The organism is Cupriavidus sp. YR651 (assembly GCF_900101625.1).
Classification (GTDB): domain Bacteria; phylum Pseudomonadota; class Gammaproteobacteria; order Burkholderiales; family Burkholderiaceae; genus Cupriavidus.
Genome location: NZ_FMYZ01000013.1, coordinates 56145 through 147578, shown reverse-complemented (window position 1 = coordinate 147578; position 91434 = coordinate 56145). Strand labels below are relative to the sequence as shown.

Genomic DNA, 91434 nt, shown 5'->3' with positions numbered 1-91434 from the left:
CCGATCGCCATGGAAGAAGGTCTGCGCTTCGCTATCCGTGAAGGCGGCCGTACCGTCGGCGCCGGCGTCGTGGCAAAGATCCTCGACTAAGCAGTTGTTCCTGGGACATGTCTTCGGACATGTCCCCTTTCATCTGGGCACGAACGCCCATCGCTCTTTCAAGGAAATATCATGCAGAACCAGAAGATCCGTATCCGCCTGAAGGCTTTCGACTATCGGCTGATCGACCAGTCGGCCGCCGAAATCGTGGATACCGCCAAGCGCACCGGTGCAATCGTCAAGGGCCCGGTGCCCCTGCCGACGCGCATTCAGCGCTTCGACATCCTGCGTTCGCCGCACGTCAACAAGACCAGCCGCGATCAGTTCGAGATCCGCACCCACCAGCGCCTGATGGACATCGTCGACCCGACGGACAAGACCGTTGACGCGCTGATGAAGCTGGATCTGCCGGCCGGCGTGGACGTCGAGATCAAGGTGTAAGGTGCTTCGGGCCGGAGTCTCCGGCTTGTTGCAGCAAGAAGACGGCGAACGTGAGTTCGCCGTTTTTGCTTTGGAGCGAGCCAGGTTGAATTCGGTTGGGCGGGCATCACGAATTTGATCTGTGCCAAATCTCGTGCAATCGGACGAGTGGGGCAGCGGCGTCTAGGCTATACGTCAACGGGTGGGGCATGTGCCCGAACCTGTTTCAGCCGACCGCGATGGCAAAGAAGTTTCCTCTCCATCCCAAGCACCCCGAGCGCATCTGCTGGGGCTGCGATAAATATTGCCCGGCGGATGCCATGGGATGCGGCAATGGTTCGGGCCGCACGCAGCATCCGCTCGAATTACTCGGCGATGACTGGCTGGACTTCGGCGACTGGGGGCTGGAGGCGCCGGATCGCACCGGCCCGAACGTCAGCGACTGACCGCCACAGCACGATTCCCGCTCACCGATTCGCACGCTATCTCGTGCATCGCACCGTGTTTATGCTGGAAACGCCGCAAAAAAACACGTGAGCATGCACCGCAGAGGAAAAAGCGCATCGCATGTTGCCCTTTCCAAGTTAGTGCGATATAGTGTAAGGCTACCCGTTTCTCCGGGTAGTGGGGACCGTTTTGGTCGTGCGCAATCTCTTTCGCGCAACCCGCACTCACACAGTTTTCGTGTATTAATCAGCCCCGGCCAATCGCAGCTGGGAATGGAGCAAACCATGAGCCTTGGCCTTGTAGGTCGCAAGGTTGGCATGACCCGTATTTTCACGGACGACGGTGATTCGATTCCCGTTACCGTGGTCGAGGTCGGCGACAACCGCGTGACGCAAATCAAGACGGACGAGACCGACGGTTACACCGCGGTTCAAGTCACCTTCGGCAGCCGGCGCGCAAGCCGCGTCACCAAGCCGCTGGCGGGTCACCTCGCCAAAGCCGGCGTGGAAGCCGGTGAAGTCATCAAAGAATTCCGCATCGATGCAGCCAAGGCTGCCGAGCTGCAAGCTGGCAGCTCGCTGTCTGTCGACCTGTTCCAGGTTGGTCAGAAGATCGACGTGCAGGGCGTGAGCATCGGTAAGGGCTACGCCGGTACCATCAAGCGCTACCACTTCGCATCGGGTCGTGCCTCCCACGGTAACTCGCGTTCGCACAACGTGCCGGGTTCCATCGGTATGGCGCAGGATCCGGGCCGCGTGTTTCCCGGCAAGCGCATGACGGGTCACCTGGGTGACGTCACCCGCACCGTCCAGAACCTGGAAATCGCCAAGATCGACGCAGAGCGCAAGCTCCTGCTGGTCAAGGGCGCCATCCCCGGTTCCAAGGGCGGCAAGGTCATCGTTACTCCGGCCGTCAAGGCCAAAGCTTAAGGAGCGCATGTAATGGAACTCAAGCTCCTCCAGGACAACGGTCAAATCGGCGCCGGCGTTGCCGCGTCGCCCGAAGTGTTCGGCCGTGACTACAACGAAGCCCTCGTTCACCAGATCGTAGTTGCTTACCAGGCCAACGCTCGTAGCGGCAACCGTAAGCAGAAGGATCGTGAAGAGGTCAAGCACACGACCAAGAAGCCTTGGCGCCAGAAGGGTACGGGCCGTGCTCGTGCCGGTATGTCTTCCTCGCCGCTGTGGCGCGGGGGCGGCCGTATCTTCCCGAATTCGCCGGAAGAGAACTTCAGCCAGAAGGTCAACAAGAAGATGTTCCGTGCTGGTATGCGCTCGATTTACTCGCAGCTCGCACGTGAAGGTCGTATCAATGTGGTGGACGGTTTCACCGTCGATGCGCCCAAGACCAAGCTCTTGGCCGACAAGTTCAAGGCCATGGGCCTGGACTCGGTGCTGATCATCACCGATAGCCTCGACGAAAATCTCTACCTGGCATCCCGCAACCTGCCGCACGTGGCTGTTGTGGAGCCGCGTCAGGCTGATCCGCTGTCGCTCGTGCACTACAAGAAAGTGCTGGTGACCAAGGCGGCTGTCGCGCAGATCGAGGAGTTGCTGAAATGACGCAAGTAGCCAAGAACGATCATCGTTTGATGCAGGTGCTGCTCGCGCCGGTGGTTTCCGAAAAGGCAACCCTGGTCGCCGACAAGAATGAACAGGTTGTGTTCGAAGTGGCTCGCGATGCCGACAAGGCAGAAGTGAAGGCCGCCGTCGAACTGCTGTTCAAGGTCGAGGTGCAGTCCGTTCAGATCCTGAACCAGAAGGGCAAGCAAAAGCGCTTTGGCCGCTTCATGGGCCGTCGCAACCACGTAAAGAAGGCTTACGTGTCGCTGAAGCCGGGTCAGGAAATCAATTTTGAAGCGGAGGCCAAGTAATCATGGCACTCGTCAAGACCAAGCCGACTTCCCCGGGCCGTCGCTCGATGGTGAAGGTCGTGAACAACGACCTGCACAAGGGCGCGCCGCACGCACCGCTGCTGGAAAAGCAATTCCAGAAGTCGGGCCGTAACAATAACGGCCACATCACCACCCGTCACAAGGGCGGTGGTCATAAGCACCACTACCGCGTGGTCGATTTCAAGCGCAACGACAAGGACGGCATCCCCGCCAAGGTCGAGCGTCTGGAATACGATCCGAACCGCAGCGCCAATATCGCGCTGGTGCTGTTCGCCGACGGCGAGCGTCGCTACATCATCGCCACCAAGGGCATGGTTGCCGGCCAGTCGCTGCTGAATGGCTCGGAAGCGCCGATCAAGGCTGGTAACAACCTGCCGATCCGCAACATCCCGGTCGGTACCACGATCAACAACGTGGAAATGCTGCCTGGCAAGGGTGCCCAGATCGCCCGCGCTGCAGGCGGTTCCGCCGTGCTGCTGGCCCGTGAAGGCGTGTACGCTCAGGTGCGTCTGCGCTCCGGTGAAGTGCGTCGCGTGCACATCGAGTGCCGCGCCACCATCGGTGAAGTGGGCAACGAAGAGCACAGCCTGCGCGTCATCGGCAAGGCCGGTGCAACTCGCTGGCGTGGTATTCGCCCGACCGTTCGCGGTGTGGTGATGAACCCGGTGGACCACCCGCACGGTGGTGGTGAAGGCAAGACCGCCGCTGGTCGCGATCCGGTTTCCCCGTGGGGTACCCCGGCCAAGGGTTACCGTACCCGCAGCAACAAGCGCACTGCCAGCATGATCGTGCAGAAGCGCCACAAGCGTTAATCGGTAGGTAGGAGCCTAGAACATGACACGTTCCGCAAAAAAGGGTCCGTTCTGTGACGCCCACCTGCTGAAAAAGGTGGAAGCGGCCACGGGCGGCAAGGACAAGAAGCCCATCAAGACTTGGTCGCGTCGCTCGACCATTCTGCCGGAGTTCATCGGCCTGACGATCGCCGTTCACAACGGCCGTCAACACGTGCCGGTGTACGTTACGGAAAACATGGTTGGCCACAAGCTCGGCGAATTTGCGCTCACCCGCACGTTCAAGGGCCATGCGGCTGACAAGAAAGCGAAGAGGTAAGGTGCCATCATGGAAGTGAAAGCGATTCATCGCGGTGCCCGCATCTCCGCCCAGAAGACGCGCCTGGTCGCTGACCAGATCCGTGGTCTGCCGATCGAGCGCGCGCTCAATGTCCTGACGTTCAGCCCGAAAAAGGCTGCCGGGATCGTGAAGAAGGTGGTCGAGTCGGCCATCGCCAATGCTGAGCACAACGAAGGCGCCGATATCGACGACCTGAAGGTCAAGTCGATCTTCGTCGACAAGGCGACCTCGCTCAAGCGCTTCACCGCACGGGCAAAGGGCCGCGGCAACCGCATCGAGAAACAAACTTGTCACATCACTGTGACGCTCGGCAACTAAGGAGTCACGATGGGACAGAAGATTCATCCGACTGGCTTCCGTCTGGCCGTCAGCCGTAACTGGGCTTCGCGTTGGTACGCCAACAACACGAAGTTCGCCGGCATGCTGAAAGAAGACATCGAAGTTCGCGACTTTCTGAAGAAGAAGCTCAAGAACGCATCGGTTGGCCGTGTCGTGATCGAGCGTCCTGCCCGCAATGCCCGTCTCACCATTTACAGCTCGCGTCCGGGCGTGGTGATCGGCAAGAAGGGTGAGGACATCGAACTGCTGAAGGCCGAACTGCAACGTCGCATGGGTGTGCCCGTGCACGTGAACATCGAGGAAATCCGCAAGCCGGAAACCGATGCGCAGCTGATCGCCGACTCGATTACTCAACAGCTCGAGCGTCGCATCATGTTCCGTCGCGCAATGAAGCGTGCGATGCAGAACGCGATGCGCCTGGGTGCCCAGGGCATCAAGATCATGAGCTCGGGTCGTCTGAACGGTATCGAAATCGCGCGTACCGAGTGGTACCGCGAAGGTCGTGTGCCCCTGCACACCCTGCGCGCCGACATCGACTACGGCTTCTCCGAAGCCGAAACCACCTACGGCATCATCGGTGTCAAGGTGTGGGTCTACAAGGGTGATCACCTGGGTCGCAATGAAGCGCCCGTGGTGGAAGAACCCCAGGAAGACCGTCGTCGTCGCCCGGGTCGTCCGGAAGGTCGTCGCCGTGAAGGCGAAGGCGGCCGCCCGGGTGGCAACCGTCGCGGTGGCGCCGGTGCTGGCGCCGGTCGCCGCGCTGCACCTGGCGCAGATGCGAAGAGTGGAGAATAAGAATGCTGCAACCTAAGCGCAGGAAGTATCGCAAGGAGCAGAAAGGCCGCAACACGGGTAAGGCTACCCGTGGCAACGCCGTGTCTTTCGGCGAATTTGGCCTGAAGGCAATGGGACGTGGTCGTCTGACCGCGCGTCAGATCGAGTCGGCACGTCGTGCGATGACCCGTCACATCAAGCGTGGCGGCCGCATCTGGATCCGGATTTTCCCGGACAAGCCGATTTCGAAGAAGCCCGCCGAAGTCCGTATGGGTAACGGTAAGGGCAATCCGGAATACTACGTGGCTGAGATTCAGCCGGGCAAGATGCTGTACGAAATGGATGGCGTGAGCGAAGAGCTGGCGCGTGAGGCGTTCCGCCTTGCGGCCGCCAAGCTGCCGATCGCCACGAATTTCGTGGTGCGTCAGGTCGGGACGTAAGGAGAGCAGGGATGAAAGCATCCGAACTTCGCGGCAAGGACGCCGCAGGCCTGAACCAGGAGCTCTCCGAGCTGCTGAAGGCCCAATTTAGCCTGCGCATGCAAAAGGCCACCCAGCAGCTGCAGAACAGCAGCCAGCTGAAGAAGGTGCGCAAGGACATCGCGCGTGTGCAAACCGTGCTGAGCGAAAAGGCGAACGCGAAATGACTGAAGCTGCAAAGACTGAAACGTCGCTTCGCCGGACTCTCGTAGGCCGTGTCGTTAGCGACAAGATGGACAAGACCGTCACGGTCCTGATCGAAAACCGCGTCAAGCATCCCCTGTACGGCAAGTACGTGCTGCGTTCCAAGAAGTACCACGCACACGACGAAGCCAACCAGTACAAGGAAGGCGACAAGGTCGAGATCCAGGAAACGCGTCCGCTGTCGCGGACCAAGTCCTGGGTGGTTTCCCGGCTGGTAGAAGCTGCTCGCGTCATCTAAGAACAACAGTTCTTGGTTGACTTGCAAGTCCAGGGTTATGTGCTATAATCCTGGACTTCCGCTTTATTGCGTTCGCCCTAGCAGTATCACCCAGGCGGGCCTCTGAAGTGAGCCAAGGCCAGGCGGTCCTGAAATTCAGGTTGCCCGGTAACTACCGACTTCAAAGTTGATCAACCCAAACGGTGCTGGCGCAAAGCTGGTTGCCGACGGGACCAAGACTGACCGGTGGACTCGATATCTGTTGGGTTCAGCGGATTAAGTTGGGAAGACAAACACCATGATTCAGACAGAAAGCCGGCTCGAAGTGGCCGATAACACTGGTGCGCGCGAAGTGCTGTGCATCAAAGTGCTGGGTGGGTCCAAGCGCCGCTATGCGAGCGTGGGCGACATCATCAAGGTGACCGTCAAGGACGCAGCGCCGCGCGGTCGCGTGAAGAAGGGCGATATCTACAACGCCGTCGTCGTGCGTACCGCCAAGGGCGTGCGCCGCGCGGACGGTTCGCTCGTCAAGTTCGACAGCAATGCAGCTGTCCTGCTGAACACCAAGCTCGAGCCGATCGGCACCCGTATTTTCGGGCCGGTGACTCGTGAACTCCGTACCGAGCGCTTCATGAAGATCGTGTCGCTCGCGCCGGAAGTGCTGTAAGGAGCCGCCATGAACAAGATTCGCAAAGGCGACGAAGTCATCGTCCTGACCGGCAAAGACAAGGGCAAGCGCGGTACTGTGCAAGCCGTGCTCGGCGACAAGGTTGCGGTAGAGGGCGTGAACGTTGCCAAGAAGCACGCTCGCCCGAACCCGATGCTGGGCACCACCGGTGGTGTGGTCGACAAGGTCATGCCGCTGCATATTTCCAACATTGCGCTCGTGGATGCCAATGGCAAGCCGTCGCGCGTCGGTTTCAAGGTCGAAGACGGCAAGCGCGTGCGCTTCCTGAAGACGACCGGTGCCGTCGTGGCTGCTTGATTCTGGGCACAGATAGGAGTTGAGCATGGCAGCACGTCTGCAAGAGTTTTACAAAGAAAAGGTTGTGCCGGCGCTGATCGAGCAGTTCGGCTACAAGTCGGTCATGGAAGTGCCGCGCATCACCAAGATCACCCTGAACATGGGCCTCGGTGAAGCCATCAATGACAAGAAGGTCATTGAGCTGGCTGTGGGCGACCTGACGAAGATCGCCGGTCAGAAGCCGGTTGTGACGAAGGCCAAGAAGGCCATCGCCGGCTTCAAGATCCGCCAGGGCTATCCCATCGGTGCGATGGTGACCCTGCGCGGCGAGCGCATGTTCGAATTCCTCGATCGTTTCGTGACCGTGGCCCTGCCGCGCGTGCGTGACTTCCGTGGCGTGTCGGGCCGTTCGTTCGATGGCCGCGGCAACTACAACATCGGTGTGAAAGAGCAGATCATTTTCCCCGAGATCGAGTACGACAAGATCGACGCACTGCGTGGTCTGAACATCAGCATCACGACGACGGCAAAGAACGACGAGGAAGCCAAGGCTCTTCTGAATGCGTTCAAGTTCCCGTTCCGTAATTAAGGGGTAACCGTGGCTAAACTGGCTCTGATTGAACGTGAGAAGAAGCGCGCCAAGCTGGTGGCAAAGTACGCCGCCAAGCGCGCAAACCTCAAGGCCATTATTGACGACCAAGAAAAGTCGGAAGAAGAGCGTTATCTGGCGCGTCTCGAGCTGCAACAGCTCCCGCGCAACGCGAACCCGACCCGCCAGCGTAACCGCTGCGCGATCACCGGTCGTCCCCGCGGTACCTTCCGCAAGTTTGGCCTGGCGCGTAACAAGATCCGCGAAATCGCCTTCAAGGGCGAAATCCCGGGTCTGACGAAAGCCAGCTGGTAATTACGCACAGGCTACAGGAGAAACAGTATGAGCATGAGCGATCCTATCGCCGATATGCTGACGCGCATCCGCAACGCCCAAGGCGTGCAGAAGGCGTCGGTGGTCATGCCCTCGTCGAAGCTGAAAGCGGCGATCGCCAAGGTCCTGAAGGACGAAGGCTACATCGACGACTTCGCAGTGCAGGAAGAAGGCGGCAAGGCACAACTGAGCATCGGTCTGAAGTACTACGCCGGCCGTCCGGTCATCGAGCGCATCGAACGCGTTTCGAAGCCCGGCCTGCGCGTGTACAAGGGCCGCAGCGAGATCCCCCAAGTGATGAACGGCCTGGGCGTCGCGATCATCTCGACCCCGCAGGGTCTGATGACGGACCGCAAGGCACGTGCCACTGGCGTGGGCGGCGAAGTTCTCTGCTACGTCGCGTAAGGAGCAAACTATGTCCCGTGTAGGTAAAGCTCCCATCACCCTGCCGAAAGGCGCGGAAGTGAATGTGGCGGCTGGCGTGCTCTCCGTTAAGGGTCCGCTCGGCACGCTGTCGCAGCCGATTCACAGCCTGGTCAAGGTCAACGTCGATAACGGCACGCTGACCTTCTCGCCGGTTGACGAATCGCGTGAAGCAAACGCCCTGCAAGGCACCATGCGCGCCTTGGTGGCCAACATGGTCAAGGGTGTAACCGCCGGTTTCGAGCGCAAGCTGACCCTGGTTGGCGTGGGCTACCGTGCCCAGCTGCAAGGTGCTGCGCTGAAGCTCCAGCTTGGTTTCTCGCACGACGTGATCCATGAGATGCCGGAAGGCGTGAAGGCGGAAACGCCGACGCAGACCGAGATCATCATCAAGGGTGCGGACAAGCAGAAAGTCGGTCAGGTTGCCGCGGAAGTTCGCGCGTACCGTCCGCCTGAGCCCTACAAGGGCAAGGGTGTTCGCTACGCCGATGAGCGCGTCATCCTGAAGGAAACCAAGAAGAAGTAAGGGGTGCAATGATGAACAAGAAAGACGCTCGTTTGCGCCGTGCACGTCAGACCCGCGCCAAGATCGCGGAGATGAAAGTCAGCCGTCTGACCGTGTTCCGTACGAATTCGCACATTTACGCTCAGGTGTTCTCGCCGTGCGGCACGCAAGTGCTGGCATCGGCTTCGACCGCCGAAGCAGAAGTGCGCAAAGAACTGACCGGCAGCGGCGCGACCGTTGCCGCCGCCACCGTGGTGGGCAAGCGCGTTGCCGAGAAGGCAAAGGCTGCCGGTGTGGAAACCGTTGCGTTCGACCGCGCGGGCTTCCGCTTCCACGGCCGCGTGAAGGCCCTGGCTGACGCTGCGCGCGAAGCCGGCCTCAAGTTCTAAGCGCATAGAGAGAGATACGTCATGGCAAAGATGCAAGCAAAAGTCCAGCAGGACGAACGCGACGACGGCCTCCGCGAGAAGATGATCTCGGTCAACCGCGTCACCAAGGTGGTGAAGGGTGGCCGGATTCTCGGTTTCGCCGCGCTGACTGTGGTTGGTGACGGCGATGGCCGCATCGGCATGGGCAAGGGCAAGGCCAAGGAAGTTCCGGTGGCCGTGCAAAAGGCAATGGACGAAGCCCGTCGCAAGATGGTCAAGGTCTCGCTGAAGAACGGCACGCTGCAGCACGAGGTGATCGGCAAGCATGGCGCCGCCAAGGTGCTGATGATGCCCGCGAAGGAAGGTACTGGCGTGATCGCCGGTGGTCCGATGCGCGCGATCTTCGAAGTAATGGGTGTGACGAACGTGGTGACAAAGTCGCACGGCTCGACCAACCCTTACAACATGGTCCGCGCTACCATCGACGGTCTGCAGAAGATGAGCACGCCGGGCGAGATTGCTGCCAAGCGTGGCAAGTCGGTCGAAGACATCCTCGGCTAAGGTGAACGAAATGTCGCAGAAAACCGTAAAAGTGCAACTCGTGCGCAGCCTGATCGGCACGCGCGAGGATCATCGCGCCACCGTACGTGGTCTGGGCCTGCGCCGCATCAATTCGGTGTCGGAGCTGCAGGACACGCCCGCCGTGCGCGGCATGATCAACAAGGTCTCGTACCTGGTCAAGGTTCTGGCCTGATACCGGGGACTCGGAGAGCAACATGCAACTGAACAACCTGAAACCGGCTGCCGGTTCGAAGCACGCCAAGCGTCGCGTCGGCCGCGGTATCGGCTCCGGCCTGGGCAAGACCGCCGGTCGCGGTCACAAGGGTCAGAAGTCGCGTTCGGGCGGCTTCCACAAGGTGGGCTTCGAAGGCGGTCAAATGCCGCTGTATCGTCGCCTGCCGAAGCGTGGTTTTACCTCGCTGACCAAGGCATTCACCGCTGAGGTGACCCTGCGTGATATCGAACGCCTGGAAGCTGCTGAAGTGGACCTGCTGGTCCTGAAGCAAGCTGGCCTGGTGGGCGATCTCGTCAAGAGCGCAAAGGTCATCAAGGCCGGCGAGCTGACCCGCAAGGTAACGATCAAGGGTCTGGGCGCCACCGCTGGTGCCAAGGCCGCGATCGAAGCCGCTGGCGGCCAGATCGCTGCGTAATTTCGCAGCAGTATTCGCAGCATAGGCGAAGTCACAGTCGGAGCATCGTTTGGCCACGGCGAAACCCAATGCAAGCGCGCAAGCCAGGAACACGGCGAAGTACGGCGATCTCAAGCGCCGGCTGATGTTCCTGGTGCTGGCCCTGATCGTTTACCGCATCGGCGCACATATTCCGGTGCCGGGGATCGATCCGGAACAGCTCGCGAAGCTTTTCCAGAGTCAGTCGGGTGGCATCCTCGGGATGTTCAACCTGTTCTCGGGCGGTGCGCTGTCGCGCTTTACCGTCTTCGCGCTCGGCATCATGCCGTACATCTCGGCGTCGATCATCATGCAACTGCTGACGATCGTGCTGCCGCAGCTGGAGTCGCTGAAGAAGGAAGGGCAGGCAGGGCAGCGCAAGATCACGCAGTACACGCGCTATGGCACAGTGGTTCTGGCCACCTTCCAGGCGCTGTCGATCGCAGTCGCGCTGGAGTCGCAGCCTGGCTTGGTGAACGACGCGGGGCTGATGTTCCGGGCGACGGCGGTGATCACACTGGTGACCGGTACGATGTTCCTGATGTGGCTGGGTGAGCAGATCACCGAGCGAGGTCTGGGCAACGGGATCTCGATCATCATTTTCGGTGGTATCGCAGCGGGCTTGCCCAACGCGATCGGCGGACTGTTCGAATTGGTCCGCACGGGTTCCATGAGCATTATTGCGTCGATCCTGATCGTGGCAATCGTGGCTGGTGTGACCTTCGCCGTGGTGTTTGTCGAGCGTGGCCAGCGCAAGATCCTGGTGAACTATGCGAAGCGTCAGGTCGGCAACAAGGTGTATGGCGGTCAGTCGTCGCATCTGCCTCTGAAGCTGAACATGGCCGGGGTGATTCCGCCGATCTTTGCATCGTCGATCATCTTGTTCCCGGCAACGATTGCGGGCTGGTTTACTTCTGACTCGACGGGTGCGGTTGGCCGGTTCATCAAGGACCTGGCTGCCACGCTGTCGCCGGGCCAGCCGGTCTACATCCTGCTGTACGCTGCTGCAATTATTTTCTTCTGCTTCTTCTATACGGCTCTGGTTTACAACAGCCGGGAAGTTGCGGATAACCTGAAGAAAAGCGGTGCCTTCATTCCGGGCATCCGTCCGGGCGAGCAAACGACGCGCTATATCGACAAGATCCTGGTGCGCCTGACGCTGGCTGGTGCGATTTACATCACGCTGGTCTGCCTGTTGCCGGAATTCCTGGTGCTGCGCTGGAACGTTCCGTTCTATTTCGGCGGAACCTCGCTGCTGATCATCGTGGTCGTCACGATGGACTTCATGGCACAGGTACAGTCGTATGTCATGTCGCAGCAGTATGAGTCGCTTCTAAAGAAGGCGAATTTCAAGGGTAACCTGACCTTGCGCTGAAGAAGGTCTGGTACAGGCTGGCTCTAGGTATGGCAAAAGACGACGTCATCCAGATGCACGGGGAGGTCCTGGAAAATCTCCCCAACGCGACGTTCCGCGTCAAGCTTGAAAATGGCCACATAGTACTGGGGCACATATCGGGCAAGATGCGAATGAACTACATCCGGATTCTTCCGGGTGACAAGGTGACTGTCGAGCTGACCCCATATGATCTGTCACGCGCACGCATCGTCTTCCGGACGAAGTGAAGCGAACAGGAATTGAAGGAAGAGGAAAATCATGAAAGTGCTGGCTTCTGTGAAGCGCATTTGCCGCAACTGCAAAATTATCAAGCGCAACGGTGTCGTGCGCGTGATCTGCTCGTCGGATCCCCGCCACAAGCAACGCCAAGGCTAATCGGAAAGAGGATTGACGAATGGCACGTATCGCAGGGGTTAACATCCCGAACCACAAGCATACCGAAATCGGCCTGACGGCTATTTACGGTATCGGCCGCTCGCGCGCTCGCAAGATCTGCGAGGCCACCGGTGTTCCTTTTGACAAGAAGGTCAAGGACCTGACCGACGCCGACCTGGAAAAGCTTCGTGACGAAGTGGGTAAGGTCACGGTTGAGGGTGACCTGCGTCGCGAAACCACGATGAATATCAAGCGTCTGATGGACCTTGGTTGCTATCGTGGCGTCCGTCACCGCAGGGGCCTGCCGATGCGCGGCCAGCGTACCCGCACCAACGCCCGCACCCGCAAGGGTCCGCGTAAGGCCGGCGTGGCTCTGAAGAAGTAAAGCCGAAGGCATAGGAAGAAACTAATGGCAAAAGGTCCGAACAACGCCGCCCAGCGCGCGCGTAAGAAGGTCAAGAAGAACGTTGCCGACGGCATTGCGCACGTCCACGCGTCGTTCAACAACACCATCATCACGATCACCGACCGTCAGGGGAACGCCCTGTCGTGGGCGACCGCTGGTGGCCAGGGCTTCAAGGGTTCGCGCAAGTCGACCCCGTTCGCTGCTCAGGTCGCTGCCGAGAACGCCGGCCGTGTGGCGCAAGACCAGGGTATCAAGAACCTGGAAGTGCGCATCAAGGGCCCCGGCCCTGGCCGTGAATCGGCTGTCCGCGCATTGAACGCGCTGGGCATCAAGATCGCCGTGATCGAAGATGTGACGCCGGTGCCGCACAACGGCTGCCGTCCGCCGAAGCGTCGTCGTATCTAATCGCCTCGGTGTGCCGGAGGCGAGAAGGGGATTTCTCCCTTGCCTCCGCGATGTGGTAGTATCGCGCGCTGACCTGCTGCAATTCGTTGCGGCAGGTTTTCGTTTTGCGTCTGCACTATCTGGCGGCCTGTCTTGGCCGCCGCAATGCGGACGACACTGTCATGCTTTTGCGTTGCCTCCGGGTGGCTCAGGCCGCTGCGGATGAAGAACCATAAGCCCACCGTCCGTCGCACACGTGGATGACGGACTCGCGGCGCGTCTGAATGGCGTCGCGATCGATCAAAGGAAGATAAAGTGGCACGTTATACCGGCCCGAAGGCCAAACTTTCCCGCCGCGAAGGCACCGATCTGTTCCTGAAGAGCGCCCGTCGCTCGCTGGCCGACAAGTGCAAGCTGGACAGCAAGCCCGGCCAACACGGCCGCACGTCGGGTGCCCGCACGTCCGACTACGGCAACCAGCTGCGCGAAAAGCAGAAGGTCAAGCGTATCTACGGTGTGCTCGAGCGCCAGTTCCGCCGCTACTTCGCTGAAGCCGACCGCCGCAAGGGCAACACCGGCGAAAACCTGCTGCAACTGCTGGAGTCGCGCCTGGACAACGTCGTGTACCGCATGGGCTTCGGCTCGACGCGCGCTGAAGCGCGTCAGCTGGTGTCGCACAAGGCCATCCTGGTGAACGGCGTGGCCCTGAACGTGCCGTCGGCCCAGATCAAGGCTGGCGACGTGGTGACGGTGCGTGAGCAATCGAAGAAGCAGGTCCGTATTGCCGAAGCGCTGTCGCTGGCCGAGCAATCGGGCTTCCCGACCTGGGTGGCGGTGGACTCCAAGAAGTTCGAAGGCACCTTCAAGCAAGCCCCTGATCGCGCCGATATCTCTGGCGATATCAACGAAAGCCTGATCGTCGAATTGTATTCGCGTTAATCACCGGATCGATCATCGAACGGTTCAGCGCTTGCCTTCATCACAAGGCTTAGCTTTCAGCCCGACGCGCTTTGCGGCGCGTCGGGCTTATTGCCCATCGTGCGATGGGATTTTCAGGTTCCAAACGTCAGCCTTATCGGTGTAACGAGCCGAGGGTATTGAAAAGGACAACCTAATGCAAACAGCACTCCTCAAGCCAAAAATCATCGCCGTTGAACCGCTTGGCGACCATCACGCCAAAGTCGTGATGGAGCCGTTTGAGCGCGGTTACGGCCATACGCTCGGTAACGCCCTGCGTCGCGTGCTGCTGTCGTCGATGGTCGGCTATGCGCCGACCGAAGTCACGATCGCTGGGGTCGTCCACGAGTATTCCACCATTGATGGCGTGCAGGAAGACGTCGTCAACCTGCTCCTCAACCTGAAGGGCGTGGTGTTCAAGCTCCACAACCGCGACGAAGTCACAGTGTCGTTGCGCAAGGATGGAGAAGGCGTGGTCACGGCTGCAGATATCGAGCTGCCGCACGACGTGGAAATCATCAACCCGAATCACGTGATCGCCCATCTGTCCGCCGGCGGCAAGCTGGACATGCAGATCAAGGTTGAACAAGGCCGCGGCTACGTGCCGGGTAACGTGCGCAAGTTCGGCGACGAGAGCGGCAAGGTCATCGGCCGCATCGTTCTGGACGCTTCGTTCTCGCCGGTCCGCCGTGTGTCGTACGCGGTGGAGTCGGCGCGTGTGGAACAGCGTACCGACCTGGATAAGCTGGTGATGAACATCGAAACCGACGGCGTGATCTCGCCGGAGGAAGCGATTCGTCAGTCGGCTCGTATCCTGGTTGATCAGTTGTCCGTGTTCGCGGCGCTGGAAGGTACCGAGTCCGCCGCCGAGGCCGCGTCGAGCCGCACGCCGCAGATCGATCCGATCCTGCTGCGCCCGGTCGACGACCTGGAACTGACGGTGCGTTCGGCCAACTGCCTGAAGGCCGAGAACATCTACTATATCGGCGACCTGATCCAGCGTACCGAGAACGAACTGCTCAAGACCCCGAACCTGGGTCGCAAGTCGCTCAACGAGATCAAGGAAGTCCTCGCCTCCCGTGGCCTGACGCTCGGCATGAAGCTCGAGAACTGGCCGCCCGCAGGCCTGGAGAAGTAATTGACGATGCGGGGCCGCGGCGACGCGCTCCCGCTTGTCATCGCGCCGCAGGCATTTTGCCCGCGGCATTGAAGCACTACCGGCCCGCGCCCGCGCTGTTTGCGGAGGCGATAGAAGAGCTGGTCAAACACTGAAACAAGAAAGGAATCATCATGCGTCACCGTCATGGTTTGCGGAAACTGAACCGCACCTCGTCGCACCGTCTCGCGATGCTGCGCAACATGTCCAACTCGCTGTTCCAGCACGAGCTGATCAAGACCACCCTGCCCAAGGCCAAGGAATTGCGCAAGGTTGTCGAGCCCCTCATCACGCTGGCCAAGAAGGACACCGTTGCCAACCGCCGTCTGGCTTTCGCTCGTCTGCGCGATCGCGACATGGTTACCAAGCTGTTCACCGAACTGGGCCCGCGTTACAACGCTCGTCCGGGCGGCTACACCCGTATCCTGAAGTTCGGCTTCCGTCAGGGCGATAACGCGCCGATGGCGCTGGTCGAGCTGGTGGATCGTCCGGAAATCACCGAAGCCCCGGCCGAAGAAGCTGCGGAATAAGGTGATGGCCGTAGCCCGTCAGCGATGACGGGTTCGCGTACGCCGCTTTACAATCGAGCCAGGCTTATTGCCTGGCTCTTTTGTTTTGTGCGCTAGATACTGGCGACGATGGCGAGGACGACATGACTGTTTCAGAATCCGCTCATATCCGGTCCGCCGGAGAGGCGCCAGAATCGGTGCTCATGGCGATGACAAACCTGCCGGATGAAGCCGCAGCGACACGCATGGCCCGGGCCATACTGGAAGCCCGTGTGGCAGCGTGCGTGAACCGCCTGTCACCTTGCCAGTCCGAGTACTGGTGGCAGGACGAGCTGGAGCAGGCGCAGGAGTGGCCATTGCTGATCAAGACCACACAAGGGCAATATGCCGCGCTCGAAGCGGTGGTTCGCGCGGAGCATCCCTATGATGTACCCGAGCTCGTCGCGTGGCCCGTGGCGGCCGGTTTCCAACCCTATCTGACCTGGGTGCGCGACGAAGCAACTGGTCGCCCCTCGGCGCCCGCCTAAGCCACCGGGGCAGACGGCGTGGCCGTAGAAGACTCTCGAAGCATCGGAACACGAATATGGGAATGACGGGTATGAGCATCGGAATAGGGTTGAAAACCGGTGCGAGGCTGGCAAACGGGCTGCGACATATCGTCGCACCCTTGCTCATGATTTGGGCCTGCCTGATGCTCAATACCGTCGCGCATGCCGCTTCGGAGGACGACTTCCTGCCGCCCGAGCAGGCGTTCCGATTCGCGGCGAAGCAGATCGATGCCAAGACCATCGAGGTCCGCTTCAACGTGGCCGATGGCTACTACTTATACCGGGAGCGCTTTGCGTTTGCGACCCAGCCGGCAACGGTAAAACTGGGCGCGCCAGTGATGCCGCAGGGCAAGGTCCATTTCGACGAGACGTTCGGGAAGGACATGGAAACGTACCGGGGCAGCGTGGTTGTCAGGGTTCCCTTCGATGGCGTGCCTGCGGATGGCCGCTGGTCGCTCGTGGTGACGTCCCAAGGCTGTGCGGACAAGGGGCTTTGCTATCCGCCGATGGAGAGCGTGTACAAGGTCGGTGGCTCGGTACTCGGGGGCCTGTTCGGCGACCGGGGAGCGCCGGTGCAATCGACGCCCGCAGCACCCGCTACGTCCGCAACGGCACCGTCCGGCGCGAGCCCCTCCACTGACGACAATGTCCCAACCGCCGCCGGCCCTGCACCGGCTCGCAGAATCGCACTGAGTGACGACAACGACCGCATTGCGGGTGCGCTGGCCAGTCGCAATCTCGGTGTGATCGCCGCGTTGTTCTTTGGGCTAGGCTTGTTGCTCACTTTCACACCCTGCGTATTGCCGATGGTACCGATCCTCTCGTCGATCGTCGTCGGCGAGCACGTGACGCGAGGCCGTGCCTTCGTCGTGTCGCTGGCCTACGTGCTCGGCATGGCCGTCGTCTATACGGCGGTAGGTGTGGCGGCGGGACTGGCTGGTGAAGGGCTTTCAGCTGCGCTGCAAACGCCCTGGATACTCGGCACATTCGCGATGCTGATGGTCGTCCTGGCGCTGTCGATGTTCGGTCTTTACGAGCTTCAGTTGCCGCAGCGCTGGCAGACCCGCCTCACTGCGTCTTCGAATCGCCGCCAGGGTGGCCAAATAGTCGGCGCGGTTGCGATGGGAGCCATCTCGGCGCTGATTGTCGGCCCGTGCGTTACCGCCCCGCTTGCGGGTGCGCTGGCCTATATCGCGCAGACTGGAGACGCCATGACCGGTGGTGGCGCATTGCTTGCCATGGCACTGGGCATGGGCGTCCCCTTGGTACTGGTGGGCGTGGGTGCTGGCAACCTGCTGCCGCGTGCCGGGAAATGGATGGAAGCCACCAAACGGTTCTTCGGCTTCCTGCTGCTCGGTGTGGCGATCTGGATGGTGACGCCCGTCGTCCCGGTGTGGATCGTCATGGCAGCCTGGGCCATGTTGCTGATTGTCGCCGCCGTGTACCTGGGCGCTTTTGATTCGCTCGGCCCCGATCCACGTGGCCTGCTGCGGCTAGGTAAGGGAATTGGTCTACTTGCCGCGTTGGCAGGAGCCATTCAGCTCGTGGGCCTGGCGTCGGGCGGGCGGGATCCGCTGCAGCCGTTATCTCATCTGAGCCTGTCGTCAGGTGGTGCTCAGGCGCCTCGTGTGGAAGCCGTTCGCTTCGAACGCGTACGATCCATCGCAGAACTCGATGCTCGTGTAGCGCAGGCCGCGACGGCCGGTCGACCTGTCCTGCTCGATTTCTACGCCGACTGGTGCGTCAGCTGCAAGGAAATGGAGAAGCTGACGTTCCCGGATGCCAAGGTGCGGGCCCGGCTCGCGGACGTTGTATTGCTGCAGGCCGATGTAACCGCCAACAATGCCGACGATCGGGCGCTGCTCAAGCGCTTCGGTCTGTTTGGACCGCCGGGCATCATCCTGTTTGGCCCCGATGGTCGCGAGCGACCGGTCCGCGTTATTGGCTACCAACCGGCGCGCCGCTTCCTGGATAGTCTTGAGCGGGCGTTCGGCCCGCAGGCAAGGATCTGACCGGGGCGCGGTGTCAGCGGTCCAGCAAGCGACCCAGGCCCCAGATTGCACCAATGACGGCCACCACGGCGCCCATCAAGCCGATGGACCACCAGAAGCCCTGAGGCTCTCGTAGCCAGGGCATGCGATCAAAGTTCATCCCGAAAATGCCCGTGATCAGCGTCAGCGGCATGAACAGCGCAGTGATCACAGTCAGCGTGCGCATGGTTCGGTTGGTTCTGTGCGCCACCGCCGAGAAGTGGATTTGCACAGCAGACTCGATCGAGTCCTCCAGACGCCGCGTATGCGCCAGCACGCGCAGGATGTGCTCCATCAGGTCGGTGATACGCACAAGCAATACGTCGTCCCGACTCGCCGTGCTGCCGCTTGCGCCCCCCGTTCCTTCTGTGCTGTAACGGTTGTCGAGCAGGCTGTCCCTGAATTCCTGCAGCGCGTCGCGTTGCTCTTCGCTCAGGTGCTCGAGCCGACGCAATTGAATGCGAGCGTCGAGCAGTCCCTCCCAGCTGGAAAAGCTCCTGCGCGTGCTCAGAAGCGCTCGCTGCCATCGATCCAACTGGCGCGTCAGCGGAGCGCGCAGATCCAGATAGCGATCGACCATCGCATTGAGCAGGCGCAGCATCAGGTCCTCCGGCCGCGTGGGCGGCCGTATGCCATGAACCAAAGCCACCGAGCCATTGGCCTGCGATGCTGCTGGCCGTGGCGCGCCACAGAGTTCCAGCAAGCGTTGGCGCACCTGATCGATCGTGCGCGATGGACCGGGCCGTATCGTCACCAGTACATTGTCGAAGACAAAAAACGTAACGGGCTGGGTGTCGATCCGTGCGAGCGCGGGCAGGAAGCCGGGCGGGTACTTCCGCGATGCCTTCTGGGGTGCGGACTTCGGCGGCGCTGCCATGGTCGATGAAGTTGCTGAAGAAGTCGAAGCAGCGGCCGACGCGAGCGAGGCAGAGCTCGAGTAGCCTGCTGATGAGCCCGCCAAAGACGTGGCCGGCGGTGCCATCGATGTCGCTCCCGACGAAGCATTTACTGCCCCTGAGACGGGCGCCGACACACCAAGCGTACTCACTGCTGCGCCTGTGCCTTCCGCTGCATGCGTAGCTTCCGCCTCAGCAAACAGCCGACTGGTCTCGAACGTGAGCTTGCGAAAGATCACCATGTCATACGCATTGGTTGTGTCGAAGAACGACGGATGCGCAGGATTGGTGGCATCGACCAGGTGCAGGTCGAGGATGGGCGCGCCGGTGAGCGCCATCAGGCCGTCGCGCCATGCGGCGGGCGCTGGCGCGACGTCTTCAGTGTTGAAATCCGCCCAGACAAAGCGGGCGGCCGCGTTGCCGGCCAGGAAGTCCCTGGCTGCGTCCAGTGTGGCGAGCGGGTGAACCTGGCTGGCCGAGAACCCGAGCAGCTGCATGCGTGGCAGTCAGGCGGCCAGCAGGCGGGCGGCGTCGCGGGCGAAGTAGGTCAGGATGCCATCGGCGCCGGCACGACGGAATGCCAGCAGCGATTCCATCATGACCTTGTCATGGTCCAGCCAGCCGTTCTGTGCGGCGGCCTTGAGCATCGCGTACTCGCCGCTTACCTGGTACACGTAGGTCGGGAAACGGAACTCGTCCTTCACACGGCGCACGATGTCGAGGTACGGCATGCCCGGCTTAACCATGACCATGTCGGCGCCTTCCAGGATATCCTGGGCCACTTCGCGCAAGGCTTCGTCGGTGTTGGCCGGGTCCATCTGGTAGGTCATCTTGTTGCCCTTGCCCAGATTGGCTGCGGAGCCCACCGCATCGCGGAATGGGCCATAGAACGCCGATGCGTACTTGGCCGAATAGGCCATGATGCGCGTGTGAATGTAGCCGGCGTCTTCCAGCGCGCTGCGCACGGCGCCGATACGGCCGTCCATCATGTCAGACGGGGCAACGATGTCCACCCCGGCCTCGGCTTGCACGAGCGCTTGCCTGACCAGGAGGTCGACAGTGATGTCGTTGATCACGTAACCGTTGTCATCGAGCACGCCATCCTGACCGTGACTCGTGTACGGGTCCAGCGCGACGTCCGTCAGGACGCCCAGCTCCGGGAATCGGTCCTTGAGGGCGCGGACTGCGCGAGGCACCAGACCTTCTGCGCGCGTAGCCTCAATGCCATCGGGTGTCTTGATCGACGGATCGATCACCGGGAACAGCGCAATGACAGGAATGCCGAGCTTTACGCAGTCCTCTGCGATCGGCATGAGCAGGTCCACCGAGACACGTTCCACACCCGGCATCGACGCCACCGACTGCCGCTGATTCTGGCCTTCCAGGATGAACACCGGATAGATCAGGTTGTCGGGCGACAGGCGATTTTCGCGCATCATGCGACGCGAGAAATCATCGCGGCGCATGCGACGGGGACGATACTCGGGGAAGGTGGACATGGCTAGATTCTGGGAGATTCGTGGACGAATGCGCGGCGCACGTCACCGCGAAACCCCGCGGCGAATCACGCCGAAAGAAAAACTAAACTTTTGTGCGTGCCCGCTATCATACTCGCGGACACCTTGTGTTGCTTCGCGCAGCGCAGGTGTCCCCCGCTACTCCTCCCTGAGCGGGTACCCGCCCTGAACCGGTGGGAAAGTTCGTCCCCGTTGCTTGCAACGGGGCTTTTTTTTGTCGATCCGGATCAGAGCGATGCGCGAGCGTCAGGCCTTCGTACTTCAGGCCTCAGGTGCAGGCGACGAGGGCGGGGCGGCAGGCGCCGGCGCAGCGGGTGCGACCTGGGCTTCCGGCAGCGAGAGCCAGCCGGCCACCACACGCTGTGCCTCCTCGATGCCGCGGCGCTTGAGGCTCGAGAACAACTGAGCCGACATCGGCGGCGGGTTTTCCAACTGCGCCGCATAGTCCGCCAGCATCTGCCGCGTTTCGCGCAGTGCCTTGGCGTTCTCGCTGTTGGTCAGCTTGTCGGCCTTGGTCAGCAGTATATGGATCGGGCGACCTGTGGGCAGGAACCACTCCACCATCTGGCAATCGAGGTCGGTAAAGGGGCGGCGCGCGTCCATCATCAGCACCAGGCCGGAGAGCTGCGCACGTGTCTGCACGTAGTCGGACAGCAAGCCCTGCCAGTGGTACTTGGCCGATCCCGATACCTCCGCATAGCCGTAGCCGGGCAGGTCGACGAGAAATGCCAGTGGGTCCGGCGCCTTGACCGGTGCGACGGAGAAGTAGTTGATGTGCTGCGTGCGACCCGGTGTTCGCGACGAAAATGCGAGCCGTTTCTGGTTGCACAGAATGTTGATCGCGGTGGACTTGCCGGCGTTGGAGCGGCCGGCAAACGCCACCTCGGGCACGGCCGTGGCCGGCAGGTCGCGCAGATGGTTGACGGTGATAAAAAAGCGGGCCTGATGTAGGAGTGACATGCGGGGAATGCGTTGGGGCGGGTGAACGATGGCGCGGGTTGCACGGCATGTGGTTCACGTCGCCGGAAGGGGGGCCGGCCTTGCCTTGTGTGGCGGCGCCACAGAGGCTGAGCTAAGTCAATCCGGAAAGCGATTTATTGTACAATAACCCGGTTTACGGTCTCCTGAATGGGTGACGTGTGGCATCCTTGCAGGTCGTAATCGAGGGTGTCCGGTCCCATCCAGGGCGCCTTCGTGTATCCGGTTCCATCGGGCCGGTGTCACGATGTCAGGTCATTGCAAAACAGGCGCGTCCTCACCGCCGGCAAGGGTCGACCGACATGCATTACGGTGTTCATAACAATTCTGACAAGGTGTGCGAATGAACCGCATTGCGAAATTTCTGGCTGTCATGGCGCTGGCTGTCCCGGCCGCGGCAATGACAGGACTGGTATCTGCCGCAGAGCAGGCCGCTTCCAAGGCGGATCCCGCCAAGGGCGAAACGCTTTACTCGCAAGGCGCGCCCGATCGCAATGTTCCCGCATGTCTTTCCTGCCACGGTGCCGCCGGTAACAGCGGCGCGGCTGCGAATCCCAAGCTGGCCGGCCAGCAGGCCGAATACGTCCACAAGCAACTGGCCGACTTCAAGGACAAGACCCGTAGCAACGCCATCATGACGCCGTATGCGTCGGTCCTGACCGACCAGGAGATGAAGGACCTGGGCGCCTACCTGGCCAAGCAGCAGCTCAAGCCCGCCACGGCCAAGAACAAGGACACAATCGAGGCTGGGCAGAAGATTTATCGCGGCGGCATCGCTGCCAAGGGCGTACCGGCCTGCGCAGGCTGCCACGGTCCGACCGGCGCCGGCATCCCCGCACAATACCCGCGTATCGGTGGGCAATATTCCGAGTACACCGAAGCGCAACTGGTGGCATTCCGCCAGGGCACCCGCAAGAACAATTCGGTCATGAGCACGATTACCGCCAGGATGTCCGACGCCGAGATCAAGGCCGTCGCCGACTACGTGGCCGGCGTTCGCTGAGTCGTTCCGGGCCGGAGCGCGGGGGTAGCAGCCCCAAGGGGATGAACCCGCCGCACCGGCAACAATCGAAGAGGGTGGCCTGCTTGCCAAAGCATGTCCACCCTTTTTTATTTTCAGCTTCTGTACAGAACCGGTTTTACCGCCCATGTCGACCCCTTCCACTTCAGGGCTCCACCTGAAGACCCCGAACCGAGTGTTGCGCGACGGCGTCGAGCTGATGTCCTCGATGCGATTTGCCATCACGCTGCTGACGGTAATCGCCATCGCCAGCATTATCGGCACGGTGCTCAAGCAGAACGAACCGTATCCGAACTACGTCAACCAGTTTGGGCCGTTCTGGGCGGATCTGTTCCATGCGCTGTCGCTGCAGAAGGTCTACAGCTCCTGGTGGTTCCTGCTGATCCTGAGTTTCCTGGTGGTATCCACGTCGTTGTGCATTGCACGCAACGGCCCGAAGATGATCGTCGAGATGCGATCGTGGAAAGACCATGTGCGCGAACGTAGCCTGCGATCGTTTCACCACCGGGGCGAGTTCGATGCCCCACGTGGTCGCGGCGATGCCGTCGGCCGCCTGACGGCGCTGCTGCGCAACCGCGGTTATCGCGTCAAGCCGGTTGAGCACGATGGCGCCACCCTGCTGGCCGCCAAGGCCGGTGCCGCCAACAAGCTGGGTTATATCCTCGCGCACTCGGCGATCGTCGTAATCTGCATCGGTGGCCTGCTCGATGGGGACATGCTGATCCGTGCGCAGATGTGGTTCGGAGGCAAAACGCCAATCGACGGCAATGCCATCATCAGCGACATCCCGGCCAAGCATCGTCTGTCTACGAGCAATCCCGGCTTCCGCGGTAACGCGTTCGTGCCTGAAGGCGCCACGGTGTCGACGGCCATCCTGAATGTTGCCGACGGCGCGCTGGTGCAGGATCTGCCGTTCACCATCACGCTCAAGAAGTTCACGGTCGACTATTACTCCACCGGCATGCCGAAGCTGTTTGCATCGGACGTGATCGTGACGGACCGTGCGACCGGCAAGAAGACGGAAGCGACCATCAAGGTCAACGAACCGCTGATCGTGGACGGCGTGGCCATCTATCAGTCGAGCTTCGAGGATGGCGGCTCGCGCCTCAAGTTCGTCGGCTACCCGATGGCCGGCAGTGCCCATGCGACGTTCCCATTCGCGGGCACGGTGGGCGGCAACGCGGCGCTGGGCGGCACCGGTACAGATGCCGACAAGGACGGCCTCACGGTCGAGTTCAGCGATTTCCGGTTGATGAACATCGAGAACGTCACCGACGCCTCGGGCAAGCCGGATGCCCGCGGTGTGGCACGCAAATCCCTGAACCAGACGCTGGAATCCCACCTGGGCGCCGCCGCCAACCCGGACAAGGACAAGACGCTGCGCAACGTTGGCCCGTCGGTGCAGTACAAGCTGCGCGACCGCAACGGTCAGGCGCGCGAGTTCAACAACTATATGGTGCCGGTGCAGCTGGATGGCCAATCGGTTTTCCTGGCGGGCATGCGCGAATCGCCCAGCGAGCCGTTCCGCTACCTGCGGATCCCGGCTGATGAACAGGGCAGCGTGGGCGGCTGGATGCGATTGCGCGCCGCGCTGCAGGACCGTGCCATGCGCGGCGAAGCCGCACGGCGCTTTGCGGAGATCTCCATGCCGGGCGCCGACAAGGCCGAGTTGCGCAAGCAACTGGCCGAAAGCGCGTTGCGGGCTATGGACCTGTTCGCGGGGGCCACACGCAGTCAGCCGGATGCACCCCCGGGCGGCTTCACCGCCATTGCAGCCTTCCTTGAAAAATCCGTGCCCCCGGCTGAACAGCAGAAGGCGGCCGATGTCCTGCTCAAGATTCTCAATGGATCGATGTGGGAGTTGTGGCAACTGGTGCGTGCGCAGGACAAGCAGCCGGTGATCCCCAACGATGCCCGGAGCGGGGCGTTCCTGCAGCAGGCCATCAACGCGCTGTCAGACAGTTTCTTCTATGGCGCACCGGTTTTGCTGCAGCTCGATGACTTCCAGGAGGTCAAGGCCAGCGTGTTCCAGATGACCCGTGCGCCTGGTAAGAACATCGTGTATCTTGGCTGTTTGTTACTGGTCCTGGGCGTGTTTGCGATGTTCTACATCCGTGAGCGCCGTGTCTGGATCTGGGTCAAGGACAAGTCCGCCGACGATGTCGGACACTCGGCCGGCAGTCACGTGCTCATGGCCATGTCCACGCAGCGCCGCACACTGGACTTCGAGAAGGAGTTCATGGCATTGCGCGATGATATCGGTCGCGCAAGCGGTGCTGAAGTCAGTCGCCCTGACGATGGTGCATCGCCCGATGGGACGCCGCCGGTGGCGCACTAGGCGCGGCGATTCGCTGCATCAATGGCTGGTGATGCGAGTGCGCCAGCAATATAGTACATATGCATGATTCGGCGTCCGGCCTACGCGGAGACACGCGAGCCGGTCACGCGAGCGTGGTTGAATGTCGCGGCGACGCTCGCCATGCGCCTCCACAATATCAACGCCAATGCGCCATAAAGCAGGAATGCCATGTCTTCCAACGTGAACCACGCCAACCCCGGCCTGACCACGCGACGCGCTGCTGCAGCGAACGATGCGGCCGACGCCTACCTCGAACCGTCTTTCCTTCGCCGGCTCACCTGGCTTGACTGGGCTTTTGCGCTGCTGCTGGTGGTGGGCGCCGGGTTTGCGCTGACCCGCTACGGGCAGTGGATGAATGTCTACGACAAGGCGGTGTTGGTCGCGGCCGTGCCGACGTTCGCTTTGCTCGGCTGGCACTGGAAAGCGGTCCGGCCGCTGATGGTGGGCATGGCGGTGCTGTCGCTGTTTGCGATCCAGCTTTACCAGGGGAGCCTGGCGCGCGCCGAGCAGGCCTTCTTCCTCAAGTACTTCCTGTCCAGCCAGTCGGCCATCCTGTGGATGAGCGCGCTGGTGTTCCTGTCCACGCTGTTCTACTGGGTGGGTCTGGCGACGAAGGCCGCCACGGGCTATAGCATTGGCAGCAAGCTCTGCTGGGCAGCGGTCGTGCTCGGTTTCACGGGCATGATGGTGCGCTGGTACGAGTCGTACCTGATCGGTGTGGACATCGGTCACATTCCGATTTCGAACCTGTACGAAGTCTTCGTACTGTTCACGCTGATCACGTCGCTTTTTTACCTCTACTACGAGCGCCGCTACGCCACGCGCGCGCTGGGGCCGTTCGTGATGCTGGTCGTGTCCGCGGCAGTTGGTTTCCTGCTCTGGTATACGGTCACCCGCAACGCTCAGGAGATTCAGCCGCTGGTGCCGGCCCTGCAAAGCTGGTGGATGAAGATCCACGTGCCGGCCAACTTCATTGGCTATGGCACGTTCGCGCTGGCGGCAATGGTTTCCGTCGCCTATCTGCTGAAGCAGCATGGGATCCTCGCGGAACGCCTGCCGTCGCTGGAGTTGCTGGACGACGTGATGTACAAGGCGATTGCAGTCGGATTCGCTTTCTTCACGATCGCCACGATCCTTGGCGCGCTGTGGGCCGCCGAGGCATGGGGCGGGTACTGGAGCTGGGACCCGAAGGAAACCTGGGCACTGATCGTCTGGCTGAACTATGCAGCATGGCTCCACATGCGCCTGATGAAGGGACTGCGGGGTACGGTGGCAGCCTGGTGGGCACTGGTGGGCCTGTTGGTCACGACCTTTGCGTTCCTGGGCGTCAACATGTTCCTGTCGGGGCTTCATAGCTACGGAGAGCTCTGAAGCGGGTGCCCGTCGGCACGTCTGTATCGGCCGCAATCAAAAGGCCTGCCACGTTTGTGGCAGGCCTTTTTCATGGGAGCGGATGGGTCTGTTAGTTCCTTGAAGATTCGAAAGTGACGGTTGTCTAACCCAATTCTGGGTGCGCACACCCTTTGCACCAGCCACCGAATAGTGCCAAAAGAGGCGCTTTTCGGCGATGACGCCACATTTTTTTCGACCGCGGGGAATAAACACATCACATCGGGTGTTTACTGAGGGTGAACGGCGCCGGTTGTCGGCACCGCCCTGGAGAAGGAGACCCTCATGATGGCCCCTAACCGCCACACCGCTGCATCCCTGCTTCGTCCCGCCGCATTGGCACTCGCTTCCGCATCCGTCTTGCTTGCCGCCTGCTCCGGCATGGGCATGGGCAGCAGCGGCGGCAGCATGCCACCGACCGTCAAGATCAGCAACGGCGCACTGACCGATCCACAGGGTCTGACGCTCTACACGTTTGACCGTGATCCCGCCAACGGCGGCAAGAGCGTCTGCAATGGCATGTGCGCCACCAACTGGCCGCCGCTGCTGGCTGAACCGGGCACGAGCGCCGCGGGCAGCTACACGATCATCACGCGCGATGATGGCGCCCGCCAGTGGGCTTACAAGGGAATGCCGCTGTACCGCTTTGCCAAGGATGCCAAGGCGGGTGACCGGACGGGCGACAACTTCAACAACGTCTGGCACGTCGCCAAGCCCTGACCGCAGCCGACCGGCAATCAAGGCATGGACGGGTTTGATCGCCAATTGGTGGCGCTGGCCCCGCGTCTGCGGCGTCACGCACGCGGCCTGACCGGCGACACCACGCTGGCTGATGACCTCGTGCAGGACACGCTCGAGCGTGCCTTGCGTTACCGCTGGCGCTTTCGCCTGCGCCCGGGTGCGCTGTGGGGCGATGGCGCCGACGGCCTCCTGCCCTGGTTGCTGACGCTGATGCACAGGCTGCGTCTGAATCACCTCCGTAAGAAAGATCTCGTGACTGCGACCGATACCCTGCCTGACGTGGCAGCGCCTGCAGCAGATCCCGGCCTGCGCCGCGATCTGCTGCAGGCGCTGGGGCAGTTGCCGGAGGCGCAGCGCGCGGTCTTGCTGCTTGTCAGCCTGGAGCAGTTTTCCTACGCCGAGGCGGCTCAGGTCCTCGAGGTCCCTGTTGGCACTGTGATGTCGCGCCTGGCACGTGCGCGGGAACATATGCGCCGTCTTCTGGATGGCGGCGGCGAGGCCGCCGCTCCCTCCGTCTTGCAGCGGGTGAAATGATGGGTCCCGTCAGCGAAGCCGATCTCCACGCCTACGCGGACGGACAACTGTCCGGGCCACGCCGTGCGGAGGTGGAAGCGTACTTGGCGGCCGATCCCGAGGCGGCCCGTGAGGTGGACGCCTGGCGTCGGCAGACGGCTGGCTTGCACGCGGCGCTGGATGGCGTGCTCAACGAGGCCGTGCCGCTGGCAGCATGGCCACACGGCCTGCGCGACGATGCGGCAAGGCAAGCCGCCGGCACTCGCTGGACCGGATGGCCTCTCGCGCTGGCTGCCAGTGTGGCCGCGCTGGGCATCGGCGGCGCCGGTGGCTGGGTCGCCCACGAGCGCCTTGGTACCGTTTCCTTGGCGGGCGCGCCTGCTGTGGAACGCTTCGCGCGCGATGCGCTGGCCAGCCACGCAGTCTACGCGCCGGAAGTGCGCCACGTGGTGGAAGTCCCCGCCAGCGACGAAGCCCACATGGTTGCGTGGCTGTCAAAGCGGCTCGGCGCGCCATTGCCGGTGCCGGACCTGCGGCAGCAGGGCTTTCACCTGATCGGCGGTCGCCTGGGTGTGGGCGAGGGCGGCCCGATGGCGATCCTGATGTATGAAGCCGACGATGGCACCCGGCTGTCGCTGCAGTTGCGCCGCATGCCGCAGGGCACGCCCGATACCGCATTCCGGCTGGAGCGGATGCCGTCCGCCTCCGCAGGGCGCTCGCCGGCGGCGAGCTTGCCGAATGCCGGCAACGCGACCATGGCGTTCTACTGGGTCGACCGTGATCTGGGCTTCGCGTTGGCCGGCCCGCTGGACCGCGACCGTTTGCTGGCACTGGCCCAGGCCGTCTATCAGCAATACCAACGCGGCTGAACCGTCGCCCGGTGTTGATGCCCGTCCAAGAATCGCTGTAAGGACTCCGCGCACCATTCGACCAAGCTTCATGTCTAATCGCACATGCGGCAACCAGGAACCCCCGGAAACATGCTGATCCCGTCCCCAAAATGGCTGCGCGGTGAAGATATCGCCACCTCAGAAATTACTCCACGCCATCTCTTCGAATCGCGTCGGCGCTTGCTGGCGATGGCAGGTGCCGGGGCGGCCGGCAGCATGCTGACGCCGTGGTTCGCTCGTCAGGCATTTGCACAAGGCAAGGGCACGAAGCTGCCCGCCACACCCAACAACAGCTACGTTGTCACGGAAAAACGCACGCCCTACGAGGACGTGACCACCTACAACAATTTCTACGAATTTGGCACGGACAAATCCGACCCGGCCCGCTATGCCGGCACGCTGCGGCCGCGCCCGTGGCAGGTCTCGGTCGAGGGCCTTGTCAAGCAGCCGAAGGTCTATGACCTCGACGAGTTGATGAAGCTCGCGCCCATGGAGGAGCGGGTCTACAGGCTGCGCTGTGTGGAAGGCTGGTCGATGGTGATTCCCTGGATCGGCTACTCGCTGGCCGAGTTGATCCGGCGCGTGGAGCCGCAGCCCGGCGCCAAATTCATCCAGTTCATCACACTGGCCGACAAGAAGCAGATGCCGGGTGTCAGCAGATCCGTATTGGACTGGCCGTATAGCGAGGGACTGCGCATGGACGAGGCGATGCATCCGCTGGCGCTGCTCACGTTCGGCCTGTACGGCGAGGTGCTGCCCAACCAGAATGGTGCGCCAGTGCGCATGGTGGTGCCGTGGAAGTACGGGTTCAAGAGCGCCAAGTCGATTGTCAAGATTCGCTTTGTCGACAAGCAGCCGCCGACCAGCTGGAATCTCGCCGCCGCCAACGAGTATGGTTTCTACTCCAATGTGAATCCGGATGTTGACCATCCACGCTGGAGCCAGGCGACCGAGCGGCGTATCGGCGAGGACAAGGGTGGTGGCGGCTTCTCCGCACTGTTCGCGCCCAAGCGTAAGACGCTGCCGTTCAATGGCTATGGCCAGCAAGTAGCGTCGCTGTACCAGGGCATGGACCTGAAGAAGTTTTTCTGATGGCGGAGCCGGATATGACTGCAAGCCAGACTGCCGCCTCACCGGTGGGGCGCGCGCCGGCACGCCCGGGGGGCGGACTCGCGATGCTGTCGCCGTCGCGCGTCCGTGCGGTGAAAATCATCGTGTGGCTGCTGGCGCTGCTGCCGTTCATGCGCTTGCTCTACCTTGGCGCAACGGCGCAGTTCGGTGCGAACCCGCTGGAGTTCGTCACGCGTTCCACGGGCACCTGGACACTGGTCATGCTTTGCATAACGCTGGCCATCACACCGCTGCGCCGGCTCACTGGCTGGAACTGGCTCATCCGTCTGCGCCGGATGCTTGGTCTGTTCGCCTTCTTCTACGGCCTGCAGCATTTCCTGCTGTGGATCGGCGTGGACCGCGGATTCGACGTGGCCTATATGATCAAGGACATCGCCAAGCGCCCGTTTATCACGGTGGGATTCGCCGCGTTCGTGCTGATGATTCCACTAGCCGTCACGTCGACCAATGCGATGGTCAAACGTCTGGGTGGCAAGCGCTGGCAGGTGCTGCACAAGGCGGTGTATGCGATCGCCGTTCTGGGCATCCTGCACTACTGGTGGCACAAGGCTGGCAAGCACGACTTCAGCGAGGTGTCGATCTATGCCGGGGTGGTGTTCGTGCTCCTGGCGATGCGTGTGTGGTGGTGGGCGCGCAAGCCGGCGCCTGTCAGAACCGCGCAGGGCTGACACGCCAGGCCATGGAAACAAGAAGGGCGACGGAGGGAGGCTCCGTCGCCCTTTTTCGTTTCCCGACAGCGTCGATCGGTAATGCCGTCAGCGCTCGTGTCAGGCCTTGATCAGGTGCTCGTTGCGGAACAGGTCTGCCGGCCGCTCACGTTCGCGCACCAGGTGCACGGCACTACCATCGACCATCACCTCTGCCGCGCGACCTCGCGTGTTGTAGTTGGAACTCATCACAAAGCCGTACGCGCCGGCCGACATCACCGCCAGGAGGTCTCCCGGTTGCACGGCCAGTGCGCGGTCGCGCCCGAGCCAGTCGCCCGATTCGCAAACGGGGCCGACCACATCGTAGGTCATCGACGCTTCCGCGCGCGGCGCCACGGGTTCGATCCTGTGGAAGGCCTCGTACATCGCGGGGCGCGCCAAGTCGTTCATGGCCGCATCCACGATGCAGAAGTTCTTGGCCGCACCCGGCTTCAGGAATTCCACCTGCGTCAGCAGCACGCCGGCGTTACCCACCAGCGAGCGGCCCGGTTCAAACAACACTTCGCGGTGACCGTGGCCGCGTGCGGCCACCCGGTCCAGCAGCGTGGTGGCAAAGCCGGTGATGTCCGGCGGCGTTTCATCGTCGTAGGTAATGCCGAGACCGCCGCCCACGTCGATGTGATCCAGCTTGATGCCTTCGCGCTCGAGGGCTTCAACCACATCCAGCACCTTGTCCAGCGCTTCCAGGTACGGTTCCACCTCGGTGATCTGTGAGCCGATGTGGCAGTCGATGCCGGCCACTTCCAGGTTCGGTAACGCGCTGGCGGCGCGATAGGTCGGCAGCACGTCCTCGAAGGCCACGCCAAACTTGTTGCCCTTGAGGCCTGTGGAAATATACGGGTGAGTCTTGGCGTCGACGTCCGGATTGATTCGCAGCGACACGCGGGCTCGCTTGCCCACGCGTCCGGCCACCTCATTCAGGCGGTCGAGTTCGGGAATCGATTCGACGTTGAAGCCGCGTACATCGTTTTTCAGCGCCAGTTCCATATCGGCCGTGCTTTTGGCCACGCCGGAGAACACGACCTTGCGCGGATCGCCACCGGCGGCCATCACGCGCAGCAGCTCACCGCCGGACACGATGTCGAAACCGGCCCCCAGCTGCGCAAAGACCTGCAGCACGGCGAGGTTGGAGTTGGCCTTGACCGCGAACTGCACGTGCGCGTTGCGGCCCTTGCAGGCGGCGGCGTACGCGTTGTACGCCTTGGTCAGCGCGGCGCGCGAGTAGACGTAGGTGGGCGTGCCGAACTCGGCGGCAATACTGGCCAGAGGCACTTGCTCGACGGCCAGGGCGCCATTGCGGCGGTGAAAGAAATCGGTCATGTTCAACGTGCAGAGGGGGCGGAAGTGCCGCGGGTGGTTTCGGCCGGAACAGGCGCAGACGTGGCAGGCTCGTCCATCGGGCGGGCCGGCGAGACCGCGCCCGGCTGGCCCAGGCCCGGATCGGGCACATTGGGCGCGGTCGGGGCGGGCGGCACCTTGGGCATGACGAGCGGGCCACGAATGCCGCACCCGGTCAGGGTCATCGCGAGGCCGGCGGCAAACGCCGATACAATCGCACCACGACGCAGCATCGGGGAGTCCTTCATTGTCTGGATGGCTTTTCGGATGGCTGTAGGGAGCACCCGGAATCCGCGCAGGAATCCGGCGCAATGTCCCAATTTTTTCCGTGATTCATGCCGGCGATCGCCTTGTCTGGACGGGGCTGCCGGCGGCCTTGGAGTGTAGCATGCCCCCCCTGAGTGAAAGCGAGTTCCTGGTGCTGGCCGGACAGGCCCTTGACCGGCTGGAAGCCGACATCGAAGCCGCTGCCGACGCAGCCGACGCCGATATCGAAATCAATCGCACCGGCAATGTGATGGAGCTGGAGTTCGAGGATGGCTCCAAGATCATCGTCAACAGCCAGGCGCCGATGCAGGAATTGTGGGTGGCGGCCAAGGCGGGCGGCTTCCACTTTCGCCACGATGGGCAACAGTGGCTTGATACCCGGGGTGGCGGTGAGCTCTACGCGGCGCTATCCGGCTACATGAGCCAGCAAGCCGGCGTGTCGCTGAGCCTGAGGTAAGGGACTAAAGGACGATCCGCAAGCGGCGATCGTCGCCAACAAAAAACCGGCCATCGAGGCCGGTTTTTTTTCGGGATTGCAGCAGTTCAGGTTGCCATCAGGCACCGCCAAACATCTCCAGGATCTTCTTCTTTTCCGCCTCGGTATCCTGCGCCGGGCGCGAGCTTTCATCCGGCTTGCCGGGCCATGGATCGCCCAGGCCCACCGACGCCACGCCGGCACCGCCCGCGTTTTCTTCCAGCGTCCAGTCGCCGGCCACCATGACAACGCCCTCGGGTGCCTGACGATCCGGGCTTTCGGGCACGCCCTTGAGTGCCTTGCTCATGTAGCTGACCCAGATCGGCAGCGCCAGGCCGCCACCGGTTTCTCGTACCCCGAGGCTCTTGGGCTGGTCGTAGCCCATCCAGGCGATGGCTACCAGCTTGGGCGTGTAGCCCGCAAACCATGCGTCGACTGCATCGTTGGTGGTACCGGTCTTGCCGGCCAGGTCGTTGCGGGCCAGGCGCTGCTTGGCCGGATTGGCCGTGCCGCTGCGTACGACTTCACGCAGCATGCTGTCCGCGATGAATGCGGTACGGGCATCGAGCACGCGCACGGCATCCTGTGCGGCACGCTGTGGCTGCGTTTCGGAAATCACCTTGCCGCGCGAGTCGACCACACGCTGGATCAGGTACGGGTTGATGCGATAGCCGCCGTTGGCAAACACCGAGTACGCGCCAGCCATCTGCAGCGGCGTCACGCTGCCGGCACCGAGCGCCATCGGCAGGTAGGCCGGGTGCTTGTCGGCCTCAAAGCCGAAGCGCGTGATGTAGTCCTGTGCGTACTGCGTGCCGATGGCGCGCAGGATCCGCACGGACACGAGGTTCTTGGATTTGGCCAGTGCCCGGCGCATGGTCATCGGGCCCTCGAACTTCCCGTCGTAGTTCTTCGGCTCCCAAACCTGGCCGCCGGTATCCGGGCCAATCGTCAGCGGCGCATCGTTGATCACCGTGGCGGGGGAGAAGCCCTTTTCCAGCGCGGCGGTGTAGATGAAGGGTTTGAAGCTCGATCCGGGCTGGCGCCACGCCTGCGTCACGTGGTTGAACTTGTTGCGGTTGAAGTCGAAGCCGCCAACCATCGCGCGGATCTCGCCGTCTTCCGGATTCAGCGAGATGAACGCGGCAGCCACTTCCGGCAACTGCGTCACCGACCACGTGCTGTCCTTCGGATCCTGCGTCACGCGGATGATCGCGCCGGGGCGGATCCTGACCTTGGGCTGGGCGTTGGCCGAGAGCGACGGCGCGATGAAGCGCAATGCCGCGCCTTCGATCGTCGCAACCTCGCCGGAGAGCAACGTGGCGCGCACTTGTTTCGACGTGACGCTGGTCACCACGGCGGAGCGCAGGTCGTCGCTGCCCGGGTGTTCCACCAGGGCGTCGTCAATGGCCTGCTCGCGCTCGCCTGCGTCCGACGGCAGGTCGATGAACGCTTCGGGGCCGCGGTAGCCGTGCTTGCGTTCGTAGGCCATGATGCCGCCGCGCACGGCCTCGTACGCGGCGTCCTGGTCGGCCTTGTTCAGCGTGGTGTAGACCGTCAGTCCGCGTGTGTACGTTTCCTCGCGGTACTGGGCGTACATCAGCTGGCGCACGATTTCGGCGACGTATTCCGCATGCGTGGAGAACTCGTTGCCTTCGCCACGTACCTTCAGTTCCTCGCGCACGGCCTGGTCGTATTGCTCAGGCGTGATGTACCGCAGGTCGCGCATGCGCTGGAGGATGTATTCCTGTCGTACCTTGGCCCGCTTGGGGTTCACCACCGGGTTGTACGCGGACGGCGCCTTGGGCAGGCCGGCCAGCATCGCGGCCTCGGCCGGCGTTACGTCCTTGATCGACTTGCCGAAGTAGACGCGCGCGGCGCTGGCAAAACCGTAGGCGCGCTGGCCCAGGTAGATCTGGTTCATGTACAGCTCGAGGATCTGGTCCTTGGTCAGGTTGGCCTCGATCTTGTACGCCAGCAGCATCTCGTAGATCTTGCGCGTGTAAGTCTTTTCGCTGGACAGGAAGAAGTTGCGCGCCACCTGCATGGTGATGGTGGATGCGCCCTGCGACAGCCCGCCACGCACGTTGGCCAGCCCGGCGCGCAACACGCCCACGAAGTCCACGCCGCCGTGCTCGTAGAAGCGGTCGTCCTCGATGGCCAGCACGGCCTTCTTCATGACCTCCGGGATTTCGGTGATCGGCACGAAGTTGCGGCGCTCTTCGCCGAACTCGCCAATGAGCACGTTGTCGGCGGTGTAGATCCGCAGCGGAATCTTGGGACGGTAGTCGGTGATGGTGTCCAGCGACGGCAGGTTCGGCGCCGCAACCAGCAGTGCATAGCCCAGCAGCAGCCCCGCGGCGACGATGCCCGCGACAAGCAGTCCGATCACCCAGAACATGGCCCGTACCCAGAGTGGGCGGCGGACGGGAAGGGACGGCTTCTGTTGTGCTGTGACCATAAGGGGTTTACCTGTTCAGAGTGCCCGGATTATATCGTCGGGGATGGGGCCTTCTCGGTGCGCGGTGCCGCAAAAGGCGCTATCCCGCTGTTACAAGATGTAATGGCGCTGAGATCAGCATGTAACGTCACGAAGGTCTGAGGCGCGGCGCGGCCTGGCGGGTCATCGCGAGTGCATGAGGGTGGGGCGGGATCGTCAGACGGGGTGGGGCGGCAGAAGTAGGGATGGTGCGACGCCTGGCAACGAGGGTTTTGCCGACCGTCGGATTTTGACAACGCTTTCGCATGGCCACTCTGAAAAAGAAAGCGTGGTCAAACCGGCACATTGCCAGCGCCTCTGGTTTTTGTGAGAATCCACGAACATAAAAGAGCAAACGTTTCATCCAAGAAACTGGCTCGCACCATTAGAGCAGTCATGCCGTGGGCGAGTTCAAATGTCAGGGGGTCACCTTGCGACGGGGCATCTTGTCGGGTCTTCTGCGCCGGACTACGGTCGGCGTAGATATTGGGTCGTCCAGCGTCAAGGTCGTGGAACTGTCCGTTGGGGCGGGCAAACACGACTTTCGTCTGGAGAAATGCGCCAGCGAACTGCTGGATCGTAACGCCGTTGCCGATGGCAACGTCGTCAACATCGAAGCCGTGGGTATCGCGCTCAAGCGCGCGCTCGGCAAGGCGGGCATCCGCACCAAGGACGTCGTCCTCGGGGTGCCGTCCATGCTGACCGAATCCCAGACGGTCAGTCTGCCGGACAACCTGTCCGAAGACGAACTCTATTCCCAGGTCGAGTCGGAGGCCCACCGCCTCTATCCGCCTTCGCAGGCGGTCAACTTCGATTTCGCGGTCATCGGACCCAACGAAACCGAAGGCGGCATCGGCGTGCGCGTCACCGCTGCAAACAGCGACCGCGTGCAGGAGCGGGTGACTGCCGCCGAAATGGCCGGTCTCAAGCCGCAGGTGATGGATGTCGAGGAGTACGCCGTGCAGCGCTCGGTCGTGCAGATGCTCGGCGTGCCTGCCGGCCTCACCGAGACCGACGCCAAGGACCTCCCGGTAGTGGCTGTCGTCCACCTTGGTGGCAGCCGGTCCAAGGCCATCTTCTATCAGGGTTGGAAGGAACTGTACGAGCAGCCGCTGAACAGCTACGGCGACCAGCTCACGCAGAGTGCCGCGCGCATGTTCACGCTCGACGCGCTGAAGGCGGAGATCAAGAAGCGCAAGAACACGCTGCCTGAAGCGTGGCGTGCGCAACTGCTCAAGCCGTCGCTGGAAGCGCTGGCCATGGAGGTGCAAGGTGCCATCGGCAACTTCGTCTCCAGCTCCAGCCTCGGCCGCGTCGACGAGATCCTGCTCTCTGGCGGGCATGCCTCGCTGCTCGGGGTACAGGCCGCCATTCAGCAGCAGACGCAGATCACCACCACGCTGGCCAATCCTTTCGCCAACATGATGACCGCGGGCAAGGTCAACGAGCGCTATCTCCAGCGCGACCTGCCTGCCTACATCGTCAGTGCGGGACTGGCATTGCGCGGGCTGCAATAACCCACCGGGGGGAGAAGCATGTCCACGACGACGAATACCATCCCGTCGGTTAACCTGCTGCCGTATCACGAGGCGCGCAAGGCAGCCCGGCGCAAGAAGGTCTACACCATGCTGGGCGGGGCGGCGGGCGCAGGTGCGCTGATCGTCCTGATCGGCGGTTTCTATATCGACTCCCAGATTGACGCGGTGAACGCGCGCAATCAGGTGCTGACCGCGGCCAACACCAAGATGGATGGCCAGATCAAGGAGGTCAACACCCTCAAGAAGGACATCGAGGCACTCCTGGATCGTCAGAAGGCCATCGAAAGCCTGCAGGCGGAGCGCAACCTGCCCGTGCAGTTGCTTGAGGAACTGGTGCGCCAGGTGCCGGAAGGCGTGTACCTGACCAGCCTGAAGCAAGCCGGCGACACCTTTGTCATGGCCGGCGTGGCCCAGTCCAACGAACGCGTGTCCGAGCTGCTGCGCAACGTCAGTCAGGTTGCATGGCTGGACCGGGCCGAGCTGGTGGAGTCCAAGGCCGTGACCATGACCAACAACCTGCGTGAGCAACGCCGGCTGTTCGATTTCTCAATGCGCTTTGCCTATCGCGCGCCGGAAGTGCCGGGCGACAAGAAGAAGGGCGCCTCCGATGCCGCGGCCAACCCCGCAGGCGGAAAGGTCTGATCATGGCGCTCAATTCCGATATCTCCCTGCAGGACCTGACCGCGCAGTTCCGAGGCCTGAACCTGAACGAGCCGGAAACCTGGCCGACCGTCCCACGCTTGCTGTTCTCGGTGCTGGCTGCGGTAATCGTGCTGGTGCTCGGCTGGCAGTTCTACTGGAGCGACAAGAGCAACGAACTCGACCGCAGGCATGCCGAGCATGAAACGCTGAAGCAGCAGTACAAGACCAAGGTGGCGCAGATCGCCAACCTGGATGCACTGCGTGCGCAGAAGGTGGAGGTCGAGAAGCGCGTGGCACTGGCCGAGCGCCAGTTGCCGAACAGCACCGAGATGGACGCACTGCTGGCCGACGTGAACCACGCCGGCGTGGCGCGCGGCCTGCAGTTCGAACTGTTCAAGCCGCAAGCCGCCACGGTCAAGGCCTACTTTGCCGAAATCCCGGTCAACCTCAAGGTCACCGGCCGCTATCACGACGTTGCGTTGTTCAACGCCGACGTGGCGGCGCTCTCCCGGATCGTTTCGATGCGCAACCTGAACATGTCAGTCGCCAAGGACGGCACGCTGTCGATGGAAGGGGTCGCCATGGCCTACCGGGCCCTGGATCCGGAAGAGCAGGCCGCGCAGCGCCGCGCAGCGGCAGATGCCGCCGCCAAGAAGGCCAAGGGAGGTGCCAAATGAGCCGCCTGACCCGACGCCCCCGGATCGCCCTGCATACGCTGGCGGCAGCCGCGCTGGCTGTCACGGCGCTGGCCGGTTGTGGCCCCAGCGAGGACGAAAGCCTGCAGCAATGGATGAACCAGACGCGAACGGCCAAGTCGCCGCCGCCGGATCCGCTGCCGGAGGTCAAACCTTATGTGCCGCGCGAGTACGGGGGTCGTACTTCGCCGGAGCCGTTCGCGCAGACCAAGATCGGCGAACTGAACAAGGCGTTGTCTGAGTCGCCGGAGGCCGGACGGCGACACGAGCCGCTTGAGGATTTCCCGCTGGAGAACTTCAAGATGCTCGGCATGCTGAAGAAAAACGGCGAGACCTACGGTGTCGTACGCGTAGATAACAAGATCCATCACGTCAAGGTGGGTCAGTATCTCGGCCAGAGCTATGGCCGGGTGGTCCGCATTAGCGATCAAGAGATCGTGTTGCGCGAATTGGTTCGGGAAGGGGTCTCAGATTGGAAAGAGAAAATGACCAGCCTGAAGCTGGAGGCATCCGCATGATCACGGCACGTTGGTACCGGGCGCTTGCGGGCGCGGCAGCGATGGCATTCGTGCTGGCCTCTCCGGCCGCACTCGCACAGACTAACCAGCTCAAACAGGTGGACGCCAATGTAGTCGGCGAGCAGACCGTCTTCACGGTCGACCTGCAGGGCCCATTGGCGCAGAAGCCTGCGGACTTCACCACGCAGAACCCGGCGAAGATCGCGATCGACTTCTTCGACACGGGTTTTGCCGCCGGGCGCGCGCAGTATGACTACTCCGGCAAGCTGCTCAAGAGCGCCAACGTCATGCAGATCGGGGACCGCACCCGCGTGGTGCTGAACCTGAGCCGCAGCGCAACATATCGTACGGAAGTGCGGGGCACGCAGTTCGTGGTGCTGATCGACAACGTATCGCAGGCCGCCATGACGGCAGCGCCGACGTTCGCGGCCAGCCCGGCCCCGGCGGCGGCGGCCAACCGTCCGTCGGTGCGCAATATCGACTTCCGTCGTGGCACCGATGGCGCCGGCCGCGTGGTTGTGGACCTGTCGTCGCGCGATTCGGGCATCAACATCGCGCAGCAAGGCCAGAACCTCGTCGTCGACTTCATGGGTACGACGCTGCCGGCGGATCTGCGCCGCCGCTTCGACGTGACGGACTTCGGCACGCCGATCCAGGGCATGCGTGCTACCGACGCCAACGGCAGCGCACGCCTGACGATCGAGCCGCGCGGCAACTGGGAATACAGCTCCTACCAGACGGACAACCAGTTCGTGGTGGAGGTGCGTCAGGTCAAGGACGACCCGAACAAGCTGATCGCTGGCCAGGGTTACCGCGGTGAGCGCCTGTCGCTGAACTTCCAGAACATCGACATCCGGTCGCTGCTCCAGGTGTTCGCCGACTTCACGAACCTGAACATCATCACCAGCGACACGGTGCAGGGCAACCTGACACTGCGGCTGAAGGATGTGCCCTGGGATCAGGCGCTGCAGATCGTGATGGACTCGAAGGGCCTGGCGTCGCGTCGCAACGGCAACGTGCTGTGGGTGGCTCCCAAGGCTGAACTGGCAACCAAGGAAAAGCTCGAGCTGGAAGCGCAGCAGCAGATCACCGAGCTCGAGCCGATTCGCAGCCAGGTGTACCAGCTGAACTACCAGCGTGCCGATGACGTCCGCCGGATGCTGCTGGGCCAGGCGACCACGGGCGGTGGCGCGGGCGGTAGCGCTGCGGCGGCTCCGGTCGGCGGCGCTGGCGGGACGATGGGCGCGACCCGGATGCTGTCCAAGCGTGGCTCGCTGACGGCGGACCCCCGCACCAACCAGCTGTTCGTGTCGGACGTCGCCAGCAAGCTGGAAGAAGTGCAGATCTTCCTCCAGAAGATCGACATCCCGGTGCGTCAGGTGATCATCGAGGCCCGTATTGTCGAGGCGAGCGACACCTTCAGCCGCAACCTGGGCGTGAAGCTGGGCTTTGCATCGCAGCGCTCGGGCGCCGGGTACGGCAACACCTACACCAACGTGGTGAGCCCGATCACGCAGGACGCCAAGTGGGATAACGGTCCGGCCCTGAGCCTGCCCGCGGCGGCGATCAACGGCACGAACCCCGCGTCGGTGGCCTTCAGCATCTTCAATGCCGGGGCAGGTCGGTTCCTGGCGCTGGAGCTGTCGGCCCTGGAAGCCGATGGCAAGGGCAAGATCATCTCCAGCCCGCGTGTGGTCACCGCCAACAACATCAAGGCGCTGATCGAGCAGGGTACGGAGCTGCCGTACCAGTCGGCTACATCGAGCGGTGCAACGTCGATCCAGTTCCGCAAGGCCAACCTGAAGCTCGAGGTCACGCCGCAGATCACGCCGGAAGGCAATGTGCTGCTGGATGTCGATGTGAACAAGGACAGCGTGGGTATCCAGACCACCGCCGGCTTCGCCATCGACACCAAGCACGTGCAGACGCAGGTGCTGGTCGAGAACGGCGGCACCGTGGTGATCGGCGGTATCTACGGTCAGGAAGAAAGCAACAACTACAACAAGGTTCCGTTCCTGGGCGATCTCCCGATCATCGGCTACCTGTTCAAGAACAACGCCAAGATCAACAACCGGACCGAGCTGCTGGTGTTCCTGACGCCGCGTATCCTCAACGACAATGTGTCGCTGAAATAACGCCAACCGGGTGCAGCAGAGAGCCCGGATGCAGTAGACTGGCAGGCCGCGTCGCAATCCGACGCGGCCTTTTTCATTGGCGGCATCGACAGGCAGCCATGGCTGGGTGACTGCGATCCCGCGTGATGACTTAGCATCACTTCTTCGCAATGTTGCCGACCCGGGCGATAATGCGATGCCTCCAAGGGCTGGGCCGGCAAGCCGGCGCACCTCGCTCTACCCCGCACCACCTCGACAGTCCAGTGACAGCCTCTCGCCCGAATCTTTTCTTCGTTGGCCTGATGGGCGCCGGCAAGACCACAGTCGGACGCACCGTGGCCAGGCGCCTCAACTATCCGTTCTTCGACTCGGATCACGAGCTCGAAGCGCGTTGCGGCGTGCGTATTCCTATTATTTTCGAGCATGAAGGCGAGGCCGGCTTCCGGGAGCGCGAGGCGCAGGTGATTGCCGAACTGGCGTCGCGCAGCGGCATCGTGCTGGCCACTGGCGGTGGCGCTGTGCTGCGCGAGGAGAATCGGGCCGCGCTGCGCGAGAACGGCACCGTCGTCTATTTGCGCGCCAGTCCGCATGATCTGTGGCTGCGTACCCGGCACGACCGGAATCGACCGCTGCTGCAGACCGAGGACCCCAAGGGCCGCCTTGAAGCGCTGTACGCCCAGCGCGACCCGCTTTATCGGGAAGTCGCGGACTTCATCATCGAAACCGGCAAGCCGTCCGTGGCACAGCTTGCTAATATGGTTCTTATGCAACTCGAAATGGCCGGCTTTGTGTTTCCGCCCGCCGAAAGTACCCCGGAGACTGCCGAGGCAACCGATGCGACTGGGGTGACCGGCGCTGCGGGGGTGACGGCGGACACGCGGGACGCGGCGGGGGCGGAGCAGCCGGCGCAGGACACCCACTCATGATCACGCTGGAAGTCGATCTCGGGGCGCGAAGCTACCCGATCCATATCGGCGGCGGCCTGCTGGACCGCGCCGAGCTGCTGCAGCCGCACGTGCGCGGTCAGCACGCCGTCATCGTCACCAATGAAACCGTGGGCCCGCTGTACGCGGCCCGCGTGGAAGCCGTGCTGGCCAGCCTCGGCAAGACCGTGCGCGTGGTGACGTTGCCCGATGGCGAGCGTTTCAAGCAGTGGGAGACGCTGAACCTGATTTTCGACGCGCTGTTGCGTGCAGGCGCCGATCGCAAGACCACGCTGATCGCGCTGGGCGGCGGCGTGGTGGGTGACATGACCGGCTTTGCAGCCGCCTGTTACATGCGCGGCGTACCGTTCGTGCAGATGCCGACCACGCTGCTGTCGCAGGTGGACTCCTCGGTCGGCGGCAAGACGGGCATCAACCACCCGCTCGGCAAGAACATGATTGGCGCGTTTCACCAGCCCAATGCGGTGATCGCCGATATCGATACGCTGCGTACGCTGCCGCCGCGGGAACTGGCCGCGGGCCTGGCGGAAGTCATCAAGCACGGTGCCATTGCCGACGCCGCATACTTCGGCTGGATCGAGCAGAACATCGACGCATTGAACGCCTGCGATCCCGAGCTGATGGCGCAAGCCGTGCAGCGCTCGTGCGAGATCAAGGCCGCCGTGGTGGCGCAGGATGAGCGCGAAGGCGGTCTGCGCGCGATCCTGAACTTTGGCCACACCTTCGGCCATGCCATTGAAGCCGGCATGGGCTATGGTGAATGGCTGCACGGTGAGGCCGTGGGCTGCGGCATGGTGATGGCGGCGGATCTGTCGCATCGCCTGGGCTTCATCGATACCGAAACCCGGGCGCGCATTCGCCAGCTGACGCAGGCGGCCATGCTGCCCGTGGTGGCGCCGGAACTCGGCACCGACCGCTACATCGAACTGATGAAAGTGGACAAGAAGGCGGAAGCAGGTAGCATCAAGTTCATCCTGCTGAAAAAGCTTGGCGAAGCCTTCATTACCACCGTACCGGATCCGGATCTGCGCGAAACACTGCGCCATGCGGTACTGAAACCCCCAACCGAGGCACCGGTCGCCTGACCGATCGGTTATGCCTTGCAACCCCGACCCAGCCAACGGATTGCCGCATGACCGACCTCGAATCCCATCTCGCCCCCTATGCTGCCCGCTCCGCGCACACGCGCGGACGGGTGCATGCTGAACCGGCATCGTCGTCGCGCAGCGAATTCCAGCGTGACCGCGACCGGGTAATCCACAGCACCGCGTTCCGCCGGCTGGAGTACAAGACCCAGGTCTTTGTGAACCATGAGGGCGATCTGTTTCGCACGCGACTGACCCACAGCCTGGAAGTCGCGCAGATCGCGCGGTCGATCGCCCGCAACTTGCGTCTGAACGAGGATCTCGTCGAGGCGATTTCGCTGGCGCACGACCTTGGCCACACGCCGTTCGGCCATGCCGGCCAGGACGCGCTCAACACCTGCATGAAGAACCACGGTGGGTTCGAGCACAACCTGCAGAGCCTGCTGGTCGTGGACGAACTGGAGGAGCGCTACGGCGGCTTCAATGGGCTGAACCTCACGTTCGAGACGCGCGAAGGCATTCTCAAGCATTGCTCGCGCGTCAATGCGGCAGCGCTTGGCGAGTTGGGTCGCCGCTTCCTGGAGGGCGCGCAGCCGTCGCTGGAGGCCCAACTGGCCAATCTGGCCGATGAGATCGCCTACAACAATCACGATATCGACGATGGCCTGCGCTCGGGTTTGCTGACGCTGGAGCAGTTGGACGAAGTGCCGATGTGGGGGCGCCACCGTGCCGAGGTCACGGCCGCGTTTCCCGGCATCAACGGCCGCCGCGCCATCAATGAAACGGTCCGACGCATGATCAACACGCTGATCGTGGATCTGATCGAGACGACCGGGCGCAATATCGCCGCAGCCAGCCCCAAGACGATCGACGCCGTGCGCGCCGCGGGCCCGTTGGTGGCGTTCAGCCCCAAGATCCATGAGGAAGCCGCTGCCCTGAAGCGTTTCCTGTTCCGGCACCTCTACCGGCACTACCTTGTGATGCGGATGTCGGCCAAGGCGCAGCGGATCGTGTCGGACCTGTTCAGTGCGTTCATGCAGGATTCCCGCCTGCTGCCGCCCCAGTACCAGGCCAGCCATGGCGGCGATCAGCCGCGCCTGATTGCCCACTACATTGCCGGCATGACCGATCGTTACGCGATTCGCGAGCACCGCCGGATCTTTGCCGTCAGCGAAAGCAACTGATCCGATCCGTCCCGCTGTGGCAAATTAAATGGGGACGGATCCGCGATCGGATCCGATATCATGCGGGCATCGCCTAAGCATGGATGCCCCATGGCTCGTCTTCCCCGTTTCTCTCCCGCCGGCCTGCCGGCATTGGTGTTGCAGCGCGGCAACAATCGCCAGCCCGTTTTTCTCGGCGCCGAGGACTATCTGCACTACCTCGATTGCCTGCGGATGGCGGCGCGCGAGCATGAGCTCGCCGTCCACGCCTACGCACTGCGTCCGAACCACATCCATCTGGTTGCCACACCCAAGACTCCGGATTCCCTGAGCCTGGCCATGCAGGCGGTGGGCCGCCGCTATGCGCGGCACTTCAATCGCGTGGCCAACCGCACCGGCACCCTGTGGGAGGGCCGTTTCCGCTCCGCGGTCTTCGAACCAGAGGCCTGGATGCTGCCGGCCCTGCTCTATGTCGAAGGCAACGCGATGCGGGCTGGCGATGTGATGACGCCGGAGGCCGACCGTTGGAGCAGCTATCGGCATCACGCCGGTATCGAAGCCAGCCCGCTTGTAAGCGACCACTCCGCGTACTGGGATCTGGGCAATACGCCGTTCGAGCGCCAGTCCAACTACCGCGCGTTGACCGCCGAGGGACTCTCCGGCAAGACCCTGGCAATGCTGCGCAAACATGCCCACAGTGGCTGGCCCCTGGGCGATGCGGCCTTCCTCACGCAACTCGAGCGTCATGCCACGCGTCGTATCCAGCCGTTGCCAAAGGGGAGACCCAAGCGAGCAACCGACGACGAACTGGATACTGCCGATGCCGCCGATGCACCAACATGAGGAATTTGTGCGGGCAAAATAATGTGTCCCCATTTAAATGCGGTACTGAACTGGTGCGAAATTTAATGTGTTCTGACCCCATTTAAATTTTTTGCGATACATTTCTGATTCTCTTATAGTTGCTCCACCCACAGTCATTGTGCGGCGCGTCACGCTCGTGTACGCCGCTGCGGTCCCGCTGTTTGCCGTCTGCCCGCGAATGAGGCGCACGTATCCAGCCATCCCGTTCGGTCTGCCTTGCTGGCTGCGCAGCCTTCACCGGAATTCAGCCCGTGGACCACTCGCAACACACCTCCGACATCGCCGCCCGCCCGCAGGCCCAAGGCCTGTATGACCCGACCAATGAGCACGACGCCTGCGGCGTTGGCATGGTGGCGCACATCAAGGGCAAGAAGTCCCACGAAATCATTGCCCAGGGTCTGAAGATCCTGGAAAACCTCGATCACCGGGGCGCTGTTGGCGCCGATGCGCTGATGGGCGACGGCGCGGGCATCCTGATTCAGATCCCGGACCAGTTCTACCGCGAGGAAATGGCCAAGCAGGGCGTGAAGCTGCCGCCGGCCGGCGAGTACGGCGTGGGCATGATCTTCCTGCCGAAGGAACACGCTTCCCGTCTGGCCTGCGAGCAGGAGCTCGAGCGCACGGTGCGCCTGGAAGGCCAGGTCGTGCTGGGCTGGCGTGACGTGCCCGTGGACGCCAACATGCCGATGTCCCCGACGGTGCGCACCACCGAGCCGGTGATCCGCCAGATCTTCATCGGTCGCGGCCGCGACATCATGACCACGGACGCGCTGGAACGTAAGCTCTACGTCATCCGCAAGACCGCCAGCCACGCCATCCAGGCGCTCAAGCTCAAGCACGGCAAGGAATACTTCGTGCCGTCGATGTCGGCCCGGACCGTTGTGTACAAGGGCCTGCTGCTGGCCAACCAGGTGGGCGAGTACTACCTGGACCTGCAGGACGCTCGCGCCGTGTCGGCCCTGGCGCTCGTGCACCAGCGCTTCTCCACCAACACGTTCCCCGCCTGGGAACTGGCCCACCCGTACCGTATGGTCGCCCACAACGGCGAAATCAACACGGTCAAGGGCAACGTCAACTGGGTCAACGCGCGTACCGGCGCCATCTCTTCGCCGGTGCTCGGCGACGACCTGCCCAAGCTGTGGCCGCTGATCTACCCGGGCCAGTCCGACACCGCATCGTTCGACAACTGCCTCGAACTGCTGACGATGGCCGGCTACCCGCTCGTCCACGCGATGATGATGATGATCCCGGAAGCCTGGGAGCAGCACACGCTGATGGACGAGAACCGCCGCGCGTTCTACGAGTATCACGCCGCCATGATGGAGCCGTGGGACGGCCCCGCCGCGATCTGCTTTACGGACGGCCGCCAGATCGGCGCCACGCTGGACCGTAACGGCCTGCGCCCGGCACGCTTCTACGTGACCGAGGACGATGTCGTGGTGCTGGCATCCGAAGCCGGCGTGCTGCCGTTCCCCGAGTCGCGCATCGTCCAGAAGTGGCGCCTGCAGCCGGGCAAGATGTTCCTGATCGATATGGAGCAGGGCCGCATCATCGACGACAAGGAGCTCAAGGACAACCTGGCCAACGCCAAGCCGTACAAGAGCTGGATCGACGCCGTGCGCATCAAGCTGGACGAACTCGAGGCCAAGCCCGAGGACGTGGCCGCCGAGAAGAAGCCGGTGGCGCGCCTGCTGGATCGCCAGCAAGCGTTCGGCTATACGCAGGAAGACGTCAAGTTCCTGATGGCGCCGATGGCGCTGGCGGGCGAGGAAGCCACGGGCTCGATGGGCAATGACTCGCCGCTGGCCGTGCTCTCGTCCAAGAACAAGACGCTGTACCACTACTTCAAGCAGCTGTTCGCCCAGGTGACCAACCCGCCGATCGACCCGATCCGCGAGAACATGGTGATGTCGCTGGTGTCGTTCATCGGGCCGAAGCCGAACCTGCTGGAGCTGAACAACATCAACCCGCCGATGCGCCTTGAAGTGTCCCAGCCCGTGCTGGACTTCAAGGACATCGCCAAGATCCGCAACATCGATCACTACACCGGCGGCAAGTTCCGTTCGTACGAACTGAACATCTGCTATCCGAAGGCCTGGGGCAAGGAAGGCATCGAAGCCCGGCTGGCCTCGCTGTGCGCCGAAGCCGTGGACGCCGTGCGTTCGGGCTACAACATCCTGATCGTGTCGGATCGTCGCGTGGACGCTGACCAGGTCGCCATTCCGGCGCTGCTGGCCACGTCGGCCGTGCATCACCACCTGGTGGAAAAGGGCCTGCGCACGTCGACCGGCCTGGTCGTGGAAACCGGTTCGGCCCGGGAAGTGCATCATTTCGCGCTGCTGGCCGGCTATGGCGCGGAAGCCGTGCACCCGTACCTGGCGATGGAAACGCTGGCCGACATGGCCACGGGCCTGTCGGGCGACCTGTCGCCGGAGAAGGCCGTCAAGAACTTCGTCAAGGCGATCGGCAAGGGCCTGCACAAGGTGATGTCCAAGATGGGCATCTCCACTTACATGTCGTACACCGGCGCCCAGATCTTCGAGGCGATCGGCCTGTCGCGCGAGCTCGTGCAGAAGTATTTCCACGGCACGCCGTCCAACGTGGAAGGCATCGGCATCTTCGAGGTCGCCGAGGAAGCGCTGCGCCTGCATCGCGACGCGTTTGGCAACAGCCCGGTTCTGGAAACCATGCTGGATGCCGGCGGCGAGTACGCCTATCGTGTCCGTGGCGAAGAGCACATGTGGACGCCGGATTCGGTGGCCAAGCTCCAGCACTCGGTACGTGCCGACGACGGCAAGGGCGCTTACCAGACGTACAAGGAATACGCCAACATCATCAACGACCAGAGCCGCCGTCACATGACGCTGCGCGGCCTGTTCGAGTTCAAGGTGGACCCGGCCCGCGCGATTCCGCTGGCAGAGGTGGAATCGGCCAAGGACATCGTCAAGCGATTCGCCACCGGTGCCATGTCGCTGGGTTCGATCTCGACCGAAGCCCACACCACGCTGGCCGTGGCGATGAACCGCATCGGCGGCAAGTCGAACACCGGTGAAGGCGGCGAGGACGAAAAGCGCTACCGCAACGAACTGCGTGGCATCCCCATCAAGCAGGGCGATACCCTGAAGGGCCTGCTGGGCGACCACGTGGTTGAACGCGACCTGGAACTGCAGGACGGCGATTCGCTGCGATCGAAGATCAAGCAGGTGGCGTCGGGCCGCTTCGGCGTGACCGCCGAGTACCTGGCATCGGCCGACCAGATCCAGATCAAGATGGCACAGGGCGCCAAGCCTGGCGAAGGCGGCCAGCTGCCCGGCCACAAGGTGTCGGACTACATCGGCAAGCTGCGTTACTCGGTGCCGGGCGTTGGCCTGATCTCGCCGCCCCCGCACCACGACATCTACTCGATCGAGGATCTGGCACAGCTGATCCACGACCTGAAGAACGTCAACCCGGTGTCGGACATTTCGGTGAAGCTGGTGTCGGAAGTGGGCGTGGGCACCGTGGCCGCGGGCGTGGCAAAGGCCAAGGCCGACCACGTGGTCATCGCCGGCCATGACGGCGGCACCGGCGCTTCGCCGTGGTCGTCGATCAAGCACGCCGGCACGCCGTGGGAACTGGGCCTGGCCGAGACGCAGCAGACGCTGATGCTCAACGGCCTGCGCAACCGCATCCGCGTGCAGGCCGACGGCCAGATGAAGACCGGCCGCGACGTCGTGATCGGCGCGCTGCTGGGTGCGGACGAATTCGGCTTCGCCACCGCACCGCTGGTGGCCGAGGGCTGCATCATGATGCGCAAGTGCCACCTGAACACCTGCCCGGTGGGCGTGGCCACGCAGGATCCCGCGCTGCGCAAGAAGTTCCAGGGCAAGCCGGAACACGTGGTCAACTTCTTCTTCTTCGTTGCGGAGGAAGCCCGCGAGATCATGGCCCAGCTGGGCATCCGCACGTTTGACGAACTGATCGGCCGCGCCGACCTGCTCGACACGCGCGCCGGCATCGAACACTGGAAGGCACGCGGCCTGGACTTCGGTCGTATCTTCTACCAGGCACCGTTCCCGGCCGACGTGCCGCGCTTCCACACGGACGTGCAGGACCACGGCCTGTCGGTGGAAGCCGGCAAGGCGCTGGATCACGTGCTGATCGCCAAGGCGCGTCCGGCGATCGACAAGGGTGAGCGTGTGTCGTTCATCCAGCCGGTCAAGAACGTGAACCGTACGGTCGGCGCGATGCTGTCCGGCGTGGTGGCCAAGCAGTATGGCCATGACGGCCTGCCCGACGACACGATCCACATCCAGTTGCAAGGCACGGCCGGCCAGTCGTTCGGCGCGTTCCTGGCGCACGGCATCACGCTGGACCTGGTGGGCGACGGCAACGACTACGTGGGCAAGGGCCTGTCCGGCGGCCGCGTGATCGTGCGTGCTCCGCACGAATTCCGTGGCGACCCGACCCGCAACATCATCGTCGGCAACACGGTGCTGTACGGTGCCATCGCCGGCGAAGCCTTCTTCAACGGCGTGGCTGGCGAGCGCTTTGGCGTGCGCAACTCGGGCGCCGTGGCGGTGGTCGAGGGCACTGGCGACCATGGTTGCGAGTACATGACCGGGGGCACGGTGGTGGTGCTGGGCGGCACGGGCCGCAACTTCGCGGCAGGCATGTCCGGCGGCGTGGCCTACGTCTATGACGAGGACGGCCTGTTCGACAAGCGCTGCAACACGTCGATGGTGGCGCTGGAGGCCGTGCTGGCCGCCGCCGACCAGGAGAAGGGCCAGGCGCAGGCGCAATGGCACAAGATGGGCGACAAGCGCCAGCTTGACGAAGTCATCCTGCGCAACCTGATCGAGCAGCATTTCCGCTACACCGGTTCCGAGCGCGCCAAGGCGCTGCTGGCGGACTGGAGCACGGCACGCCGCAAGTTCGTCAAGGTCTTCCCGACCGAGTACAAGCGTGCCCTGGGCGAAATGTTCGCGAAGGAGCAGGCCGCCCGCGACAGCGACCGCGAGGCGATGGCCGCCTGACCGGCAGCCGCCCAACGAGACGGCGCCGCGGCCCACGGCTCGCGGCGTCCACAAGATTCTGACCCCACGCGAGGCCGGCCCGGCCGCCTCGCGCCAAGCAAGACCAAGGATGCAACATGGGTAAGGCGACTGGCTTTCTCGAATTTCCGCGCCAGAACGAAGGCTACGAACCGGTAGTCAAGCGCGTGAAGCACTACAAGGAGTTCGTGTTCGCGCTGTCCGACAGCGAAGCGAAGATCCAGGGTGCGCGCTGCATGGATTGCGGTATCCCGTTCTGCAACAACGGCTGCCCGGTCAACAACATCATTCCCGACTTCAATGACCTGGTGTACCGCCAGGACTGGAAGTCGGCGATCGACGTCCTGCACCAGACCAACAACTTCCCCGAGTTCACGGGCCGCATCTGCCCGGCACCGTGCGAGGCCGCCTGCACGCTGGGCATCAACGAGCTGCCGGTGGGCATCAAGTCGATCGAGCACGCGATCATCGACAAGGCATGGGACGAAGGCTGGGTGGCACCGCAGGTGCCGGCTCACAAGACCGGCAAGACCGTGGCCGTGGTGGGTTCCGGCCCCGCCGGCCTCGCCGCGGCACAGCAACTGGCGCGTGCCGGCCATGACGTCACCGTGTTCGAGAAGAACGACCGCATCGGCGGCCTGCTGCGCTACGGCATCCCTGACTTCAAGATGGAGAAGACGCTGATCGACCGCCGCATGGAGCAGATGCAGGCCGAAGGCGTGACGTTCCGCGAGGGCGTGATGGTGACCGATGGCGCGCTGCCGGCCGGCATCAAGAACTACGCCCGCGAGACCATTTCCGCTCAGGCGCTGGTCGACCAGTTCGACGCCGTCGTGCTGGCCGGCGGCGCGGAAGTGCCGCGCGACCTGCCGGTGCCGGGCCGTGACCTTGCCGGCGTGCACTACGCGCTGGAATTCCTGATCCCGCAGAACAAGGAAGTAGCGGGAGACGGCCAGAACGACATCCGCGCCGAAGGCAAGCACGTGATCGTGATCGGCGGCGGGGATACGGGGTCCGACTGCGTGGGCACGTCCAATCGCCATGGCGCCGAGTCCGTGACCCAGTTCGAGCTGCTGCCGCAACCGCCGGAAGAAGAGAACAAGCCGCTGGTGTGGCCGTACTGGCCGATCAAGCTGCGCACGTCGTCGTCGCACGACGAAGGCTGCTCGCGCGACTGGTCGATCGCCACCAAGGAATTCATCGGCGAAAACGGCAAGGTCAAGTCGCTCAAGGCGTGCCGCGTGGAGTGGAAGGACGGCAAGATGCAGGAAGTGCCGGGCAGCGAATTCGTGCTGCAGGCCGACCTGGTGCTGCTGGCCATGGGCTTCACGAACCCGGTGGGCTCGATGCTGGAAGCATTCGGCGTGGACACGGATGCTCGCAAGAACGCCAAGGCGGCGACCGAAGGCGATCGTGCTTACTACACGAATGTGCCGAAGGTCTTTGCAGCGGGCGACGTCCGCCGCGGCCAGTCGCTGGTGGTGTGGGCGATCCGCGAAGGCCGCCAGGCTGCCCGGTCCGTTGACGCGTTCCTGATGGGCCATACGGAACTGCCGCGCTAACTGTCGAGCTGACTGTTGACGGGGTGGCCGCGATCGCGTCCACGCCCTGAGCAATGAAAATCCCCCGCAAGCCATGAGGCTGTGCGGGGGATTTTTATTTGTGCGCGGACTAGCCGGATGTACGGGCACGCGCTGGCAGTGCATCACCTGCCACCCGCGCTGTCAGCCTTTCGTCAGCCCGGGAGCCTACGCTCCATGAGCACCGCGTCGACCCCATAGGCGGCGAGCTTCGCAGCGTGAGGCGCGGCCTCGATGGCGGGCAGCGGGGCGTACCCAAGCCTGCGCCACCACGCCGCCGCGGACTGCACGGCGATCAGGCGCGAGGACGCGAGACCCATTGCCAGTGCGGTGTCGCGCGCGGCGTCGTAGAGCCGGGCCGCCAGTCCGGCGCCACGGCCCACCGGCGCGACGGCCATGTCATGGACGAACCATGTCAGCGGTGCTGACGCGGGCCAGTGCGCCATGAGTACATCGTCAAACGGGGGCAGCGTGGACGTGGGCCACGGGTGCGTGAAGAGATAAGCGGCAAGGTGCCCTCCAGGCAGGGCTGCGACCCAGCACGTGTCTGGCGAAAGCGCCAGGCGGCTGGCGAGCGCATCGGCGGATTCGAGCAAGGCGCTGCCGTAGCACTGCGCCTGCACGGCAAGCACGGCGGACATGTCGGCGGCCGCCATCCGCCGCAGGACGATTTCAGACATCCGGGAATTATACGGGGCGAGTCATGCGTCACCTGCCGCGCGATGGCCTCGGGCGGGCGTTTAGCGGGGCCCGCATTGGGGTCCACCCGGCTATGGTTTACGTGGTCTGTGCCGTCTCGGACATTGTTCGTACAATGCCCAAAAACGATAACAAAGAGACTGCCTCGAATCCCTTTCAGCCGATTTGGTGTCGCATGCATCACGCTGCGGCCCGGAGGAAATTGATGCCCGAAGTTCGCAAGTTGTCGCGGCTTTGGCGAGGTAAAGCGAAGTTGCCAACACTCGCTGCCAACCAGGCAGTCCCGCGGCGATGGCTTCGGGGTGCCGCATTCCTGTGCGCATGCGCGGGCGCCGCCATGGCGTTTGCACAGCCGCCGGGGGCCCCCGCATCGGGCGCCCAACTCGCCAGCATTCCAGCAAGCCCGCGCGCCGAGGCGCTCAACCGTCAGGTGTCATTCCCGGCCAGGCCGATGCGGCTGATCGTGCCGTTTCCGGCCGGGGGCGTCGCCGATGCCGTCGCCCGACTGCTGGCCGAACGGCTGGCGGTCCGGCTCGGTGTGCCGGTGGAAGTCGACAACCGCCCGGGAGCGGCCGGCACGATGGCGGGCGACGTCGTCGCCAAGTCCAGTTCCGACGGACACACGCTGCTTTTCCATCAGGCCAATATGCTGATCCAGCCTGGGCTGGAGCCGGTGCCCTATGACGTGGTGCGCGACTTCACGCCGGTGGCACGCGTCGCCACAATGCCGCTGTTCCTGGTGATCGATGGCCGCCTGCCGATGCAGACGCCCCAGCAATGGGCGACGGCGGTGCGCTCGAACCCTTCTTCATATAGCTACGGATATGGCCAGTCAGGCAGTCCGGCGCATCTGTATGCGGAATACGCCGTGCGCGGCATTCCGAGTGGCGTGCCGCTGGTGGCCGCCAAGGGCGAGAACGCCGTGGTCCAGGAAATGCTGGCGGGCCGCATCAGCGCGTGCTTCTGCTCGTATTCGGCGGTGCAGAGCCATGTGCGGGCCGGGACGCTGCGCATGCTTGCCGTGACAGGTGTGGCGCGCTCGCCGCTGGCACCTCAGGTGCCGACGCTGCAGGAATCGGGCCTCGAAGGTTACGCCGCGGCCGCATGGTATGGCGTGATGGCGCCGGCCAAGACGCCGCGAGCCATCGTCGCCCGGCTGGCGGCGGAACTCGACAATGTGACAAACGAGCGCGAAGTCCGGGCACGCCTCCTGGCGGCCGGGCTGACGGCGGTGCAGGATTCTCCGGAGGCGTTCGCTACCGCCATCCGCTCGGAGTCGATCCAGTGGCAGGTCATTCTCCGGCAGGCGGGGCAGGGTGGTGAGCCGTAACCCCGACTTGGCCAGCGGTAACGCCACGGATTGTTGTCCAACGTGCAATGTAGAGATCACCACACGGCAACCGGCGCACATAGGTGGTAGCCCTTATAATGGCCGCCTGTCCAATCCGGTGCCAACGTGATCGCTACCGTACCGAGCCTTCCCGGCCAGCTTTTTACCGGCCCGAACGTCGTCGAACTCGCGGATGTCGATTTTGCATACGCGGCTGGCGACAAGCCCATCCTTTCCGGCCTTTCCATGCGTTTTCCGCGCGGCAAGGTGGTGGCCGTCATGGGCGGGTCCGGCTGTGGCAAGACCACGGTGATGCGACTGATCGGCGGCATGGTTCGCCCGCAGAGTGGACGCGTCACATTCAACGGCGCCGACATCGATACGATGGACCAGGACGGGCTCTACGCCGTCCGGCGTCAGATGGGCATGCTGTTCCAGTTTGGCGCGTTGTTCACTGACTTGTCTGTATTCGACAACGTTGCCTTCCCCCTGCGCGAGCACACCGACCTGCCGGAATCGATGATCCGTGACCTGGTCCTGATGAAGCTCAATGCCGTCGGCTTGCGCGGTGCGCGCGACCTGATGCCTGCGCAGATTTCGGGCGGCATGGCGCGGCGCGTGGCGCTGGCCCGGGCAATTGCGCTGGATCCGGCGCTGATCATGTATGACGAGCCGTTTGCCGGACTGGACCCGATCTCCCTGGGCCTGACCGCCAACCTGATTCGCAGCCTGAACAATGCACTGGGTGCGACGACGATCATCGTCTCGCACGACGTGCAGGAGACGTTCCAGATCGCCGACTACGTCTACTTCATTGCCAACGGCAGCATTGCTGCGGAGGGCGAGCCGGAGGCGCTGCGCGCGTCGACCGACCCGTTCGTGCACCAGTTCGTGCATGCCGAGGCCGACGGACCGGTGCCGTTTCATTATCCCGGTCCCTCGCTGGCCGACGACTTTGCTGCCGGAGGATCGCGTTGACCGGCTTCTTTACCGCCATCGGTGCCGCGGTACGCCAGTTCGTGGGCGGACTCGGCCGCGCCACCCGCATGTTCTTCGCCCTGCTGGCGTTGTCGCCGGCCTTGCTGCGGCGCTTCCGGCTGGTGACCGACCAGGTCTTCTTCGTCGGCAACCTGTCGCTCGTGATCATCGCTGTCTCGGGCCTGTTTGTCGGTTTCGTACTGGGCCTGCAGGGCTACTACACCCTGAACCGCTACGGCTCCGAGCAGGCACTGGGCCTGCTGGTGGCGCTGTCGCTGGTCCGTGAGCTTGGGCCGGTGGTGAGTGCATTGCTGTTCGCGGGCCGTGCCGGCACGTCGCTGACGGCCGAGATCGGGCTGATGAAGGCGGGCGAACAACTGACGGCCATGGAGATGATGGCCGTGAACCCGCTTCAGCGCGTGATTGCCCCGCGCTTCTGGGCGGGTGTCATCGCCATGCCGATCCTGGCGGCCATCTTCAGCGCCGTGGGCATTCTGGGTGGCTATCTGGTCGGCGTGCAGCTGATCGGGGTGGACGCCGGGGCGTTCTGGTCGCAAATGCAGGGCGGCGTGGATGTGCGTGCCGATGTGCTCAATGGCGTGATCAAGAGCTTCATCTTTGGCATCGCAGTGACGTTTATTGCCCTGTATCAGGGTTTCGAGGCCAACCCGACGCCGGAAGGCGTGTCGCGCGCAACCACGCGCACCGTGGTGCTGGCATCGCTGGCGGTCCTGGGACTGGACTTCCTGCTCACGGCGCTGATGTTCAGCTGAGCCGGTGGCTTCCATCGCATTGGAAAAGAGAATCGCATGAAGAAAAAATCGCTCGACTACTGGGTGGGGTTGTTCGTGGTGGTGGGGTTTGCTGCCCTCCTGTTCCTGGCACTCAAGGCTGGCAACATGAGCAGCTTCTCGTTCCAGGAGACCTACGGCGTGACGGCGCAGTTCGACAACATCGGCGGCCTGAAGGCGCGCGCGCCGGTCAAGAGCGCGGGCGTGGTGGTGGGCCGGGTGGCGGGCATCCGCTTCGACGACAAGACTTATCTGGCCACCGTGGAACTGAGCCTGGACAAGCGCTACCAGTTTCCCAAGGACACGTCGGCCAAGATCCTGACCTCGGGCCTGCTCGGCGAGCAATACATCGGCCTGGAAGCCGGTGGCGACACCGCCATGCTGGCGCAGGGCGGCAAGATCACGATGACCCAGTCGGCCGTGGTGCTGGAAAACCTGATCGGCCAGTTCCTGTACAACAAGGCGGCCGATGCGGGCGCGGGTGGCGGCAGCGCCGCTCCGGCGCCGGCCGCTCCGGCATCCGGTGCCGCCACCTTGCCCGCCGCGCCAGGTCTGGGTGGAACGAAATGAGCGCCGGTGGCAGAGGACACCGGCCGCGGGGGCTGACGCGGCTGGTGGCAGCGATCGTGGCTGCAGCGGCGCTGGCCGGTTGCGCGACTGGCCCCAATGCCAATCCGAAGGACCCGCTGGAGCCGCTCAACCGGGGCGTCCACACGGTCAATGAACAGGTCGACAAGTACGCGCTCAAGCCGGTGGCGCAGGTGTATGCGGACTACGTGCCGTCGCCGGTGCGGACTGCCATCGGCAATGTCTTCTCGAACATGAGCGATGTGTACTCGGCGGCGAACAACCTGCTGCAGGGCAAGCCGACGCGTGCGGCGGAAGACACGATGCGTGTGGCGATCAACAGCGTGCTGGGTATCGGCGGGCTGATCGACATTGCCACGCCGGCCGGGCTGCCGAAGTACAAGGAAGACTTCGGCCAGACGCTGGGCGTGTGGGGCGTGCCGTCGGGACCGTACCTGGTGCTGCCGCTGTTCGGTCCGAGCAACGTGCGCGACACCGTGGGCATGCTGGTGGACCGCCAGCTGGACCCGTCCGCCTACATCTACCCGGTGTGGATTCGCAATACCGCGACCGGGGTACGGATTGTCGATGGCCGCGCGCAGTTGCTGGGCGCGTCGAACCTGATCGAAGCGGCGGCACTGGATCGGTATGCGTTCCTGCGTGACTCCTATATGCAGCGGCGGCAGTACCTGATCTATGACGGCAACCCGCCGGCGGATAAGAGCGAGGACGGCGACGAGACCCCCGCGCCGTCCGGCCCGGCTTCTCCGGCCGACGGCCAGTCCGCGGAGCCGGCGATGCCGGCCGCTCCGGCAGAAGGCAAGCCCGGTGTGCCGGCCGATGGCAAGCCTGCCTCGCCGGCAGATGGGACGCCTGCGGCACCAGCCGATGGCAAGCCGGCTTCGGAGGCGCAGCAGCAGGGCACGCAGCCCGACCAGTCGCTGCCGGTGCCGCCGCCTAACCGCTTGATTGGTCCGGGCGGGACGTTGCGCTTTGGTCGCTGAGAGGCGGCCAGCCCAATGTGGACAAGGGGCCCAGTCGCCTGTGAGCGTGCTGTGAGCTCTGAAACAAAGTGTTTGAAAGTGGCGCCAGGGCTACGTGAACGTGAAACGTCCCGCTGGCGCCTGTGTTCCAATAGGCGCGGTATCTGGCAGTTGTCGGGCCGGGCCGGCCAAGGTTCCCTGGGCACCCGCTCGTCACGTCATCGCCGATGAGCAAAGCCCTTGATTGAAAGGAAATACACAATGCTGAAGCGTTTGCTGCTCCCCGTCGTCGCCGTTTTCGCCTTTGCCGGCGCCGCGCAGGCCCAGGATCCCGTGGACGCGTCCTCGCCCGACGCGCTGGTCAAGACCGTGGTGAACGACGTCATGGCCACTGTGAAAAGCGACAAGGACATGCAGGCCGGCAACATTGCGAAGATCTCGGCGCTGGTCGAGCAGAAGATCCTGCCGAACGCCAACTTCACGAAGACCACGCAGATCGCGATGGGCCGCAACTGGTCGAAGGCCACGCCCGAACAACAGAAGATCATCACAGACGAATTCAAGACGCTGCTGATCCGTACGTACGCCGGCGCGATTGCCCAGATCCGCGACCAGCAGGTCCAGTTCCGTCCGTACCGTGGCACGCCGGAAGACACCGACGCGACGATCCGCACCCAGGTCATCAACAAGGGCGAGCCGATCCAGCTGGACTATCGTCTGGAGAAGACCGCGCAGGGCTGGAAGGTGTATGACATCAACGTGCTGGGCGCCTGGCTGACCGAAGCCTACAAGGGCAGCTTCAACACGATCGTCGGCCAGCAAGGCGTGGACGGGGTCATCAAGACCCTGCAGGACCGCAATCGCCAGTTGGCCAACGCCAAGAGCTGAGCCCGCCCGGCACGATCTGGTTGCGGTGCAGCACACCGCAACCAAACTGGTCTACAATGGCCGCTCGCTCCCGCCCGCTGTATGCCGAGCGGGAGTTCTTGTTTTTTCGCCCCTCTTTCCCTCGATCCTGATGCCTTCGTTCGGAGCCTCGCTGACCAACCGCAACGCCGCCGCCGTGCTGCGTGACGGGCTGTCGCGCGTGACCCAGGGCGACGTGGCAGTGGATTGCAGCGCGCTGGTGCAGGTCGATTCGGCCGCCGTCGCCGTGCTTCTGGCGTGGCAGCGTGCCGCAGCCGGGCGCGGCCAGGCCCTGGCACTGACCGGTGTGCCGCCACAACTGGCCGAGCTGGCCAGCCTCTACGGTGTCGACGGACTGCTCGGCCTGGCGCCGGTTGCAGCCGCCTCTCTCCCGGAACACCACCACCGACATTGAACCGGCATCCGTGGCCGCGCGCCGTTTGCGCTGGTCGATGCGATGCCCCGGCGCCGGCCGAGCGGCCGGACGCCGCGTCGGAATGGCCGGCCCGGCAGGATCGGGCCGAAGCGGGAGATCCCCCGCATCCCCTATAATTCCGGGTTGTTCGTCCCCATGTCGCCCCCAGGTGCCCTGACACTCATGCACCAGGTGCTGCGCGGCTAACCCCGAGGGCGCTCCCCAACTCCAAGAGAGGCCGGTTCCCCAAAGTGGACCCGTCACAAGACATTCGGCCATGAAAGCCATCGAAATTACCGATGTCCGCAAGCGCTACCGCAGGCTGCAAGCGCTCAAGGGCGTCAGTTTTACCGTCGAGCGCGGCGAATTCTTCGGCCTGCTCGGCCCCAACGGGGCCGGCAAGACCACGCTGATCTCGATTCTCGCAGGCTTGAACCGGGCCGATTCGGGGCGCATCAGCGTGCTCGGGCATGACGTGGTGGACGACTACCGCATGGCCCGCCGCATGCTGGGCGTGGTGCCGCAGGAACTGGTGTTCGATCCCTTCTTCACGGTGCGCGAGACGCTGCGCCTGCAGTCCGGCTACTTCGGCCTGACGCGCAACGACGACTGGATCGACGAGATCATGGCCAACCTGGATCTCACCAACAAGGCCGACAGCAACATGCGCCAGCTCTCCGGCGGCATGAAGCGCCGCGTGCTGGTGGCGCAGGCGCTGGTGCACCGGCCGCCTGTGATCGTGCTGGATGAACCGACGGCCGGCGTGGATGTTGAGCTGCGCCAGACGCTGTGGAAGTTCATCTCGCGCCTGAACCGCGAAGGTCACACGATCATCCTGACCACGCACTACCTCGAAGAGGCCGAGGCGCTGTGCGATCGCATCGCCATGCTGAAGTTTGGCGAGGTGGTGGCGCTGGACCGGACCAGCAATCTGCTGACCCAGTTTGCCGGGCTGCAATTGGTGCTGACGCTGTCGCGCGGCACGCTGCCGCCGGAGCTGGAAGCGCTGCGTACCCCGTCGAACCCCGGCGAACGCGCCCACCGGCTGCGCCTGTCCGGCTACGAGGCGGTGGAGCCGATCCTGGCCGCGCTGCGCGAAGCCGGCTGCGAAGTCGAAGACATGGAAATCAGCAAGGCAGACCTCGAGGACGTGTTCGTCCAGATCATGCGGCGGGAGGGGCACATGCCCGGCGCGCTGCCCGACCCCGCCATGGAGCCCGCGGCATGAGAAACCCGGCAGATATCGACATCGCCGACGATCAGGCGCGCCTGGCCTCGATGGCCGTGGGTGGCTTCGTCGGTTTCCGAACCCTGCTGTACAAGGAAGTCCTGCGTTTCTGGAAGGTCGCTTTCCAGACCGTGGCGGCGCCCGTGCTGACCGCGGTGCTGTACCTGCTGATCTTCGGTCACGTACTGGAAGACCGGGTGCGGGTTTATGACCAGATCAGCTACACCGCCTTCCTGGTGCCGGGCCTGGTGATGATGAGCGTGTTGCAGAATGCGTTTGCGAACAGTTCGTCGTCATTGATCCAGTCCAAGATCACCGGCAACCTGGTGTTTATCATGCTGCCGCCCCTGTCGCACTGGGAGATGTTCGGCGCCTATGTGGTGGCGTCGGTCATCCGTGGTCTCAGCGTGGGCCTGGGCGTGCTGCTGGTGACGGCATGGTTCGCGAACCTGCATTTCGCCAACATCGCCTGGATCGTGGTCTTCGCGCTGATGGGCGCAAGCATTTTGGGCACATTGGGGTTGATCGCAGGCATCTGGGCGGAAAAATTCGACCAGCTGGCCGCGTTCCAGAACTTCCTGATCATGCCGGCCACGTTCCTGTCCGGCGTGTTCTATTCGATTCACTCGCTGCCGCCGTTCTGGCAGGCCGTGTCGCACGCCAACCCGTTCTTCTACATGATCGACGGGTTCCGCTACGGCTTCTTCGGCGTATCGGACGTGCCGCCCCTGCACAGCCTGGCGGTGGTGGCGGTCGCGTTTGCAGTGCTGGCCGCGCTGGCGCTGCGAATGCTCAGGACGGGTTACAAGCTGCGGCACTGATTGCCGCACCGACGGATTTCACAAGAGACAGACATGCTGCCTACACCGGAACAAGTCAGGGACTACATTGCCCAAGGTTTGCCCTGCGACCATCTGGAAGTGGAAGGCGATGGCCAGCACTTCTTCGCCACCATCGTCAGCGCGGAGTTCGACGGCAAGCGCCTGATCCAGCGGCACCAGCGGGTCTACGCCGCACTGGGCGACCGCATGCGCGCCGAGATCCACGCGCTGTCGATGAAGACGCTGACGCCGGCCGAATGGCAGGCGGGCGAGGGCAAGTAAGGCAGGGCCGTTTCACCGATTGGAGCCGGGCGCCGATATGCGCGGCTCCCGCCACAACGATACCGGGCGGGCATGATCCGTCCGGTCGCAACTGACAGAACATGGACAAATTCCAGATTCAGGGCAATGGCCCGCTCAAAGGCGAGATCCGTGTTTCGGGCGCCAAGAACGCGGCGTTGCCCATTCTCTGCGCCGGCCTGCTGACCGCCGACACCGTCACCATCGACAACGTGCCGGATCTCCAGGACACGCGCACCATGCTCAAGCTGCTGCGCGAGATGGGCATGCAGGCCGACATGACCGGTGACACCGCCACGCTGGTGGGCGCGGGCATCAACTCGCCGGAAGCGTCCTACGACCTGGTGAAGACCATGCGGGCGTCGATCCTGGTGCTCGGGCCGCTGGTGGCCCGCTTCGGCGAGGCGCGCGTCTCGCTGCCCGGCGGCTGCGGCATCGGTGCGCGTCCCGTGGATCAGCACATCAAGGGCCTGCAGGCCATGGGTGCCGAGATCAATATCGAGCACGGTTTCATCCATGCCCGCGCCAGCCGGCTGAAGGGGGCCCGCGTGGTGACGGACATGATCACCGTGACCGGCACCGAGAACCTGCTGATGGCCGCCACGCTCGCCGAAGGCGAAACGGTGCTTGAGAACGCCGCGCGCGAACCCGAGGTGACCGACCTGGCCAACCTGCTGGTCAAGATGGGCGCGAAGATCGACGGCATCGGCACCGACCGGCTGATCGTGCAGGGCGTCGATCGCCTGCATGGCGCCCGGCACACCGTGGTGGCCGATCGCATCGAGGCCGGCACGTTCCTGTGCGCGGCCGCCGCCACGCTGGGCGACCTGGTGCTGCGCGGCGTGCCGCCGCTGATCCTGGACGCCGTGCTGATCAAGCTGCGCGAGGCGGGCGCCCAGATCGAGACCGGTGACGACTGGATCCGCCTGGTTATGCCGCGTCGCGCGCAGGCCGTGAGCTTCCGCACGTCGGAGTACCCGGCTTTCCCGACCGACATGCAGGCGCAGTTCATGACACTGAACGCGATCGCCGAAGGCACCGCCCGCATCACGGAGACGATCTTCGAGAACCGCTTCATGCACGTGCAGGAACTGAACCGCCTGGGCGCCAACATCACCGCCGAGGGCAACACGGCCGTGGTGACCGGCGTGCCGCGCCTGTCCGGCGCCAGCGTGATGGCGACCGACCTGCGCGCATCCGCCAGCCTGGTGATCGCCGGCCTGGTGGCCGACGGCGAGACGGTGATCGACCGGATCTATCACCTGGACCGTGGCTACGACCGCATGGAAGACAAGCTGTCGGCGGTGGGCGCCAAGATCCGCCGCCTGACCCGCAGCGCGGCCTGATTGCCAGCGCAAGCACGCCGAGCCGACTCCCGAATATCGATTAAGAACCTGACGATGAGCCCCGCCTTCAATGCCTCGCCCGACCAGCTGACGCTGGCGCTGTCCAAGGGCCGCATCTTCACCGAGACCCTGCCGCTGCTGGCGGCCGCCGGCATTCACGTGACCGAGGATCCCGAGACATCGCGCAAGTTGATCCTGCCCACGTCCGATCCGGCCGTGCGCGTCATCATCGTGCGCGCCTCGGACGTGCCGACCTACGTGCAGTACGGCGCGGCGGACTTCGGCGTGGCCGGCAAGGACGTGCTGATGGAGCATGGCATGACCGGGCTGTATGCGCCGATCGACCTGAACATCGCCCGTTGCCGCATGTCGGTGGCGGTGCCGGCGGGCTTTGACTACGCCAATGCGGTGCGCCAGGGTGCGCGGCTGGCCGTGGCTACCAAGTACGTGCAGACCGCACGCGAACACTTCGCCAAGAAGGGCGTGCACGTGGACCTGATCAAGCTGTACGGCTCGATGGAGCTCGGGCCGCTGGTCGGCCTGTCGGACGCGATCGTCGACCTGGTGAGCACGGGCGGCACGCTGCGTGCCAACAACCTCGTCGAAGTGGAAGAGATCGTGCAAATTTCGTCGCGGCTGGTAGTCAACCAGGCCGCGCTCAAGCTCAAGCGGGAACGGCTGGCGCCGATCCTCGACGCGTTTGAACGGGCCTCGGCGGCGCTTGCCTGAGGCAGCCGCGACCGGGGACTCGCTAGGAAGGAAGTCATGAACGAAACCGATATGGAAAACCTGTCGATCCGCCGGCTGGACTCCGTCGAGCCCGGCTTTGCCAGCGCGCTGCGCCAGGTGCTGGCGTTCGAGGCGTCCGAAGACGAGGCGATCGATCGCGCGGCTGCGCAGATCCTGGCCGACGTGCGTGCGCGCGGCGACGACGCGGTGCTCGAATACACGCGTCGCTTCGACCGCGTGGAAGCATCGTCGATGGGTGCGCTGGAACTGTCGCAGGCCCAGCTCGAAGCGGCGCTGGAAGACCTGGAACCGAAGCGCCGCGCCGCGCTGGAAGCCGCCGCCGCGCGCGTGCGGGCCTACCACGAGAAGCAGAAGATCGAGTGCGGCAGCCATAGCTGGGAATACACGGAATCCGACGGCACGATGCTGGGCCAGAAGGTGACCCCGCTGGACCGCGTGGGCCTGTATGTGCCGGGCGGCAAGGCGGCCTACCCGTCGTCCGTGCTGATGAATGCGATTCCGGCCCGCGTGGCCGGCGTCAAGGAAGTCATCATGGTCGTGCCCACGCCTGGTGGCGTGCGTAATGAACTGGTGCTGGCCGCCGCGCAGATCGCCGGCGTGGATCGCGTCTTCACGATCGGCGGCGCGCAGGCAGTCGGCGCGCTGGCCTACGGCACGGCTACGCTGCCGCAGGTGGACAAGATCGTCGGCCCGGGCAATGCCTACGTGGCTGCGGCCAAGCGCCGCGTGTTCGGCACGGTGGGCATCGACATGATCGCCGGCCCCTCGGAAATCCTGGTGATTTGCGACGGCACCACGGACCCGGACTGGGTGGCGATGGACTTGTTCTCGCAGGCCGAGCACGACGAACTGGCGCAGTCGATCCTGTTGTGTCCGGATGCGGAATACCTGAATCGCGTGGAAGCGAGCATCCAGCGGCAGCTGCCCACGATGCCGCGCCGCGAGGTGATCGCTGCCTCGCTGGCCGGCCGCGGCGCCCTGATCAAGGTGCGTGACATGGAAGAGGCGTGCGAGATCGCCAACGCCATTGCCCCGGAACACCTGGAAATCTCCGCCGAGAACCCACGCCAATGGAGCGAGAAGATCCGCCACGCCGGCGCCATCTTCCTGGGCCGCTACACCAGCGAGTCGCTGGGCGACTACTGCGCGGGGCCGAACCACGTGCTGCCAACCTCACGCACCGCGCGTTTCTCGTCGCCGCTGGGCGTGTACGACTTCCAGAAGCGCTCGAGCCTGATCGAGGTGAGCGAGGGCGGGGCGCAGATGCTGGGCCAGATCGCGGCCGAGCTGGCGTATGGTGAAGGCCTGCAGGCCCACGCCCGCAGCGCGGAATACCGTTTCAAGCGTAGTTGATTGTTTAATTTCTTAACGTAAGAGGATTTTTCATGCCTGCCGTAGACCCTTCCCTGATCGAACGCATCATCCGTGACGACGTGCGCGCCATGGGCGCCTACCACGTGGCGGATTCGCACGGTCTGGTGAAGCTCGACGCGATGGAGAATCCGTACTGCCTGCCCCCCGCACTGCGCACGCAACTGGCCGCGCGGCTGGGCGAGGTGGCGCTGAACCGGTATCCAGTGCCGAGCAGCGAGGCGCTGCGCGCGAAGCTCAAGGACGTCATGGGCGTGCCGGCCGGCATGGATGTGCTGCTGGGCAACGGATCGGACGAGATCATCAGCATGCTGGCGCTGGCCGCGGCCAGGCCGGGCGCGAAGGTGATGGCGCCGGTGCCGGGCTTCGTGATGTACGCGATGTCCGCGCAGTTCGCCGGGCTCGAGTTCGTCGGCGTGCCGCTGCGCGCGGACTTCACGCTGGACCGGGCGGCGATGCTGGCGGCGATGGCCGAGCACAAGCCGGCCATCATTTACCTGGCGTATCCGAACAATCCGACGGGCAACCTGTTCGACGCCGCTGACATGGAGGCCATCGTCCGCGCCGCGCAGGGCGAGGTCTGCCAGAGCCTGGTGGTGGTGGACGAAGCCTACCAGCCGTTCGCGCAGGAAAGCTGGATGCCCCGACTGACCGAATTCGGCAACCTGCTGGTCATGCGCACCGTGTCGAAGCTGGGCCTGGCCGGCATCCGCCTGGGCTACGTGGCGGGCGAGCCGGCATGGCTGTCCCAGCTGGACAAGGTCCGCCCGCCCTATAACGTCAATGTGCTGACCGAGGCCACGGCGCTGTTCGCACTGGAGCATGTCGGCGTGCTTGACGACCAGGCCGCCCAACTGCGTGCCGAACGCACGCGGCTGGCGGACGCGATGGCCGGGCAACCCGGCGTAACGGTATTCCCGAGCGCCGCCAACTTCCTGCTGGTTCGCGTGCCGGATGCGGCACAGATATTCGATCGACTCCTGGCGCGGAAGGTATTGATCAAGAACGTGAGTAAAATGCACGCATTGCTGGCCAACTGTCTGCGCGTGACGGTCAGCACGCCCGAAGAAAACGCGCAGTTTCTTGAAGCCTTTGCCGCTTCATTGCAGGATTAACCCCACCATGCGTGTTGCAGAGGTCACCCGCAATACCTCGGAAACGCAGATCCGCGTTTCGCTGAATCTCGACGGTACCGGTCGCCAGAAGCTGGCGTCCGGCGTGCCGTTCCTCGACCACATGCTGGATCAGATCGCCCGCCACGGCATGTTCGACCTCGAGGTCGAAGCCACCGGCGATGTCCATATCGATGACCACCACACGGTGGAAGACGTTGGCATCACGCTCGGCCAGGCAGTTGCCAGGGCCATCGGCGACAAGAAGGGGATCACGCGCTACGGCCACAGCTATGTGCCGCTGGACGAATGCCTGTCGCGCGTAGTGATCGACTTCTCGGGGCGCCCCGGCCTGGAGTTCCACGTGCCGTTCACGCGTGCGCGCGTGGGCAGCTTCGATGTGGACTTGACGATCGAATTCTTCCGCGGCTTCGTCAACCATGCCGGCGTGACGCTGCATATCGACAACCTGCGCGGCATCAATGCCCACCATCAATGCGAAACGGTGTTCAAAGCCTTCGGGCGGGCCCTGCGCATGGCGGTGGAACTGGACCCGCGCGCGGCCAACACCATCCCATCGACAAAAGGCACCCTCTGATCCAGACTGCCTTCCGCGACACCTTGTAGGCGTGCCGGCTGGTTGCGGCGCCCGCTGACGAACACCGACACACCCGCAACCGATGGATACGCTCAAGTCCTTTATTTCACTGCTGGCGCTGATCAACCCGATCGGGGCGATCCCGTTTTTCATCAGCCTGACCAGCCAGCAGACGGAAGCGGAGAAGCTGCGTACCATCAAGACTGCGTCGGTGTCCGTGGCAATCGTGGTCGGGGTGTCGGCGCTGCTGGGTCAGCAGATCATCGAGTTCTTCAATATCTCGGTGGCGTCGCTGCAGGTAGGTGGCGGAATCATCATGATCATGATGGCCATGAACATGCTGAACGCCCAGACCAGCCGGACCAAGGCCACGCCCGAGGAAGAGGACGAGGCCGAGGCCAAGGCGAGCATCGCGGTGGTGCCGCTGGCGCTGCCGTTGCTGACCGGGCCGGGGTCCATCAGCACGGTGATCGTCTATGCCGGCAAGACCCAGCACTGGTACCAGTTGCTGGTGCTGGTGGGCCTGGGGGTGTTGCTGGGGGTGGTGGTGTACATGACGTTCCGCGCGGCGGATCCCATCGCGCGGGTGATTGGCCGGACCGGGATCAATATCGGCACGCGCCTGATGGGGCTGATCCTGTCGGCGCTGGCCGTCGAATTCATTGTGGACGGGCTGAAGACATTGTTGCCTGTTTTGAAATCATGACTACCATAGCAATTGTGGATTACGGCATGGGCAACCTGCGCTCGGTGGCGCAGGCGTTGCGCGCCGCGGCGCCGGAAGCGGATGTCCAGGTAGTGGATCGGCCGGAAGCGATCCGCGCGGCGGACCGCGTGGTGTTGCCGGGCCAGGGCGCCATGCCGGACTGCATGGGTGCACTGGGCGGCTCCGGGCTGCAGGAGGCGGTGCTGGAAGCGGCCGCCAGCAAGCCGATGCTGGGTGTGTGCGTTGGCGAACAGATGCTTTTTGACCACAGCACCGAAAGTCGCACCGGAGGCGTCAGTACGCCGTGCCTGGCGCTGATGCCGGGTGAGGTGATCCGCTTTGAGCTGGACGGGATGACGCAGCCGGACGGCTCGCGTTACAAAGTGCCGCAAATGGGATGGAATCGCGTGCACCAGTCGCGCGCCCACCCGCTGTGGGAGGGGATCCCGGACGACAGCTGGTTCTATTTTGTGCACAGTTATTATGTGCATGCGCAGGACCCGGCCCACATTGCCGGCGAAACCGAGTATGGCGTCGTGTTTACCAGTGCGGTAGCACGCGATAATATTTTTGCCACGCAGTTTCACCCGGAGAAGAGCGCCGCCATGGGTTTGCAGTTGTATCGGAATTTCGTGCATTGGAATCCGTAAGGCACCTGTACCTGAAGCGCCCCCGATACTGTCCAGCGATCGTTCAGAGCCACCAACCAGACTGCGCATCCACTGCCAAACTGACATGACCTGAACAGCCAGCGCGTTTGCCGGCATCGCTACCTTTTTCCTTTTTACACAACCACGCTCGTCACGCTTATGTTGCTCATTCCGGCCATCGACCTGAAGGACGGTCAGTGTGTACGCCTCAAACAAGGCGACATGGACCAGGCCACCGTCTTTTCCGAAGATCCCGCCGCCATGGCACGTCACTGGGTGAACCAGGGCGCGCGTCGCCTGCACCTGGTAGACCTCAACGGCGCATTCGTCGGCAAGCCTCGTAACGAGGCCGCCATCAAATCCATCATCGCCGAGGTGGGCGACGAGATCCCCGTGCAGCTGGGCGGCGGCATCCGTGACCTGAACACCATCGAGCGCTGGCTGGATGATGGCTTGTCGTACGTCATCATCGGCACTGCCGCGGTGAAGAACCCGGGCTTCCTGAAGGATGCGTGCTCCGCATTCGGCGGCCACATCATCGTCGGCCTCGACGCCAAGGATGGCAAGGTGGCCACCGACGGCTGGAGCAAGCTGACCGGCCATGAAGTGGCGGACCTTGCGCGCAAGTACGAAGACTACGGCGTCGAAGCGATCATCTATACAGATATCGGCCGCGACGGGATGCTGCAGGGGATCAATATCGACGCCACGGTGAAACTGGCTCAGTCGATGTCGATCCCGGTGATCGCCAGCGGCGGACTGTCCAATCTGACCGACATCGAGCGCCTGTGCCAGGTGGAGCCAGAAGGCGTGGAAGGCGTGATCTGCGGCCGCGCGATCTACTCCGGCGACCTCAACTTCGCGGACGCCCAGGCGCGCGCGGACAAGCTGGGCGCGGAGTAAGCCAGCGACAAGCACGTGCCCGGCGCCGGGCGCGTGCAGCTGCGAGAAGCCATCGCCATTCCGGCGGCGGCGCGCAAGGAATCTCATGCTAGCCAAACGTATCATCCCCTGCCTGGACGTGACCAACGGGCGGGTGGTCAAGGGAGTCAACTTCGTCGAATTGCGCGACGCGGGTGACCCGGTCGAAATCGCGCGTCGCTATGACGAGCAGGGCGCCGATGAGATCACTTTTCTCGATATCACCGCGACCAGCGACGGCCGCGACCTGATTCTCCACATCATTGAAGCGGTGGCCTCCCAGGTGTTTATCCCCCTGACGGTCGGCGGCGGTGTGCGCGCCGTGGAGGACGTGCGGCGCCTGCTCAACGCGGGGGCGGACAAGATCAGCGTCAACTCGTCGGCCATTGCCAATCCGCAGCTCGTATCCGATGCCACTGGCAAGTACGGGTCGCAGTGCATCGTGGTGGCCATCGATGCCAAGCGCAGTTCCGCCCCGGGCGAGGCGCCGCGCTGGGAAGTCTTCACGCATGGCGGCCGCAAGGCCACCGGCCTGGATGCCGTCGAATGGGCCCGCGAAATGGCGGCGCGCGGTGCCGGTGAAATCCTGCTGACCAGCATGGATCGCGACGGCACCAAGAGTGGGTTCGACCTGGAACTCACGCGCGCTGTCAGCGACGCCGTGCCGGTTCCCGTTATTGCATCAGGTGGCGTTGGGGGCCTGCAGGACCTGGCCGACGGAATCCGTCTGGGTCGCGCCGATGCGGTGCTGGCCGCCAGCATCTTCCACTACGGCCAGCATACCGTTGGCGAAGCAAAGGCATTCATGGCCCGCGAGGGCATTCCCGTCCGGATGTGATCATGGCAAAGAAGTGGCTGAACAAGGTGAAGTGGGACGATAACGGCCTGGTGCCGGTAATCGTCCAGGAGACGGGTTCCAATGACGTGCTGATGTTCGCCTTCATGAACCGCGAGGCGCTGCAGCGCACGGTGGAGCTTGGCGAAGCCGTGTTCTGGTCGCGCTCGCGCAAGCGTCTGTGGCACAAGGGCGAGGAATCGGGACACGTGCAGAAGGTCCATGAGATTCGTCTGGATTGCGACGAAGACGTGGTGCTGTTGAAGGTGACACAGGTGGATAGCATCGCCTGTCACACAGGCCGTCATTCGTGCTTCTTCCAGAAGTTCGAGGGCGATGCCGAATCGGGCGACTGGCAGACCGTCGAGCCGGTGCTGAAGGATCCCTCCACCATCTACGCGGCCAAGTCATGAGCGATTCCCTCTCCGAGGCAGACGTGCTGGCGCGCGTGGCTGCGACGCTGGAGTCCCGCAAGCCGGAAAACGGTGGCGACCCCGACAAGTCCTACGTGGCGAAGCTGTTCCACAAGGGTGACGATGCCATCCTCAAGAAGATTGGCGAGGAAGCCACGGAGACGGTGATGGCGGCCAAGGACGCCCGCGCCGCGGGGCTTAGCCAGGAGGCCGTCGGCAAGGTGGTCTACGAAGTGGCCGACCTCTGGTTCCACAGCATGGTGCTGTTGGCACGATTCGGCGTGACGCCGTCGGATGTGGTCAACGAACTGGCGCGCCGCGAAGGGATGTCCGGGCTGGCGGAGAAGGCCAGCCGCAAGGAGTAGCATAGATCCCATGCCGCCCGGGAATCGCCCGGGCACGGCGCAACGCTGGAGGGCAAGATGGCGACGGACTACACCACGCAAGTCACGGCTACCCCGGACACCGACAAGCTGGATGGCCTGCGCAAGCTGACGCATATTCTCTATGCGCTGTATGCGATTTTCTGGCTGACAGGCGGCATCACGGCGCTGATCGCGATCGTCGTGAACTATGTCAAGCGCGACGATACGCGCGGCACGCTTTACGCTTCACATTTCGCGTGGCAGATCCGCACGTTCTGGTGGTCGATCGTCTGGACCGTGGTCGGCGGATTCATGTTTGTCACAGTGCTGCTGTTCCCGGTGGCGATTGCGCTCTGGAGCGTTTTGTCATTGTGGATGCTGTATCGTATCGTCAAGGGCTGGCTGTACCTGAATGACCGCAAGCCGATGTATCCGGACCAGCAGTTCTGAGAAAACGCGGGCCGGGTCGGATCGATCGCGTGGAATGATCCGACATACTGCAACAAAAACTTCATGAAATCCCAGGACAATTGCGTTTTCTGCAAGATCGTGGCCGGTCAGATTCCGTCGCAAAAGCTGTATGAGGACGGCGAGTTGCTGGCATTTCACGATATCCATCCCAAAGCGCCGGTACACTTTCTGCTAATTCCGAAGTCGCATGTCGATTCGCTGGCCGATTGCGGACCCGGGGATTCGGATGTGCTTGCTAGAATGATGCTCAAGGTGCCTGAACTGGCGCGACAGGCCGGCTGTGACAACGGCTTCCGGACGGTGATCAACACCGGCACGGACGGCGGACAGGAGGTCTATCACCTCCATGTCCACGTACTCGGCGGACCGCGCGACAAGTGGAAGGCACCGGCACCCTGATTACCGGGGCAGCCTGGGCATGAGCGGGCCAGGACATGTGTCCTGGCCTGGTGTCGCGTCGGCAACCGTCGCCCGACGTGACCTTTGAGGGACGGAACTACGGGGCCGGGCGGCTTACCTTGATCGCCCGCAGCTTCATCAGGAGCAAGAAATGGGTTCGTTTAGCATTTGGCACTGGCTGATCGTGCTGGTGATCGTCATGCTCGTTTTCGGTACCAAGAAGCTGCGCAATATCGGGCAAGACCTGGGCGGCGCGGTGAAGGGTTTCAAGGATGGCATGAAGGATGGCAATGCCGAGGAACCGGGCGCCCCGGGCACTCCGGCCAAGGAACTGCGCGATTCCACCACGATCGATGTGGAAGCCAAGGAAAAGTCCCGCCAGCAGTAAGCACCTGACGGTCTTCGACTTGCCTGAAGCAATCCCCCCGGCGGCCGCGCTCGCGACGGCCCGCCCTTCCTGTGTCCCTGGCCAGATGTCCGCATGATCGATCTCGGCATTTCCAAGCTCGCACTGATTGGCGCCGTGGCGCTGATCGTGATCGGTCCTGAGCGTCTGCCCAAGGTGGCGCGGACGGTCGGCGCACTGGTCGGCCGCGCGCAGCGCTATATCAATGACGTCAAGGCGGAAGTCAGCCGCGAGGTGGAACTCGATGAACTGCGCAAGATGCGCACGGAGTTCGAGAATGCCGCACGCGACGTCGAGCAGACCATCCACAAGGAAGTCAGCGAACATACCCAGGCGCTGAACGAAGCTTTGGGGGGCGTGGAAGGATCTGCGTCAACGACGTCAGGCGAGGGCGCATCCGGTGGCGGCTACGTGCCGAGTTGGAATGCCGCCCACAAATCCCACAACGGCCGCAAGAGCTGGCGCGTGAAGCAGGGCGCGCGACCGCTCTGGTTCAAGCGGCAGCAGAGCACGCGCGTATGGGTGCAGTCCGGCGCTGCGCGCGTCAAGCGGCACCGTCCCGCCAGCGGCCGCGCTCGCTCGTTCTTCGAATGACCATGACGGCTTTTGCCGTCCCGCCCGCCGCGCCGGCTGGCGGCGGCCGCCACCGAACCCTGATGCCAGCCAGCGCGGCTGAAGCGGCTACGCCATGAGCGACTCCCGTTCCCAAGATCCCAACGACGAAACCCAGCAAGAAACCTTCATCTCCCATTTGATCGAGTTGCGCGAGCGGCTGGTCAAGGCGGTTGCCGGGGTGATTGTCGTCTTCCTCGGCCTCGTCTACTGGGCTCCGAATATCTACAACCTGTTCGCGGCTCCGCTGATGGAGGCCCTGCCCAAGGGCGGCCGAATGATCGTGACCGATGTCACGGGGTCGTTCTTCGTGCCGATGAAGGTCACGATGCTGGTGGCCTTCCTGATCGCGTTGCCCTGGGTTCTCTATCAGGTCTGGCAATTTGTCGCGCCAGGTCTGTATCAGCATGAGAAGAAGCTCATCCTGCCGCTGGTCACCAGCAGTTATGTGCTGTTCCTCTGCGGCGTCGCGTTTGCGTACTTTCTTGTGTTCCCGACCGTGTTTCACTTCATGGCGCACTACAACGCGCCACTTGGTGCGGACATGTCGACGGACATCGACAAATACCTGAGCTTTGCCATGACCACGTTCCTGGCCTTTGGCATTACCTTCGAAGTGCCGGTGGTGGTGATCGTGCTGGTCAGATTTGGCGTGGTGGAACTGGACAAGCTCAAGCAGATCCGCCCGTATGTGATCGTTGGCGCCTTTATTATCGCCGCCGTGGTGACCCCGCCCGATGTGCTTTCCCAGCTGCTGCTGGCCGTGCCGCTGATCGCACTCTATGAGCTGGGCTTGCTGATGGCCCGCTTTGTCACCAAACAGCCGCTTGGCGCACCTTCCGCAAGCGAGACGCAGCCGGACTGAGTTCCTCCGGACTTGTAAGCACACCGTATTCTCCGCGTCCGAATGCGCTGTTTTGCACCAAAACGGTGAAAAACCACCCCCTTGCTGTTGCTTGATCACAACAAAACGCGACGGTAAACCGCGTTTACGGCGAAAAAGTCTTCTGGCGCGGAGGGGGGGTGTCACATAATACGACGCAGACGTGAAGGTTAATGCGTCGCCCAAGCACTTGGGCAACCAAGATTTCCCAATCAGTTGACAAGGAAAGTGTCGATATGAAGATGAAACTGTTTGCAGCTGCCGTTGCCGCCATGGCCGCCGGCGGTGCGTATGCCCAGTCGAGCGTGACCCTGTACGGTGTGGTTGACGCTGGTATCGAATACCAAAACCACCAGCCCGCAGCGGGCGCAGGTCAGACCGGCGGCCACGACGTGGTTCGCATGACCTCCGGTAACCTGTCCGGCAGCCGTTGGGGCCTGCGCGGCGTGGAAGACCTGGGCGGTGGCCTGAAGGGCGTCTTCGTGCTGGAAAGCGGTTTCTCCATCGACGACGGCAAGTCGGCCCAGTCGAGCCGCCTGTTCGGTCGTCAGGCCTACGTCGGTCTGCAAAGCCAGTGGGGCGCGCTGACCCTGGGTCGTCAACAGACGCCGTTCTATGAGTTCGGTCTGGCCTTCGATCCGATGGCCATCTCGACCAAGTACTCGATCACCTCGCAAGATCCGGTGTTCTCGCAACGTGCTGACAATGCTGTCAAGTACGTCGGTACCTTCGGTGGCCTGACCGCCAACGCCCTGTACAGCTTCGGCTGGGATACGGGTAGCGGCGCTGCCGGCGAACTGCCGGGTTCGGCCAAGGTTGGTCGCGAGTACAGCTTGAGCCTGACCTATTCGGGCGGCCCGTTCTCGGTTGGTGCCGTCTATGACGAAACCAACGTTGGCACCGCTGTGTCGAAGGACCAAGTCCTGCGTCGCGCGTCGGTTGCTGGTACGTACGCCTTCGGCCCGGCCAAGGTGTTCGCTGGTTACCGTTGGGGTCACTCGGTTGACACCATTTTCCAAGTTGCCAATCCGGGCGGCCAAAACACGTCGAACCTGTACTGGCTGGGTTTGGGTTACCAGCTGACCCCGGCGTTCTCGCTGACGGGCGCTACCTACTACCAAGACTTCCGTGGCAGCGGCCGCGATCCTTGGACCTTCGTGGCCTCGGCTGACTACGCCTTCTCGAAGCGTACGGATGCTTACCTGAGCATGAGCTACGCCAAGAACAAGGACGACTCGACGATGGGTGTCGACGGTTTCGGCAAGACCAATGGTACGGCCAACCAGTTCGGCGCTGTGGTTGGTGTGCGTCACAAGTTCTAATTTGACGCGGGTGTAAGCCCGCATCAGATTCGGCTTGATCAGAACGCCGACATCCGAAAGGATGTCGGCGTTTTGTTTTGTCCGGCAGATCCAGGTGCTTCTGTTGGGCGATGTGTTCGGGGTGATCGCACTTCGCGATCATGGTTTGCGCATTGGTTTCAGCCACGCGATCGCGGGGCGCATCCCGCTTTGTCGGGCGGCCGTGACTCCAATGCATTCCGGATGCTGGCGACCAGCCCCAGGGGCGTACCCAGTCCTGCGTGAACAGGCTCCCACCTCAAGTGCCAGGTCATCCCCGACCGTATGCTCCTGCAAGCCAATAGCGACGTTGCCCAGTGCAGTCGCGATGAACGTCCGCCTTATGCACCCCGGGTCTCTCCGGTCCCTAAGGCCCTTCAAGTCCCAAAAGTAATCGACCTAGCGCATCGTCGACTACAGCGCCAAGATTTGGGCCCGCGCCCAGAGAGTCTGCGCCACACGCACAAGGTGAGAGCGTTGCGCGCGTTGTCCCCAAAGAAAAACCCCGTCAGTCGCCTGACGGGGTTTTCGCTTTCTGTGGCACTGAACTTACTGGCCCCTTGCACTATTCAGAAGTCACTGCCACAAGCGCAGGCTTACTCTTCCTCATCCAGCGGCATCGCGCGTCGCGGTGGGGGAGGGCGCTTGCCGATCGTCACGGTGACATCGGCAGGCTTGCCCCGGCGGATGACTTTCATCTTGACCTCGGCTCCGGGCTTCAACTGTGCGATGGCGTTCAAGAGCGCCGTCGTGTCCGAAATGGATTGCTCGCCGACTGATACCAGCACGTCGCCTGGCTTCACTCCGGCCTTGTCGGCGGGGCCGCCCTGGACCACCGCGGCAATCAGTGCGCCCTCCTTGGCGTCCAGGCCGAAGGATTCGGCGATTTCCGGCGTCATGTCTTGCGGCTCCACGCCGATCCAGCCACGCGTCACAGCGCCCGACGAGATGATGGACTCCATGACCTGCTTGGCGGTCGATACGGGAATCGCGAAACCAATCCCCAGCGAGCCGCCCGAGCGTGAATAGATCGCTGTGTTGATACCCAGCAGGTTGCCCTGGGCATCGACCAGCGCGCCACCCGAGTTACCAGGGTTGATGGCCGCATCGGTCTGAATGAAGTTTTCGAACGTGTTGATGCCCAGGTGGCTGCGGCCCAGTGCTGAAACAATACCCATCGTCACGGTCTGGCCGACGCCGAACGGATTGCCGATCGCCAGGACCACGTCGCCGACTTTCACGTTCTCGATCCGGCCGAGGGTGATCGCCGGGAGGTCCTTCAGCGTGACCTTCAGCACTGCCAGGTCGGTCTCGGGATCGGAGCCCACCACTTTGGCGTTGGCCTTGCGGCCATCGGTCAGGGCAATCTCGATCTCGTCCGCACCGTCCACCACATGGTGGTTGGTTAGAATATAGCCCTCGGCGCTGACGATCACACCCGAACCCAGGCTGGATACCGGTTCCTGGCGTTCCGGGAGGCGATCGCCAAAGAAGAATCGAAACCACGGATCTTCGGCCTGCGGATTCGGCGATCGCTTGCTGCCGTTCTTGCTGGTGAAGATATTCACCACTGCAGGCATGGCCTGGCGGGCTGCCTCGCTATAAGACCCTTCAGCCGCGGATCCGGCCACACTCGGCACAACTTCCTTCAGTGCCACGATAGGCGACCCCGATTGCACGGCTACCCGCCCGCGCTGCAGCCACTCGGGTTTGAGCGTGGCCACGACGAACCACACGGCCAGCACGACTGTGACAGCCTGAGCGAAAAACAGCCAGAAGCGGCGCAACATATTGGAGTTTTGAGCAGAAAATGAAAACAAAAGAGCTTGAATTGTACTTGAACGACCTATTGGAAGTTCCCCGTTTCAAGGACTATTGCCCGAACGGCCTCCAAGTGCAAGGTCGACCCGAGGTCACACATATCGTCACCGGCGTCACGGCCAGCCTGGCGCTGGTCGAAGCTGCCATCGAGGCGGGCGCCGACGCCATCCTCGTACATCACGGATACTTCTGGAAAAACGAGGATGCGCGGATCATCGGCCAGAAGCATGCCCGGCTGAAACGGCTGCTGGGTGCAGACGTCAATCTGATGGCGTATCACCTGCCGCTCGATAACCATATCGAACTGGGCAACAACGCGCAGCTGGGCCTGCATCTGGGATTCACGCCGACTGGCCGATTCGGCGATGACCAACTCGGCTGGACGGGCACGCTGCCCCAGTCGATGCCGTTGCACGCGCTGGCCGCGCATGTGGGCGGCGTGCTCGGACGAGAGCCCCTCGCAATCGGTGATCCGGATCAGATGGTACGCACCGTCGGCTGGTGCACGGGAGGCGCGCAGGGGTATTTCGACGCCGCTGTCGCCGCGGGCGTGGATGCCTACCTCAGCGGCGAGGTGTCGGAGCAAACTACGCACCTCGCGCGCGAGAGCGGCGTGGCCTATCTGGCCGCCGGCCACCATGCCACCGAGCGATTCGGCATCCGTGCAGTGGGCGAGCATCTGGCGCAGCGATTCGGCCTGCGCCATACCTTCATCGATATTCCGAACCCGGTCTGAGTCGGGTCCGATCGAATTGGCGATCAGGCGCGCGGAGCCCTCAGGCTGTCGCGGATTTCGCGCAGCAGGACGACGTCTTCGGGCGTCTCGGCAGGCTTGGCCGGTTCCTCGTTCTTGGCGCGCATATTGTTAAATGCGCGGACCATCAGGAAGATGATGAACGCGAGAATCACGAAATTGACCACGATGGTCAGGAAATTGCCGTAGGCGAATACGGGCACGCCCGCTTTCTTCAGCGCATCGAGCGTATGCGGGATGCCCGGCGGCGGTTCCGCCAGCGTGACGAACATGTTGGAGAAGTCCAGCTTGCCGATCACGCGACCTACCAATGGCATGATCAGATCATTGACGATCGAGTCCACGATCTTGCCGAAGGCTGCGCCGATGATCACGCCGACGGCCAGGTCCACCACATTGCCGCGCATTGCAAAGGTTCGGAACTCGCTCATCATGCTCATTATTTTTTCCCCTTATTTGTTGCTTCAGATTAACGTTCACGTCTGACTAAGACTGCATCATCGCACCCCTGAGTGCAAGCCTGGATGCGGCTATGGAGCGGGTATGACCGATTATCGACCAGTCGGCTATCAGTAGTTCGCCTATCGTCGCGGGATGTGCCTCAGGTATAATTTTCGGTTGACGCAAGATCAGATTGATGACATCCCCTGGGGTTTGGAATGAGTGACCAGCAGAACGTGAAGAACGTGGACAAAGGTCGCCGCAATTGGTTGATCGCGACATCGGTCGCGGGCGGCGTAGGAGGCGTGGCTGTAGCAGTTCCGTTTGTCAGTACTTTTGCACCGTCGGAGAAAGCCAAAGCCGCCGGCGCGCCAGTCGAGGCAGATGTCGGTGCGCTCAAGCCCGGCGAGATGATGACCGTGGAGTGGCGCGGCAAACCGGTCTGGATTCTGCGTCGTACGCCCGAGATGCTGGCGTCGCTCAAGAAGACCGATGGCGAAGTCGCCGATCCCCAGTCCGACGTGCCCTTCACCATGAAGACGCCGGACTACTGCAAGAACGAAACGCGATCCCGTGCCGAGCACAAGGACTTGCTGGTTGTCGTCGGCATCTGCTCCCACCTCGGCTGTTCTCCGTCCGGCCCGTTTGCGTCCGGCGCCAATCCCCAGCTCGGTTCCGACCCCGGTTTCCTCTGCCCCTGCCACGGTTCGACATTCGACCTCGCCGGGCGCGTGTTCAAGAACAAGCCGGCTCCGCAAAATCTTGACGTACCCCCCTACCAGTTCCTGACCGACACCAAGATCGTGATCGGCAAGGACGAGAAAGGAGAAGCTTGATCATGGCGGCCGAAAAAGAAGTCAAAACCACTGGCCTGCTGGGCTGGATCGACGCCCGCTTCCCCGCCACCCAACTCTGGGAAGATCACCTCTCCAAGTACTACGCGCCGAAGAACTTCAATTTCTGGTATTTCTTCGGTTCGCTGGCGCTGCTGGTACTGGTGATCCAGATCGTCACCGGCATCTTCCTGGTGATGAACTACAAGCCGGATGCTACGCTGAACGCCGCTGGTATTCCGGTGGCCTTCGCCAGCGTGGAATACATCATGCGCGAAGTCCCCTGGGGCTGGCTGGTGCGCTACATGCACTCCACCGGCGCCTCGGCGTTCTTCGTCGTGGTCTACCTGCACATGTTCCGAGGCCTGCTGTACGGGTCGTATCGCAAGCCGCGTGAACTGGTCTGGATTTTCGGCTGCCTGATCTTCCTGTGCCTGATGGCCGAAGCGTTCATGGGCTATCTGCTGCCGTGGGGCCAGATGTCGTACTGGGGCGCGCAGGTGATCGTGAACCTGTTCTCCGCAATCCCGGTGATCGGGCAGGATCTGTCCCTGTTCATCCGCGGCGACTACGTGGTGAGCGATGCCACGCTGAACCGCTTCTTCTCGTTCCACGTGATTGCGGTACCGCTGGTGCTGCTGGCGCTGGTGATCGCACACATCATCGCGCTGCACGAAGTGGGCTCGAACAACCCGGATGGCGTGGAGATCAAGGCGAAGAAGGATGAGAACGGCATTCCGCTCGATGGCATTCCGTTCCACCCGTATTACTCCGTGCATGACCTGCTGGGCGTCGGTGGTTTCCTGCTGATCTTCTCGGCCGTGATCTTCTTCTTCCCGGAAGTCGGCGGCTATTTCCTGGAAGCCAACAATTTCTTCCCGGCCGATCCGCTGAAGACGCCGCCGCACATTGCGCCGGTCTGGTACTTCACGCCGTTCTACTCGATGCTGCGCGCCACGACGTCGAATTTCCTGCCGATCCTGTGGGTGTTCTTCGCCATCGTGCTGGGCATGGTGTTCCTGCGCAGCAAGGACTCACGCATCAAGGCGGGTTCGGTGGCGATCCTTGTCATCCTGGCCCTGGGCTTCTACTTCATCGACGCCAAGTTCTGGGGCGTGCTGGTGATGGGTGGCTCAGTGATCGTGATGTTCTTCATGCCGTGGCTGGACTGCTCGCCGGTCAAGTCCATCCGCTATCGTCCCGCTTTCCACAAGACGATTCTGATCGTTTTCGTGGTGGTGTTCCTGGTCCTCGGCTACCTGGGCGTGCAACCGCCGTCGCCGGTGGGTGAGAAGGTGTCGCAGCTCGGTACGCTGCTGTATTTCGCCTTCTTCCTGACCATGCCGCTGTGGAGCCGCGCCGGTGAGTTCAAGCCGGTGCCGGAGCGCGTCACGTTCCATCCGCACTGAAGCGTTGCGCGAACCCCGACAAGAGGACAAGGACACAAGATGAAAAAGTTGCTTTCGATCTTCGCACTGGTTGGCGCCTGCTTCGCGGCCATGCCCGCAAGCGCGAGCGAAGGGGGGTATCCCCTGGAGCCGGCGCCGCTGGACACCAGCGACGTGTCGTCGCTACAGCGCGGCGCCAAGTTGTTCGTCAACTACTGCCTGAACTGCCACGGCGCATCGATGATGCGCTACAACCGGCTGAAGGATCTGGATCTGACGGACGACCAGATCCGCCAGAACCTGCTGTTCTCCGCCGACAAGGTGGGCGAGACCATGACGATCGCGTTGCCGCCGAAGGATGCCAAGGTGTTTTTCGGTGCCACGCCGCCGGACCTCTCGGTGATCTCGCGCGCCCGCGGCAACGACTGGCTCTACACGTACCTGCGCACGTTCTACCGTGACGACGCGCGTGCCACCGGCTGGAACAACCTCGTATTCCCGAGCGTCGGCATGCCGCACGTGCTGTGGGAACTGCAGGGCCAGCGCGCCGCCAAGTTCGCCGAAGTGGAAGAGCATGGCGAGAAGGTGCACAAGTTCGCCGGCTTCGAGCAGTTGACGCCGGGCAAGCTGAGCACGCAGGAATATGACCAGGCGGCAGCCGATCTCGTGAACTACCTGAACTGGATGTCCGAGCCGGCACAAAGCCACCGCAAACGACTGGGTGTCTGGGTGCTGCTGTTCCTGCTCATGTTCACGGTCTTCGCCTGGCGCCTCAATGCCGCTTTCTGGAAAGATGTGAAGTAAGTTGTAACAGCTAGCTGTGGTTGCCGGAGGGCCGGCGCGGAAGTTGCAGCATTGCAGCACCGCGTCGGCCCTTCTGCATTGCGCAACGCAACCGTAAAGTGTTGAATGGTGCGCTTTCTGTATTTGTAACTTATTTGCTTTTCGATAGGGCGTTCTGACAGAATGTTTGCCCTGTCCGAACTAGCGCTGCCAAGTTCGCCGAATTGCTATGCATTTCGCGGACTTCACACCCAAGGAATTCAACCATGATGGTGTTGTATTCGGGTACCACTTGCCCGTTTTCCCAACGTTGCCGCCTTGTCCTTTTTGAAAAGGGCATGGATTTTGAGATTCGCGACGTAGATCTGTTCAATAAGCCGGAAGACATCTCGGTGATGAACCCGTACGGCCAGGTCCCTATCCTCGTCGAACGAGACCTGATTCTGTACGAATCGAACATCATCAATGAGTATATCGACGAGCGTTTCCCGCACCCGCAGTTGATGCCGGCTGACCCGGTGCAGCGCGCCCGCGCTCGCCTGTTCCTGTTCAACTTCGAAAAGGAACTGTTCACGCACGTCTACGTGCTCGAGAACGAAAAGGGCAAGGCCGCCGAGAAGAACCACGAACGTGCACGTGCCGCTATTCGTGACCGCCTGACCCAGCTCGCGCCGATTTTCGTGAAGAACAAGTACATGCTGGGCGAAGAGTTCTCGATGCTCGACGTCGCCATCGCTCCGCTGTTGTGGCGCCTGGATCACTATGGCATTGAGCTGTCGAAGAATGCCGCGCCGCTGCTCAAGTATGCGGAACGGATCTTCAGCCGCCCTGCTTATATCGAAGCACTGACCCCCTCTGAAAAGGTGATGCGTCGCTAAGACGGATCCGACGCCACCGGAAGCGTAATGTCTGAAACGTCCACCAAGCCCTACCTGATCCGAGCCATCTACGAATGGTGCACGGATAATGGTTTCACGCCGTACATCGCCGTCTTTGTCGATGCCAACACAAGCGTGCCGCGCGAGTTCGTGAAGAACAACGAAATCGTGCTGAACGTGAGTTTTGACGCGACAAGCGGTCTGGACATGGGCAATGAGTGGATTGCATTCAGCGCTCGCTTTGGTGGCGTGTCGCGCAAGATCGATGTGCCGGTGGAAAACGTGCTGGCCATCTATGCGCGGGAGAACGGGCAAGGCATGGCGTTTCCGGTGGAGCGCAGCATTCCGGAAACCCAGGCGGCCACGGAGCGAGAGAATAATCCTCCGCCGAAACTGGCCTCTGTGGATGCGGATGCCCCGACCGCGGTGACGGCGGAAGAGGGCGGCTCGGACGATGATCCGACCCCGCCGCCGGTACCTCGCATCGGCGGCAAGAAACCTTCTCTGAAGGTGGTGAAGTAAGCCATCGTCAAAGTGGACCGCATGCAGTAGAATCGCGGTCTGCACCATACATGCCGGCTTAGCTCATCAGGTAGAGCAGTTGATTTGTAATCATCAGGTGGCGGGTTCGAGTCCTGCAGCCGGCACCAGAATCTAGAACGGGCCACGCATTTGCGTGGCCCGTTTTGTTTTTGCCGTCTCTCCCTAGCCGTGCACTTTGCGACGCCCGTTTGCTTCAGCGGCGCCAAGTTGCTCCCGGGCAGCCAATCCTCGTTGATCGTTCCGCCGATAGCCGAGGAAGACCCATCACTGCAATCAATTTCAAACGCCGTTCGTGATGCCGATAATTCTTCAGCACGCCATCACGACTCCGCCTCGGCAAGCAGGGTTCGACTGTGGCTGAATGAGCGAGAGGCGTCGCCGGGTGTCGCATTTCTGCGTCGTGGCGTTACGGCGTCATTGCGTTGCCAATCCGCCCGAACATAATGTCGACACGCTACACCGACCTAAGCGCGATCCAATGACGACGACGCAAGGGCAACTTCCGCGCCGGAGGCCGGCCGCGCGGATGCGATGGAAGACCGGCCATTCATTTATTTGTCGGGATGACAGAGGAAGGGCAAGTATGGACAGCAGATTTGCATGCCAGGGCATCGTGCGCCTGGCCGCCGCAATTGTCGTCGGGACGCTGGCCGCGTGCGGCGGTGGTGGAGATGGCGACTCCGGAAACTCGGTCGTGCGCGTCACGGAAACGCCCACCGTGACGCCCTCCGCAAGCAACAGCATCACCGCCACGACGCGATGGATGCCGGCCGTCACCGATACCTGGCAGCTTCAACTGCAAGGCAGGCTCAATACGAGCTATAACGCGGTCGCATTTGATTTCGACCTGTTTGATACGCCTCAGACGACCATCGACACCTTGAAGGCGCAGGGCAAACGCGTGATCTGCTATTTCTCGGCGGGTAGCAGCGAAGACTGGCGGTCGGATTTCGCGCAGTTCACCGCCGCCGATCAAGGCAATCCGCTCGATGGCTGGGCGGGGGAGCGTTGGCTCGATACGCGTTCCGCGAACGTGCGCAACATCATGAAAGCGCGAATGGATCTGGCTAGGTCGAGAGGTTGCGATGGCATCGATCCGGATAATGTCGACGGTTATACGAATAACCCGGGTCTGCCGCTGACTGCCGAGACGCAACTCGACTACAACCGCTTCCTTGCTTCCGAAGCCCATGCGCGTGGGCTTGCCATCGGACTTAAGAATGAGATCGCGCAGGTTGCGGAGCTGGCGACAGATTTCGACTTCGCCATCAATGAGCAGTGCTTCCAATACAACGAATGCGGCGTTTATTCAGCCTTTACTACGCAGGGCAAGGCCGTGTTCAACGTGGAGTACGCGACAAAATGGAAGGACCCAGTGAAGCGTGCAACGTTGTGTGCCAAGGCGAAGGCCCTGAATCTGCGCACGCTGGTATTGCCGCTGAAACTGAACGACAACTTCCGATATAGCTGCGACTAGTAGCTGCGACTAATACGGGACCAGTGCGTCGACGCGTGCCGCGCTCAGTGCTTCGGCTGATGCGCGGTCATCCGGCGGCGCGCCCGGCCGCGTTTCCGGTCTTTTCGAGCTCGCGCCAGGCCAGGAACAGGCGCGTATCGAATTCAAGCTGGTGATAGCGCGGCTCCATGTGCTCGCAGAGCCGGTAAAACGCCTTGTTGTGGTCGCTCTCTTTAAGGTGAGCGAGTTCGTGCACGACGATCATGCGCAGGAATTCGGGGGGCGCTTCCTTGAACAACGACGCCACGCGGATTTCCTTCTTTGCTTTTAGCTTGCCGCCTTGCACACGCGATATCGCGGTGTGCAGGCCCAGCGCATGTTGTGCGGTGTCGAGCCGCGCGTCATAGCCCACCTTGTGCAGCGGCGGTGCGCTACGCAGGAATTCCTGCTTGATCTCGGCCGTGTACTCGTACAGAGCCCGATCCGTCTGGATCGTATGACGATCCGCGTAGCGGCGTGCGAGGTGCTCGCCGAGGCCGCCAGCCGCGATCAGCGCGCGCACCTGATCCAGCACGCCCGGGGGATAGCCGCCCAGGAAGCGCATCGGATCCTTGACGCCAGCACGCCAGTTCTCGTTCACGACCGGCGCCTGCTTAGTGATGGTGATGGTGGTGGTGCATCCAGCTGTTATCCATCGAATTCACGAACGACTCGACGGCGTCCTTGTCACCGGTGGCGTGGCGCATCATCTCGCCGCACTTGCAGAAGCCCTGGTAGGGCAGGATATGCGAGCATGCCGATGTCTTTTGCAGGTACAGCGTGACGGGTTTCGTGCACTTCTTGCACTTGAACTTGAGGGTCAGGGCGGGTTTGCTCATGGAATAGCGGAATTGTGCGAAAACTGCGAACCTTCCATTGTACTGGCCGCGACCGGAATCAGCCGAAGTGACCGGAGCCTGCCTCGCTTCGTTTGCTACACTCCCGCCATTCCCCAAATTCAAACCGACTCGCACCCATGGCACAGTACGTATTCACCATGAACCGCGTGGGCAAGATCGTTCCGCCCAAGCGTCACATCCTCAAGGACATTTCGCTGTCCTTCTTCCCCGGCGCCAAGATCGGCGTGCTGGGTCTGAACGGCTCGGGCAAGTCGACGCTGCTGAAGATCATGGCCGGCCTCGACAAGGAGATCGAGGGCGAAGCCACGCCGATGCCGAACCTGAACATCGGCTACCTGCCGCAGGAACCGCAGCTCGATCCGGAGCAGACCGTGCGCGAATCCGTGGAAGCCGCGCTGGGCGGCGTGTTCGAAGCACGCAAGAAGCTGGACGAGATCTACGCCGCTTACGCGGAACCAGATGCCGACTTCGACGCGCTGGCCGCCGAGCAGGCCAAGTACGAGGCGATCCTGGCCGCAAGCGACGGCAATAACGCCGAATTGCAGCTCGACATCGCCGCCGATGCGCTGCGCCTGCCGCCGTGGGAAGCCAAGATCGGACATCTCTCCGGCGGGGAAAAGCGCCGCGTGGCGCTGTGCCGCCTGCTGCTGTCGCGCCCGGACATGCTGTTGCTCGACGAACCGACCAACCACCTGGATGCCGAATCGGTGGACTGGCTCGAGCAGTTCCTCACGCGTTTCCCGGGCACAGTGGTGGCTGTGACCCACGACCGCTACTTCCTGGACAACGCCGCCGAGTGGATCCTGGAACTGGATCGCGGCCACGGCATCCCGTGGAAGGGCAACTACAGCTCGTGGCTGGACCAGAAGGAGCAGCGGCTGAAGCAGGAAGAGTCGAGCGAATCCGCACGCCAGAAGGCACTGCACAAGGAACTGGAGTGGGTACGCCAGAACCCGAAGGGTCGTCAGGCCAAGTCGAAGGCGCGTCTGGCCCGCTTTGACGAGCTGAACAGCCAGGAATACCAGAAGCGCAACGAAACCCAGGAAATCTTCATCCCGGTGGGTGAGCGCCTGGGCAATGAAGTGATCGAGTTCGACGGCGTGAGCAAGGGTTACGGCGACCGACTGCTGATCGACAACCTCAGCTTCAAGGTGCCGCCGGGTGCGATCGTGGGCATCATCGGCCCGAACGGCGCCGGCAAGTCGACCTTCTTCCGCATGCTGACCGGCAAGGAACAGCCGGATAGCGGCGAGATCAAGATCGGGCCGACCGTGAAGATGGCATTTGTCGACCAAAGCCGCGACGCCCTCGATGGAAACAAGACCGTGTTCGAGGAAATCTCGGGCGGCTCGGACATCCTGACAGTGGGTCGGTATGAGACGCCGTCGCGTGCGTACATCGGCCGCTTCAACTTCAAGGGTGGCGACCAGCAGAAGCAGGTCGGCACGCTCTCGGGTGGTGAACGCGGCCGCCTGCACATGGCCAAGACGCTGATCGCTGGCGGCAACGTGCTGCTGCTGGATGAGCCGTCGAACGACCTGGATGTGGAAACGCTGCGCGCGCTGGAAGATGCGCTGCTGGAGTTCGCCGGATGCGTCATGGTGATCTCCCACGATCGCTGGTTCCTCGATCGTATCGCCACGCACATCCTGGCGTTCGAGGGCGAATCGCATGTGGAGTTCTTCCCGGGCAACTACCAGGAATACGAAGCAGACAAGAAGCGTCGCCTGGGCGAAGAAGGGGCCAAGCCGAAGCGCATTCGCTACAAGCCGATCGACCGCTGATCGTTGCCGGATCATCCGGGCAGGCTGCAAGGGTGGCCTGAACCGGGCGATCGCTGACGACCGGCCCCGATGATCCACCCTCCGCAGTCATCGCTGCGGAGGGCCGCTCCCGACGGCCTTGCAGGTCCGTCGCCTCGACGCATACGTAGTCCTCAATTCCGTCAAGTCCGTGGCTGGCGCAATGCCATCCGGGTGTGACGCGCATACCCCGCCTCTCCGAATCCCACCGGCACGATATTCACAACGCGGTCTCGCGGCAGGGACGCGTTAGAGCGTCATCATTAGCCTCTCCGAATCTGTCGAATTTCGCGCAGGCGTCGCCGCCATTCACGCGAGTCCGGCGTCGGATCAAACGCCAGCCTGTCGACGGTTGCGTCGCATCAAAATTGCTGGCGTGGCGCAAGCGGATAGTGAACGCGTCGTTCATTCTCCCCACACGAAGGTGCGCCATATGTCCTTATCTCGACGTCAATTCTTTACCCTCGCAGGAACGGCTGGCATGGTGAGTGCCGCTGAGCTATTCGACATGAATCCGGCTGCGAAAGCACTGGCAAAAACCGTCGATGGCGCGTCTGGGTCTATGGCCAACTTCACCGGTTCCGTGGCGCACGCTACCCACTATGGCCCCTTCGTGGCGATGGTGGAGCGGGGGAAAATCAAGAAGATCGCCCCAACGAAACTCGATGCCCAGCCAAATGAAATGCTCACCCAAGGCGTTCTGGCCCGGACTTATGACAAGACTCGAATTGCCGGACCGATGGTGAGGAAGTCGTACCTGGAGGGCATCGATGGCAATCGCAAGCCTGAGCTGCGAGGCAAGGAGGAATTCATCCAGGTCTCCTGGGAAGTTGCCCTGGGACTGACGGCCAAAGCCATTCTCGATACGATCGAGAAACACGGCAATGAGAGCATCTTCAGCAGCTCCTACGGCGGATGGTCGCACGCCGGTATATTCCGGCCGAATGTCCTGCAGGGAAGATTCTTCAATCTCGTGGGCGGCTGTTCCTATACCACGGGCGACTATTCCGGCGGGGCGGCGCAGATCGTCATGCCCTACGTCATCGGTGACCTGGAGGTCTATTCTCCGCAAACCGCGTGGGAGCAAGTGCGCGACAACACCGAGGTCTTTCTGCTGGTGGGCTGTGATCCCGACAAGAACAATCGGATCGAATACACGGTGGCGGACCACGAGATGTTCGATCACTGGGCGGAGATAAAGAAGGCCGGCGTCCGCTTCATTTCCATCAACCCGCAGTTCACCACGACCGATGAAAAGATGGGTTCGGAATGGGTGCGCATCGTTCCGAACACCGATACCGCGCTGTTCCTGGCGATGAGCCATCACTTGCATGTCACCGGCAAATACAACAAGGCTTTCATCGACCAATACACCGTAGGCTTTGATCGCTTCCTGGCTTACCTGTCAGGCAAGGACGCCGATGGGAGTCCGCCAAAGACGCCGGAGTGGGCGGAGAAGATCACCGGTATTCCCGCAGGGAAAATCCGCGAACTGGCCGAACTCATGGCCAGCAAGCGCACGCAAATCGCTGGGTCCTGGTCCATCCAGCGCGCCCATCATGGTGAGATGCCCTATTGGGCGATCGTGAATTTCGCCTGCATGCTCGGCAATATCGGTTTGCCGGGTCAGGGCATCGGCTTCAGTTGGCACTATGGTGGTGGTGGCACCGCGCAATCCGGGGGAACTGGTCCCCTCGGCATCGCTCAAGGACGCAATGCGGTGAAGAAGCTCTGTCCTGCGTCGCGCATCAGCGAGATGCTGCAGTACCCCGGCAAGGCCTTCACCTATAACGGCAGCCAATATACGTACCCGCTGGTTAAGATGATCTACAACGCGGGCGTCAATTTCATGTCGCACCAGCAGAACCTGAATGAACTGATCAAGGCGATGCGGAGCGTGGATACCGTGGTCGTGCAGGATTGCTGGTGGTGTGCCTCCGCACGCTGGGCCGACATCGTGCTGCCAGCGACCACCACGCTCGAACGTAACGACATTTCCTCGGGCGGCACGTACAGCAATGACAAGATCTTTGCCATGAAGCAAGCCATTGCACCCCAAGGCGACGCGCTGGATGACTACGAGATATTCCGACGCCTCTCCGCCTTGCTCGGTGTCGAGTTGGGATTCAGCGAAGGCAAGACCCAGATGGAACACGTGAAACTGGCCTACGAAGGCAGTTCAGCGGCCAAACACATGTCTTTCGAAAAATTCTGGAAGGAAGGGGTTGCCCGGCTCGACGTACCCGCAGCCGCACATCGCTGGGTAAGGCATGGCGATTTCCGGTCCGATCCGGCGAAGCATCCACTGCATACCCCGACCGGCAAGATCGAAATGTATTCGGCGACCATCGAGAAAATGAAACTCGCCGACTGTCCGCCGTTGCCCAAGTTTCTGGAGCCGGCCGAGTATCTTGGGAATGCCAAGTCCGGGCAATTGCATGTTGTCAGCCCGCATCCCTACAACCGCCTGCATTCCCAGATGGCTAACGCGGAGCCGGTGCGCGAACTGTATGCCGTCACGGGTCGCGAGCCATTGGTGATCAACCGGGAGGATGCTGCGGAACGCGGTATCAGGGAAGGTGATGCAGTCGAGCTCTACAACGAGCGAGGCGCCATTGTGGTGGGCGCCGTTCTGTCGGACAAGATCATGCGGGGCGTGGTCAGTATCTATGAAGGGGCGTGGCCCCAGATCGACCGCAAGGGACGTTGCAATAACGGCCTGGTGAATTTCATTACGAGCAGTCGCCCGGCTAGTGGCTTGAGCCAGGCAACCGTCGCGGATACGTGCCTGGCGTACTTGCGGAAATGCACGGATGCCGAAGGTCCGAGTCAGGCGTATGTGCCGCCCAGGACTATTCGAAAGAAGGTGGCTTTCGATAGCAAGTACTACGGGCTTGATCGTTCATGGTCACTACGGCAGAAGGCCACCATGAGCATGTCCCTGGGAGAGCGCATCTTCTATCAACGCTGCACGGTATGTCATGGTCCCCGCGATCCGGGCCAGTTCAGTGAGAAGCAATGGCTCGGCATCACGCAAAGCATGTTCCCCCGGGCAGGCTTGAATGACGAAGAGCGCAAGGCTGTTCTGGAGTTTCTGCTCAAGAACGCCAAAAAATAGCAACGCTGGTGCGAGCTGCCGCCGCCTGCACTGATACTGCGGCAGCCTTCACCCCTTCACCAACCGCAGCCGGGTAATTTCCGATGGCGCGCCAAAGCGCTTCGGCGGCCCCCAGTAGCCCGTCCCCCGACTGACGTAGACCCACAGCCCCTCGTGCCGGTTCAGGCCGTGCACGTAGGGCTGCTGCATCGGCACGAACAGGTTCCACGGCCAGAACTGGCCGCCGTGGGTGTGGCCGGACAACTGCAGGTCAAAGCCCGCCGACGCCGCTGCCGGGGCCGTGCGTGGCTGGTGCGCCAGCAGTACCCGCACCGCCGCATCGGTCGGTGCACCGGACAGCGCCCGGGCCGGGTCACTGCGATGACTTTCGATGAATTTTCCTGCCGAGTAGTCGGTCACGCCGCCGAGCACCAGTGCTGCCCCCGCGCGATCGACCACGACGTGCTCGTTCATCAGCACGCGTACGCCCAGGCGCCGCAGTTCGGCGATCCACGGTTCGGCGCCCGAGTAGTACTCGTGGTTGCCCGTGACAAAGTACGTGCCGTCCCTGGCGGAGAGCCGCGCCAGCGGCGCCGTGTGTAACGCCAGTTCGCGCACGGAGCCGTCGACAAGATCGCCGGTGATGGCCACGGCGTCGGCCTGCAGGCCGTTCACACGGTCCACGATGCGATCGAGATAAGGCCGCTTGATCGTTGGCCCGACGTGGATATCGCTGATCTGGGCGATGGTGAAGCCATGCAGCGCCTCAGGCAGGTTGGGGATGGGCACGTCCACTTCCACCACCTTCGCCAGCCCGCGCGCATTGATATAACCGATCAGCGTCACGACCAGCGCCAGGATCAGCGCCGCCGCCGCGCTATAGGCCAGCGATCCCGCCGGATGCCAGCCGACGATCAGGGCGACGAGCAGAAAGATATCCCGGGCAACCGTCAGGATCAGCAACGATGAGAAGAAGCCCATCGCCAGCATCCCGATCCAGGAAATCCGGTCCGCCCAGGGTGGCGCGAACCGGCGCGCCAGCAGCGCGCTGGGCAGCAGCAGCGCCGAGACGATCAGCCAGAGCGCCCCCACGCAGCTCACTGCCATCGGCACGGGCAGGTCCGGCAACAGCCGCACGCCGATATAGGCATGCAGCAGCGCCGTGATCGAGGCGGCGAACAGGATCGAGCGGCGGGGGGCATGGCACTCATGACGGGTTCTGGAGGATGGGGTTCGGACAAGGTGAGGCTGTCGCAACCGGGCTTCAAGGGGCGGAGGGCGAATAAGAAGCCAAGCAAGATGCACACCCGGCTGCCCCGGAGCACCTCTCCGGGCGTACCTGTCGCTGCGGTGATCTGTCCGTTTTCCATCGGGACAGTGAATGTTTTTGAATCCGATTGTTCCGGCCGACGCGCTCCTTTAGATTCATCTGACGAGGCAGGCTGTGTCGGATGCTGCCCAATTTCTGTCCCGATGGCTCCATTAAATCGCTCCAGGAATGGATGGAGAATCCATGGCGTTCCGCTTTCCGCGTTCCATCCCGCGCGCCGCGCTGACCCAGGTGCTGGTTGCCGCCGCGCTGCTGACCGGCGCCTCGCCTGCCGCGCTGGCAGCCAGCGCCGGCAAGACCGCCAGTACCGCCCAGAAGCTGCCGTCGCTGGCATGGCCGCGCAACTTTGACGCGGCAGGCGAGCACATCGAGATGTACCAGCCCGAGATCGAGAAATGGGAAGGCAACCGCATGTCCGGCCGGGCGGCCGTGGCCGTGGGCGCCAAGGATGGTACGCCTACCTATGGGGTGGTGAGATTCTCGGCGACGGCCGATATCGACAAGCCGTCGTCGCTGGTCCAGCTGACACAGATCCAGGTGGAAAGCGTGGATGTGCCCACGCGGCCCGGCGCCGCGGATGCCGTGCGCCAGGCGCTGATCGCGCGGTTGCCGGCGAAGGGCCTGACGGTGCCGCTCGACGAACTCCAGGCCAGCTACGCGGTGTCGCAGGAGCTGGCGCGCGCGGTCCGCGTGCCGGTGAAGAACGACGTGCCGCAGATCCTTTTCGCCACCACGCCGACGCTGCTCGTCCATGTGGATGGCGATCCCGTCTGGCGTCCCGTACCCGGCACCCGCTTCGAGCGCGCCCTCAACAGCCGCGCGCTGCTGCTGCGGGACGGCGGTGGCGAGCTCTGGCTGCAGGCGGCCGGCTACTGGTACCGGTCGGAGTCAGCCGGCGGCGCGTGGGAGGCCGTGGCCTCGCCGCCCGCCGCGCTGCTCGGTGCAGCCAGCAAAGCCGGCGCCAGCCAGAACGAGCCGAAGCCCGACCCGATGCTGCCTGCCAACGGCAAGAAGCCGGCCAGGGCGCCGGAGATCCTGCTGGTCACGCAGCCGGCGGAGCTGATCGTCACGACCGGCGCACCGCAGATGGCGCCCGTCGGCGGCGTCAACCTGCTGACAATCTCCAATGCCGACCATGCGGTGTTTGTCGATCCGTCGACCAACCAGTATTACGTACTGGTTTCTGGCCGCTGGTTCCGTGCGCCGATGCTGACCGGCCCCTGGGAATACGTCGCCGGCACGCAGTTGCCGCCGGACTTCGCGAGGATCTCGCCGCAGGATGCCAAGGCCAATGTACTGGTTTCCGTGCCGGGTACGCCGCAAGCGAAGGAGGCCGAGATCGCCGCGACGATTCCACAGACGGCGTCGGTATCCCGGTCCAAGGCAGTTGTGGCCATCGTCTATGACGGCACGCCAAAGTTCACGGCGATCACCGGCACCTCGCTGAACTACGCGATCAACACCGGCACGCCCGTGATTGAAGTCGACAGCAGTCACTACTACGCGGTGGCCAATGGCGTGTGGTTCACGGCCAGCGCGCCGGGCGGCCCGTGGCGCGTGGCGACAGAGGTTCCCTCTGCGATCTACACGATTCCGCCCAGCTCGCCGCTGTATTACGTGACCTATGTGCGTATCTACTCCGTTACGCCGGACACCGTGGTCGTCGGCTATACCCCCGGCTACATGGGCGTGGTGGTCAGTGCCGACGGCACGGTCGTCTACGGCACCGGCTACATCTATCCGCCCTATGTCGGCACCTATTACTACGGCTATCCCGCGACCTATGGCTATGGCGCAGGCTTCGGCGTCGGCGTGGCCGAGGGCTTTGCGTTCGGCTTCGCGGTCGGGGCGATCTGGGGTGCGGCATCGCCATATTGGGGGCCGTACTGGTGGGGCGGCGCCAACTGGAATTACGTCAATGTGAACCAGACCAATTTCTACGGCCGTTGGGGGCAGGGCACGGTCACGCATGCAGAGGGCTGGAGTGCCTGGACGGGCACTCAGTGGCGCGGCACCGCGGGCGCGGGCTACAACGCCGCAACGGGCGCGCGCTTCCAGGGCAGCCAGGGCGCCGCGTTCAATCCGTATTCCGGCAACTATGCGGCCGGGCGCCAGGGATCGTTCGCCAATCCGTCGACCGGGAGGGAAGGCGCGGGACGCGGCGGCGTGGTGGGCAACGAATACACCGGCAACTACGCGGCGGGCCGTCAGGTCGCTGGCTAT

Annotated in this window: 101 protein-coding genes, 1 tRNA gene and 1 pseudogene (1 of these 103 cut by a window edge); 91 read left to right on the top strand and 12 right to left on the bottom strand. The window is 63.0% G+C overall.

Going from position 1 to position 91434, the window contains the following annotated elements:
• From BLR29_RS26570 to dsbD, 33 genes and pseudogenes are all read left to right on the top strand, one after another.
• Positions 1-90, top strand: a pseudogene (locus tag BLR29_RS26570) (elongation factor Tu); the annotation flags it as partial.
• Between the two features lie 81 nt (positions 91-171).
• Complete coding sequence (gene rpsJ / locus BLR29_RS26565; RefSeq protein ID WP_006160488.1) at positions 172-480, top strand: 30S ribosomal protein S10; 309 nt, start codon at positions 172-174, stop codon at positions 478-480.
• 218 nt (positions 481-698) lie between these two features.
• Complete coding sequence (locus BLR29_RS26560) at positions 699-905, top strand: DUF3079 domain-containing protein (RefSeq protein WP_092141296.1); 207 nt, start codon at positions 699-701, stop codon at positions 903-905.
• 285 nt (positions 906-1190) lie between these two features.
• Positions 1191-1835: a 50S ribosomal protein L3 gene (gene rplC, locus BLR29_RS26555; RefSeq protein ID WP_092141255.1), complete on the top strand. Its 645-nt coding sequence runs from the start codon at positions 1191-1193 to the stop codon at positions 1833-1835.
• A gap of 12 nt (positions 1836-1847) precedes the next feature.
• Positions 1848-2468, top strand: a complete 621-nt coding sequence (gene rplD / locus BLR29_RS26550; protein WP_029047583.1) for a 50S ribosomal protein L4 — start codon at positions 1848-1850, stop codon at positions 2466-2468.
• Entirely contained in the window at positions 2465-2779 is a 315-nt protein-coding gene (rplW, locus tag BLR29_RS26545; RefSeq protein WP_092141252.1) for a 50S ribosomal protein L23, read from the top strand. The genes rplD and rplW overlap by 4 nt, the downstream gene beginning before the upstream one ends.
• Before the next feature lie 2 nt (positions 2780-2781).
• Positions 2782-3612 (top strand): 50S ribosomal protein L2, encoded by an 831-nt coding sequence (gene rplB / locus BLR29_RS26540; RefSeq protein WP_039007585.1) that lies wholly within the window; start codon positions 2782-2784, stop codon positions 3610-3612.
• Positions 3613-3634: 22 nt separating this feature from the next.
• Positions 3635-3910, top strand: a complete 276-nt coding sequence (rpsS, locus tag BLR29_RS26535) for a 30S ribosomal protein S19 (RefSeq protein ID WP_039007581.1) — start codon at positions 3635-3637, stop codon at positions 3908-3910.
• Positions 3911-3919: 9 nt separating this feature from the next.
• Positions 3920-4249, top strand: coding sequence for a 50S ribosomal protein L22 (gene rplV / locus BLR29_RS26530; RefSeq protein ID WP_092141249.1), 330 nt, complete (start codon positions 3920-3922; stop codon positions 4247-4249).
• A gap of 9 nt (positions 4250-4258) precedes the next feature.
• On the top strand, positions 4259-5065 hold the full coding sequence (rpsC, locus tag BLR29_RS26525; RefSeq protein WP_092141246.1) for a 30S ribosomal protein S3: 807 nt from the start codon (positions 4259-4261) through the stop codon (positions 5063-5065).
• A 2-nt stretch (positions 5066-5067) separates the two neighbouring features.
• Positions 5068-5484 carry a 50S ribosomal protein L16 gene (gene rplP / locus BLR29_RS26520; protein ID WP_006576240.1) on the top strand — a complete coding sequence of 139 codons (417 nt, stop codon included), beginning with the start codon at positions 5068-5070 and terminating at the stop codon, positions 5482-5484.
• A gap of 11 nt (positions 5485-5495) precedes the next feature.
• Positions 5496-5690 carry a 50S ribosomal protein L29 gene (gene rpmC, locus BLR29_RS26515; RefSeq protein WP_092141243.1) on the top strand — a complete coding sequence of 65 codons (195 nt, stop codon included), beginning with the start codon at positions 5496-5498 and terminating at the stop codon, positions 5688-5690.
• Positions 5687-5965, top strand: coding sequence for a 30S ribosomal protein S17 (gene rpsQ, locus BLR29_RS26510; RefSeq protein ID WP_008642939.1), 279 nt, complete (start codon positions 5687-5689; stop codon positions 5963-5965). Before rpmC ends, rpsQ begins: the two co-directional genes overlap by 4 nt.
• 277 nt (positions 5966-6242) lie before the next feature.
• Complete coding sequence (gene rplN, locus BLR29_RS26505; protein WP_017225233.1) at positions 6243-6611, top strand: 50S ribosomal protein L14; 369 nt, start codon at positions 6243-6245, stop codon at positions 6609-6611.
• Positions 6612-6620: 9 nt separating this feature from the next.
• Positions 6621-6929 carry a 50S ribosomal protein L24 gene (gene rplX / locus BLR29_RS26500; protein ID WP_092141240.1) on the top strand — a complete coding sequence of 103 codons (309 nt, stop codon included), beginning with the start codon at positions 6621-6623 and terminating at the stop codon, positions 6927-6929.
• A gap of 25 nt (positions 6930-6954) precedes the next feature.
• The gene (gene rplE / locus BLR29_RS26495; protein ID WP_092141237.1) at positions 6955-7497 is read left to right on the top strand and encodes a 50S ribosomal protein L5; all 543 of its coding nucleotides are present in this window, start codon (positions 6955-6957) and stop codon (positions 7495-7497) included.
• Positions 7498-7506: 9 nt separating this feature from the next.
• Positions 7507-7812, top strand: a complete 306-nt coding sequence (gene rpsN, locus BLR29_RS26490; protein ID WP_092141234.1) for a 30S ribosomal protein S14 — start codon at positions 7507-7509, stop codon at positions 7810-7812.
• Positions 7813-7839: 27 nt separating this feature from the next.
• On the top strand, positions 7840-8235 hold the full coding sequence (gene rpsH, locus BLR29_RS26485) for a 30S ribosomal protein S8 (protein WP_092141231.1): 396 nt from the start codon (positions 7840-7842) through the stop codon (positions 8233-8235).
• 10 nt (positions 8236-8245) lie between these two features.
• Positions 8246-8779 carry a 50S ribosomal protein L6 gene (rplF, locus tag BLR29_RS26480; RefSeq protein ID WP_092141228.1) on the top strand — a complete coding sequence of 178 codons (534 nt, stop codon included), beginning with the start codon at positions 8246-8248 and terminating at the stop codon, positions 8777-8779.
• 11 nt (positions 8780-8790) lie between these two features.
• Positions 8791-9147 (top strand): 50S ribosomal protein L18, encoded by a 357-nt coding sequence (gene rplR / locus BLR29_RS26475; protein ID WP_092141294.1) that lies wholly within the window; start codon positions 8791-8793, stop codon positions 9145-9147.
• Between the two features lie 21 nt (positions 9148-9168).
• Positions 9169-9687 (top strand): 30S ribosomal protein S5, encoded by a 519-nt coding sequence (rpsE, locus tag BLR29_RS26470; RefSeq protein WP_092141225.1) that lies wholly within the window; start codon positions 9169-9171, stop codon positions 9685-9687.
• Between the two features lie 10 nt (positions 9688-9697).
• Positions 9698-9880 (top strand): 50S ribosomal protein L30, encoded by a 183-nt coding sequence (gene rpmD, locus BLR29_RS26465; RefSeq protein ID WP_010812381.1) that lies wholly within the window; start codon positions 9698-9700, stop codon positions 9878-9880.
• 22 nt (positions 9881-9902) lie between these two features.
• A complete protein-coding gene (gene rplO, locus BLR29_RS26460; RefSeq protein ID WP_012354135.1) occupies positions 9903-10337 on the top strand; it encodes a 50S ribosomal protein L15 in 435 nt (144 codons plus the stop codon).
• 49 nt (positions 10338-10386) lie between these two features.
• Positions 10387-11730, top strand: a complete 1344-nt coding sequence (gene secY, locus BLR29_RS26455; RefSeq protein WP_092141222.1) for a preprotein translocase subunit SecY — start codon at positions 10387-10389, stop codon at positions 11728-11730.
• Positions 11731-11759: 29 nt separating this feature from the next.
• Positions 11760-11978, top strand: a complete 219-nt coding sequence (gene infA / locus BLR29_RS26450; protein WP_092141219.1) for a translation initiation factor IF-1 — start codon at positions 11760-11762, stop codon at positions 11976-11978.
• A gap of 31 nt (positions 11979-12009) precedes the next feature.
• Positions 12010-12126, top strand: coding sequence for a 50S ribosomal protein L36 (gene rpmJ, locus BLR29_RS26445; RefSeq protein ID WP_008642959.1), 117 nt, complete (start codon positions 12010-12012; stop codon positions 12124-12126).
• Positions 12127-12145: 19 nt separating this feature from the next.
• Complete coding sequence (rpsM, locus tag BLR29_RS26440; protein WP_039007551.1) at positions 12146-12511, top strand: 30S ribosomal protein S13; 366 nt, start codon at positions 12146-12148, stop codon at positions 12509-12511.
• Positions 12512-12535: 24 nt separating this feature from the next.
• A complete protein-coding gene (rpsK, locus tag BLR29_RS26435; protein WP_008642963.1) occupies positions 12536-12937 on the top strand; it encodes a 30S ribosomal protein S11 in 402 nt (133 codons plus the stop codon).
• 294 nt (positions 12938-13231) lie between these two features.
• Entirely contained in the window at positions 13232-13855 is a 624-nt protein-coding gene (gene rpsD / locus BLR29_RS26430) for a 30S ribosomal protein S4 (protein ID WP_092141216.1), read from the top strand.
• Positions 13856-14030: 175 nt separating this feature from the next.
• On the top strand, positions 14031-15011 hold the full coding sequence (rpoA, locus tag BLR29_RS26425) for a DNA-directed RNA polymerase subunit alpha (protein ID WP_010812374.1): 981 nt from the start codon (positions 14031-14033) through the stop codon (positions 15009-15011).
• Positions 15012-15163: 152 nt separating this feature from the next.
• The gene (gene rplQ, locus BLR29_RS26420; RefSeq protein WP_011299296.1) at positions 15164-15559 is read left to right on the top strand and encodes a 50S ribosomal protein L17; all 396 of its coding nucleotides are present in this window, start codon (positions 15164-15166) and stop codon (positions 15557-15559) included.
• A gap of 122 nt (positions 15560-15681) precedes the next feature.
• Complete coding sequence (gene cutA / locus BLR29_RS26415) at positions 15682-16065, top strand: divalent-cation tolerance protein CutA (protein WP_143018534.1); 384 nt, start codon at positions 15682-15684, stop codon at positions 16063-16065.
• A 71-nt stretch (positions 16066-16136) separates the two neighbouring features.
• On the top strand, positions 16137-18098 hold the full coding sequence (gene dsbD, locus BLR29_RS26410) for a protein-disulfide reductase DsbD (RefSeq protein ID WP_092141288.1): 1962 nt from the start codon (positions 16137-16139) through the stop codon (positions 18096-18098).
• 13 nt (positions 18099-18111) lie between these two features.
• On the opposite strand, the gene BLR29_RS26405 is transcribed toward dsbD, so the two are convergent.
• From BLR29_RS26405 to yihA, 3 genes are all read right to left on the bottom strand, one after another.
• On the bottom strand, positions 18112-19509 hold the full coding sequence (locus BLR29_RS26405) for a magnesium transporter CorA family protein (protein ID WP_092141212.1): 1398 nt from the start codon (positions 19507-19509) through the stop codon (positions 18112-18114).
• Positions 19510-19518: 9 nt separating this feature from the next.
• Positions 19519-20511: a porphobilinogen synthase gene (gene hemB / locus BLR29_RS26400; RefSeq protein ID WP_092141209.1), complete on the bottom strand. Its 993-nt coding sequence runs from the start codon at positions 20509-20511 to the stop codon at positions 19519-19521.
• A 279-nt stretch (positions 20512-20790) separates the two neighbouring features.
• Entirely contained in the window at positions 20791-21489 is a 699-nt protein-coding gene (yihA, locus tag BLR29_RS26395; protein ID WP_092141206.1) for a ribosome biogenesis GTP-binding protein YihA/YsxC, read from the bottom strand.
• A gap of 361 nt (positions 21490-21850) precedes the next feature.
• Here yihA and BLR29_RS26390 point away from each other — a divergent pair, with 361 nt between their 5' ends.
• From BLR29_RS26390 to msrQ, 8 genes are all read left to right on the top strand, one after another.
• The gene (locus tag BLR29_RS26390) at positions 21851-22510 is read left to right on the top strand and encodes a c-type cytochrome (protein WP_092141204.1); all 660 of its coding nucleotides are present in this window, start codon (positions 21851-21853) and stop codon (positions 22508-22510) included.
• A gap of 145 nt (positions 22511-22655) precedes the next feature.
• Positions 22656-24866, top strand: a complete 2211-nt coding sequence (locus BLR29_RS26385; protein ID WP_092141202.1) for a cytochrome c biogenesis protein ResB — start codon at positions 22656-22658, stop codon at positions 24864-24866.
• A 189-nt stretch (positions 24867-25055) separates the two neighbouring features.
• Positions 25056-26258 carry a c-type cytochrome biogenesis protein CcsB gene (gene ccsB / locus BLR29_RS26380; protein ID WP_092141200.1) on the top strand — a complete coding sequence of 401 codons (1203 nt, stop codon included), beginning with the start codon at positions 25056-25058 and terminating at the stop codon, positions 26256-26258.
• 306 nt (positions 26259-26564) lie between these two features.
• A complete protein-coding gene (locus BLR29_RS26375; protein WP_092141285.1) occupies positions 26565-26996 on the top strand; it encodes a COG4315 family predicted lipoprotein in 432 nt (143 codons plus the stop codon).
• A 24-nt stretch (positions 26997-27020) separates the two neighbouring features.
• The gene (locus tag BLR29_RS26370) at positions 27021-27551 is read left to right on the top strand and encodes an RNA polymerase sigma factor (protein ID WP_092141198.1); all 531 of its coding nucleotides are present in this window, start codon (positions 27021-27023) and stop codon (positions 27549-27551) included.
• Complete coding sequence (locus tag BLR29_RS26365; RefSeq protein WP_092141196.1) at positions 27548-28399, top strand: anti-sigma factor family protein; 852 nt, start codon at positions 27548-27550, stop codon at positions 28397-28399. Before BLR29_RS26370 ends, BLR29_RS26365 begins: the two co-directional genes overlap by 4 nt.
• A 111-nt stretch (positions 28400-28510) precedes the next feature.
• Complete coding sequence (gene msrP, locus BLR29_RS26360; protein WP_092141194.1) at positions 28511-29512, top strand: protein-methionine-sulfoxide reductase catalytic subunit MsrP; 1002 nt, start codon at positions 28511-28513, stop codon at positions 29510-29512.
• The gene (gene msrQ, locus BLR29_RS26355) at positions 29512-30219 is read left to right on the top strand and encodes a protein-methionine-sulfoxide reductase heme-binding subunit MsrQ (RefSeq protein ID WP_092141192.1); all 708 of its coding nucleotides are present in this window, start codon (positions 29512-29514) and stop codon (positions 30217-30219) included. The genes msrP and msrQ overlap by 1 nt, the downstream gene beginning before the upstream one ends.
• 99 nt (positions 30220-30318) lie before the next feature.
• Here the strand turns inward: msrQ and lysA are convergent, their stop codons facing one another.
• Together lysA and BLR29_RS26345 are read right to left on the bottom strand one after the other, a co-directional pair.
• Positions 30319-31578, bottom strand: coding sequence for a diaminopimelate decarboxylase (gene lysA, locus BLR29_RS26350; RefSeq protein ID WP_092141190.1), 1260 nt, complete (start codon positions 31576-31578; stop codon positions 30319-30321).
• Between the two features lie 2 nt (positions 31579-31580).
• The gene (locus BLR29_RS26345) at positions 31581-31829 is read right to left on the bottom strand and encodes an LPS translocon maturation chaperone LptM (RefSeq protein WP_092141188.1); all 249 of its coding nucleotides are present in this window, start codon (positions 31827-31829) and stop codon (positions 31581-31583) included.
• Between the two features lie 155 nt (positions 31830-31984).
• Between BLR29_RS26345 and cyaY the strand changes: the two genes are divergently transcribed.
• Complete coding sequence (gene cyaY / locus BLR29_RS26340; RefSeq protein ID WP_092141186.1) at positions 31985-32320, top strand: iron donor protein CyaY; 336 nt, start codon at positions 31985-31987, stop codon at positions 32318-32320.
• A 97-nt stretch (positions 32321-32417) separates the two neighbouring features.
• Here cyaY and BLR29_RS26335 read toward each other — a convergent pair whose 3' ends face one another.
• A complete protein-coding gene (locus tag BLR29_RS26335) occupies positions 32418-34796 on the bottom strand; it encodes a penicillin-binding protein 1A (protein WP_092141184.1) in 2379 nt (792 codons plus the stop codon).
• Between the two features lie 464 nt (positions 34797-35260).
• Here BLR29_RS26335 and pilM point away from each other — a divergent pair, with 464 nt between their 5' ends.
• From pilM to BLR29_RS26280, 11 genes are all read left to right on the top strand, one after another.
• Positions 35261-36331, top strand: a complete 1071-nt coding sequence (gene pilM, locus BLR29_RS26330) for a type IV pilus assembly protein PilM (protein WP_176861067.1) — start codon at positions 35261-35263, stop codon at positions 36329-36331.
• A gap of 18 nt (positions 36332-36349) precedes the next feature.
• Positions 36350-36994, top strand: a complete 645-nt coding sequence (locus BLR29_RS26325; protein ID WP_092141182.1) for a PilN domain-containing protein — start codon at positions 36350-36352, stop codon at positions 36992-36994.
• Positions 36995-36996: 2 nt separating this feature from the next.
• Entirely contained in the window at positions 36997-37671 is a 675-nt protein-coding gene (locus tag BLR29_RS26320; RefSeq protein ID WP_092141180.1) for a type IV pilus inner membrane component PilO, read from the top strand.
• Positions 37668-38207: a pilus assembly protein PilP gene (locus tag BLR29_RS26315; RefSeq protein ID WP_176861066.1), complete on the top strand. Its 540-nt coding sequence runs from the start codon at positions 37668-37670 to the stop codon at positions 38205-38207. The genes BLR29_RS26320 and BLR29_RS26315 overlap by 4 nt, the downstream gene beginning before the upstream one ends.
• Positions 38204-40342 carry a type IV pilus secretin PilQ gene (gene pilQ / locus BLR29_RS26310; RefSeq protein ID WP_092141178.1) on the top strand — a complete coding sequence of 713 codons (2139 nt, stop codon included), beginning with the start codon at positions 38204-38206 and terminating at the stop codon, positions 40340-40342. The genes BLR29_RS26315 and pilQ overlap by 4 nt, the downstream gene beginning before the upstream one ends.
• 281 nt (positions 40343-40623) lie before the next feature.
• Entirely contained in the window at positions 40624-41247 is a 624-nt protein-coding gene (locus BLR29_RS26305) for a shikimate kinase (protein ID WP_255371450.1), read from the top strand.
• Complete coding sequence (gene aroB / locus BLR29_RS26300) at positions 41244-42350, top strand: 3-dehydroquinate synthase (RefSeq protein WP_092141174.1); 1107 nt, start codon at positions 41244-41246, stop codon at positions 42348-42350. Before BLR29_RS26305 ends, aroB begins: the two co-directional genes overlap by 4 nt.
• 47 nt (positions 42351-42397) lie before the next feature.
• Complete coding sequence (locus tag BLR29_RS26295) at positions 42398-43534, top strand: deoxyguanosinetriphosphate triphosphohydrolase (protein ID WP_092141172.1); 1137 nt, start codon at positions 42398-42400, stop codon at positions 43532-43534.
• A gap of 90 nt (positions 43535-43624) precedes the next feature.
• Entirely contained in the window at positions 43625-44356 is a 732-nt protein-coding gene (locus tag BLR29_RS26290) for a transposase (protein ID WP_092141170.1), read from the top strand.
• Positions 44357-44724: 368 nt separating this feature from the next.
• Positions 44725-49392, top strand: coding sequence for a glutamate synthase-related protein (locus BLR29_RS26285; protein ID WP_255371453.1), 4668 nt, complete (start codon positions 44725-44727; stop codon positions 49390-49392).
• A gap of 116 nt (positions 49393-49508) precedes the next feature.
• A complete protein-coding gene (locus BLR29_RS26280) occupies positions 49509-50972 on the top strand; it encodes a glutamate synthase subunit beta (RefSeq protein ID WP_092141166.1) in 1464 nt (487 codons plus the stop codon).
• Between the two features lie 173 nt (positions 50973-51145).
• On the opposite strand, the gene BLR29_RS26275 is transcribed toward BLR29_RS26280, so the two are convergent.
• Positions 51146-51670 carry a GNAT family N-acetyltransferase gene (locus BLR29_RS26275; protein WP_092141164.1) on the bottom strand — a complete coding sequence of 175 codons (525 nt, stop codon included), beginning with the start codon at positions 51668-51670 and terminating at the stop codon, positions 51146-51148.
• A 356-nt stretch (positions 51671-52026) separates the two neighbouring features.
• On the opposite strand from BLR29_RS26275, the gene BLR29_RS26270 reads away from it, so the two are divergent.
• The 27 genes from BLR29_RS26270 (at position 52027) to BLR29_RS26140 (ending at position 73168) form a co-directional block, all read left to right on the top strand.
• The gene (locus BLR29_RS26270) at positions 52027-53019 is read left to right on the top strand and encodes a tripartite tricarboxylate transporter substrate binding protein (protein WP_369804712.1); all 993 of its coding nucleotides are present in this window, start codon (positions 52027-52029) and stop codon (positions 53017-53019) included.
• A gap of 126 nt (positions 53020-53145) precedes the next feature.
• Positions 53146-53997, top strand: coding sequence for an ABC transporter ATP-binding protein (locus BLR29_RS26265; protein WP_092141160.1), 852 nt, complete (start codon positions 53146-53148; stop codon positions 53995-53997).
• Entirely contained in the window at positions 53994-54770 is a 777-nt protein-coding gene (gene mlaE / locus BLR29_RS26260; RefSeq protein WP_092141158.1) for a lipid asymmetry maintenance ABC transporter permease subunit MlaE, read from the top strand. The genes BLR29_RS26265 and mlaE overlap by 4 nt, the downstream gene beginning before the upstream one ends.
• Positions 54771-54806: 36 nt before the next feature.
• A complete protein-coding gene (gene mlaD, locus BLR29_RS26255; RefSeq protein ID WP_092141156.1) occupies positions 54807-55358 on the top strand; it encodes an outer membrane lipid asymmetry maintenance protein MlaD in 552 nt (183 codons plus the stop codon).
• Positions 55355-56359, top strand: coding sequence for an MlaA family lipoprotein (locus BLR29_RS26250; protein WP_092141154.1), 1005 nt, complete (start codon positions 55355-55357; stop codon positions 56357-56359). The genes mlaD and BLR29_RS26250 overlap by 4 nt, the downstream gene beginning before the upstream one ends.
• Before the next feature lie 240 nt (positions 56360-56599).
• The gene (locus tag BLR29_RS26245; RefSeq protein WP_092141152.1) at positions 56600-57226 is read left to right on the top strand and encodes an MlaC/ttg2D family ABC transporter substrate-binding protein; all 627 of its coding nucleotides are present in this window, start codon (positions 56600-56602) and stop codon (positions 57224-57226) included.
• 130 nt (positions 57227-57356) lie between these two features.
• Positions 57357-57659, top strand: a complete 303-nt coding sequence (locus BLR29_RS26240; RefSeq protein WP_092141150.1) for an STAS domain-containing protein — start codon at positions 57357-57359, stop codon at positions 57657-57659.
• A 277-nt stretch (positions 57660-57936) separates the two neighbouring features.
• Positions 57937-58887: an ABC transporter ATP-binding protein gene (locus BLR29_RS26235; RefSeq protein WP_092141148.1), complete on the top strand. Its 951-nt coding sequence runs from the start codon at positions 57937-57939 to the stop codon at positions 58885-58887.
• Positions 58884-59708, top strand: coding sequence for an ABC transporter permease (locus BLR29_RS26230; protein ID WP_369804711.1), 825 nt, complete (start codon positions 58884-58886; stop codon positions 59706-59708). The genes BLR29_RS26235 and BLR29_RS26230 overlap by 4 nt, the downstream gene beginning before the upstream one ends.
• Before the next feature lie 33 nt (positions 59709-59741).
• A complete protein-coding gene (locus BLR29_RS26225; protein ID WP_092141146.1) occupies positions 59742-59990 on the top strand; it encodes a BolA family protein in 249 nt (82 codons plus the stop codon).
• Between the two features lie 101 nt (positions 59991-60091).
• On the top strand, positions 60092-61354 hold the full coding sequence (murA, locus tag BLR29_RS26220) for a UDP-N-acetylglucosamine 1-carboxyvinyltransferase (RefSeq protein ID WP_092141144.1): 1263 nt from the start codon (positions 60092-60094) through the stop codon (positions 61352-61354).
• A gap of 54 nt (positions 61355-61408) precedes the next feature.
• Positions 61409-62083: an ATP phosphoribosyltransferase gene (gene hisG, locus BLR29_RS26215; protein ID WP_092141142.1), complete on the top strand. Its 675-nt coding sequence runs from the start codon at positions 61409-61411 to the stop codon at positions 62081-62083.
• A gap of 36 nt (positions 62084-62119) precedes the next feature.
• Positions 62120-63457 (top strand): histidinol dehydrogenase, encoded by a 1338-nt coding sequence (gene hisD, locus BLR29_RS26210; RefSeq protein WP_092141140.1) that lies wholly within the window; start codon positions 62120-62122, stop codon positions 63455-63457.
• A gap of 32 nt (positions 63458-63489) precedes the next feature.
• Positions 63490-64590 (top strand): histidinol-phosphate transaminase, encoded by a 1101-nt coding sequence (hisC, locus tag BLR29_RS26205; protein WP_092141138.1) that lies wholly within the window; start codon positions 63490-63492, stop codon positions 64588-64590.
• Positions 64591-64597: 7 nt separating this feature from the next.
• A complete protein-coding gene (gene hisB, locus BLR29_RS26200) occupies positions 64598-65185 on the top strand; it encodes an imidazoleglycerol-phosphate dehydratase HisB (protein WP_092141136.1) in 588 nt (195 codons plus the stop codon).
• Positions 65186-65267: 82 nt separating this feature from the next.
• A complete protein-coding gene (locus tag BLR29_RS26195) occupies positions 65268-65891 on the top strand; it encodes a YchE family NAAT transporter (protein ID WP_092141134.1) in 624 nt (207 codons plus the stop codon).
• Positions 65888-66541, top strand: a complete 654-nt coding sequence (hisH, locus tag BLR29_RS26190) for an imidazole glycerol phosphate synthase subunit HisH (protein WP_176861065.1) — start codon at positions 65888-65890, stop codon at positions 66539-66541. The genes BLR29_RS26195 and hisH overlap by 4 nt, the downstream gene beginning before the upstream one ends.
• Positions 66542-66700: 159 nt before the next feature.
• Positions 66701-67444 carry a 1-(5-phosphoribosyl)-5-[(5-phosphoribosylamino)methylideneamino]imidazole-4-carboxamide isomerase gene (gene hisA / locus BLR29_RS26185; protein WP_092141132.1) on the top strand — a complete coding sequence of 248 codons (744 nt, stop codon included), beginning with the start codon at positions 66701-66703 and terminating at the stop codon, positions 67442-67444.
• A gap of 85 nt (positions 67445-67529) precedes the next feature.
• The gene (gene hisF / locus BLR29_RS26180) at positions 67530-68300 is read left to right on the top strand and encodes an imidazole glycerol phosphate synthase subunit HisF (RefSeq protein ID WP_092141129.1); all 771 of its coding nucleotides are present in this window, start codon (positions 67530-67532) and stop codon (positions 68298-68300) included.
• 2 nt (positions 68301-68302) lie between these two features.
• Positions 68303-68710: a phosphoribosyl-AMP cyclohydrolase gene (gene hisI / locus BLR29_RS26175; protein WP_092141127.1), complete on the top strand. Its 408-nt coding sequence runs from the start codon at positions 68303-68305 to the stop codon at positions 68708-68710.
• Positions 68707-69075: a phosphoribosyl-ATP diphosphatase gene (locus tag BLR29_RS26170; RefSeq protein ID WP_092141125.1), complete on the top strand. Its 369-nt coding sequence runs from the start codon at positions 68707-68709 to the stop codon at positions 69073-69075. Before hisI ends, BLR29_RS26170 begins: the two co-directional genes overlap by 4 nt.
• A 57-nt stretch (positions 69076-69132) precedes the next feature.
• Complete coding sequence (locus BLR29_RS26165; RefSeq protein WP_092141123.1) at positions 69133-69525, top strand: DUF4870 family protein; 393 nt, start codon at positions 69133-69135, stop codon at positions 69523-69525.
• A 63-nt stretch (positions 69526-69588) separates the two neighbouring features.
• Entirely contained in the window at positions 69589-69945 is a 357-nt protein-coding gene (locus BLR29_RS26160) for a histidine triad nucleotide-binding protein (protein WP_092141121.1), read from the top strand.
• Between the two features lie 151 nt (positions 69946-70096).
• Positions 70097-70333, top strand: coding sequence for a Sec-independent protein translocase subunit TatA (gene tatA / locus BLR29_RS26155; RefSeq protein WP_092141119.1), 237 nt, complete (start codon positions 70097-70099; stop codon positions 70331-70333).
• A 93-nt stretch (positions 70334-70426) separates the two neighbouring features.
• The gene (gene tatB / locus BLR29_RS26150) at positions 70427-70945 is read left to right on the top strand and encodes a Sec-independent protein translocase protein TatB (protein WP_092141117.1); all 519 of its coding nucleotides are present in this window, start codon (positions 70427-70429) and stop codon (positions 70943-70945) included.
• A 94-nt stretch (positions 70946-71039) separates the two neighbouring features.
• Positions 71040-71828 carry a twin-arginine translocase subunit TatC gene (tatC, locus tag BLR29_RS26145; protein ID WP_092141115.1) on the top strand — a complete coding sequence of 263 codons (789 nt, stop codon included), beginning with the start codon at positions 71040-71042 and terminating at the stop codon, positions 71826-71828.
• Between the two features lie 254 nt (positions 71829-72082).
• A complete protein-coding gene (locus BLR29_RS26140) occupies positions 72083-73168 on the top strand; it encodes a porin (protein WP_255371449.1) in 1086 nt (361 codons plus the stop codon).
• A 614-nt stretch (positions 73169-73782) separates the two neighbouring features.
• Here the strand turns inward: BLR29_RS26140 and BLR29_RS26135 are convergent.
• Positions 73783-74976 (bottom strand): Do family serine endopeptidase, encoded by a 1194-nt coding sequence (locus BLR29_RS26135; protein WP_092141111.1) that lies wholly within the window; start codon positions 74974-74976, stop codon positions 73783-73785.
• Positions 74977-74996: 20 nt separating this feature from the next.
• On the opposite strand from BLR29_RS26135, the gene BLR29_RS26130 reads away from it, so the two are divergent.
• A complete protein-coding gene (locus BLR29_RS26130; protein WP_092141109.1) occupies positions 74997-75743 on the top strand; it encodes a Nif3-like dinuclear metal center hexameric protein in 747 nt (248 codons plus the stop codon).
• Positions 75744-75766: 23 nt separating this feature from the next.
• Here the strand turns inward: BLR29_RS26130 and mscL are convergent, their stop codons facing one another.
• Complete coding sequence (mscL, locus tag BLR29_RS26125) at positions 75767-76201, bottom strand: large conductance mechanosensitive channel protein MscL (protein WP_092141107.1); 435 nt, start codon at positions 76199-76201, stop codon at positions 75767-75769.
• A 219-nt stretch (positions 76202-76420) separates the two neighbouring features.
• Here mscL and petA point away from each other — a divergent pair, with 219 nt between their 5' ends.
• From petA to BLR29_RS26090, 7 genes are all read left to right on the top strand, one after another.
• Positions 76421-77038 (top strand): ubiquinol-cytochrome c reductase iron-sulfur subunit, encoded by a 618-nt coding sequence (petA, locus tag BLR29_RS26120; RefSeq protein WP_092141105.1) that lies wholly within the window; start codon positions 76421-76423, stop codon positions 77036-77038.
• 2 nt (positions 77039-77040) lie between these two features.
• Positions 77041-78444 (top strand): cytochrome b, encoded by a 1404-nt coding sequence (locus BLR29_RS26115; protein WP_092141103.1) that lies wholly within the window; start codon positions 77041-77043, stop codon positions 78442-78444.
• A gap of 39 nt (positions 78445-78483) precedes the next feature.
• Entirely contained in the window at positions 78484-79227 is a 744-nt protein-coding gene (locus BLR29_RS26110; RefSeq protein ID WP_092141101.1) for a cytochrome c1, read from the top strand.
• Positions 79228-79472: 245 nt separating this feature from the next.
• Positions 79473-80084, top strand: a complete 612-nt coding sequence (locus BLR29_RS26105; protein ID WP_008643086.1) for a glutathione S-transferase N-terminal domain-containing protein — start codon at positions 79473-79475, stop codon at positions 80082-80084.
• A gap of 27 nt (positions 80085-80111) precedes the next feature.
• On the top strand, positions 80112-80606 hold the full coding sequence (locus BLR29_RS26100; RefSeq protein ID WP_092141099.1) for a ClpXP protease specificity-enhancing factor: 495 nt from the start codon (positions 80112-80114) through the stop codon (positions 80604-80606).
• A 52-nt stretch (positions 80607-80658) separates the two neighbouring features.
• Positions 80659-80734 (top strand) — tRNA-Thr (locus BLR29_RS26095).
• A gap of 476 nt (positions 80735-81210) precedes the next feature.
• A complete protein-coding gene (locus BLR29_RS26090; RefSeq protein WP_092141097.1) occupies positions 81211-82104 on the top strand; it encodes an endo alpha-1,4 polygalactosaminidase in 894 nt (297 codons plus the stop codon).
• A gap of 67 nt (positions 82105-82171) precedes the next feature.
• Here BLR29_RS26090 and BLR29_RS26085 read toward each other — a convergent pair whose 3' ends face one another.
• Positions 82172-82687: a M48 family metallopeptidase gene (locus BLR29_RS26085; RefSeq protein ID WP_092141274.1), complete on the bottom strand. Its 516-nt coding sequence runs from the start codon at positions 82685-82687 to the stop codon at positions 82172-82174.
• Between the two features lie 49 nt (positions 82688-82736).
• A complete protein-coding gene (locus tag BLR29_RS26080) occupies positions 82737-82961 on the bottom strand; it encodes a hypothetical protein (RefSeq protein ID WP_092141095.1) in 225 nt (74 codons plus the stop codon).
• A 137-nt stretch (positions 82962-83098) separates the two neighbouring features.
• On the opposite strand from BLR29_RS26080, the gene ettA reads away from it, so the two are divergent.
• Positions 83099-84766, top strand: a complete 1668-nt coding sequence (ettA, locus tag BLR29_RS26075) for an energy-dependent translational throttle protein EttA (protein ID WP_092141093.1) — start codon at positions 83099-83101, stop codon at positions 84764-84766.
• Positions 84767-85265: 499 nt separating this feature from the next.
• Positions 85266-87902, top strand: a complete 2637-nt coding sequence (locus BLR29_RS26070) for a molybdopterin-dependent oxidoreductase (RefSeq protein ID WP_218132719.1) — start codon at positions 85266-85268, stop codon at positions 87900-87902.
• Between the two features lie 48 nt (positions 87903-87950).
• Here the strand turns inward: BLR29_RS26070 and BLR29_RS26065 are convergent, their stop codons facing one another.
• Positions 87951-89066, bottom strand: a complete 1116-nt coding sequence (locus BLR29_RS26065; protein ID WP_255371452.1) for a metallophosphoesterase — start codon at positions 89064-89066, stop codon at positions 87951-87953.
• Between the two features lie 328 nt (positions 89067-89394).
• On the opposite strand from BLR29_RS26065, the gene BLR29_RS26060 reads away from it, so the two are divergent.
• Positions 89395-91434, top strand: partial view of a carbohydrate-binding family V/XII gene (locus BLR29_RS26060; protein ID WP_092141087.1) — the 5' portion only. It continues 405 nt past the right edge of the window; the window shows 2040 of its 2445 coding nt (coding positions 1-2040); it begins with the start codon at positions 89395-89397; its stop codon lies off the right edge, out of view.

Bases quoted from the DNA above. Each gene is read 5' to 3' on its own strand.
- rpsJ (WP_006160488.1), top strand. From the start codon at position 172: ATGCAGAACCAGAAGATCCGTATCCGCCTGAAGGCTTTCGACTATCGG.
- BLR29_RS26560 (WP_092141296.1), top strand. From the start codon at position 699: ATGGCAAAGAAGTTTCCTCTCCATCCCAAGCACCCCGAGCGCATCTGC.
- rplC (WP_092141255.1), top strand. From the start codon at position 1,191: ATGAGCCTTGGCCTTGTAGGTCGCAAGGTTGGCATGACCCGTATTTTC.
- rplD (WP_029047583.1), top strand. From the start codon at position 1,848: ATGGAACTCAAGCTCCTCCAGGACAACGGTCAAATCGGCGCCGGCGTT.
- rplW (WP_092141252.1), top strand. From the start codon at position 2,465: ATGACGCAAGTAGCCAAGAACGATCATCGTTTGATGCAGGTGCTGCTC.
- rplB (WP_039007585.1), top strand. From the start codon at position 2,782: ATGGCACTCGTCAAGACCAAGCCGACTTCCCCGGGCCGTCGCTCGATG.
- rpsS (WP_039007581.1), top strand. From the start codon at position 3,635: ATGACACGTTCCGCAAAAAAGGGTCCGTTCTGTGACGCCCACCTGCTG.
- rplV (WP_092141249.1), top strand. From the start codon at position 3,920: ATGGAAGTGAAAGCGATTCATCGCGGTGCCCGCATCTCCGCCCAGAAG.
- rpsC (WP_092141246.1), top strand. From the start codon at position 4,259: ATGGGACAGAAGATTCATCCGACTGGCTTCCGTCTGGCCGTCAGCCGT.
- rplP (WP_006576240.1), top strand. From the start codon at position 5,068: ATGCTGCAACCTAAGCGCAGGAAGTATCGCAAGGAGCAGAAAGGCCGC.
- rpmC (WP_092141243.1), top strand. From the start codon at position 5,496: ATGAAAGCATCCGAACTTCGCGGCAAGGACGCCGCAGGCCTGAACCAG.
- rpsQ (WP_008642939.1), top strand. From the start codon at position 5,687: ATGACTGAAGCTGCAAAGACTGAAACGTCGCTTCGCCGGACTCTCGTA.
- rplN (WP_017225233.1), top strand. From the start codon at position 6,243: ATGATTCAGACAGAAAGCCGGCTCGAAGTGGCCGATAACACTGGTGCG.
- rplX (WP_092141240.1), top strand. From the start codon at position 6,621: ATGAACAAGATTCGCAAAGGCGACGAAGTCATCGTCCTGACCGGCAAA.
- rplE (WP_092141237.1), top strand. From the start codon at position 6,955: ATGGCAGCACGTCTGCAAGAGTTTTACAAAGAAAAGGTTGTGCCGGCG.
- rpsH (WP_092141231.1), top strand. From the start codon at position 7,840: ATGAGCATGAGCGATCCTATCGCCGATATGCTGACGCGCATCCGCAAC.
- rplF (WP_092141228.1), top strand. From the start codon at position 8,246: ATGTCCCGTGTAGGTAAAGCTCCCATCACCCTGCCGAAAGGCGCGGAA.
- rplR (WP_092141294.1), top strand. From the start codon at position 8,791: ATGAACAAGAAAGACGCTCGTTTGCGCCGTGCACGTCAGACCCGCGCC.
- rpsE (WP_092141225.1), top strand. From the start codon at position 9,169: ATGGCAAAGATGCAAGCAAAAGTCCAGCAGGACGAACGCGACGACGGC.
- rpmD (WP_010812381.1), top strand. From the start codon at position 9,698: ATGTCGCAGAAAACCGTAAAAGTGCAACTCGTGCGCAGCCTGATCGGC.
- rplO (WP_012354135.1), top strand. From the start codon at position 9,903: ATGCAACTGAACAACCTGAAACCGGCTGCCGGTTCGAAGCACGCCAAG.
- infA (WP_092141219.1), top strand. From the start codon at position 11,760: ATGGCAAAAGACGACGTCATCCAGATGCACGGGGAGGTCCTGGAAAAT.
- rpmJ (WP_008642959.1), top strand. From the start codon at position 12,010: ATGAAAGTGCTGGCTTCTGTGAAGCGCATTTGCCGCAACTGCAAAATT.
- rpsM (WP_039007551.1), top strand. From the start codon at position 12,146: ATGGCACGTATCGCAGGGGTTAACATCCCGAACCACAAGCATACCGAA.
- rpsK (WP_008642963.1), top strand. From the start codon at position 12,536: ATGGCAAAAGGTCCGAACAACGCCGCCCAGCGCGCGCGTAAGAAGGTC.
- rpoA (WP_010812374.1), top strand. From the start codon at position 14,031: ATGCAAACAGCACTCCTCAAGCCAAAAATCATCGCCGTTGAACCGCTT.
- rplQ (WP_011299296.1), top strand. From the start codon at position 15,164: ATGCGTCACCGTCATGGTTTGCGGAAACTGAACCGCACCTCGTCGCAC.
- cutA (WP_143018534.1), top strand. From the start codon at position 15,682: ATGACTGTTTCAGAATCCGCTCATATCCGGTCCGCCGGAGAGGCGCCA.
- dsbD (WP_092141288.1), top strand. From the start codon at position 16,137: ATGAGCATCGGAATAGGGTTGAAAACCGGTGCGAGGCTGGCAAACGGG.
- BLR29_RS26405 (WP_092141212.1), bottom strand. From the start codon at position 19,509: ATGCAGCTGCTCGGGTTCTCGGCCAGCCAGGTTCACCCGCTCGCCACA.
- hemB (WP_092141209.1), bottom strand. From the start codon at position 20,511: ATGTCCACCTTCCCCGAGTATCGTCCCCGTCGCATGCGCCGCGATGAT.
- yihA (WP_092141206.1), bottom strand. From the start codon at position 21,489: ATGTCACTCCTACATCAGGCCCGCTTTTTTATCACCGTCAACCATCTG.
- BLR29_RS26390 (WP_092141204.1), top strand. From the start codon at position 21,851: ATGAACCGCATTGCGAAATTTCTGGCTGTCATGGCGCTGGCTGTCCCG.
- BLR29_RS26385 (WP_092141202.1), top strand. From the start codon at position 22,656: ATGTCGACCCCTTCCACTTCAGGGCTCCACCTGAAGACCCCGAACCGA.
- ccsB (WP_092141200.1), top strand. From the start codon at position 25,056: ATGTCTTCCAACGTGAACCACGCCAACCCCGGCCTGACCACGCGACGC.
- BLR29_RS26375 (WP_092141285.1), top strand. From the start codon at position 26,565: ATGGCCCCTAACCGCCACACCGCTGCATCCCTGCTTCGTCCCGCCGCA.
- BLR29_RS26370 (WP_092141198.1), top strand. From the start codon at position 27,021: ATGGACGGGTTTGATCGCCAATTGGTGGCGCTGGCCCCGCGTCTGCGG.
- BLR29_RS26365 (WP_092141196.1), top strand. From the start codon at position 27,548: ATGATGGGTCCCGTCAGCGAAGCCGATCTCCACGCCTACGCGGACGGA.
- msrP (WP_092141194.1), top strand. From the start codon at position 28,511: ATGCTGATCCCGTCCCCAAAATGGCTGCGCGGTGAAGATATCGCCACC.
- msrQ (WP_092141192.1), top strand. From the start codon at position 29,512: ATGGCGGAGCCGGATATGACTGCAAGCCAGACTGCCGCCTCACCGGTG.
- lysA (WP_092141190.1), bottom strand. From the start codon at position 31,578: ATGACCGATTTCTTTCACCGCCGCAATGGCGCCCTGGCCGTCGAGCAA.
- BLR29_RS26345 (WP_092141188.1), bottom strand. From the start codon at position 31,829: ATGCTGCGTCGTGGTGCGATTGTATCGGCGTTTGCCGCCGGCCTCGCG.
- cyaY (WP_092141186.1), top strand. From the start codon at position 31,985: ATGCCCCCCCTGAGTGAAAGCGAGTTCCTGGTGCTGGCCGGACAGGCC.
- BLR29_RS26335 (WP_092141184.1), bottom strand. From the start codon at position 34,796: ATGGTCACAGCACAACAGAAGCCGTCCCTTCCCGTCCGCCGCCCACTC.
- BLR29_RS26325 (WP_092141182.1), top strand. From the start codon at position 36,350: ATGTCCACGACGACGAATACCATCCCGTCGGTTAACCTGCTGCCGTAT.
- BLR29_RS26320 (WP_092141180.1), top strand. From the start codon at position 36,997: ATGGCGCTCAATTCCGATATCTCCCTGCAGGACCTGACCGCGCAGTTC.
- BLR29_RS26315 (WP_176861066.1), top strand. From the start codon at position 37,668: ATGAGCCGCCTGACCCGACGCCCCCGGATCGCCCTGCATACGCTGGCG.
- pilQ (WP_092141178.1), top strand. From the start codon at position 38,204: ATGATCACGGCACGTTGGTACCGGGCGCTTGCGGGCGCGGCAGCGATG.
- BLR29_RS26305 (WP_255371450.1), top strand. From the start codon at position 40,624: ATGGGCGCCGGCAAGACCACAGTCGGACGCACCGTGGCCAGGCGCCTC.
- aroB (WP_092141174.1), top strand. From the start codon at position 41,244: ATGATCACGCTGGAAGTCGATCTCGGGGCGCGAAGCTACCCGATCCAT.
- BLR29_RS26295 (WP_092141172.1), top strand. From the start codon at position 42,398: ATGACCGACCTCGAATCCCATCTCGCCCCCTATGCTGCCCGCTCCGCG.
- BLR29_RS26290 (WP_092141170.1), top strand. From the start codon at position 43,625: ATGGCTCGTCTTCCCCGTTTCTCTCCCGCCGGCCTGCCGGCATTGGTG.
- BLR29_RS26285 (WP_255371453.1), top strand. From the start codon at position 44,725: ATGGTGGCGCACATCAAGGGCAAGAAGTCCCACGAAATCATTGCCCAG.
- BLR29_RS26280 (WP_092141166.1), top strand. From the start codon at position 49,509: ATGGGTAAGGCGACTGGCTTTCTCGAATTTCCGCGCCAGAACGAAGGC.
- BLR29_RS26275 (WP_092141164.1), bottom strand. From the start codon at position 51,670: ATGTCTGAAATCGTCCTGCGGCGGATGGCGGCCGCCGACATGTCCGCC.
- BLR29_RS26270 (WP_369804712.1), top strand. From the start codon at position 52,027: ATGGCGTTTGCACAGCCGCCGGGGGCCCCCGCATCGGGCGCCCAACTC.
- mlaD (WP_092141156.1), top strand. From the start codon at position 54,807: ATGAAGAAAAAATCGCTCGACTACTGGGTGGGGTTGTTCGTGGTGGTG.
- BLR29_RS26250 (WP_092141154.1), top strand. From the start codon at position 55,355: ATGAGCGCCGGTGGCAGAGGACACCGGCCGCGGGGGCTGACGCGGCTG.
- BLR29_RS26245 (WP_092141152.1), top strand. From the start codon at position 56,600: ATGCTGAAGCGTTTGCTGCTCCCCGTCGTCGCCGTTTTCGCCTTTGCC.
- BLR29_RS26240 (WP_092141150.1), top strand. From the start codon at position 57,357: ATGCCTTCGTTCGGAGCCTCGCTGACCAACCGCAACGCCGCCGCCGTG.
- BLR29_RS26235 (WP_092141148.1), top strand. From the start codon at position 57,937: ATGAAAGCCATCGAAATTACCGATGTCCGCAAGCGCTACCGCAGGCTG.
- BLR29_RS26230 (WP_369804711.1), top strand. From the start codon at position 58,884: ATGAGAAACCCGGCAGATATCGACATCGCCGACGATCAGGCGCGCCTG.
- BLR29_RS26225 (WP_092141146.1), top strand. From the start codon at position 59,742: ATGCTGCCTACACCGGAACAAGTCAGGGACTACATTGCCCAAGGTTTG.
- murA (WP_092141144.1), top strand. From the start codon at position 60,092: ATGGACAAATTCCAGATTCAGGGCAATGGCCCGCTCAAAGGCGAGATC.
- hisG (WP_092141142.1), top strand. From the start codon at position 61,409: ATGAGCCCCGCCTTCAATGCCTCGCCCGACCAGCTGACGCTGGCGCTG.
- hisD (WP_092141140.1), top strand. From the start codon at position 62,120: ATGAACGAAACCGATATGGAAAACCTGTCGATCCGCCGGCTGGACTCC.
- hisC (WP_092141138.1), top strand. From the start codon at position 63,490: ATGCCTGCCGTAGACCCTTCCCTGATCGAACGCATCATCCGTGACGAC.
- hisB (WP_092141136.1), top strand. From the start codon at position 64,598: ATGCGTGTTGCAGAGGTCACCCGCAATACCTCGGAAACGCAGATCCGC.
- BLR29_RS26195 (WP_092141134.1), top strand. From the start codon at position 65,268: ATGGATACGCTCAAGTCCTTTATTTCACTGCTGGCGCTGATCAACCCG.
- hisH (WP_176861065.1), top strand. From the start codon at position 65,888: ATGACTACCATAGCAATTGTGGATTACGGCATGGGCAACCTGCGCTCG.
- hisA (WP_092141132.1), top strand. From the start codon at position 66,701: ATGTTGCTCATTCCGGCCATCGACCTGAAGGACGGTCAGTGTGTACGC.
- hisF (WP_092141129.1), top strand. From the start codon at position 67,530: ATGCTAGCCAAACGTATCATCCCCTGCCTGGACGTGACCAACGGGCGG.
- hisI (WP_092141127.1), top strand. From the start codon at position 68,303: ATGGCAAAGAAGTGGCTGAACAAGGTGAAGTGGGACGATAACGGCCTG.
- BLR29_RS26170 (WP_092141125.1), top strand. From the start codon at position 68,707: ATGAGCGATTCCCTCTCCGAGGCAGACGTGCTGGCGCGCGTGGCTGCG.
- BLR29_RS26165 (WP_092141123.1), top strand. From the start codon at position 69,133: ATGGCGACGGACTACACCACGCAAGTCACGGCTACCCCGGACACCGAC.
- BLR29_RS26160 (WP_092141121.1), top strand. From the start codon at position 69,589: ATGAAATCCCAGGACAATTGCGTTTTCTGCAAGATCGTGGCCGGTCAG.
- tatA (WP_092141119.1), top strand. From the start codon at position 70,097: ATGGGTTCGTTTAGCATTTGGCACTGGCTGATCGTGCTGGTGATCGTC.
- tatB (WP_092141117.1), top strand. From the start codon at position 70,427: ATGATCGATCTCGGCATTTCCAAGCTCGCACTGATTGGCGCCGTGGCG.
- tatC (WP_092141115.1), top strand. From the start codon at position 71,040: ATGAGCGACTCCCGTTCCCAAGATCCCAACGACGAAACCCAGCAAGAA.
- BLR29_RS26140 (WP_255371449.1), top strand. From the start codon at position 72,083: ATGAAGATGAAACTGTTTGCAGCTGCCGTTGCCGCCATGGCCGCCGGC.
- BLR29_RS26135 (WP_092141111.1), bottom strand. From the start codon at position 74,976: ATGTTGCGCCGCTTCTGGCTGTTTTTCGCTCAGGCTGTCACAGTCGTG.
- BLR29_RS26130 (WP_092141109.1), top strand. From the start codon at position 74,997: ATGAAAACAAAAGAGCTTGAATTGTACTTGAACGACCTATTGGAAGTT.
- mscL (WP_092141107.1), bottom strand. From the start codon at position 76,201: ATGAGCATGATGAGCGAGTTCCGAACCTTTGCAATGCGCGGCAATGTG.
- petA (WP_092141105.1), top strand. From the start codon at position 76,421: ATGAGTGACCAGCAGAACGTGAAGAACGTGGACAAAGGTCGCCGCAAT.
- BLR29_RS26115 (WP_092141103.1), top strand. From the start codon at position 77,041: ATGGCGGCCGAAAAAGAAGTCAAAACCACTGGCCTGCTGGGCTGGATC.
- BLR29_RS26110 (WP_092141101.1), top strand. From the start codon at position 78,484: ATGAAAAAGTTGCTTTCGATCTTCGCACTGGTTGGCGCCTGCTTCGCG.
- BLR29_RS26105 (WP_008643086.1), top strand. From the start codon at position 79,473: ATGATGGTGTTGTATTCGGGTACCACTTGCCCGTTTTCCCAACGTTGC.
- BLR29_RS26100 (WP_092141099.1), top strand. From the start codon at position 80,112: ATGTCTGAAACGTCCACCAAGCCCTACCTGATCCGAGCCATCTACGAA.
- BLR29_RS26090 (WP_092141097.1), top strand. From the start codon at position 81,211: ATGGACAGCAGATTTGCATGCCAGGGCATCGTGCGCCTGGCCGCCGCA.
- BLR29_RS26085 (WP_092141274.1), bottom strand. From the start codon at position 82,687: ATGCGCTTCCTGGGCGGCTATCCCCCGGGCGTGCTGGATCAGGTGCGC.
- BLR29_RS26080 (WP_092141095.1), bottom strand. From the start codon at position 82,961: ATGAGCAAACCCGCCCTGACCCTCAAGTTCAAGTGCAAGAAGTGCACG.
- ettA (WP_092141093.1), top strand. From the start codon at position 83,099: ATGGCACAGTACGTATTCACCATGAACCGCGTGGGCAAGATCGTTCCG.
- BLR29_RS26070 (WP_218132719.1), top strand. From the start codon at position 85,266: ATGGTGAGTGCCGCTGAGCTATTCGACATGAATCCGGCTGCGAAAGCA.